Consider the following 111,286-nt stretch of genomic DNA (forward strand, 5'->3'; position numbering starts at 1 on the left):
GCGGTAGACCAAACCAAAGTGTCGCGGGATGGAGCAGCCCGGTAGCTCGTCAGGCTCATAACCTGAAGGTCGCAGGTTCAAATCCTGCTCCCGCAACCAGCGCCAGAAAATAAAAAGCAGCCCGGTCAGACTACAATTGATCCACCGGATCAATCGCTTAACGTCTTCACGGCACCGATGGGCGACCGTTTAGAAAGCACTGCCGACTGGATTGCGACAAGACACCTTCGGCAAGGTCTTGCGCCGCAGCCCTAAACTTGCATTTGTTTCAATTAAGCACTGAAGAACCGGAGACCATTCATGGCCGATATTTTCGACGAAGACCTTTTTCTGAAAGGGTTAGAGCAGCGCAAAGGCACCTTGGGTGCGGAATATGTGGAAAAGAACCTGGCAGCTGCCGATGACTTCACCCGCCCATTTCAAGAAGCGATGACAGCCTGGTGCTGGGGGTTCGGCTGGGGCGATGACGTGATTGATGCCAAGACCCGGTCGATGATGAACCTGGCGATGATTGGTGCCTTGGGTAAAATGCATGAATGGGAAATCCACTGCAAAGGCGCGATCAACAACGGTGTGTCAAAAGAGGAAATCAGGGCCATCATTCACGTTGTCGGCATCTATTGCGGTGTTCCGCAGGCGCTGGAGTGTTTTCGCGTTGCCCGTAAAGTGTTGGATGCCAGCTAACACCGAGAGCAGTCAAACATTCAGCGACAACATGTGAAAGCGTCCCTGCGCCCTTCTAGTTAGGTTGAAACAGTTGTTTTCTGATCTCCAGCGCTGGAATTACGCGGCTTTGCTGACGAAAGCACAGGAAATCGACGCCAAAGGTGTCCGTTCTTAGTGGTGGTCGGGCAGACCCCTTGGCGTGTTAATCTACGGCTTCGCGCATCCACTGTTGCAGCCGGGCGATTGAATGTTCTGACATCACCCCGCATCCCGGATCCAGCACCAGCGGACCGGGGCGATAGCCGCGGGACTTGAGGCCACGGTGGACGCTTTCAACAAGCCTGATGTCTTCCTCAACCGTGGTTTCCCGATCCTGAACGGCCAGTTGCCGGATCACTGCGCTTTCCGAACCACCCTCGGTGTACCACCCCCGGAACACGGTACAGTGGTCCGCGTCCTTGGCGCGCCAGTGATAAGTGTTCAACACATTACCCGGGTAGCATTGGAACGAAAACATCGGCCACAGAAACCATGACTGATAGTCTCCGGCATGGGGCACCGACAGGTCGATTGGATAGGTCATCTTGTCGAGGCTCTGACATTCGGTGGTGTGACGCAGGACATAACCGCCGTTCGCGTCGGGCTGGATGTCATAGGTCTCGGGTTTAACCACACCCTCAGCAAAGGTCGGGTGATTGGTCGGGCAGTGGTAGCATTCCGAGTAATTCTCGACACTGACTTTCCAGTTGCAGTTTTCGGGTATTTCGACCCATTCCAATGGTTCGAGATCGTCAATCTGAGGCACAAAAGCGCGGATTTCTTCGCGGACGCCGGGGTACCACTCATCCATCGGGGCGGCGGCGTCATCAAGGTTGACGAAGATGAAACCGTTGAACACCTCGGTTCGGACCGCGGTCAGGCAGATCGCGCTGCGGTCAAAGCCGGGTACAGATTTGATATTGGGTCCAGCGCGCAGTTGGCCGGACAGCTCATACGTCCAAGCATGATAAGGGCAGACGACGACGCGGGTATTCCCCGCACCCGTTACCATTTCATGCGCACGGTGCTGGCAGACATTGTAAAAAGTGCGGATTTCGCCATCGCGTCCGCGGATACAGAACAGGTTCTGCCCGGCGATCTCGAACGCAAAATAGTCACCCGTTTCCCGCACCTGCGCCACATGGCCTGCAAACTGCCACGTTCGCGCCAGAAGCCCCTGCATCTCGCGCTCGAAAATTGCAGGATCGGTATAGTACCGGGCGTCCAGGGAATGGGTCAGCGGTGCGTTCATTCGGGCTCCTCCGCGTAGAGGCCTAGTTGGTATCTGCGTTGGTGAAATCGTGCCACGCGCTCGACGATCTCATCGCTGGAAAGCGCAATCACGAAAGACAGCAGCGTTTCCAGCAAAGCGATGGTTGAAACGGATGACGGGAAGAATTGCGGTGTATCGGCGGCCACAACAAAACCGTGCTGCGCGTTCAGTATGACCGGGCTGGCCGGGCTGTCGGAAATGCCGATGACTGTTAAACCTTGTTGCCGCGCCAGTTTGATCGCCTCAATTACCTCGGTGCGGTAGGGATGGCATGTAATGGCAATCAGCACGTCCTGTTCATCAGCCCAGGCCAGATCGTCCACCGGTGTGGAGCCGGGTCTGGGGATGGCATGGAATTGCTTCATCCCCGTTGAGGCAAGATACGTGAAATTACGCGCGTTCGAATTGTTGACTCCGACACCCAGCGTGAACACCTGTCGTGAAGTCCAGATCGTTTCAGCTGCTTTCTCAAGGCGCTGGGCATCAATCCCTGCAAAGGTTTCTTCGATATTGCGGATCGCGGCACCGACCATGTCGGCATAAAGCCCGCCCAGTTCGCCGGACTTGCCGATATCCTGCAGCCAACGGGCGCGGTCCGGAAAAGACACCGTACCTTTGCGAATCGCGTCGCGGAAGGGTGCGCGGAAATCCTCGTAGCCCTCGAACCCCACCTGTCGGGCCATGCGCACGAAGGTGTTCGGTTTGACGTTGGCGGCTTCGGCGATCTCTCGCACCGTTGAAACCCCAACATCCGTTGGGTTTTCCAGCACGTAACGCGCGGCTTTCTGCGCTTCGGGCGTCAGGGCTTCCCATTCGCGGGACAATCGGTCGAGAACCGTATATGATACATTTGTGTCATTCATGATTGACGATGGTACAAATGTGGAATTAGCGTGTCGAGCAGAAACGCGACTCGGGAAGAGGAAAAATCATGTCCGAGAAACATTTGCCGTCACATGCCCGCGTCGTCATCGTGGGCGGAGGTGTCATGGGGGTCGGTCTGGCTTATCACCTGGCGCATGAAGGGTGGGGCGGTGATACCGTTCTTCTGGAAAAGGCTGAGCTGACCAGTGGCAGTACGTGGCACGCGGCGGGCCAGATCACGCATTCGACGTCAAGTTTCGGGCTGGGCAAATGCGTCGACTACAATATCGGGCTGTATTCGGGCGCGTTAGAGGCTGAAACGGGTCAACCGGTAACGTGGCATGGCTGCGGTTCCTTCCGTCTGGCCTATACCGAGGATGAGATGGACTGGCTGCGCCACACCTTGTCGGTGGGCCGGTCGCTGGGCTTCAATATCGAACTTGTCGGCCCTGAAAAGGTGGCCGAACTGCACCCGTTCTACAATCTCGAGGGCGTTCTGGGCGCACTTTACACGCCCGATGACGGCCATGTTGACCCGACCAACGTGACCATGGCGATGGCAGCCGGGGCACGTCAGAAGGGCGTGCGCATCGTCCGCAACTGCCGCGCAACCAACATTACTCAGGCCGACAGTGGCGAATGGGTGGTTGAGACCGAGATGGGCACCATCACCTGTGAGCACGTGGTGAACGCCGGTGGTACCTATGCAAGGCAAATGGGCGAATGGTCGGGGCTGCAACTGCCGATGACCTCGATGACGCACCATTACTTCGTGACCGAGCCTGTGCCAGAGTTTCAGAACCTGGATAAGGAGCTGCCGGTGATCCGCGATGACCGCAAGGTCTCGGGCTATATCCGGATGGAGCAGCAGCGCGGGCTGATCGGGATCTATGAAAAAGAGAACCCGAACTCGGTCTGGCATGATCACTGCCCTTGGGAATACGAGAACTGGCTGTTCGACGCGGATTATGACCGGGTGATGCCGTGGCTTGAAGAAAGCCTGAACCGCATGCCGATCTTTGCCGAGTTGGGTATTCAACGCGATGTGCATGGGGCGATTTCACATCCGCCGGATGGCAACCCGCTTATCGGGCCAGCACCGGGCGTGCGGAATTACTGGTGCTGCTGCGGGACTCAAATCGGGATCGGTTGGGGTCCGGGCCTGACCCGCGAATTGGCGCGCTGGATGGTGCATGGGGCCGCCGATATCTCGATGCGCGAATTCGACCCGCGCCGGTTCGGCAGTTATGCCACCAAGGAGTGGCAGGTGATCAAGGCCGAGGAAGATTACTGCCTGCGCCACGAAATCCCCTTCCCGCATTTCAACCGGCTTGCGGGGCGTCCAATCAAGCCGTCGCCACTGTATGAACTGCTGAAATCCAAGGGTGCGGTGCACGAAGAAGTCTACGGCTTTGAACGTCCCCGCTGGTTCGCGCGGGACGGGGTGGAGCAGTGCGATCATTATTCTTTCCGCCGGACGCCCGCCGACGATATGGTCGCGGCCGAGGTCAAGGCGGTGCGTGAGCGCGTCGGGATCATGGATGTCACCGCTTTCACCAAGGTCGAGGTTTCGGGGCCGGACGCTTACACTTTGCTGGACCGCCTGACTGCCAACCGGATGCCGCAAAAGGTCGGATCGATCACATTGACCCACATGCTGAACCGGCGGGGCCGGATCGAGTTGGAGACCACCATCGTTCGCATGGCCGAGGATCGGTTCTATCTGGTCTGCGCAGCGTTCTTCGAACAGCGCCTGCTGGATCACCTTGCGCAACAGCGCGCAGATGAGGATGTACAGATTACGGCTCTGTCCTCTGATTGGTCTGCCCTGTCGCTGAACGGCCCCCGGTCGCGCGATGTGTTGGCGCGCTGCACCGATGCTGACCTGACCAATGCCGGGTTCCGCTGGCTGTCCGCACAGGAAATTACTGTTGCAGGGCATCAGGTCTGGGCCTTCCGCATGTCCTATGCCGGCGAATTGGGGTGGGAACTGCACATGCCCAACGTCGCCTGCCTCGACGTCTACAATGCGCTCTGGGCGGCAGGTGAGCCGCATGGCATCGCCGACTACGGCAGCTTTGCCATGAACGTGATGCGGATGGAGAAAGGGTTTAAAGGCGCTGGGGAATTAACCAATGAGGTCACGCTGGCCGAGGCCGACGTGCTGCGCTTTGCCCGCACCGACAAGGAGTATCTGGGTAAAGAGAAAACCCTGAACACCGACCTGCCCTGGGTCTGCGCGTATCTCGAGATCGAGCCGGATGGCGAGATCGACGGGCATGGCGGCGAAGCCGTGATGTTAGATGGCCGTGTCGTAGGCTCGACCGCTTCGGTTGCCTATGGTCATACGGTCGGCAAAATCCTGGCCTTTGCCTATATCAAGCCCGAGGCCGCAACACCCGGAACCGCGTTGCAGGTGGTGATCCACGACTCACCCCGCGCGGCCCGTGTTCTGGGCGAACCCGCTTACGATCCGCAAAGCCTGCTGCCGCGCACCGACGCCGCATTCGAGACCGCCTGATGGCCCTGCCAAATACAATGAGGGCCATGGTCACCATGGGCCACGGCGGGTTAGAGCAAATGGTGCTGCACACCGACTGGCCGCGCCCTGAACCCGCGCCCGGCGAGGTGCTGATCAAGGTCGCCGCCTGTGGTCTGAACAATACGGACGTGAACACGCGCTCGGGCTGGTATTCCAAGACCGTCACAGACGCGACCACTGGCGACGCGTTTGAGAAGGTGGGTGAGGACGACCCGACTTGGGGCGGCAATCCGATCACCTTTCCGCGCATTCAGGGGGCTGATATCTGCGGAGAAATCGTAGCTGTCGGTGCAGGTGTCGACAGCGCCCACATCGGTCAACGCGTCATCACCGATGGCTGGCTGCGCGATCCGAATGATCCGGAAAACATGGACAAGACAGGCTACTATGGCTCGGAACGCGATGGTGGTTTTGCCGAATATGCGACAACGCTTGCGGTAAACGCTCTTCCAGTCAAATCGAACCTGTCAGATGCCGAACTGGCGACGTTTTCCTGCTCCTATTCAACTGCCGAGGGCATGCTGACCCGCGCCAATGTAACGGACAGGGATACGGTGCTGGTGCCCGGCGCCTCGGGCGGTGTTGGCGGTGCGCTGGTCCAGCTTGCCAAACGGCGCGGTGCGCGGGTGATTGCGATGGCGTCCGAGGTAAAGCATCCTGATGTTGCCAAGCTGGGGCCAGACCGCATCCTACCCCGTGCGCCAGAGAACCTGCGCGCGGCCCTTGGTGAAGAAAAGGTAACCGTAGTTGCGGATGTGGTTGGCGGGCCATACTGGCCGAATCTGATCGACATTCTGGAACGCGGCGGGCGCTATACCTGTTCCGGCGCAATTGCTGGTCCGATGGTCGAGTTCGACCTGCGCACATTCTACCTGCGCGACCTGACCTTTACCGGCTCGACCGTGATCGACCCGCAGGTAATGCGGAACATCGTGAAATACATCGAGACCGATCAGATCAAACCCGCCCTTGCCGCGACCTATCCGTTAGAGGACCTGCGCGACGCTCAGGCTGCTTTCATTGCAAAACAGCATACCGGCAACATAGTGGTGATCCCATGACATTGGATGCCGCATGAAAATTACCCGCATCCGAATCTACCAGACCGGGCTGCCCTATGTGGGTGGTGCCTATGTCTGGGGTGCGGGCAATGCGATCGAAACGGCCATCGCCTCGGTCGTGGTGATAGACACCGATGCCGGGTTGCAGGGATGTGGTGAGTTCACACCTTGTGGCGAGAACTACATGGCCGCGCATTCCCAAGGTGTGGCATCGCTGGCGCGTCTTGTGGCTCCGAAACTGCTGGGGGAGGATCCTCGGCACGTAGGTCGGATCGAGCAAATGATGGACCATCTGGTGCAAGGTCACGGCTATGCAAAGGCGCCGTTTGATGCGGCCTGTTGGGATATTTTGGGCCAAGCTTGCGATCAGCCGGTCTGGATGCTGCTGGGCGGCAAGCTGACCGATGGCGCACCGATGTACCGGGTCGCGCCGCAGAAAGCGGTGGATGAGACCGTGGCCGAGATGAACGCCTATCGCGATCAGGGTTACAGGCAGTTTCAAATCAAGGTCGGGGGCGACTGGGCCAGCGATATTGACAGGATACGCGCCACCGTGCCGTTGCTTGAACCGGGCGAAAAGGCGATGGCCGATGCCAATCAGGGATGGCGCGTCGACAATGCGATCAGGGTCGCCCGTGCCACGCGCGATCTGGACTTTATTCTGGAACAGCCCTGCCGCACCTATGAGGAATGCCAGCAAGTGCGCCGCGTGGCTGAACAGCCGATGAAGCTGGATGAATGTATGACCGACATCCAGATGGCGCAGCGGATCGTTGCGGATCGCGGGGCCGAGATTTGCTGTCTGAAAATTTCGAACCTCGGCGGGCTCAGTAAGGCGCGGCGGGTGCGGGACTATCTGATCGACAACCGAATTCCCGTGGTCAGCGAGGATACATGGGGTGGTGAGATCGCGACCTCGGTCGTTGCGCATTTTGCGGCCTCCACCCCGCCCGAATATCTGCAGAACACAACCGATCTGATGAACTACAATACGCGATCAACCGGAATTGGCGGGGCAACGTCGCAGGATGGCAAGCTTTATGCCCCGGATGCGCCCGGACTTGGTGTGAAGCCTGATTTCGAAAGCCTGGGTGCGCCGGTGGCGGAATATGTGTCATGAAGATAAAATCGATCACCGTATACCAAGCCGACCTGCCTTTGGAGCATCCCTATTGGTTGTCCGGCGGACGGCTGAAGTTCGAAACACTCGACGCAACGATTGTAAAGATCGAAACTGATGCAGGGCTGGTCGGCTGGGGTGAGGGTACCCCTTGGGGGCATACGTATGTGCCCGCGCATGGCCCGGGTATCCGTGCGGGTATTCAGACGATGGCCCCGTTCATTCTGGGCCTTGATCCGCGCAAGCTGCTGGTGGTTGAGCGCGCGATGGATACCGCCTTGCCCGGCCACCTCTATGCCAAAAGTCCAATCGATATGGCCTGCTGGGATGTTGCAGGGCAGGCAGCGGGGTTGCCAATTGCTGATCTGATGGGAGGAGGGTCGCGCACGCCGCGCCCGATTGCGTCGTCGGTGGGGGCGAAAACCATCGAAGAAACCCGCAAGGTGATTGAGCGGTATCGCAGTCGGGGGTATGTCGCACACTCGGTAAAGATCGGCGGCAATGTTGAACGCGATATTGCCCGCGTTCGAGATGTCGAGAGCTTCCGCAAACCGGGCGAGATCGTCCTCTATGATGTCAACCGGGGTTGGACCCGACAACAGGCCCTGCGGGTGATGAGCACCTGTGAGGACCTGAACGTCATGTTCGAACAGCCGTGTGAAACGCTGGACGATATCGCGGCGATATCGGGCCGTCATGCCTCGCCCGTTTCGGTGGATGAAAGCCTTGTCACCTTGCAAGATGCCGCCCGTATTGCGCGCGATGGGCTGGCTGAGGTGTTTGGGATCAAGCTGAACCGCGTTGGCGGGCTGACCAAGGCCGCGCGGATGCGGGATATCGCGCTGGCGCATGGCATCGACATGTTCGTGATGGCCACCGGCGGCTCGGTCCTGGCCGATACCGAGGCGCTGCACCTGGCCGCGACCATTCCCGACGAAAACTGCCACGCCGTCTGGGCCTGTCAGGACATGATCACAGTGGACATTGCCGGTGGACGCGGTCCGCGCAATATCGACGGTCACTTGTACCTGCCAGAGGTTCCCGGACTTGGCGTGTATCCCGACGAAGACGCGTTGGGTGCGGCTGTCGCGGAATATAGGGTTTGAAGCGAGAGACTGATATGCAATTTTATTCTAAGAGATTGAAATTATGGCAATTTCCTTTTATACTTCTGATATCAAAAGATAAAAATTGGACGAATAATGGATGTTACACATCTGATTGTTGCGATCATCGCGCTGAGCATTGGGGTGTTGATCGGTCGGAACGGAATACGCAAACGCGAAAACGAAAAAGCAATCGTCGGCAATCCAGAGACACTACCGCGCGGCAACGATGGGGGGCAGCGAAACGACAAATCGGAAATGTCTTTTGGAATGCGCGTGTTTTCGGCGGTTTTCCTGTTCGGTTGGCTTACCGCGTGGACAGCGGGTATCGCTATGGCCGTCTCAAACTTCAGCTCGACCGAGGGTGGGGCATCTCTTTTCATGGTGGGGTGGTTGATCGCAGCGATCGCCGGATGGGTTTGGGCTGTCTATACACTTTGGAAACTGGTTACCGGGCGGCCAGTGAAACTGCGGGGTTGGAACTAAGTAATTTACCGCTCCATTTCATGGGGGCGGAGCAATGAAGGTCAACAAGATAACGCTTTGGTCCGTCGATCTGACCAGCCATGAAACCTATCACATGGCCGAGGGTAAGACCTGCGCGACCGTGACCTCTCATGTCCTGTGCCTTGAGACGGATACGGGTTTGACGGGCTGGGGCGAGGTTTGCCCAATCCCCCATTACCTGCCTGCATATGCCGGTGGAGTACCGGCTGCTGTTGCGGAAATGGGGCCGGAAATCCTTGGAATGTCCCCGTTTGGTGTGGATGCGCCGATGCGCAAGCTGGACGGATTTCTTCCGGGTCACCAATATGCAAAATCCATCGTCGATATCGCCCTGTGGGACCTGTTCGGGCAGGCTACGGGCCAGCCGGTTTATGCTCTGCTGGGTGGACGGACGCGGAAGGATATGCCGCTTTACCACTCGATCACCTGCATTGCGCCGGATGACATGGCCCGGATCGCTAAGGCAGCTTACCAGTCCGGCATTCGCCAGTTTCAGGTCAAGCTGGGTGTCGAAGGCGACTGGCAGGCCGATGCCGAACGTCTGATCAAGGTGCGTGAGGCCGTGGGGCAGGGACCGCTGGTTTATGGCGATTGGAATTGCGGAGCGTCGCGGCTGCAAGCTACGCGCACGGGACGGGCGGTTGCCCACCTGGACATTATGCTGGAGCAGCCCTGCAAAACGCTTGAAGACTGTGCTGCTGTTCGGCAGGCAACCGGATTGCCGATGAAGATTGACGAGAACGCATATGATCTGGACTCGCTTTTGCGCGCGCATGAGTTGGGTTGTCTGGACGCGGTGGCGCTGAAATTATCAAAGTTCGGCGGGCTTTCAGCCATGCGGCGCGCGCGTGACCTGACCGTCCATCTGGGGGCTGAGATCTGTGCCGAATGCACTTGGGGGTCGGACATCGTGACGGCGGCGTCATTGCACTTTGCGGCGTCGACTCCACACGGATCTTTGTTGAACACCTGTGATCTCTCGTCTTATGTTGCGCCGCGCATCTGCCCGGATGCACCAAACCGTGTGAATGGCAGGATTGCCCCGCCGGACGGGCCGGGGTTAGGTGTTGCGCCAGACCCGGATATCCTAGGTTCCCCTGTATCGGAGATCGTGTGAAATGCTGAAAATCAATACTCAAGCCGAATGGATCGACCGAGCGAACGCCGTCTTGCCCGCCGGGGGATTTGGCAATTTCGACCCCGGTATCATCATTGCACGTGGCGAAGGCAGCCATGTTTGGGACGAAGATGGAAATGAATTCATCGACTATCTGATTGGCTCGGGTCCGATGCTGCTGGGTCATGGCCACCCCGAAGTGATTGAGGCCGTGCTGGAACAACTGCCCAAAGGCATGACATTCTTTGCCAACAACGCCAAAGGCATTGAGCTGGCCGAGGCGATCATTGATGCGGTTCCATGCTGTGAACAAATCCGCTTTGTCGCGTCGGGTGGCGAAGCGGACATGTACGCAATCCGCCTTGCCCGCGCCTTTACTGGCCGCGACAAGATACTTAAATTCGAAGGCGGTTATCACGGAATGAGTGCCGAGGCGCAGATGAGCCTTGCCCCAAGCCGCCAGGTCAACTTTCCGCAGGCCGTACCCGATAGCGCCGGTATCCCCGAAGGTGTGGCCGAGCAAATGCTGATCGCGCCCTTCAACGATCTGGAAGCCGTGTCGGCCCTGCTGGATGAACATGACGATGTCGCCGCGATCATGGTCGAGCCGTTGCAGCGGATCATTCCACCTTTACCCGGGTATCTTCAGGGGCTGCGGGACCTGTGCGACAAACACGATGTTCTGCTGATCTTTGATGAGATCGTCACCGGTTTCCGTCTGGCCTATGGCGGTGCGCAGGAAAAATACGGCGTCACGCCCGATATCTGCACCCTTGGAAAGATTACCGGCGGTGGTTTCCCCTTGGCCGCGCTGGGCGCCAGCGCCGATATCATGAAACATTTCGACAAAGCGCAAGTGGGTGAAGAAGGCTGGCTGATGCAGTTGGGGACCTTGTCCGGCAATCCCGTGGCATCGGTCGCGGGTCTCAAGACCATGGAAGTATTGCGGCGCGACGGTGTTTACGACCAATTGCGCGCGACGGGTGCGGCATTGCAGCAGATGCAAGTGGATGCGCTGACAAAGGCTGGCATTCCGCATCAGGTTTGCGGCGATGAGACACTGTTCGATATCTATTTTACCGATGCTGCCTGTCGTGACTACCGAAGTGCGAAACATGACGATCCACACCGCAACACACTCTACAACGATACGTTGCGCGCACACGGTATCTTCAAATCCCCCGGCAAGCTTTATCCGTCCTTTGCAGTCACCGAGGCTGATTTGGAACAAACCCGTGCAGCCGTTGAAAAGGCAGTAGACGCAATCAGCGCAGCGTGACGCACCTCAGAGAAAAGAAATGGGCCGCTGTCGAAATATGACAGCGGCCCTAACCGATCAGCAGTTTGGTGCAATCTCGCCCCCTCGAATACCACTTAAGCGAATGTACTGAAAAAACTTTCGACTTTTTTGAGACAGCCCCCTGATCTCATCGGTATGCCACCTTGATGCCAGATTGGCAGAGAATCTACAGTGAAGTAATTCACATTACTCAAATTTTTCTCAGGTTCTCCAATCAAAGAACCCGGGCCCCGCTTTCTTCAGAAGCGACTCTGCCATTTTGCGCCCCATTTCCGCTGCATCGGCGATGGTGCCAGAGATGTCTTCGGAAATCGCCTCGGAACCATCCGGTCGCAGCACTTCACCGCGCAAGCGCAGGGTGCCGCCCTGTATCTCGGCCAGACCGGCAATGGGTGTTTCACAAGACCCATCCAACGCGGCAAGCAAAGCACGTTCTGCGATCAGGCGTTGACCGGTTTCGGTATCGTGGATTGCCTCAAGCATACCCGCTGCGCGGGAATCATCGTTGCGGCGCTCGATACCGATTGTGCCCTGTGCAATGGCCGGTAACATCTGTTCAGGTGCGATCGCCGTGGCGGGCACGTCTTCCATATTCAGGCGGCGTATGCCTGCCATGGCAAGAAAGGTACAATCGGCCACACCATCCGCCAGTTTCTTCAGTCTGGTCTGCACGTTGCCACGAAATTCCACCACTTTCAGGTCGGGCCGCCGGTTCAGTAGCTGCGCCCGGCGGCGCAGTGATGAGGTACCGACCACCGCTCCCTGTGGCAGATCGTGGATCGAATTGAGCTTGGGTGAGATAAACGCATCGCGCACATCTTCGCGCGGCAGGAATGTGTCCAACACCAGCCCCTCGGGCTGTTTTACTGGCATGTCCTTGGTGGAATGCACTGCGATGTCGATATCTCCGCGCAACATCGCTTCTTCGATTTCCTTGGTGAACAGACCCTTGTTGCCGATCTCTTTCAAAGGTCGGTCCGCGTCGATCATGGCCCGGTTGTCGCCCGTGGTTTTGATCACCACGATTTCAAACGCATCGTCCGGCAGGTCAAAGGCCGAACCCAGCCTTTGCCGGGTCTCATAGGCTTGCGCCAGGGCCAGTGGCGAACCACGTGTGCCGATTTTCAGCGGTGAGTCGGGATTGGGCAGGGTCAGTGTCATATGCCAAGCTTTAGTCGCGTCACATTGCCCTGACAATGGGGGCAGAGCTTGACAAATTGCCGCCGAAGACGGACCCGTTCCGTTGACCGACACGATTGGGGGCAAATATGGCCGAGACAAAGAAACTGCTGCGGGCGCTGGCGGGTGAGGTGCAGGATGTGCCGCCGATCTGGATGATGCGTCAGGCCGGGCGGTATCTGCCCGAATATCGCGCAACCCGCGCGCAAGCCGGCGATTTTCTGTCGCTGTGCTACAACCCCGAACTGGCGGCCGAGGTCACGCTGCAACCTATCCGACGCTATGGGTTCGATGCGGCCATCCTGTTTGCAGACATTTTGTTGGTGCCACAGGCGCTGGGCGCTGAGTTGTGGTTCGTGACCGGAGAAGGCCCGCGCTTGTCGACCATCACGCAGCAATCCGACTTTGACGCGCTGAAACCGGTTGAGACGATTCATGAGACTTTGTCACCGGTCTATGAAACGGTGCGCATCCTTTCGAGGGAATTGCCGTCCGAGACGACGCTGATCGGGTTCGCCGGCGCGCCCTGGACGGTGGCGACCTATATGATCGCAGGGCGCGGCACACCGGATCAAGGTCCGGCCCATGCGCTGCGCGAAGAAAACACCGCGTTGTTCGAGGCGCTGTTGGATCGGATCACGCTGGCCACGATCGAGTATCTCTCGGCCCAGATCGACGCCGGGGCCGAGGTGGTCAAGATCTTTGACAGCTGGGCCGGATCGCTGAAGGGTGACGCATTCCAGAAATACGCGGTCGAGCCTTGCCGGGTGATTACACAAGCCATCAAGGCACGCCATCCCGGTATCCCGGTGATCGGCTTCCCCCGTGAAGCCGGGGATGGCTATATCGGTTTCGCCAAGGCAACCGGTGTGGACTGCGTTGCGCTGGACAATTCGGTGTCGCCGGAATGGGGGGCCGAGCATGTGCAGGTCGACGGTTGCGTTCAGGGCAATCTGGCCTCATCCCATATGGTGACCGGCGGACAGGCATTGGTGGATGAGACGCGGCGGATCGTCCAGGCATTCTCGAATGGTCCACATATCTTCAACCTTGGTCACGGGATTACACCGGACGCAGACCCAGAGAATGTTCAGTTGATGATCGACACAGTCCGCGGGCGGTAGGCAAGGGAAGGGGGCCAGCCCCCTTCTTGGCCTGCGGCCAATTCATCCCCCGGGATATTTTTAGCCAGATGAAGAGGTGGATACCTGTTGTGCGTCAAACTCGTTCAGGATGTCCTGACGATGTTCTCCGCGTCTGGGGCTGGGTTTGGGGCGCCATTCAGAAGTTGAAAATCTGGGGGCGGCGGCGGCTTGAAGGGTGCCATCTGTACTGCGCCATGTTTGGCGGGCAATGTTCATCGGGTGGGCATATGCTTCGGTCGGGCTGAGGACGGGCGCGACGCAGGCATCGGTGCCGTCGAAGAGATCTGCCCAATGATCACGCGGTTGGCTGGCAAAGATTTCGGTCAGGCGTTGTGTGAGGGCAGGCCAGCTTGCGCGATTGTATTGTTGCTGGAAGTCAGGGTCTTCGGACAAGCCCAGTTTTTGCAGAAACAGGGCGTAGAATTTGGGTTCCAGACACTGTACCGTTACGAACCCGCCATCGGCGCAGGTGTAAGTCCGGCTCCAATGAGGGCCATCCAGCAGGCTCTGCCCGCGCAATTCCGACAGGTTGCCCGTCTGGCCAAGGCTCATCAGCAGGTTCATCATATGGGCCGACCCGTCATAGATTGCGGCGTCGACCACCGTTCCTTCACCCGTTTTCTGCGCATTCAGAAGCCCGGCCAGAAGGCCAGCAACAAGATACAAAGCCCCACCGCCGATGTCACCAACAAGCGTTGCCGGGGTTTGCGGGGGCTGACCCGGTTGAGACGCATACCAAAGCGCACCGGACAGGGCGATATAGTTCAGATCGTGTCCGGCAGCGTCTGAAAGGGGGCTGTCCTGCCCCCAGCCGGTCATCCGGCCATAGACCAGCTTTGGGTTCAACGCATGACATTTTTCGGGGCTTAAGCCGAGTTTCTCCATCACGCCGGGGCGAAATCCTTCGATCAATCCATCGGCCCGTGCAATCAGGCGTTTCGCAATCTCAAGATCGCCTGCGTCTTTTAGATCGAGATCAATCGACCGTTTACCGCGGTCGAGCACCGAACGCTCTGGCATCCCGGGCGTTACCGCTTGTCCTTTTCGGTGGACGGTTATGACGTCTGCGCCCATATCCGCCAATAACATCGCCGCGAAAGGAGCCGGGCCCAGCCCCTCGAACTCTAGGATCCTGTAACCGTTCAGCATTGTGCCCCTTTCACTTTGGCGCAGGGTTTCGGGATCGTCCGCGAATTGCAAGACCCCAGTTGTTAGCTAAGGAGGCTCCTTCAATTCACAAAAGCGCAGGAGGATGTGCGGAATTGACCTGTTCTGTGCACGACGAGCGGGTTAGGGTCGCCGCCAGAACAAGGAACTTGCATGACGACCATTCTATCTATCAAGGACCTGCGCAAATCCTACGCCGACGGGTTTGAGGCGTTGAAAGGTGTCTCGTTGGAGATCGAGCAGGGGGAAATTCTGGCGCTGCTGGGGCCCAACGGTGCGGGCAAGACGACACTTATTTCGACGATCTGTGGCATCACCACGCCGACCTCGGGGGCAGTGACGGTAGGCGGCCACGATATTCAAACTGATTTTCGCGCCGCGCGTCGGATGATTGGTTTGGTGCCGCAAGAAATTGCCCTTGAGCCGTTTGAGAAGGTCTGGAACACGGTGCGCCTGTCGCGCGGCCTGTTCGGGCTGAGCCGAAACGACGAGAGGATCGAAGACATCCTGCGCAAACTGTCCCTTTGGGAAAAGCGCAAGAACGCGATCAAAGAGCTGTCCGGCGGTATGAAACGCCGGGTGATGATCGCCAAAGCGCTTTCGCATGAACCGCGGGTGCTGTTTCTGGACGAACCAACCGCAGGTGTGGATGTCGAACTGCGCAAGGATATGTGGGAGATTGTGGCCGAACTGAAACGGTCCGGTGTCACCATTATCCTAACTACACATTACATAGAAGAGGCCGAAGCGATTGCTGATCGCGTTGGCGTCATCGACAAGGGTGAATTGCTTCTGGTGCAGGACAAAGACACTTTGATGGCGCAGATGGGCAAAAAACACCTTGAGGTGATGTTGACCGAGCCGATCCAGTCTATTCCGGACAGTCTGGCGGCCCATAACCTTGAGCTCAACGGCAGTGGCGATGCGCTTGTCTATACATATGACACCAACGCAGACCGTACCGGGATAACCGCCTTGTTGAACGACGTGGCGCAGGCTGGTCTGGTTTTGCGTGATGTGCAAACCCGGCAGTCAAGCCTTGAAGAGATTTTTGTCAATCTGGTGTCGGGAGAGCCCGCATGAACTGGTCTGCCATTGCCGCCATATACCGCTTTGAAATGGCCCGGTTCTTTCGCACCCTGGCGCAGAGCTTCCTGTCTCCGGTCCTTTCGACTTCGCTGTACTTCGTGGTGTTTGGCACTGCTATCGGCAGCCGCATCCAAGAGGTCGATGGGGTTTCTTATGGCGCTTTCATCGTGCCGGGGCTGATCATGTTGTCAGTGGTGCTGCTTGCGATATCGAACGCGTCCTTTGGCATCTACTTTCCCAAGTTTCTTGGCACGATTTACGAACTGCTTTCGGCGCCTGTTAATTTTATCGAGATCGTGATCGGCTATGTGGGCGCGGCGGCAACAAAAGCGTTGTTTGTTGGTGTGGTCATTCTTGTGACAGCCTCGTTCTTTGTGGACTTGCGTATCCAGCACCCAATTGCGATGGCCGCTTTCCTGATCCTCACCTGCCTAAGCTTTTCGTTGCTGGGCTTTATCATCGGCATCTGGGCCAGCAATTTCGAGCAGATGTCTCTGGTACCTCAACTTGTTGTGACGCCGCTGATTTTTCTAGGCGGCACGTTCTACTCGATCTCGATGCTGCCGCCAGTTTGGCAGACAGTCACCCTGTTCAACCCCGTGGTTTATCTGATTTCGGGGTTTCGATGGTCATTTTATGGAATGGCGGATGTGCCAATCGGGCTTAGCCTTCTGGCAATTCTTCTCTTTACCGGCCTGTGCCTTGGCATCATTGGCTGGATATTCAAAACCGGCTGGCGCATCCGCAGCTAACCCGCAGACAGGAGTTGTATTTTTGTCCTCTGACCTAACGAAATCTGTTCGGGTTGCGCATTCCGCAACGGCGGTCCCTTGTTTACCGGTTGGGCGCACTCTACATCGGCACCCATGAAACTCAGCCTGCCTTTCATAAAGAAACACCCTGTCGTGGCCGTTGTGCGCCTTTCTGGCGCTATCGGGATGGCCGGACGTGGGTCAATGTCCGACACCACGCTGGCCCCTGTGCTTGAGAAAGCCTTTCGCAAGGGTAAGCCAGCCGCCGTCGCGCTTGAAATTAACTCGCCCGGTGGGTCGCCCGTGCAAAGCTCTTTGATCGGGTCGCGTATCCGGCGATTGTCGGATGAGCTTGACGTTCCCGTCATCGCGTTTGTCGAGGATGTGGCGGCATCGGGGGGCTATTGGCTGGCCGCCGCTGCGGATGAGATTTATGCTGATGACAGCTCGGTTCTGGGCTCGATTGGGGTCATTTCATCGGGCTTCGGCGCGCATATCCTGTTGAAACGGCAAGGGATTGAACGGCGCGTGCATACGGCTGGGCAGTCGAAATCCATGCTCGACCCATTCTCGCCGGAAAAGAAAGAGGATGTTGCGCGTCTCGAAGGGCTGCTGGCCGACATCCATGAAAACTTCATTGCCCATGTCAAAAATCGGCGCGGGTCCAAGCTGGATCACAGCCAAGACCTGTTTACAGGTGAAATCTGGCTGGCGCGTCGAGCGCAGGAGTTGGGCCTGATCGATGGTATTGCCCATCTGAAGCCCAAAATGCAGGAACGCTTTGGCGACAAGGTTAAATTCCGCCGGTATGGGCTGCGCAAGCCGTTATGGACCCGGTTCGGTGCGTCGCTGGCGCAGGATGCCATCGCCGGGCTGGAAGAGCGTGCCGCCTACGCGCGGTTTGGTCTGTAACGTGATCGTCAAGATTGTCACCCTTTTCCTGATCGCCATGGGCGTCCTGGCGATGTTCGGAAAGCTGCGTTTTCCGGGGCAGAAGCGGCTGCAATCTGCCAGATGTCCACGCTGCGGACGGTTCAGGATCGGTAAAGGCCCCTGCGCCTGCGAAAAAGGAGGCCGTACATGACGGCATGGCTGTTAACCGGCCTTGGTTTGTTGATCCTGCTGTTGGCGGGGGATGCCTTGGTTCGTGGCGCCGTGAACCTAAGCCTGCGTTTGGGGGTGCCAGCGTTGATCGTCAGCTTGACGATTGTTGCGTTTGGCACTTCGGCGCCTGAATTGTTGATTGCGATCAGTGCGATCAAGGAAAACGCGCCCGGAATTGCGCTGGGCAATGTTGTCGGGTCGAATACCGCCAATATCCTTTTGGTTCTGGGTGTACCGGCGTTGCTGGCAACATTGCATACCAGCGAATGCGACAGCCGAAAGAACTACGTGTTCATGCTGCTGGCTTCGGCCATGTTCATCGGGCTGGCCTTTTTTGGTGTGTTCACATTGCTAAGCGGGGCCATACTGCTGGCCGCCCTTGGTATCATACTGTGGATTGCTTTCCGCGAGGCCAATAACCATCGAAAATCCTGTGGCCAGACCTTTCCCAATTCCGACGACCTTGAAGGCCTGGAAGAAGCTGACCCCAGCATGCCGTATTGGAAAGTGTCGATCTACCTGGTTCTTGGCCTCATCGGCCTGCCGATGGGTGCGCATCTTCTTGTTGAAAACGCGACCCTGATTGCCCGGACCTACGGCGTCAGTGAAACAGTTATTGGCCTGACATTGGTTGCGGTAGGAACTTCTTTACCCGAACTGGCGACGACGGTGATGGCAGCGCTACGACGGCAGGCGGATGTGGCATTGGGCAATGTCATTGGGTCGAACATGTTCAACCTGCTGGCCATCGTCGGGATTGCAACCTTTGTGGGCCCCATTCCGGTGGATGCAGAATTTCTTCGCTTTGATCTGTGGGTCATGCTCGGGGCATCTTTGCTGTTGATCCCGTTTGTCTTTTTCAAACAGGATATCACGCGCATCTGGGGCATCTTGTTGACACTTTTGTACGCGGCCTATGTGCTCTCCCTGCTAGTGTGATTGGACGGAAAGGGCCCACATGACCCGAGCTTTAGTAACCGGTGCGGGAAAACGTCTTGGCAGAGCAATGGCGTTATACCTAGCGCGGCGCGGTTATGACGTAGCCGTGCATTTTGCCACCTCAGAGCAAGCCGCGCAGGAAACAGTAGATGAAATTCAATCCTTGGGCCGTAACGCAGTCGCATTACAGGCCGACCTGCTGGATGAGGCTCAGGTCAGCGCCCTGCTTTCCCGCGCGGCCGAGGCGTTGGGCGGCCCGATTACCTGCCTGATCAATAACGCATCTATCTTTGAGTATGACAACATCCACACCGCCACGCGTCAAAGCTGGGATCGGCATCTGGAAAGCAATTTGCGTGCGCCTTTCGTGCTGACACAGGCCATGGCTGAACAGGGTTTGAAACCCGACACTGATGAGGCGGGTGAACCCGTTGCCACCGGGCTGATCGTCAACATGGTAGATATGCGGGTGCGCAAACTGACGCCCGAGTTCATGTCCTACACCATTGCGAAAATGGGTCTGTGGGCCTTGACGCGCACGGCCGCTCAGGCGTTGACACCTGCGATCCGGGTAAACGCCATTGGGCCGGGCCCGACCATGCAGGGCCACCGTCAGACCGAGGACCACTTTAAGACTCAGCGCGCCAACACCGTCCTCGAACGTGGCGCGAACCTGTCGGATATCACGGCCGCGTTGGGCTATTTTCTCGATGCGCACGCGGTCACCGGACAGCTTCTTTGCGTGGATGGTGGACAGCATTTGGGCTGGCAAACACCGGATGTTTTGGGTGTTGAATAGGTAATTCCGCCGCAAGTTTTGCACCGCTCGCGTTTCCGTTACCAGATTGTTACAAAAATGTCTTTTTTTTCATGTACTTGCCCTGTGTATGAAAAAGTTTCTTTTAAAAACAATATCTTATGTATCCGCCTATTTTTTAGGCAATTTCAGCAATCCTTAATGAAACAAGGGAATTTCGTAATGCTCGGAAACTTATCTTCATACTTATCCACAGAAACCGTGGATTTGTTTTCTCTTGAACTGCACCGCCTAAGATTGCAGCCATAGTCAGAGAATCATATTTCAGGGCCATGAAGATTCAGAACGACCCGACACCCGAAATGCAGCCCTCCGGCTATGCCTGCATCCAGCGTTATGTGAAAACGCTGGACAGCTCGCCCGGCGTTTACCGGATGCTGGATGCAGACAGCCGGGTTTTGTATGTGGGCAAAGCACGGAACCTGAAAGCGCGCGTTTCGAATTATGCGCGCCCCGGCCATTCCGGACGGATCGAGCGGATGATTGCATCGACTGCCTCGATGATGTTCCTGACAACCCGGACCGAGACCGAAGCGCTGCTGCTTGAGCAAAACCTGATCAAGCAACTCAAGCCAAAATACAATGTGCTGCTGCGCGACGATAAGAGCTTTCCGAATATCCTGGTCGCCAAAGATCACGCATACCCACAGATCAAGAAACATCGGGGCGCGAAGAAAGAGAAGGGTGCATATTTTGGCCCCTTTGCCAGTGCGGGCGCGGTAAACCGAACACTCAACCAACTGCAAAAGGCGTTTTTGCTGCGCAACTGTTCAGACTCCATGTTCGACAGCCGGACCCGACCTTGCTTGCTGTATCAGATCAAGCGGTGTTCCGGGCCTTGTGTCGATTTGATCTCGAAGGAGGATTACCGGGAGAGCGTTAAAGATGCCGAGCGTTTCCTGTCGGGCCGCTCGACCAAGGTGCAAGAGGATTTGGCCGAACAGATGATGGCGGCCTCTGAGGCAATGGAATTCGAACGCGCCGCTGGTCTGCGGGATCGAATCCGGGCGCTGACGCAGGTGCAGACCTCGCAGGGGATCAACCCGCGCGGTGTGGCCGAAGCGGACGTGATTGGCCTCTACATGGACAGTGGGCAGGCCTGCGTTCAGGTGTTCTTTATTCGTGCGAACCAGAACTGGGGAAATAAGGATTTCTATCCCCGGGTTGGCGCCGATGTGTCAGCCGCCGAAGTGATGGAGGCGTTCATTGGGCAGTTCTACGACAACAAGGAACCGCCCCGTCAATTGATCCTGTCAGACGCGATCGAGAACGCCGATCTCATGCAAGAGGCCCTTTCTGAGAAGGCGGGTCGCAAGGTTGAACTCCTGGTTCCGCAGCGCGGTGAGAAACAGGAACTTGTGGCCGGTGCCCTGCGTAATGCACGCGAGTCTCTGGCCCGGCGGATGTCAGAAAGTGCCACGCAGGCCAAGTTGCTGCGCGGTGTGGCCGAGGCGTTCGATCTGGACGCGCCACCAACGCGGATTGAGGTCTATGACAACTCTCATATTCAGGGCACCAATGCGGTCGGCGGCATGATCGTTGCGGGGCCAGAGGGGTTCATGAAAAACGCCTATCGCAAGTTCAATATCCGTGGCGATGACCTGACCCCCGGCGATGACTTTGGGATGATGAAAGAGGTTCTGACCCGCCGCTTTACCCGCCTGCAAAAAGAGGACCCCGATCGCGATAAAGGGATGTGGCCCGATCTTCTGTTGATCGACGGCGGGGCCGGACAGGTGAGTGCTGTCCACGAGATCATGCAAACGCATGGGGTCGAAGACATACCGATGGTCGGCGTCGCCAAGGGTATTGATCGGGACCACGGCAAGGAAGAGTTCCATCGCATCGGCCAACGCCCCTTTGCGCTGAAACGCAATGATCCGGTTTTGTACTTCATCCAGCGCCTGCGGGATGAGGCGCACAGGTTTGCCATCGGCACCCATCGCGCAAAACGGGCCAAGGCTGTGGGTGCAACTCCGCTGGATGACATTCCCGGCGTAGGCGCGGCGCGAAAACGCGCTTTGCTGGCACATTTCGGCAGCGCCAAGGCCGTCAGCCGGGCCAATCTGGCCGATCTGAAGGCAGTAGACGGCATCTCAGCCGGATTGGCGCAGAAAGTTTACGACTTCTTTCACGAAAAAGGTTAGGCCTGCCGTCCGCGCCAAAGGATGTAAAGCCCCGAGGCGACGATTAGCGCGGTGCCTATCCACATGGTCCCGTCCAGACGCTCGCCAAAGGCGACTACGCCCAATGCGACGCCAAAAAGCAGGCGCGAATAGCGGAACGGGGCGACGGATGAAACCTCTCCGGTCCGCATCGCCTTCATCAGCAGTGCGTAGGCCAGGCTGCCGATCACAATCGCGCCGCCGACATACAGGCCAGTTTGCAGGTCAAGTGCCGCCATTGGCGTGCCCTCCCAAAGCCTGAAGACCAGCCCTGCAACCACGATGCAAAGAAAGCCGTAAAAGCCCAGCACCTCGGTCCCCAGCGTTGCCGGGGCGGCACGGCTGGCCAGGTCACGCCCGGCAAAGCCCAGCATGCCAAGCACGGCAAGGATTGAGAGCGCCGAGAACCCCTCACCAGTTGGCTGGATGATCACCATGACGCCGATCAGGCCGGTCACAATCGCGCTCCAGCGTCGCCAGCCAACTGTTTCATCAAAGAACAGCGCGGCACCCGCAACCACGAACAACGGGGTCGCTTGCAGGATCACGGTGGCGACAGAAAGCGGGGTCAGCGCAATGGCAAGCACGAAGAACAGCCGCCCAAGTATTTCGAACAGAACCCGTACCTTCATCGGGCGCGACAACACATCGATGTGGAAAAGCCGCGCTCCGCGCAGCAGCGCGGCTGCCGCAAAAACCGCTGAGCCACCCGCGCCGAACAGCACCAGTATTTGCCAGATCGGCAGTGTGGCAGAAGCCCCTTTGATCAGTGCATCTTCAAGCGCAAAAAGCGCCATCGCTGAAATCATGAAGGCGCTGCCGATCAGATTGGATCGGGGATCGGTCTTTATGTGGGATATCATATTTTCGCCGCTTTGGAATCGGGCGCCAACCTGACCGCAATGCAACCGCATGCCAAGGGGTATCTGGCGGAAAAACTGGCTTGCGACCGTTTGACCAGCAGCATCGCAACTGCCTGTGATTGGGTTAGTTTTTTCCGGTGCTGTCTTTTATGTCTGCACTCGGCACTGTAATGTCCGAACCATGAAGTGGAACCTGCCCAATATCCTGACCGTGCTACGCTTGCTTGCAGCGCCCGGTCTGGCCGTAATGTTTCTGTATTTCACGCGTCCTTATGCAGATTGGTTTGCTTTGGTCCTGTTTCTGTCGGCGGCTATCACCGACTGGTTCGACGGCTATCTTGCGCGGGCCTGGCAACAGGAAACCAAGATCGGTGCCATGATGGATCCGATTGCCGACAAGGCGATGGTGGTGATCGCGTTGATGATCCTTGTCGGCTATTCGACCGAAAGCTGGACACCATGGCTGGTCCTGCCCGCGACCGTGATCCTGTTCCGCGAAGTCTTTGTTTCTGGGCTGCGCGAATATCTGGGTGATGTGGCGGGTACACTCAAAGTCACGAAACTGGCCAAGTGGAAAACAACTGCGCAAATGGTGGCGATCGCCGTACTGTTTTCACAAGGGATCTTTGAACATTACTTCGTGATGGGTTCTTTCGGTATGACCCCAGAGTTGATAGACGAAGTTTTGTCTGGGCAGGTCGACGACGTAAACCACCTGCGTTGGCATCTGGAAGGGATGTTCTGGTCGGGCCGCATCGGGCTGTGGCTGCTGTGGATCGCTGCGGCGCTGACATTGATCACCGGCTATGACTACCTACGTAAAGCTTTGCCCCATCTGAAGGAGAGCTGACTGATGGACGTGCTGTATTTCGCCTGGGTGCGCGAACGGATCGGCCTGCCGAAAGAGCGGATCGAGACCGAGGCCGCGACGGTATCCGATCTGGTTGCCGAGCTCAGCGCGCGCGAGGACCGATATGCGGCAGCCTTCGCTGATCTGTCTGCATTGCGGGTCGCGCTGGATCAGGAATTATCGGATTTTGACGCCTCATTGTCCGGCGTGCGCGAGGTTGCATTTTTCCCACCGATGACCGGCGGTTGAAATGCGCATCGTCGTACAGGAACAGGAATTCGATCTGGGTGCCGAGGCCAACGCTTTTGCCGCAGGCGACAACGGCAACGGGGCAATTGTAACCTTTACCGGTGTTGTGCGTGATCTGGCATCCGGCAATCTGGACGTGATGGAGATCGAGCACTATCCCGGCATGACCGAACGGGCGCTGACCAAGATAGCAGAAGATGCGCAGGTCCGCTGGTCTTTGGGTGATGTGCTGGTGATCCACCGTTACGGGCGGCTGGCCCCAGGGGACCGGATTATGATGGTGGCCACGGCCGCTCCGCATCGCAAGGATGCGTTCGAGGCGGCGGAATACCTGATGGACTACCTGAAATCCCGCGCGCCGTTCTGGAAAAAAGAAATCACCTCGGGTGGCGCTGACTGGGTTGCCGCCAAGGACGAGGATGAAGACGCGCTGGCCCGGTGGTAGTGGTCAGTCGGCGTTGTTTATCCGACCTCGCAGCTCTTCGGCCTCTTGCCGTGCTGCGCGCAGACCGTCCATAGCCGCAGCCAGTTCAGCCTCGGCCTGCGTAAGCTGGTTGGTCAGTTCCGCCTCACGCTGTTGCAGATATGTTATCGCCTGATCGCGGGTTTCCTCGGCCTCGTGCAGTTCTTGGCTCATGCGGTCCAGATCGGCCACGTCGCTCTGACGTACACGAGACAGGCGATGCGCCAGCCAGTTGGCAAACCAGCCCATGCAAAAAGCCGCGAACAGGATGATGGCGGTGGCGATAATGAATTCAGTTCTGTTCACTTTGCTGGTCCCCTGCATCCGCGTCTGCGGCGGTGTTTTCCGTCTGCTCTGCCTCGATTGACTCAGCCTCAATCGCGTCCAGCCCTGTTTCCGGGTTTTCAACCGGTTCAGGCCGGACCAAACGGAACTCGATACGGCGGTTCTGTTCGCGACCCTCTTCGGTGTCGTTTTCGGCAATGGGCTGAGTCTCCCCATAGCCCACGGCGGTATAGCTGGCCGTTGGTATCCGACGTCCGCGCAGTTCGTTCAGAATGGACTGGGCGCGCGCCTGGCTGAGCTGCTGGTTCATTTCTTCGCGACCCTGACTGTCGGTATGACCCTGAATCTCAAGCCGGATCGGGCCACATTCGCGCAAGATATCGGCAATCCGGTTTACTGTATCGCGCGAGTCCGCGGCGACGGTGGCCGAACCGGGTTCAAAAGCAATCTTGGTTTCTGCCTGAACTTCGACGATGCGTTCTTCACAAACTTCAGGATCGGGAAGTGTGTCTTCGGGTACGGTGGGCGGTTCCTGATAGGTAATGGATAACGAGAACTCTTGTGCGTCGCCCAGTTTTTCGGACAACATCCCAGCGATCTGCGCCTTTGTGTCCGGGCTGTGACTGACACCATTCAGAACAAGATCATCAGGCGTGACCGTCAGCGCACCGTTGTGCAGATGAGCAAGCGCTTCAAGCCCTGTCAGAACGCGAACGGGCCACGTCATTGGCAGATCCTCTGGCGCGATGCGGGTCGCGGTGTAGACGTGTTCGGACCCAAACGCAGCGCGGGCATAGCTGTCCACCATGTCACGCTGAGATGCATCGCTCAGCCGGCCACGCATCTGAACCAGGCCTTCAGGGCTGCGTGTTGCTGTGAACTCTGGCGGGCCGGCCTCTTCTTCTGTCTCGGGCGGTGGCAAGATCGCGTGCAAGGCAAAGACCGGAGGCAAGGCGTTCTCAAGCTCACCCACCACCCGGTCAAAGGTTCCGGCATCGGTGCCTTCTGCGGCGACCAGCGTTATGTCTGCGTCCGACATCGTTACCGACCCCCGGCCAAGTTCGGCCAAAGCGCGAATGCTGAGTACGGCGGCCTCGGGCCAACGCGGTGAGGGTTCACCAAGCCCGATGGTGCAGGTGTAGATGGAATTCAGACCGGCCTCTTGCGCTGCGGCAATAATGGTATCGCGCGCCTTTGTGTCCTGGGCGGAACAGGCGTCGAATTGGCCACCGTTTTCGTCGATAAGAAAGCGCAGGGTAAAGGGTGTGATAACAGGACGCGGTGCCGAGATTGATAAACCGATCCGAAGGCTGGGCGGGGCCGCACGCATCAGGCCTTGTTCCAGTTGTTCTTTTTCCTGCTGGCTGTCGGCAATAGCCGTGATTTTGACCAGACCGGGGCTGGCCGAGATCTTTGCCCGCGGCAATCGGGCCAGTGCCTCAACAGCAAATCCGATTGCGTCGTCCCAGCCCTTGGGCTTGGGATAATTGGCAGTTTCCATCAGGTCCGAAACAGGGCTGCCATTACCCAGATTGCTTAGCCTTTTCACTAGCGCTTCACGGTCCTCGCTGGCCGGGATAAGGCCGATGACGGAGATGCCGCTGTCGTTGCGCAGAATCTCGGCCGAGAATCCGGGTGCAGCCAGTTCGGTTGTTGGCGCGACTTCCATCTCGTCGATCACGCGCGAGGTGTCGACCTCGGTGCCTGCGGCCGTAAGCGCGTTAAAGCGTACGGCTTCGGTGCTGGCCGTGCCCGTCAGAACAACGCGCAAACCGTCTGAATATACCTCGGCCCAGTCATGCCCCTGAAGGTCCAGCGCGCGGCGAACAGCAAATTCCGACGTTTCCTCGACCTTGGTCACTGCAAAGCTGGCGGCCAACAGACACAGGCCCGCAGACAAAAGAAAGATGATAGCAGCGGCAAGGGCATAGGGTAGGCGCATGTTGGGTTTATCGACTCCTCAAGCGATTGTGCGAACTCTTACAGAGGCCCGCGCCAAGGTGCAATCAGAGCACAAGCGCGACGCAGATGAAGATCAGCGGAATAAGGCCGGTATCGCGATTGGCGCGGAACAGTTGCAGCAGTTTCGCGTTGTCTTCTATGTCCAGTCCGCGAAGTTGCCATGCCATGTGCCAGCCCATCGCCCAAGGTCCGGCCAGCGCCACGACAAGGGCCAAAACGGAAACCTGCGCCAGCGCCCCGTCAATAATGGCCAGTGCCATGAGGAAAACAGTGGCCACAAGAAAGTACTTCAGCCAGCGCGCGGTGTCGGTGCCAAACAGCCGGGCGGTGGACTTGATACCAATCAGTTCGTCATCCTCGGCGTCCTGATGGGCGTAGATCGTGTCATAGAACAGCGTCCACGCGATCCCAGCTAGGTACAGCGTGATCGCCGGAACACCGACCGAACCCGTATGTGCCGCCCAGGCCAGCAGAATACCCCAGTTGAAGGCCAGCCCCAGAAACACCTGCGGCCACCATGTGAACCGTTTCGCAAACGGATAGATCGTCACCGGCAGGAGTGACAGCACCCCCATGGCGATGGCGGCCTGGTTGAAGGTCAGCAGAATCCCCAGCGCCAGCAGGCATTGCAGGCCCATCCAGATCACGGCTTGCCTTACGCTGACCTGACCTGACGGGATTGGGCGCGACCTTGTGCGTTCGACCTGTCCGTCAAAATCGCGGTCGGTGATGTCGTTCCATGTACATCCGGCACCGCGCATCAAGAAGGCTCCGATCGCGCAGCCGATGGCGATCCACAGATCCTCCCACCGGGGATTGCCGTCGCTGAGGATCGCAAGCGCCAGACCCCACCAGCAGGGGATCAGCAAAAGCCACGTGCCGATGGGCCGGTCTGCGCGGCTCAGGCGCAGGTAGGGGCGAGTGAAAACCGGTGCGTATGTGTCCACCCAGTTGCCGGATACCGCATCAGCGACCTGACCGTCTGGTGTTGGGGCGTTGCCTTGCATATGTAGCGTCTCATGAGTGCAAAGATCAGACTGTATGTAGAGCACCCTTTGGGTCAGGGGCAATCCGTTGATTTGACGCGTGAGCAGGCCCATTACCTGTTTGGCGTCATGCGTCTGTCTGTTGGCGGTCAGGTGGCCCTGTTCAACGGGCAGGACGGAGAATGGCTGGCTGAGGTGGCCGAGGCAGGCAAGCGGGGCGGTGTTCTGGCCTGTTTGAAACAGACCAAACCGCTGCAAATGCCGCCCGATCTGTGGCTTTTGTTCGCGCCGATAAAAAAGGCGCGTACGGATTTCATTGTGGAAAAAGCGGCGGAAATGGGCGCGGCGCGGATCATGCCGGTAAAGACCGAGTTCACCAATTCGGAACGTATCCGTCAGGATCGCTTGCAGGCTCATGCAGTTGAGGCCGCAGAACAATGCGGCGGCACGTTTGTGCCCGAGGTCACTGATCTGCAGCGGCTCAGCCATGTTTTGGACACATGGCCTGATGGTCGTCAACTGATGTTCTGCGACGAGGCCGAGGTTGGTTCGGCGCTTCGTTTGGCCGCAAGTGAAAAGAACCAGCCCTGGGCCATCCTAATCGGGCCAGAGGGTGGATTTTCTGACGTCGAACGCGCGCGGCTGACCGGTTTGCCCTTTGCGCATGTGGTCAGTCTTGGGCCGCGCATCCTGCGGGCGGACACAGCCGCCGTCGCGGCGCTGACGCTTTGGCAACAGGCTTTGGGGGATTGGTCGTGATGTGGCGCCTTGCCCAGAAACAGGATGTGCCAAGGATCGAGGCGTTCCTTTCGCAGCATATTCAAACCTCGATGTTTCCCTTGGCCAATCTAAGGGATTACGGTCTTTCCGCGTCACATCCACGCGGTATCAAGGCCTGGGTTCTGGGGAGCCAGCCAAACGCCGTGTTTTGCATCACGAATGAAGGCATGGTGATGCCGCAATGCCCCGACTGTTCCGATGATCAACTCGCCGCCGCAATTCAGTTGATCCGCGGTCAACCACTGTTCGGAGTCGCTGCTGAGGCATCACAAGCGCGCAGGATCATGCGGCTTGGGGGCTGGGAAAATCGCCCTGCAACATTGAACAGCGATGAGCCCGGGTTTTCACTGAATCTGGACAAGCTGGTTTTACCTGATGCCAATGGCGCGATGCTTTTGCCATTGGGTAATTTCAATCTGACGATCTTTGACGCGTGGCGCGAAAGTTACCTGATAGAGGTCTCGGGGTTCTCTCCAGAAAGGGCGAAGACGCAGGCAAGGCAGGATATTGCGGTTTATGTGGAGCGTGACTCGCACCGTGCCTTGGTGATTGACGGGAAACCGGTAGCCATGACCGGCTTCAACGCCCGTCTGCCTGAAACTGTTCAGATCGGAGGCGTTTATACACCGCCTGACCTGCGCGGAAACGGTTACGCTAAACTAGCTGTCGCGTTGCATCTGTTAGAAGCGCGCACCGAGGGTGCGACGCGCGCGGTTCTGTTTGCAGCTTCCGATTCTGCCGCTCGGGCCTATATCGCAATCGGATTTCAACCTGCGGGTCAATTCTCGCTGCTTCTGTTCACAAACCCAAAGGATATGGCATGAGTTTCATCCGACCCGAAGCCAAACTGACCCTGTGGCGCTGGCGTGAAGTGCTGGTGGCCGGGTTTGTCCTGCTGGTTGGCCTGAGCTGGATCAGTGGGCCGGGCGGGTTGTTGGGCTGGCTGGGCTGGGTGCTGGTTGTTGCGGCCGGGGCGCTCGCCATCATCGGCATCCAGCGCGCCCGCTTCCGGACGGGTGCCGGCGGCCCCGGTGTGGTGGCGATCGACGAAGGTCAGATCACCTATCTGGGTCCGTTGGAGGGTGGTATGGTCGCCACGCGGGAAATTGAGCGCTTGGCACTGGACCCAACCTCGTCTCCGGCCCATTGGGTGCTGGAACAACCCGGTCAGCCCGCGCTTCACATTCCTGTGAATGCCGAAGGGGCCGAGGCGTTGTTCGATGTCTTCTCGGCCCTGCCGGGGTTGAAAACCGAACAAATGTTGACCGAATTGAACAGTGGTGGGGCACATCCGGTGGTGATCTGGGAACGCACGCCATCCCGTCCGACTCATCTCCGCCTGCATTGACACTCGCGCGGTTTGCCCCCACGACTGACCAACTAAACAGACACATCAGGATCGGAGCGCAATTCATGTCCATCCCCCAGTCCGGCGGCGGACCGATCGAACGCCATGAACAACTGGCTGAATATCTGGAATCGGGCTGCAAGCCCAAACAGGATTGGCGCATCGGGACCGAACATGAAAAGTTCGGTTATTGCAAAGACACACTGAAGCCGCTGCCATTCGAAGGTAAGCGGTCGATCGTTGCGGTGCTGGAAGGCTTGCGGGATCGTCACGGTTGGAGCGAGGTGCGCGAAGGCGACAAGCTGATCGGATTGGAAAAAGACGGGGCCAATGTCAGCCTTGAACCCGGCGGCGCGCTAGAGCTGTCAGGTGCTCCGTTGGAAACGATCCACGAGACCTGCGACGAGGTGAACACCCATCTGCGCGAGGTCAAGGATATCGCCGACGAAATCGGCGTGGGTTTCATAGGTCTGGGCGCGGCACCGATCTGGACCCATGACGAGATGCCGCTGATGCCCAAAGGCCGCTATCGTCTGATGAATGACTATATGGCGAAGGTCGGAACCATGGGCCGCGCCATGATGCGCCGGACTTGCACCGTTCAGGTCAATATCGATTTCGGGTCCGAGGCCGACATGGTGCAAAAACTGCGTGTCGCGCTGGCCTTACAGCCGGTGGCAACGGCGCTGTTTGCCAACTCACCGTTTTTCGAGGGTAAGGTGAACGGCCAGAAAAGCTGGCGCAGCTATATCTGGCGGCATCTGGATGATGCGCGCACCGGCATGCTGCCTTTCGTGTTCGAAGATGGGTTCGGGTTCGAGCGTTACGTGCAATATGCGCTGGATGTACCGATGTATTTTGTCTACCGCGATGGGCAGTATATTGATGCGCTGGGCATGTCCTTCCGTGACTTCCTGCAAGGCAAACTGCCGGCGCTGCCGGGTGAAACGCCAACCCTGTCCGATTGGGCCGACCATCTGACCACCGCTTTCCCCGAAGCGCGGATCAAGAAGTTCATGGAGATGCGCGGCGCTGACGGTGGTCCGTGGCGGCGTCTTTGCGCGCTGCCCGCCTTTTGGGTTGGTCTGACCTATGATCAGGGCGCGCTGGATGCGGCTTGGGATCTGGTCAAAGGCTGGGATGCGGAAACGCGCGAGGCACTGCGCGTTGCCGCCGCCAAGGACGGGTTGCAGGCGCAGGTCGGCGGCATCAACATGCATGATCTGGCGCGTGAGGTTCTTGCGATCTCCGAGGCGGGCCTGAAATCCCGCGCCTTCCCTGGTGCAGGTAGTCTGGTGCCGGATGAGGCTCATTTCCTCAGCGCGCTCAAAGACAGTATCGAAACCGGCAAGGTTCCGGCGGATGAGTTGCTGGATCACTACAATGGCGACTGGAACGGCGACCTGACCCGGATTTATCCCGAATACAGCTATTGATCCGCACCGTCCCGCTTGCATTCGCGGGGCGGGGCCGATAGCAGGTTCTGGACCAAATTCAGGGGCCGGTTTCGGAAAGCGTCATGGACGATCTAAAGGCAAAATATCTGGGGCAGATCGCCGAGGCTGGCGATGAAAGCACGCTTGAGGCGATCCGCGTCGCCGCCGTTGGCAAAAAGGGTGAGGTCGCGCTGAAGATGCGCGAGCTGGGCAAGATGACGCCCGAGGAGCGGCAAGTCGCAGGCCCGGCGCTGAACGCCCTGAAGGATGAGATCAACTCGGCGCTTTCCGCCAAGAAAGCCGCGTTGGCTGACGCCGCGCTGGACGAACGCCTGCGTACCGAATGGCTGGATGTCACCCTGCCGACCCGTGCCCGCCGTCAGGGCTCTATCCACCCGGTCAGTCAGGCGACCGAGGAACTGACCGCAATCTTTGCCGAACTCGGATTCTCTGTCGCCGAAGGGCCGCGGATCGAAACCGACTGGCACAACTTTGACGCTCTGAACATCCCCGGCCACCACCCCGCGCGGGCCGAGATGGATACATTCTACATGCACCGCGCCGAGGGCGATAATCGCCCGCCGCATGTGCTGCGGACGCATACATCGCCCGTGCAGATCCGCTCAATGGAGTTGCAGGGCGCACCGATCCGCGTGATCTGCCCGGGCGGCGTGTACCGCGCCGACTATGACCAGACGCACACGCCGATGTTCCATCAGGTCGAAGGGCTGGCCATCGACAAAGACATCTCGATGGCGAACCTGAAATGGGTTCTGGAAGAGTTCGTGAAAGCGTTTTTCGAGGTTGACGACGTCGAACTGCGCTTCCGCGCCTCGCACTTTCCCTTCACCGAACCTTCGGCCGAGGTCGATATCCGCTGTTCCTGGGATAACGGCCAGCTGAAGATCGGCGAGGGCGACGACTGGATGGAGATTCTGGGCTCCGGCATGGTCCACCCCAAAGTGATCGCCGCCGGTGGGATCGACCCCGAGGTCTATCAGGGCTTTGCCTTCGGTATCGGTATCGACCGTCTGGCGATGCTGAAATACGGCATCCCGGATTTGCGGGCGTTCTTTGATTCCGATCTGCGCTGGCTGAGGCACTACGGGTTTGCAGCGCTGGATATGCCGAACCTGCATGGTGGTTTGTCGCGTTGAAACGGGACCCTGACATCGTTCGCAAACTCCTATTCGAAGCTGAAGCATCCGATGATTGGCAGTTTGTGTATGACTTCGAAGAAGGTGCAGAAGGCGACTACTATCATCTCCAATTGATGAAAGATGACGGTTTAATCGTCGACGTCAGTGACTATGGGTTTCGGTTAACCTCATTGGGTCACGATTACATCGAGGCAATTAGAAGTGATACTGTCTGGAAAAAGACAAAGTCAGGAGCCTCTAAAGTAGGTGGTATGACGCTGGGGATGATGAAAGATTTGGCGCTTGCCTATGTTAAGCAAGAAGCGGCAGAAAAACTGGGCATCAAACTGTAGTAAACTTCCGTAAGAACTATAGACGCAATGCGCGGAGCAAAGGCCGATAGGCCGCCGCGCTATCGGTCGTTCATTGCGGCGCCATTGGTTCAAGCCCAATGGGCGACACCGCCCGCACGGGCTGGCGATTTGTCTCCGTAGGTGCTCCGTTTGAACGACGCACAGGTTTGGCCAGCATAAATTGCCCACCACGAACGGAGGATCGCCACCCCGCGGTCTGGCGATGGCGCGGCTTGTTTCAGGTTCCCACGGGGTTGTGACGTGACACTGAGTGGAGGCTCGCTACGGTTCGACAGATGATCTACCGACTGCTCTGCCTTTTCCTTTTGACCGCCACCCAAACCGCCGCTATCGAATCCTGTCACGGCGATACCGCCTGTCAGGTCGGCGACCGCTCGTACCACGTGCTGGAACCGGACGGATGGGATGGGAAAACACCCCTTCCGGTGCTGATGCATTTTCACGGCTGGGCGCGGCAGGGAACCGTGGTGGTGAACCACGAACGGATTGCAGGGGCTACGAAACTACACGGCGTGCTGTTGGTGGCCCCAAACGGGCTGCGCAAAACATGGGATTTCTGGACTTCGGACACCAGCGATGTGGGGTTTGCCGACGAAGTTCTGGACGATGTTGCAAAACGCTACCCGATTGACCCCCAGCGCATCTATGTTTCGGGCTATTCCTATGGTGGGGCGATGGCGTGGCGATATGCCTGCCAGTCTGGCAATGACACGGCAGCGCTGCTGGCTGTTGCGGGATCGATCCGTCAGACCGAGCATTGCCCCGAGGCCCCGCGTGAGGTGCGCCACGTCCATGGCCTGAAAGACACGGTGATGGATTTCCCCTTCGGCGCAGATGGCGACACGACCTATCCGGTTGCTCTGTGGCGCGCGAAATACGACTGCCACGATGCGACCCCGCGCGGAGATTGGGGCGTGGTGCCGATCCTGACGCTGACCCGCGTGGAATGGACCGATTGCCTGCAAGGGCAGGTCACGCTCGACACCCATCCGGGCGGGCATTTCATCCCCCATGGCTGGATCGGGCGACAATTGGACGAGCTTTTGGGCCGCAGCCCGACATACCCTTGATCCGATTTCCGACACGGATGTGTCGTGAACAGGTTTGCCTGCGATCATTGTCCGGACTACCCGGTGGAAAACGGGGTATCCATGGCGACAATTCTCATCATCGAAGGCAACACACCTGATATGGTCGCAGCTGGCCATGCCGGAGCGAATGGTTTCATCGGAACGCTTGCCGCTTTGTCGCCGGACACGCGCGTCCGCATCGCCAACCCCTATGCGAAACCGGTCGGCAATGACGACCTGCGGGATGTGGACGGTGTAATCTTTACCGGATCGGGCGTCAGCTGGTCCGTTGATGCAGCAGAGGGTGCGCCACAACGCGCGGCCATGGAGATCGTACTTGCCTCGGGCCTTCCCATTTGGGGCTCTTGCAACGGGCTGCAACTGGCAATGCATGTACTTGGTGGGACGGTCGGGGCCTCGCCCGCCGGGATGGAAGTTGGAATGGCGCTGGACATATCTTTGACCAAGGCGGGTTCCGTGCATCCGATGATGGCGGGCCGGGCACCCGGCTTTGGTGCACCGTGCATTCACCGCGACGAGGTTCAGCTGCTGCCGGATGGAGCAATGCTTTTGGCGGGGAATGACCACTCTCCGGTGCAGTCGGTGGCATATGAGCGTGCGGGTGTCAGGTTCTGGGGTACTCAGTACCACCCGGAGCTGAGCTCCCGCGATATCGGCATATACGTGCGCGATCGCGGTATTTTTTCAGATCATATCGGTCTTGCAGAGGATCTGGAGGCCGCAGACTCGAACGAAGCGGCGGCGGCGCGGCTCGGAACACACCCCGATGCCATAGTGTTGCCCGCGCGCAGCCGCGAACTGGCGAACTGGCTGCAATTCGTCACTGACGGTTAAGCGGCCCTTCCACCCGCAGGGAATATCCGTTACACGCGATCCGACCCGAAAATTCTGGCGGATAGCGACTGATGAAATTCACCCTTTCCTGGCTGAAAGACCACCTCGACACTGATGCCTCGGTTGATGAGATCGCCGAGGCGCTGACTGATCTCGGGCTTGAGGTCGAAGAGATCGTGAACCCGGCGGATCGTCTGGCGGGCTTTACGCTGGGCTATGTGAAACATGCCGAGAAACACCCCGACGCCGACAAGCTACGCGTCTGCAAGGTGGACACGGACGAAGGGGAATTGCAGATCATCTGTGGCGCCCCTAATGCGCGTGAAGGCATCACCGTCGTCGTCTGCAAGCCGGGCATGTATATCCCCGGCCTCGACCTGACCATTGGCGTTGGCAAGATCCGCGGCGTCGAAAGCTTTGGCATGATGGCCTCGGAACGCGAGCTTGAGCTATCGGACGAGCATGACGGCATTATCGAGCTGCCCTCGGGTGAGGTCGGTGACAAGTTCGTCGATTGGCTGGCCGAGAATGAGCCCTCAAAAGTTGATCCGGTGATTGAGATTGCAATCACCCCGAACCGTCCCGATGCGTTGGGCGTGCAAGGGATTGCCCGTGATCTGGCCGCGCGCGGCATTGGTACGTTGAAGCAGCGCGACTATGCACCGGTGCCGGGTGATTTCGAAAGCCCGATCAAGGTCTCAATCGACGACGACACACTGGATGGTTGCCCGCATTTCACCGGGCGTTTGATCAAGGGCGTAAGGAATGGCCCCAGCCCGCAATGGTTGCAGGACCAGTTGAGGGCAATTGGCCTTCGTCCGATCTCGGCCTTGGTGGATATCACCAACTACATGACCTTCGACCATAACCGGCCTCTGCACGTGTTCGATGCCGACAAGGTACAGGGCAATCTGCGCGTCCACCGTGCCAAGGGTGGCGAGAAACTGGTGGCGCTGGATGAAAAGCAATACACACTGCAACCCGGTATGATGGTCATTTCCGATGACAACGGTCCGGAGTCGATCGCGGGCATCATGGGCGGGCAAGAAACCGGTTGCACCGAGGAAACGGTTAATGTGTTTTTGGAAAGCGCGTTCTGGGATCACGTGCAGATTGCCCTGACGGGCCGCGCGCTTAAGATCAATTCTGACGCCCGCTATCGCTTTGAACGCGGGGTAGATCCGGAATACACGCTGGAAGGGCTGGAACAAGCCACTCAGATGATCCTCGATATTTGCGGTGGTGAGGTCTCCAAAGTGGTCGAGGCTGGCAAAGCGCCAAATCATTCTCGCGCTTTCAAGCTGAACGCGGAGCGGGTGCAGTCGCTGGTCGGCATGGACATTCCCGAAAGCGAACAGCGTCAGACCCTGACCCGACTGGGTTTCCGTCTGGAAGGTGAAATGGCGCACGTGCCCGGTTGGCGACCTGATGTAAACGGTGAGGCAGATCTGGTGGAAGAGGTCGCGCGGATCGCCTCGTTGACCAAACTGCAAGGTAAGCCGTTGCCGCGTGTGACCGATGGCATCCCCAAGCCGGTGATGACGCCGACGCAGCGCCGCCAGTCCATGGCACGGCGTACCTGCGCGGCGTTGGGCTACAACGAATGTGTGTCGTACACCTTCATTGATCAGGCGTCTGCCGCGTTGTTCGGCGGGGGTGATGAAGCGACGCAGCTGGAAAACCCGATCTCGTCGGAAATGAGCCATATGCGCCCCGATCTTTTGCCCGGCCTGCTGCAGGCGGCTGCCCGCAATCAGGCGCGCGGCTATGCCGACGTTGCGCTGTTCGAAGTCGGCCCCGTTTTCCACGACGGTGAGCCCGGCGACCAGAAAACCCAGATCACCGGTCTGCTGGTCGGTCGCAGCGGCCCTAAGGACGTCCACGGTACTGCGCGACCGGTCGATGTGTTCGATGCCAAGGCAGATGCCCAGGCTGTTCTGGCCGCCATCGGCGCGCCAGCCAAGGTTCAGGTTCTGCGCGACGGCGATGCCTGGTGGCATCCGGGTCGTCACGGCAAGATTTGCCTGGGTCCAAAGAAGGTGCTGGGCGTTTTTGGTGAACTGCACCCGCGCATATTGCAGGCCATGGATATCAAAGGCCCGGCGATGGCGTTCACAATCTGGCCGGATGAGGTGCCGCTGCCCCGCAAGTCCGGTGCCACCCGCGCCGCGTTGGAACTGCGCGATCTGCAAGCGGTCGAGCGTGACTTTGCCTTTGTCGTTGATGAAAGCGTTGAGGCGCTGACACTGGTGAACGCCGCCGCCGGTGCTGACAAGGCACTGATCGAGGATGTCCGTGTTTTCGATGAGTTCATCGGCGGCAGCTTGGGTGAGGGCAAGAAATCCCTCGCCATCACCGTGCGCCTGCAGCCGACGGATGCAACGCTGAAGGAAAAAGACATCGAAGCGGTGGGCGAAAAGATCATCGCCAAGGTCGTCAAGGCAACCGGCGGCGTTTTACGCAGCTGACTTTTTCAATTGGTTTCCCTTCTCTGGCTCATAAGTAGGGTGGGGAACAAAAGCGGAGTATAGTCATGGGTCTGAACGTTTACCTCTCTGGCGAGATTCACACCGATTGGCGCGAACAGATCATCGATGGCGCACAGGGGCTGGATATCAACTTCAACAGTCCTGTCACCGATCATGCCGCCAGCGATGATTGCGGTGTAGCCATTCTGGGGGCCGAGCCAAACAAGTACTGGCACGACCACAAGGGCGCGATGGTCAACGCAATTCGCACACGCAAAGGCATCGCGGATGCCGATGTGGTCGTTGTCCGGTTTGGTGAGAAATACAAACAATGGAACGCGGCCTTTGACGCAGGCTATGCCGCGGCGCTGGGTAAATCCCTGATCGTGCTGCATGGCCCCGATCACCAGCATGCGTTGAAAGAGGTTGATGCAGCAGCTCTGGCCGTGGCCGAGGAGCCGGGCCAAGTGGTTGAGGTGCTGCGTTACGTCCTGACCGGCAAGCTGCCCGGCTAAAATCAAAAGGGCTTGCGAACCGACGCGGCCGCAAGCCCTTTCAGCGCACCAACTGTTGATCAGTCCCGCGCAGGTGTTTTCAACCCCTTCTGTACGGCGGGCCGCTGCAAAAACCGGTCAAGATAGGCCGCAACGTTGGCATAGCTGTCCCAGCCCACGACCTCTTTGGTGCCGTAATACTCCAACCCACGTAGCCAGGGTGCAATTGCGATGTCAGCAATTGAATAGTCGCCGGCGATCCAGTCCTGCCCGTCGAGTTGTTGGTTCAAAACGTTCAATAGCCGCTTGGCTTCGTTGACGTAGCGTTCGCGAGGGCGGGGGTCTTCGATTTCTCTGCCAGCGAATTTGTGGAAATAGCCCAACTGTCCAAACATCGGCCCAACGCCGCCCATCTGGAACATCAGCCATTGGGTGATGCGGTGTTTGTCACCCGTATTCCGTCCAATGAACTTGCCCGTTTTTTCTGCCAAATACAAAAGGATCGCGCCGCTTTCGAACAAACCCAATGGTTCACCATCCGGGCCGTCGGGGTCGATGATCGCGGGAATCTTGTTGTTCGGGTTTAGCGACAGGAACTCGGTACTTTTGACATCCGAGTCAGACAGGGTGACCTTGTGCGCCTCATACGGCAGGCCGGTTTCTTCCAGCATAATCGAAACTTTGACACCGTTCGGTGTCGGAAACGAATAAAGCTGAATGCGATCTGGAAATTGTGCGGGCCAGCGGTTCATGATCGTGTGCGATGTGTTGTCCAGCATTGCGGCGCTCCTGTTTGGCGATCATCGGTACGTAGGGAGTCGCGGGCCAAGTTGTAAGGCCTGCATGCCAGCAGGACGGTCATCGCATTGTTTTGTCGGGCAGCGGGGAAAACAGGGTCAAGAGGAACCTAGACCAAAGGGATAATTTGCCTCACAATTCGGTGACTCCCGCGTGAACGGCGCGGGTTTCTTGTTGCTGAAAGGAGATGCGCGTGGATGAGGTCGTAACACAGGTGGGTGCCTTTGCCCCGCTGATCATGAATGCGGTAAAGGCTCTGATCGTTCTGATCCTGGGTTGGATCGCGGCTGGTGCGATCGGAGGCATGGTGCGTCGCCGGATCAATGCGACCCCACAGATCGACCCAACGCTTGGCAATTTCATGGCCAGCTTGGTCAAATGGGCCATCCTTGCGATGGTTCTGGTCGCTGTTCTGGGAATTTTTGGTATCCAAGCGACCAGTATCGTCGCCATTCTGGGTGCCGCATCGCTGGCAATCGGACTGGCCTTGCAGGGCACGTTGAGCGATCTGGCAGCCGGTGTGATGCTGGTGGTGTTCCGTCCTTACAAACTGGGTCAATACGTGGACATCGGCGGCACGGCCGGAACGGTCAAAGATCTGAACCTGTTCACCACTGAACTGGTGACACCGGATAATGTGCAGATCATCGTGCCTAATGGGCAAAGCTGGGGGTCGGTCATCATAAATTACTCCGCACACGATACCCGGCGTGTCGATCTGGTGTTTGGCATAGATTACGGCGACAGCGCGGATGAGGCGATGAAGATCATTTTGGACATTGCCAAAGCGGATCAGCGTATTCACGATGATCCCGAACCATGGGTACGTGTTACCAACCTTGGCGATAGCTCGGTCGACTTGACCGCCCGACTGTGGTGCGCCGCGGCGGATTACTGGGACGTGAAGTTTGAAGTCACAAAAGCGGTGAAAGAGGCGTTTGATGCCAAGGGCGTTTCAATCCCGTACCCTCATTCTGTGGAAATCCACAAAGAAGCGTAAAGGCTCCCGCCCGTCGAGCGGGCATTGAAATGCCCTCCTCCGGTTGGGCCCGGCGCCGCGCTGGCCGCGCGGCGCTTTATCGTTTGTGGGACGGTTGTATCAAGGGCCAACCGCGCCGTGCCGCAGGTGCGGCGCTTTGCCCGACGCTGTAAACGCCCTTGTCAAAGGGCGCTTTCAGAGGCGGGAGAGCCTTAGGACTTGATAACCACGTTGGGCGAGACGACGTCGATGCCCAATGCCTTACCCACGGCGTAATACGTCAGCTGCCCGGCATGCACGTTCAAACCGGCCAGCAAATGCGCGTCGTCCTGACAAGCCTGTTTCCACCCTTTGTCAGCCAGCGCCAGCATGAACGGCATCGTCGCGTTCCCCAGTGCGATGGTCGAGGTGCGCGCAACCGCGCCCGGCATGTTGGCCACGCAGTAGTGCATGATGCCGTCCACGTTATAGATCGGGTCCGCATGCGTTGTGGCTTTTGACGTCTCAAAACATCCCCCCTGGTCGATGGCAACATCCACCAGTACCGCGCCGGGTTTCATTGTCGACAATTGCGCACGGCTGATCAGTTTGGGCGCGGCCGCTCCGGGGATCAGAACCGCACCGATGACCATGTCGGCATCCTCGATCAATTCGGATGTCGCACCAGCGGTCGAATACCGGTTTTTGAATTGACGCCCGAACACATCGTCAAGATAGCGCAGGCGTGGCAGGGAACGGTCAAGCACCGTGACATCGGCACCCATGCCAGCGGCAATTTTCGCCGCATGCGTGCCAACCACGCCACCCCCGATCACCACAACTTTTGCCGGGCCGACACCGGGCACACCCCCCATCAGAACGCCGCGACCGCCATTGGCTTTTTGCAGGGTCCACGACCCGACCTGAGGGGCCAGCCGACCTGCGACCTCGGACATTGGTGCAAGCAGAGGCAGGCCGCCGCTTGCATCCGTCACAGTTTCGTAGGCGATGGCTGTGCAGCCCGATTCCAGCAGATCATGCGTCTGATCCGGGTCTGGCGCCAGGTGCAGATAGGTGAACAAAAGCTGACCTTCGCGGAGCATCTTGCGCTCAACGGCTTGTGGTTCCTTGACCTTTACGATCATGTCCGCGGTGGCAAACACTTCTTCAGCCGTGTCGACAATTCGCGCACCGGCGGCGACATAGGCGTCATTGTCAAATCCAGCACCGATCCCGGCATTTGTCTCGATCAGAACCTCGTGGCCACTCGCAACGGCCTCTTGCGCGGCGTTCGGGGTCATTCCAACGCGAAATTCCTGGGGTTTGATTTCCTTGGGGCAACCGATTTTCATTGCGCTCCTCCCTTCACAATTTGGCCGGATATTCGACAATTTCAGGCGCAATTTCTGTGAAACTTTGCCCGCATACAGGCTTTTTTTCAGGATAATCTCCGCTAGTCTAAAGGAAACTTGCAAAGGAATTGCGTCGATGATCCTGGATGCGACAGATAAAAAGATTCTTGCCGCTCTTCAGCGGGATGGTCGCATGTCGAATGCCGAACTGTCCGAGCAGGTAAACTTGTCACCCTCTGCCTGCCATCGGCGGGTTCAACGGCTGGAGGCGGACGGCTACATCCGAAACTACGTCGCGCTGCTGGATGCACGCAAGATGAACGTCCCGACAACGGTATTTGTCGAGATTACGCTACAAGGGCAGGCCGAGGAACTTTTGGACGCGTTCGAAAAGGCAGTCGCCCGAATACCTGACGTGCTTGAATGCCATCTTATGGCTGGGACGGCGGACTATATCCTGAAGGTTGTCGCCGAGGATACCGAGGATTTTGCACGTATACACCGGCAATACCTGTCGCGGCTACCGGGGGTGGCCCAGATGCAAAGTTCGTTTGCCTTGCGGACGGTTTTCAAGACCACGGCCCTTCCTGTGTAGGTTCAAGCTGCGCCGGGGCAAAGCCAGATGATAAGCGTCAGCCCGAAGTGCTTGCGGGCTGGCCGGAACAAAGTCAGGAAGGCTCGTTCCCAACTTCCGCAAGGGTCATTCGCGGCCTGAATGTCGTCTTTGGCGAACCCGTTCAGGGCGCATGGACGCAAACCTGTCGACAATGCGTCAATTCTAACGCTTGCATCCCTTGGCGTGTCGGCTCAAATTTAATACAAGACTAATTTCCGTTTTGCATCACCTTGACCCCGCAACCACAGCGGTTTCGCTTGGGAGAGGCTTTCATCAAGTCTTTTGATGACATCAGGCAGTTACGCGCGTGGTGTACGGTTCTGACCCGATAGACGATAAGGAAAAGATCTTGGTTTACGAACGCAATGATGGCCCTAAAGACTGGCTGGAAGCCGAGTTGGAAGACACGCTGGACGAAGATTTTGAGATCGAATTCAGCGAACCCATGCTCTCGATGGAAATCCGCAAGATCTACAGGGATCAGCACCCGGATATGCTGGACCGCAAGGTCTATTTCCGCAATCTGCTGCGATTGCAGGCCGAACTGATCAAAGTGCAGGACTGGGTGCAGCATACCGGGGCCAAGGTTTGTATCCTGTTCGAAGGCCGCGACAGTGCTGGCAAGGGCGGCGTGATCAAGCGTATCACCCAGCGCCTGAACCCGCGTGTTGCGCGCGTTGTCGCCCTGCCCGCGCCCAGTCGCCGGGAACAGAGCCAGTGGTATTTCCAGCGTTACGTCCCGCATCTGCCCGCAGCCGGGGAGATCGTCCTGTTTGATCGGTCTTGGTACAACCGTGCCGGGGTTGAACGTGTGATGGGCTTTGCCTCTGATGACCAGGTTGAGCAGTTCTTTCAGGACGTTCCCGAATTCGAGCGGATGCTGGTTCGGTCAGGGATCATCTTGCTGAAATATTGGTTCTCGATCACAGACGAGGAACAGCAGCTGCGCTTTCTCATGCGCATTCATGATCCGATGAAACAGTGGAAACTCTCCCCGATGGATCTGGAATCGCGCATCCGTTGGGAGGCTTATACAAAGGCCAAGGAAGATATGTTCTTCCGCACCAACATCCCAGAGGCGCCTTGGTACATCGTTGAAGGCAACGACAAAAAGCGCGAGCGTCTGAATTGTATCGAGCATCTGCTGACCAAGATCCCATACACGGATGTGCCGCAGGAAAAAGTCAATTTACCGGATCGTAAGTACAACCCTGATTACGAGCGTCGCGTTCTACCGGATGAACTGCACGTGCCCAAAATCTATTGATCAAAAAAACACCCCCGGAATCGGGGGTGTTTTGTGTCAAATCGCCAGCAAATTCAGAACAGAAAATGATCCATCGTCAGGTCTGCAACTCGTGTATCTTCCAGAGTTAGAGAGTTTCCTGCGCCGTCGTCGATAATCACATCTCCGCGCGATTCTGAAATGTGGTTGTTCATCAAATCGCTGTACCCGGTAATGGCGGTATTCAGGCTTAAGTCGATGTAATCCTCATCGGTGAAATCCGTCACGGTGTCCGGCCCGATGGTGAACACAAACGTATCCGAACCTGAACCGCCGGTCATGGTGTCGATGCCGCGCGCCCCGATCAGGGTGTCGTCGTCATCGCCGCCGATCAGTGTGTCGCGTCCGCGTCCGCCCCGCAACACGTCATCGCCAGCACCGCCTTGCAACCGGTCGGCGCCCATGCCTGATTGCAGCCAGTCATTGCCCGTGGCACCCTTCAACAGGTCGACGCCCTGGCCGCCAAGTAGGGTGTCATTGCCGCCATAACCGCTGAGAGTGTCATCGCCGAGCCCACCAATCAGGGTGTCACGGCCATTTCCTCCGCCCAGAATGTCATCGCCATCGCGACCGTCCAAGGTGCCGGCCTGACCTGATTTCAGGATAAACCAGTCATCGGACGCATCGCCGATGGTGCCAGCGTCCACGGCTTCTTGGCCCGGTTCGGTTGGGGTAGGTGCAGGGGTACTTCCACCCGAACCACCAGTATCCAGATCAAGCTGCCCCGAGGTGCGGGCGAAGTTCTGGGTCACGATGATCGCGTCCCAACCTTCGAACTTGCCAACCTCGATGCCAATACCGACCACGGTGACATTGGGATCAAGGATGTTCGCCCTGTGGCCCGGGCTGTTCATCAGGCTGTTGTGCAGGTTTTCAACGTCGTCCGATAGTCCGGGTGCGCCCCGGATGCTTTGCCACGCGATGTTTTCGGTCGCGCGCCAACTGCCGGCAAAGTCAAACCCGGCCGCATCCATGCGCTGCGACGGGCTTGAGCCGCCCTGACCAGTGTGACTGAACGTGTCGGTGTTCAGCATCCATTGACTGTGGTCTTCCGCGGCCTCATTCAAATTCAATTCAAGCCGGACAGGGGGAAGTCCGGCCTGCGCGCGCTCTGCATTGATCAATGCGAGCATCTGCCTTTCTAGTTCGCTTGCGGTTGACATGATTCTGCCTCCAAAGAATTGCGTTATTTTGCGGCGACATTAATGGCGAGAATTTGGCGGGATACAGACGCAATCTGGGCCGCTGGCTTGGTCGGCGAATTGCCACCGCCCTATTTGCTTTGTGTGTGCAAAAAACTGCGCATGCGCAGTGTCAACGCGTTTGAGGCACGCCATTGCGGCACCCTGCGGGCCTAAAAGGCTGTCAGGCAAAATCCATCAAAAGGCCGAGGTCGAGCTGCATAAGGCGTGAAGGAATTTCGATTGCGCCACGGGTTGGGCCGGTATGTTTACGGGTGACGATGATCGGCGTCCAAGTCTTGCGATCATCGGCAGGGTCACCAAACCGACCTTCCGGATTCAGCCGGTTTGCCCGTGGGCGATTCAGCGGGCTACAACCGGTATCTAAAACGACAAACCCCCGGGCAGGGCCTCGGGGGTCGTCAAATAGTGTCATCCAAAGCTGGACGAGACGGGTCTTAGAGCAGACCTTCGCGCTGGGCTTTCTTGCGTGCCAGTTTACGAGCACGGCGGATCGCTTCAGCTTTCTCGCGCGCTTTTTTCTCGGACGGTTTCTCGAAATGTTGCTTGAGCTTCATTTCACGGAACACGCCTTCGCGCTGCAGCTTTTTCTTCAGGGCACGAAGCGCCTGATCGACGTTATTGTCGCGAACACTAACCTGCATGTGGTTGTCACCACCTTTCTAGATAGAGTTGCAAGGAAATTGCAGGAGTTGGCCGTATAGCAAAGCCGGCCTATCTTGTCTAGTACTGGCCCCGAGAACCGGAGAACCCCATGACTGTCACCTATGAAGATGCCAAGCAACAGCTTTTGGACGCGATCTTGATGCACGTCCCCTTTGATGGCTGGTCCGAAACCAGCTTTCGTGCCGCGGTTGTCGATTGTGATCTGGATCAGGGTCTGGCGCGGGCAATTTGTCCCCGTGGTGCGGTTGATCTGGCACTGGCCTTTCATGCCCGTGGCGATGCCGCGATGGTGGAACGACTCAATGCCACCGATCTGAGGGAACTGAAATTCCGTGACCGCGTGGCCGCAGCCGTACGCTTTCGGCTTGAGGCTGTTCCCGACAAAGAGCTGGTTCGTCGCGGGATGACGCTTTTTTCGCTGCCGAGCCATGCGGCCGATGGAGCGAAGGCGCTTTGGCAGACCTGTGACCTGATCTGGGACACGCTGGGCGATACGTCGGATGATGTGAACTGGTACACCAAACGAGCAACCCTGTCGGGGGTCTATTCTTCGACCCTGCTGTTTTGGCTGGGCGATGATTCTCCGGATCATCAAAAGACGTGGGAATTTCTGGACCGTCGCATCGACAATGTGATGCAGATCGAAAAGCTCAAGGCGCAGGTAAACGGCAATCCGCTGCTCAAACCCCTCCTTGCGGTGCCAAACTGGTTTGCCAGTCAGGTAAAGCCGCCAATCAGGATGAGGGCTGATCTGCCCGGAGTTCTGAATACGCGAAAGTAACTGTCTGGGCCTTCTGTTATTACCCTGATAGGCATTGGGCAAAGGAGATTTTCCCATGACCCAGACAATGCGCGCTGTTGAGATCACCAAGCCCGGAGGACCGGAGGTTCTGCAAGTGACAGACCGTCCCGTACCCGAGCCCAAAAACGGTCAGGTGATCCTTAAGATCGCTTATGCTGGCGTGAACCGTCCGGATGCGTTGCAGCGCGCAGGAGCTTATGATCCACCCCCGGGGGCGAGCGATCTGCCGGGGCTTGAGGCTTCGGGAGAGGTGGTCGCCATAGGCCCCGGCGTTGAAGGTCTTTTTTTGGGTGACCAGGTTTGTGCGTTATTGCCGGGCGGCGGCTACGCCGACTACGTGGCCACGCCTGCCGCGCATTGTCTGCCGGTGCCGGCAGGGATGGGCATGAAAGAGGCCGCGTGCCTGCCCGAGACATTTTTCACCGTCTGGTCCAACGTCTTTACCCGCGGTGGGCTCAAGGCTGGTGAGCGGTTTCTGGTCCATGGCGGCTCAAGCGGGATTGGCACCACGGCAATTCAACTGGCCCATGCCTTTGGCGCCCGCGTTTTCACCACTGCCGGGTCGGATGAGAAATGCGAAGCCTGCGTCAAACTTGGTGCTGAGCGCGCAATAAATTACCGGGATGAGGACTTCGTAGCGGTTATGCGGGCTGAAGGGGGTGCAAACCTGATCCTTGATATGGTTGGCGGTGACTATATCCCGCGCAATGTCAAAACTCTGGCCGAAGACGGTCGGCTTGTTCAGATCGCCTTTCTGCAAGGTCCAAACGTCGAATTGAACTTTGCGATGATGATGGTCAAGCGCCTGACCCTGACCGGCAGCACCCTGCGTCCGCAAAGTGATTTGGCCAAGGCAAAAATCGCTCGGGACTTACGCGAGGCGGTCTGGCCATTGCTTGAGGCGGGGAAGGTCGCCCCCGTCATGGACAGTGAATTCGATCTGGAAGATGCCTCGGCCGCCCATGCGCGGATGGAGAGTTCGGATCATATTGGCAAGATTGTTCTTAAAGTCTCAGGTTGAAGCAGTGCGCGGGCTGGTACCGCGCCATTTCCTCAGGTCACAGCGCGGCGGTACAGGTGCCAGGTTGCATGGCCAAGTACCGGCATGACCACGATCAGCCCGAGAAGCATCGGAATGGCACCGGCGATCAACAAGACAGCGACCACAAGACCCCAGGCCAGAATGACTTTGGGGTTATGCCGAAGGACACGGACGGAGGTCACAACCGCCACCGGAAGCCCGACTTTACGATCCAGCAAAAGCGGAAAGCTGACGACACTGATCGCCAGCGCGACCAGGGCAAAAAGAAACCCCACCGCGTTGCCAAAGATGATCATCGTCCAGCCCGCACCGGTGGTGAATACTTGCGCCACGAACGCGCCGAAGGATGTTGGCAAATCTGGGCCCAGCGTGTGGACATAGATGCTCTGCGCGACCATGAGCCAGACCAGTAGCCAAAGGACCAGATAAAAGCCCAACAGCAGAATTGCACCGAATGAGGGTGAGCGGAAGACACCGAAAGCGTCCAGCCAATGCACATCGCCCCCTTGCTCTCGCTTGCGGCTGATTTCATACAATCCCACCGCCGCAATGGGGCCAATCAATGCAAAGCCCATGATCAGCGGTGCAAGCAATGGCACCATGTTCTTGTTCAACCCAAAGCCGAACATGAGCAGTCCTGCAATCGGGTAGATCAGAACGATGAATATGGCATCTGCCCGCGTTTCCAGAAAATCGTTGTATCCTGCCCGCAGGCAATCCTTCAGGTCTTGCATTGTCAGCGTTTGCACCACCGGCATGTGCCGCGTATCCGCGCTGCCGATATGATTTACACTTTCCGCAATATGATCGCTGGTCGCGCTGATGTTCTTGGCGGCCCAGCTGATCGGATTTCCAATCGTTTTCGCCATCGATATCCCCTCCCGTAGCGTATCAGCGCAGCAGAGTGAATCCGGCACGGGTTGCCCTTGGCCGGACCAGCCGGCAACGCCCGATAGTGAGTATATCACATTTTTTCGCCTTTTGGTTGCTTGATACGAAACAGAGCCGATTGCCCTGATTCTCAGGCGTGTTAGCTTGGTTGCAGGCAACAGGAGGTCAGCATGCATCAAACGGCAAGAACCGTCGTCATTCACGAACATGGCGGCCCGGAAGTATTAAGGATCGAAGACCGGCCGCTGGGCGATCCCGGCCCCGGAGAAGTTCGTATTCGTCACAATGCTTGCGGGTTGAACTTTATCGATGTCTATCAGCGTTCAGGACTTTATCCGTTGGATCTGCCGCATGCCTTGGGCATGGAAGCCGCAGGCGTGATCGAGGCCGTGGGCGAAGGCGTGACTCACCTGGAACCCGGCCAGCGGGCGGCATATGCAGCGGCCCCTCCCGGTGCCTATTGCGAGGCACGGGTGATGCCTGCGGCGCAGGTGTGCCCTTTGCCAGACGAGATTGGATTTGACGCAGCGGCCGCGATGATGCTCAAGGGGATGACGGTCGAATACCTGTTTCACCGCACCACGCCGTTAAAACGCGGGGACACCGTCCTTTTTCACGCAGCTGCTGGTGGCGTGGGGCTGATCGCCTGCCAATGGGCCAAATCCGAAGGTATCACCCTTATAGGCACCGCCGGAACCGACGAAAAATGCAGCCTGGCGCAATTCAATGGCGCAGCCCACTGTATCAATTACCGGACCGAAAACTTTGCTGAACGTGTGGCCGAACTCACCGGGGGCAAAGGCGTGGACGTGGTGATGGATTCAATCGGGGCGGATACCTTCACCGGGTCGCTGGACTGCCTCAAGCCCCTTGGGATGATGATATCGTTTGGCAATGCCTCGGGACCGGTGCCGCTGATCGATCTGGGAATATTGGCCAAGAAAGGGTCGCTCAAGATCACGCGCCCGACTCTTTTTACGCATATTGCCGATCACGCTGTCTGTCAGGCTATGGCGCGACGGCTATTCGGCAAGGTCGAGGGCGGAGAGGTGAAAATCCACATCGACCAGCGCTTTCCGCTGGAACAAGTGGCTGACGCCCACCGCGCGCTTGAGGCGCGCCAGACCACCGGCAGCACGGTTCTGGAGCTTTGACAAAAGACCCGGCCTGTCGGGGCCGGGCTGTTTATTTATTGACCTGCCATTTAGCCCTGAAAGGAGGCGCGGAATACTATCATGATCACTTCCAAGCCTATCCTTTTGATCCGAAATCGTCGAGTTGGTGACGCAGGCATAAACGCACATTGGACTTGCAGAACGTCGCATACAGCAGTTCATGAGGTCTGCCGAAAAAGAAAAGGCGGCGAGGTGACTCGCCGCCGAATGCTTTTCAAACTCAGCTGATTTACTGCTGCAGTTCTGCCGGCTCTTTGTCAGCAATGGTTTCCCAGTTGGCGCTGGCTTTTTCGATGAAGCCCGGGATGTCGCCTTCCCAACGTTCCTGGATGTCCTGGGACAGGTTCAGGTACAGTTTGTTGTCAACGATTTTCCAGTAGGTCGGGTCACCGTCGAACTTGAAGCCCATGGCCGCGCCGAATGCGCAGTAACCGCCGTATGCAGGCAGGTAAGCTTCCGGGTTGGCTTCGAACGCCGCTTTGTTTTCTTCGGTTGCAAAACGGTACAGAGCGTCGTTGTGCAGTGCGGAGATGCGGTAGTCACCTTTGGTCGGTGCGCCTTCGGTGAAATAGGCAACCGGGTCATAGCCCTGCATTGCAAGACCGGTCGAGCTTGCGTTCAGTTCAACGCCTGCTGCCATGGCCGAGCTTGCGATTGCGACGGACAAGGCAACCCCGCCCAGGATGGATTTGAACTTGTTCATTTGTTTCACCTTTCGTGAACTTAGGCACCCTCTGCCGCCGGAATTGCGGCTGGTGCCCCTTTGGATTTTTTTTCATGTGCGGTCAGCAATTGTCCGGCACGCAGCCTACTTGGGCAGTGATCTCTTCACGTTCAAAGCAATCAATTGTGATTGTGTGGTAACAAAGATTGAACTGTTCAAATATGCACAGATTCAGCTTGCCGATCGGGTCTGAAGCCCAGCACAAATTTGACCACTTTTTCTGCGGGCATCTCGCAGGGGCGCAACAGGGCACCGCTGGCGCGTGTCAAATATAGGTTCAGGCTGATGTAATCGTTGCCGCCAAGCTCGTGCGCGACCAGCTTTTGGGATTTGCCCCCGGCCAGTTCCGAACGGCTTACGACATAGCGCTTGCCATTGCTTTGGCCGGTAGACGACCCCGCGGGAATCGCGAAAAAGGCGCTCAGAAAGGTATCAGGAGCGTTCAAGATTGACCGATTTTAGGTTCAGTGCCGGCCTTGATCCGCACAAGGTTGGCCCGGTGGCGCCAAAACACAAGAACGGTCAGCATGATACTCAGTGCAAGGGCTGAGCCATCCGTCAGGGACAGGACCCATACAGCAGACATTGCAGCGGCCACCAACGCACCCAGCGAGGAAATCCGCCATATTGCAGCCGCAACCAGCCACGTCAGGCAGCAGGCCACCCCAACACGCCAGTCGAGTGCCAGCCAAAGGCCAAGAAAGGTTGCCACGCCCTTGCCGCCCTTGAACCCCAGCCAAACAGGAAAACAATGACCCAGAAACGCGGCCAGCGCCGCGATCTGTGCGGCGTCTTCCTGTGCCAGCGCACGGGCCAGCAAGACGGCGATTGCGCCTTTGGCGGCGTCGAAAAGCAATGTCAGCGCAGCGGCGGGTTTGTTCCCGGTGCGCAGTACATTGGTTGCGCCGATATTGCCCGATCCGATGCTGCGCAAATTGCCCAGCCCCATGACCCGTGCGATAATCATGCCAAACGGGATTGAACCCATCAGATAGCCGAGCACTGCCCAGAGGAGCAACTGGGTCATCGAACTGTCAATTGATGGCATCAGGCTCTCCGGTACACTTCTTGTCCTGCGACGTAGGTTGCGGTGACCTTACCCTGCATCCTTTGGCCGTCAAACGGTGTGTTCTGCGATTTCGATTTTAGCGAGAAACGGTCCAGTACAAACGGCACGTCCGGGTCGAACAGTACCAGATCGGCAGGTGCGCCTTGTGACAACCGGCCACTGTCCAGACCTAACCGTTTCGCTGGATTCAAGGCCATGGCCCGGAACAGGGTGGGGAGGTCCAGGTACCCCGCATGGTAGAGCCGCAACACCGCAGGCAGTAACGTTTCAAGAGCCACCGCGCCCGAGGCAGCCTCTTCAAACGGCAGGCGTTTGCTCTCTTCGTCCTGCGGTGTGTGCATTGAGCTGATCGTGTCGATCAGACCGGACTGCACAGCCTCAATCACGGCGAGCCGGTCGTCTTCGGACCGCAGCGGCGGCTTGACCTTGAAGAAGGTGCGATAGTCGGCCACGTCCAGCTCATTCAGGGTAAGGTGGTGAACTGAAGTCCCGGCAGTGATGCCCAGCCCGTTGCGCTTGGCGCGCTCCAGCGCGGGCAGGGCGCGGGCGGTGGTGATCTGATCGGCGTGGTACTTGGCGCCTGTCATCTCAAGCAAGGCGATGTCTCGATCCAGGCCCATACGCTCGGCCATGGGCGAAACAGCTGGCAAACCGCGCAGGGTTGCGAATTTGCCGCTGGTTGCGGCAGCGCCGCTGCTGAGCGTTGGCTCCTGCGGATGGGCGATGACCAGCGCGCCGCAGGATCGCGCATAGGTCAGGGCGCGGGAAAACACTTTGGTATTTAAGACCACGTGGTCGCAATCGGTAAAGGCAACCGCACCGGCATCTTGCAGAAAGCCGATTTCGGTCATCTCGCGCCCGTCACGGCCCTTGGTCAAAGCCGCCATCGGCAGCACGTTGACTGGTGAGTCCGACTGCGCGCGTCGCGTGACAAATTCCAGGCTTTCAGGGGTGTCGATAGCCGGAGTGGTATCCGGACGGGTGACGATCGTGGTCACACCTCCGGCCGCCGCTGCCAGACCGGCAGTTTTATAGCTTTCCTTGTGCCTCTCACCGGGCTCACACACTTTGACGCCGATATCGACGATGCCGGGGGCAAGGCATTTCCCATCGCAATCAATGGCCTTCGCCTCGGTGGTCGGGGCATCGCCTTCACCGCGCGCGGCAATCCGGCCATTGGTCACCCGCAGCCAACCGGGGCTGTCCGTACCGGTTTCTGGATCGATCAGGCGCGCGTTGGTGAAGATCAGGTTGGTCATGCCATGGCCCTTTCGATGGCGGCTTTGGTAGCGGCGGGATTGGCCTGATACTTGATCAGATGTTTGTCGCCGTTTTTTGTGACGATCTGAACAAAGCTTCCCATGGTGTTGACGGCCTCAATATGGGTCAACGCCACTTTGCGTGGGCCAGGACCGGTGAGGGCGGTATCAGTCATCTCCCACGTGGCGACCAGTTCTTCGGATGCCAGATACCATGCGCGCAGGCCGATGGCCGCAAGGCCCGCGGGCGCGCCGGTCCAGGGATAGGGATTGCCGATCAGCCAAAGTACGATCATCGCGCCCGCCATGGCAACGGCGGCCAACCACGTGTTCGTGCGGATATAGGCACCCCTGTCGGGGGCAAAGGTCACAGGATCAGCCATAGGGCACCTCCGACTGCCAAAAGGACTACCAGCGCCACAATGGCTGAGCCGACGCGGCGGGGCTTGTTGTCTTGCGGCGCGGTTTGAGGGGCAGAAAACGGCTTGGCGCTTTCAGTCTGAATCGGGTCACCGGTCCAGTTGGTCGCCTCTTCGGTGTAGAACCCGATCAGGCGCAAGCGTTTGTCCGGAGTCAGAGTGGCGGCACGCCCGCCGAACGCAGCGCTTCGAACCACCATCACCCAGCCTTCAATTGCCTCAAGCCCTTTATGATCCAGCTGATCGGCAGACACACCGCAGCCGTCGTTCAGATAGCCAAAAAGCCCAAGGTCCTCGAGGTCCGATACCGGAAAAACGTCGATCTGACCTGAATCCAGCCCCTCAACGCCCAAGACCTGATCAGCCGCGCCGGGTTCGCGCAGGAACTTCGCCTCTTCAGGGCGCATATCCAGTGAGAAAATGCGGATCACACCGCGTTCATGGGGGGCAATGGTCAGCTTGCTCATGCCGCCTCGCGCAGGTTGCGGGCCAGCAATTCCATCGCGGCCATGCGGACGGCGACACCCATTTCGACCTGGTCTTGGATAACGGATCGGTTGATGTCGTCGGCCAGCGTGCCATCAATCTCAACCCCGCGGTTCATCGGACCGGGATGCATGACGATGGCGTCGGGCTTGGCCAGCGCCAATTTTGCGGCGTCCAAACCATAGCGATGGTAGTATTCGCGCTCTGACGGGATAAAGCCGCCATCCATACGCTCTTTCTGAAGGCGCAGCATCATGACCACATCGACGTCTTTTAGACCTTCGTTCATATCGTCATAAACCTCAGCCCCGAAATCGGCGAAATGGCCGGGGACCAGCGTTGGCGGGCCGATCAGGCGAATGCGGTTTTCCATCTTGCCCAGCAGGATCAGGTTCGAGCGCGCCACACGGGAATGTGCAACATCGCCGCAAATGGCGATGTTCAGACGGTGCAGACGACCCTTGGCGCGACGAATGGTCAACGCATCCAACAGCGCCTGCGTCGGATGTTCATGTTTGCCATCGCCTGCGTTCAGAACCGCGCAATTCACTTTCTGCGCCAGCAGATCGACGGCACCTGAATGCGGATGGCGCACCACCAGCAGATCGGGATGCATCGCGTTCAGAGTCATTGCAGTGTCGATCAGGGTTTCCCCCTTTTTGATCGAACTGGCCTGCATCGCCATGTTCATCACATCCGCGCCCAGCCGTTTGCCTGCGATTTCAAAGCTGGCCTGCGTGCGGGTCGAATTTTCAAAGAACATGTTTATCTGGGTCAGCCCCGACAGCACGTCGGATCGTTTTGTCGATTGTCGGTTCAGGTCGACATATGTCTCGGCCAGATCAAGGATGGCGGTAATATCGGATTGCGACAGATGCTCGATGCCAAGAAGGTGACGATGGGCGAAACGCATGGGCGGGCTCCTGTCTGACAATCGAACCGCTTATAAGAAGCTGCGGAGGCCGAGGCAACCTACGGTTCGGTTCCTTCCGGCAGTTTCTCGCATCCGCCATCGGGCAGGCATTGCTCGCCGGGTTTGCACCATTTGGCATAGCCGCAGTCGATGGCGTTCATCGGGACACAACCTTGATGTTCTGAACACTTAAACCCCGGGCGGCATTGCGAGCCCGTTTCTTCGCACACGAACCATCCGGGGCGCGAGCATCCGCCACCCGGCAAGCACGAAGACCCATCGCCACAGACCAGACCATCGTCGCACACTTTAAGAAGACCGTCGGTCGGTGCGTTCGGGTCAGCTCCGGGTGTTGTGGGTTCACACTCGCCACGTGCATTGCAAAACGTACCCCCCGGGCAATCCACGCGCGACGTACATTTATTTGGCCCGGCTGGCGCGCAGCGCGTGCCCCCCGCGACGCAGCGTTCAAACGGGCCGCAGCTTCGCCCACCGCCGCAATAGGTTCCGCCCAACGGTATGCAGTGGCCGTCAAAGCTGCATCTCTGCGCGCCTGAACAGCAGCGAAAACCGCATTTGGTTTGCCCGGGCCTGCATTGACCGTCCCGTTCAAAGAGCTGCGCAAAAGCTGGGCCGCCGAGCGTGCCCAGCAGCGCAAAAACAAAAAAGAATCGAAACAGCACAATCATGAATGTCTTGATGGTCGGCGCGATGAACGGCCCGATCAAGGCCTATTCGCTTTCCCTCGGACAAAAGCTGGTTAGATTGAGGGCTATGGAATCGGCTATGGACTATCATACTGCGCGGGCGCTGCTGGACTGGCAGATAGAACTGGGCGCGACGGAGGCGATCGGTGATGCACCGGTGGACCGATACGCGCTGCCTGACACAACGCCTAAGGTCAAAAAAGCCACTGTATCCCAAGCCGCACCGGAAAAGCCCAAGCAGCTTGACCCGGTTGCAGTTGCGAAGGCGGCGGCGCAAAGTTCCGGGTCGCTTGATCAGCTGCGCGCGGCTATGGACGGTTTTGAGCATTGTGAGTTGAAACGCGGCGCGCGGCAACTGGTTTTTTCCGACGGCACACCCGGCGCGCGGGTTATGATCATCGGCGAAGCACCGGGCCGCGAAGAAGACCGTGAAGGAAAGCCATTTGTCGGACGCGCGGGGCAATTGCTGGACCGGATGCTGGCAGCGATTGATCTGGATCGTAAACAGAACGTCTATATCACCAATGTCCTGCCGTGGCGGCCGCCTCAGAACCGAGACCCCAAGCCGGAAGAGATCGGGATGATGAAACCCTTCCTCGAACGGCATGTCGCATTGGCCAAACCCGAAGTTCTGGTGATCATGGGTAATATCAGCTGTCAGGCGGTCTTGGGCAAACGCGGCATCACCCGGCTGCGCGGACAATGGGAACAAGCGCTGAGCTTGCCGGTCATCCCGATGTTCCACCCCGCCTACTTGCTGCGCCAACCGCTGATGAAGCGCCACGCCTGGGCGGATCTGCTGGAGTTACAAGCCTGGTTGGAGGGCAAGTGATGCGCGTTCTGGCTTTTTCGGACCTGCACATGGCCCGCCCGCGCGCGGCTGAGATCGTCGCGGCAAGCGCCGAGGCCGATCTTGTGATCGGGGCCGGCGATTTCTGCAATATGCGGCAGGGCTTGGATCAGGCGATGGCGATGCTGTCCGAAATCACAGCGCCTTTTGTCATGGTGCCCGGCAATGCAGAAAGCGTGCAGGACCTGACCGAGGCTGCACCCGAGGGCGGCCATGTACTGCACGGCACCGGTATGACGCTGGATGGTCTGCGGCTGTTCGGTCTGGGCTATGGCGTACCCGTCACGCCTTTTGGTGACTGGTCCTGTGATTTGACCGAGGCCGAAGCCGCTGAGCTGCTGGAGCGTTGCGAAGCCTCAGATATCCTTATTTCGCATTCTCCCCCAAAAGGGTATGGCGATGTCACATCCATGGGTGATGCGGTGGGGTCAGTGGCCGTGCGGGATGCGGTGGAACGGTTGCAGCCACAATACGCTTTTTGCGGACATATCCACGACGGTTGGGGTTATCGCGGAACTTTGGGCCGCACTCAGGTTGCCAATCTGGGGCCAACGGTAAACTGGTTTGAGGTCTCCATATGATCGAGACGGTCACCCTGCTGGCGTTCATCCCGGCTGCTCTGGCGCTAAACTTTACCCCCGGCGCGGATATGATGTTCTGCCTGGGTCAGGGGCTGCGGTCTGGTGCCAAACCGGCTTTGGTGGCTAGCGCCGGAATCTCTATTGGCCTGATGGTGCATGTGCTGTTGGCCGGGCTCGGGCTGGGAGCCGTGGTCTCCAGCATGCCGTGGCTGTTCGACGTAATCCGTTGGGTGGGCGTGGCGTATCTGCTGTACCTGGCGTGGGGCGTGATCCGGCACGGGGCGATGACCTCCGAAACACCTTCAAAGCCGACGCGTTACGCGTTTCGCGACGGAATGGTGGTGAACCTGACCAACCCCAAGGTCATCCTTTTTGTGCTGGCTTTTATTCCTCAATTCGTGAACCCCGCCAACGGCCCGATCCTGCCGCAATTTCTGATATTCGGCGTAATCATCGCGCTGGGCGGTTTCGTGGTGAATGGGATGGTTGGCATTTTTGCCGGTGGCGCGGGTAGGGTTCTGATCTCGAACCCGCGTGCCTCACGTATCATGGGCTGGACAACCGGGGGTATCTTTACAGCCCTCGCCGTCCGGCTTGCCATAATGGAAAGGGCCTGACGCCATATGTCGCGCATTGACGAGAGCATTGAATTCATCCCGGTCCGGATCGCCGTTCTGACAGTCTCGGACACACGCTCGCTGGACGAAGATCGTTCTGGCCAAACACTGGTCGACCGGATCGAACGCGCGGGCCATTTGGTGGCGGATCGCAAGATCATCCGGGATGAGCGCGCCGAAATCGCGGCGCAACTACGGCTGTGGGTCGGTGATCCCGATATCGACGTTGTAATTTCGACTGGCGGTACAGGCCTGACCGGCCGCGATGTGACGGTTGAGGCGCATCGAGACGTCTATGAAAAGGAAATCGAGGCGTTCAGCACGGTTTTCACCATTGTGTCCATGGAAAAGATCGGCACATCGGCCGTACAATCGCGCGCGACAGGCGGCGTGGCACAGGGTACCTATCTGTTTGCGTTACCCGGCAGCCCCGGGGCCTGCAAAGACGCGTGGGACGGAATTTTGGAAAAACAGTTCGATTATCGCCACCGACCCTGCAATTTCGTGGAAATAATGCCCCGATTGGACGAACATCTTCGACGGAAGTAGACTGGACGCGCGTATAACTGGTTGAAACCGCTTTGTGGCTTGGCATTTTCCTTTGCCCGGCTACCTTTTTCAGATGGCAGCCTGATGCGACCGGGGTAAGTGACTGATGCGATTCTTAAGGCAAAGCCTTTTTGGTGTCTTTCTGGCGTTTCTGACGCTGGCACTGTTGTTTGTCGCGGTTCAACTCATCGCCAGCGCGGTGCAAGAGGCTTTGAACAGGGATAGTGCCCCACCCGAGGCGCGTGAACGTACCTTCGCTGTCAGCGTGCAGCGTGCAGAATTTCAGACAGTTACACCTTACCTCGAAGCCTTTGGCGAGGTGCAAAGCCGTCGTCGGTTGGAACTGCGCGCAGCGCTCGGCGGTCGGGTCATCGCGCTGGCGGAAGATTTCGAGGATGGTGGCGTCGTTCAAGCCGGAGAGGTCTTGGTAGAACTTGATCCGGCTGATGCGCAATCAGCGCTGGATCGGGCCAAGTCCGATCTGTTGGATGCGCAGTTCGAAGAGCGTGACGCGGAACGCTCACTGCTCTTGGCACAGGATGAGCTGAACTCGGCCACCGCGCAGGCTGAATTGCGCGGGCGTGCCTTGCAGCGTCAGGAAAACCTGCAAAGCCGCGGCGTCGGAACACCTGCCGCCGTGGAAGAGGCGGAACTGGCCGAGGCTGCCGCCCAGCAATCCGTTCTGGCCCGCCGCATTGCGCTGGCGCAGGCCGAGTCCCGCGTTGATCAGGCCGCCACCCTACTGTCTCGCGCCCGCATCGCGCTTGAGGCCGCAGAACGTGATCTGGACGACATGACGGTTCGCGCAGGGTTCGACGGGACATTGACCGATGTTTCCTTGGTCGAAGGGCGGCTGGTATCAGCCAATGAAAAACTGGCGGAATTAGTAGATCCCAACGCATTGGAGGTCGCGTTCCGTGTCTCGACTGCACAATATGTGCGCTTGTTGGACGCAGGCGGCAAGTTGATCGACGCTCCGGTAACTGTTTCGCTTGAGGTGACTGGAACTGATCTGACGGCCAAGGGGCGCATCAGTCGTGACAGCGGCTCGGCCGGTGAAGGTCAGACAGGTCGCCTGATTTACGCGCGGCTGGATGATGCGCCGGGCTTCAAACCGGGTGATTTCGTAACAGTCACCGTCGAAGAACAATCATTGGACAACGTGGTGCGACTGCCGTCATCGGTTCTGGACTCGGCCGGCACTGTGTTAGTTCTTGGCGCGGATGACCGGTTAGAGGTTCTGCCGGTGCAACTGATCCGCCGTCAAGGGGACGACGTTTTGCTGCGAGGAGACGGGCTCGACGGGCGTGAGGTCGTTGTTGGCCGGACGCCCTTGTTGGGTGGCGGGGTCCGGGTGCGGCCATTGCGGGTTGAGGCCAATGCCGACCCCGACATGGTGGAACTGTCGGATGAGCTGCGCGCGCAACTGGTGGCGCAGGTTGAGGCAAGCGACCAGATGCCCAATGACATGAAGGCACGCGTTTTGGGACAGTTGAACGAGGTCAAGGTTCCCGCCTCTTTGGTGCGCAGCATCGAGACGCGGGCCGGAGGGTAAGCGCGATGATGCGCAAAATCCCCGGCGCGGCGGGTGGAATTCTCAGCTACTTTACCCGGCATCGCACGGTGGCCAACCTTCTTCTGCTGCTGATGCTTGTTCTGGGCGCGGCGGCGATCCCCTCGATGCGCGCCCAATTCTTCCCCGATGTGATACTTGAGCGCGTGGACGTTCGGGTCTCGTGGGAGGGTGCCGGGCCAGAAGATGTGGATAGCGGCATCGTTCAGCTTCTGGAGCCGGAGCTTCTTGCAGTAGAAGGCGTAACCGACACGACCTCAACCTCGCGCGAGGGGTCTGCCCACATCCGTCTTGAGTTCGAGCCTAACTGGGACATGTCGCGGGCGGTCGACGAAGTCAGAACCGCTGTCGACGGTGTAACCAACCTGCCGGAAGATGCCGAAGAGCCAACGATCCGGCGCGGTGCGTGGCGCGATCGGGTTACGGATGTGGTTGTCACCGGCCCTGTTGATCCGGATCAACTGGCCAAGTTCACGGATGAACTGATCAATCGCCTGTTTGCGGCCGGAGTAACCCGCACCACGATCCGGGGTCTTGCCGCGCCGCGCGTGGTGGTCGAAGTGCCAACGGCGCAGTTGATCGCAAATGACATCACCCTGTCCGAGATTGCCCAAGCCATAGCGGCCGAGGCGATCACCAACCCGGCCGGAGATGTCACAGGGGCCAATGCCCGCATCCGTACCGGGACAGAAAAGCGCACCCCGGAAGAGATCGAAAGCATCGCGCTGCGGAACTTTGCCGATGGGTCGAAACTTTATGTAGGCGATGTAGCCAAGATCAGAGTTGAGGGCGTCAACCGTAACCGCAGCTATTATGTAGGCGAAAACCCGGCCATGTCGGTGCGCGTGGACCGCTCGAACCTGGGTGACGCGATCAAGGTGCAGCACACGGTTGAGGATGTGGTGGCCGAAATGCAGGCCAGCCTGCCCGAAGGCGTCACGGCCGAGTTGATCCGAACACGCGCCCAAGCCATCACCGACCGTCTCGATATTCTTGTCGATAATGGGTTGGTGGGTCTGGGGCTTGTGGTTTGTTTGCTGTTTCTGTTTTTGAACGCTCGTATCGCCTTCTGGGTGGCGGCGGGTATTCCTGTGGCGATGTCAGCCGCCATTGCGTTCATGTATATTGGCGGGTTGTCGATCAACATGGTCTCGCTGTTCGGGCTGATCATCACGCTGGGTATAGTTGTGGACGATGCCATTGTCGTCGGGGAACATGCGGATTTCCGTGCCCGACGGCTGGGCGAAGCGCCAGTCGTGGCTGCTGAGCGGGCAGCGCAGCGCATGGCGATGCCGGTTTTTGCTGCAACGCTGACCACCGTGATCGCGTTTTTTGGGCTGACCGCAATTGGTGGCCGGTTCGGAGAGTTGATCTATGACATCCCTTTCACTGTTATCGCGGTTCTGATCGCCTCGTTGATCGAATGCTTCCTGATCCTGCCCAACCACATGGCCCATGCGATTAAGCATTCCGCCAAGGAACACTGGTACGACTTGCCCAATCGCGTGGTCAATCGCGGTTTCCGCTGGGTGCGGGACACGCTGTTTCGACCGTTGATCGGTTGGGTCGTCCGGGCACGATACGTGGTTGTCGCGATCATGGTGGTGATACTGTCCAGCCAGATCGCCCTGTTTATCAAGGGCGACGTGAACTGGCGCTTTTTCAATGCACCCGAACAGGGATCGGTGACAGGGAACTTCATCATGGTCGAAGGCGCGACCCGTGATGACACGCTTGCCATGATGCGTCAGCTGCAGGTGGCGGTCGAAGAAATGGGCCAAATCTACGAAGAGCGCCACGGACGCAACCCAATCGAATATGTTCTGGCCGAGGTCGGGGGTACCGCCGGTCGCGGCCTGTCTGCTGCCGATGGCAAGGATGCCGACCTGCTGGGCGGAATCTCGGTTGAGTTGATTGACGCCGATCTGCGCCCTTATTCCAGTTTTGAATTTGTGGCCGATTTGCGGGATCACGTGCCCCGCCACCCAAAGGTCGAACTGCTCAGTTTCCGTGGCTGGCGGTCTGGTCCCGGTGGGGATGCGATCGACGTGCAACTCTCTGGTGCCGATCTGGGCGCGCTGAAACAGGCGTCCGAGGATTTGCAGGCGGAATTGTCAAAATACCCCGAGGTTTCGGCGCTTGAAGACAACCTCGCCTATGACAAGGAAGAGTTCATTCTGGACCTGACTGCGAAAGGTGAGGCGCTCGGCTTCCGGATTGAAACGCTGGGCCGCGTGCTGCGGGATCGGCTCAACGGTATCGAGGCGGCAACATTCCCTGATGGCCCGCGCAGTGCCGAGATACGTGTCGAACTACCCGAAAACGAACTGACCGCTGATTTCCTTGAACGTACACTGATGCGCACCCCAGACGGTGTTTATGTGCCCTTGGCCGACATCGTATCGGTGGAACGGAAAGCGGGATTTTCAAGCATCCGACGCGAAAACGGGCTGCGGGTTTTGACAGTGAACGGAGACATTTCAGAGGATGATCCGGCCCGCGCTGCTGAGATTGAGCGCGCTATGGGCGAAGAGATTTTGCCCAAGATCGCATCCGAGCGGCAAGTCGAATGGCAGATGTCAGGCCTGAGCGAGCAAGAAAATGAATTCTTGTCCGAGGCGCGCACAGGGCTGATCCTGTGTCTGACAGGTATCTACCTTGTTTTGGCTTGGGTCTTTGCCAGCTGGACGCGGCCCGTGGTGGTGATGGCGATCATTCCTTTTGGGTTGGTAGGCGCGATCTGGGGGCATTACATCTGGGATGTGCCGCTGAGCATGTTCACCGTGATCGGCCTGCTGGGGATGACCGGGATCATCATCAACGACTCGATCGTATTGGTAACGACCATCGATGGCTACCAGCAGGAGCGCGGGCTGGTGCCTTCAATTGTCGAGGGTACGGCAGACCGTTTGCGCCCGGTGATGCTGACGACACTTACTACGGTTCTGGGGCTGACGCCGTTGCTATACGAAAGCTCCACACAGGCGCAGTTTCTCAAACCCACGGTGATCACGCTGGTTTATGGGTTGGGCTTCGGAATGTTGCTGGTGCTGTTGCTGGTCCCGGCACTGCTGGCTATTCTGAGCGACCTGTCGCGCCCGATGACAGCGATGCGCCGCGCGCTGCGTGCGCCGGATCGGGTGGTGCAAGGCGCGGTGGGGGCCACTGCGCTTGCGCTGTTGGTCTGGTTCGGCGTGACAATGATCTGGCCTGCGATCGCTGGCACGCCGTTCGGCCTGCTTTCGGGGCTATACGGAGGGGCCGAGAGTTTTGTGGCCCTGCAAATGGGGCTGGGTGCTTTCGTTGCCGGGGCTGTACCAATCCTGTTGGTCAGCTTTGTACTGTCCGGTCTGCTGTATGTACGGCTACGGGGGCGGGCAGTTTAAGACTGACGTAGTGCGGTTTCCAAAAGGTCGATAACCCGGTTGCTCATTTGCAGATCGCCTTGCCTGATCCGTTCAATTGGGAACCAGCGGGCGTCCTGCGCGTCATCTCCGGCCAAGGGCGTGCCCGATCGGTATTGGCAGGCGACCCCGACCAGCAAATAGTGTGACTGCACGCTGCCCTGATCGTCGTGGCGCAGTAAGTCCAGGTTATCGAGGTAGTGCAGCGGCTCGGCGATGATCGAGGTTTCCTCATGCAATTCCCGCTGCGCTGCCTGCATCACAGTCTCACCCCATTCGACGTGACCGCCGGGAAAACCCCAAAGCCCAGCATCAGGTTGCTTGCTGCGTTGCACAAGCAGGACACGCGCATTGTGCACCACGACGGCAAGCGCGCCGATCTTCGGAGTTTTCTGCATGCTTCAGCCCGCGCTGCATCCCTGAATGTCGACCGCGTGTTTGGCACCCAGAACCGTGATCCGAATGTCAGATCGGTCCAAGGCAAAAGATCCGCCCGCGGCGCTGATCACCTCGGATGTGGCAATCAGCGTATCGCCTTGGCGTGTCGTCTCGGGCTGAGAAGTCCACAATGCCGGATCGCCCGGCTCAATCACGGCAACTTCGCGTCCACCGGCCGAGGGCATAGTAACGCGGGCTTCGATTTGCATGCCATCCGCCGTAGGGGTCAGGTGGCAGCTGGCGGCAGAAACGCGCGCCTCTTTTGCCGAGAAGGGACGCTGCGCCAGCGCAGCGGCGATTGCCGGGTTGCGCGCAGCATTGGCGTCCAGCATATGGTCGAAATCCAAACGTTCGGGAATGCAGACATCCTTGCAGACGCCCAAATCCATGTCCCCGCGCAGCCGCACAGGTTTGGCCGGGTTGCGGGGGGTGATTTCAACTGGTAGCACCAGTTGATTGGCGTAGCCGATGGACTGTAGCCCGTTTTGAACAAACACCTCGGGTGCAGGCCAGGTGATCGAAACGTCACCAACATTCTGCGAACTCTGCCAATCAAACTGTGGCGGAATGCCTGCATCTCCGGGCGCGCGCCAATAGGTTTTCCACCCATCCTGCAACGTCAACCTGAGCGCGCCAAGATAGGTGCCAGTGGCCGTACGTCCGCCATCAAGAATATCCAGTTTCACAACGCCGTCCACCCGCTGCGCTTGAGCAGGGGCGTTCAGCATGACACAGGCGGTCAGCGCGACTGCAGTCGACTTAAGAAAACGCTTCATATGTAATAAATGCGCGCTTTGGGCCGTGATTCCAAGTCACGTTCCGGTCACATGGATGAAATCTGGCGAAATGTGGCTTGATCCCTTGCCAATCCCCACATGCCGGGGCCATTGTTGAAAGGGGACGAAGCGAGAGTCAAAATTCAATGGACCTGACTGGAAAACTGTTGATTGCGATGCCCGGCATGGGTGACCCGCGCTTCGATCACTCGGTTGTTTTCATTTGCAGCCATGGTGATGAAGGGGCGATGGGGCTGATTGTGAACAAGCCATCGGATTTGCGGATCAAAACCCTGCTGAGCCAGCTGAATATCGCTTGCCGCATCCCTGTCGTGGGTGAACGTCTGGTGCATTTCGGTGGGCCGGTCGAGATGTCGCGCGGCTTTGTCCTGCACAGCGCCGATTATGAGGCTAACCTGCATTCGATGCAGATTTCAGATGATTTCAGCATGACGGCAACGCTGGACATACTCGAAGATCTGGCCTCGGGGCGGGGGCCTTTGAATTCAACACTGGCGCTGGGCTATTCCGGTTGGGGGCCCGGCCAGTTGGAGGAAGAGATCGCGATGAATGGCTGGCTGACCACTGAGGCGACATCGAAACTTGTGTTCGACGTGCCCGATGATGGCAAGTGGGAGGCCGCATTGGCCACGCTGGGTGTGGACCCGCTAACCCTGTCGGCCAGCGCCGGGCGCGCCTGATCACGTGTCGCGTGGCGCTGCGGCGCGACGCAAACGGTCGTTGATGGCCACACCCAGACCCTGATCCGGTATCGGAGAAACGGCGATTGGACGGCCTGTCGCGTTCAGCGTGTGCAGGGCCGAGAACAAATTGGCTGCCGCTTCGTCCAGATCGCCCGCCTCTGATAGGTTCAGATCGCACGGGACCGGGCCAAAGCCCAGCAAAACCTCATCACCTTGGGGGCTTTCAGCGTTCAGGCGCACCGGAGCGTCCGGGGCATAGTGCGATTGAAGCTGGCCCGGAGCGGTCAGCAGATCTCCGGCCTGATGCAGGTGCAACCGCGTGCCCAGAACGGATTCGATGTCTTCCAGTGCTACACCGCCGGGACGCAGAAGGCTGGGCTCTCCGGCCAGTCCGACGATGGTGGATTCCACACCGACGCCACACGGGCCGTCGTCCAGAATGGCGGCAATGCGCCCTCCAAGACCCGAACGTACGTGATCGGCTGTTGTTGGGCTGATCTGACCAGAGGGGTTGGCCGAGGGTGCCGCGACCGGGCCACCAAAAGCAGTAAGCAGCGCCCGCGCGGTACCGTGTGCCGGCACGCGAACCGCAAGCGTATCCAACCCGGCGGTCACCAGTGAAGAAATCCGGTGCCCCTCTTTCAACGGCAGAACCATGGTCAGGGGACCGGGCCAGAAAGCCGCGGCCAGTGTCTCGGCCATATCGGACCATTGCACGAAACGGCGTGCCGCCTCGGCAGATGACACATGCGCTATTAGGGGGTTAAAACTGGGCCGCCCTTTTGCCGCGTAGATGCTGGCCACGGCCCTGCCGTTGCATGCGTCGCCGCCTAGCCCATAGACCGTTTCGGTGGCAAAGGCGACCAGCAGGCCTTGTCGCAGCAGGTCAGCCGCCTGCGCGATTCCGTCGGGATCGGCGGACAAATCCAAAGTGCCGTTAGGGATCATATCTGGTGACGCCGCGTTTTGATTGCGTGTAACATGGGTCCGGTTAGGTATTCACTTAATACCGGATGCATAAAGGTGGGTGTTGGATTTTCCAACCCCAGCCGCGAAAACACGTCAGACAAACCCGAGGGAAGACATGCCATACCGTGCCCCCATCTCCGACTACGAAGTGTTGTTCCGCCACGTTGTGGGATTCGATCACATCGCGGCGACCGAAAAATTCTCGGACGCCAGCGAGGATGTGGTCAGCGCGATCCTGACGGAGGCAGGCAAACTGAGCGAAGAGGTGATGGCCCCCTTGCAGCGTCCCGGTGATCTTGAGCCTGCGCGTCTGGAAAATGGTGTGATGCGAACCTCTCCGGGCTATGCTGACGGCTGGAAGGCAATTGCCGAAGGTGGCTGGGTCGGGATGAGCGGCGATCCGGAATATGGCGGCATGGGCCTGCCGATGACTCTGACCACTGCGGTGAATGAGATGATGTCGGCGGCCTGCTTGTCCTTGCAACTGGCACCGCTGATGACCCAGGGGCAGATCGAGGCACTGGAACACCACGCAAGTGACGAGTTAAAGGCGCTTTACCTGCCCAAGATGATGTCGGGTGAGTGGGCCGGCACGATGAACCTGACCGAGGCGGGCGCGGGCTCGGATGTCGGCGCGCTGACCACGAAGGCCGAAGCAAACGGAGACGGAACCTATTCGGTTACAGGGCAGAAAATCTTCATCTCATGGGGCGACAACGATTTCACGGAAAATGTTTGCCACCTTGTGCTGGCACGCCTGCCCGATGGGGTGCCCGGAACCAAAGGGATTTCGCTGTTTCTGGTGCCGAAGTTCCTGCCCGATGAGAATGGCAACCCCGGTGTGGCCAACGATCTGAAAGTTGTCTCGGTCGAGCACAAAATGGGCCTGCATGGTTCGCCGACCTGCGTGATGCAGTATGACGGCGCCAAGGGTTGGCTTGTGGGCGAGGAACATGGCGGTATGGCCGCGATGTTTACGATGATGAACAATGCCCGTCTTGGTGTGGGCGGTCAGGGTGTGGGTGCTGCTGAAGGTGCCTATCAGCACGCGCTGGCCTATGCGATGGAGCGCAAGCAGGGCAAGACGCCCTCGGGTACAATTGTGGACCATGCGGATGTGCGTCGGATGCTAATGGGCATGCGCGCCGATACCTTTGCCGCGCGTGCCATCATGCTGGCCAATGCGGCTGCGATTGATATGGCGAATGCAACTGGGGATGCCGAATGGAAGGCCAGGGCCGCATTGCTGACGCCGATCTGCAAGGCCTTCGGGACAGAGACAGGGATACGCGTGGCTGAGACCGGCGTGCAGGTTCACGGCGGCATGGGGTTTGTTGAAGAAACCGGCGCTGCGCAATACTACCGTGATGTCCGCGTGACGGCGATTTACGAGGGCACCAACGGCGTTCAGGCCATGGACCTTGTGGCGCGCAAAATGATGGATGGGGGGGAGGCCGCATCGCGCCTTCTGGATGAGATCGAGGACCACGCCGAACAGGCCCGCGCTACGATGCCGAATCTGGCTGGCCCGGTTTGGGAGGCCACCGAGAGCCTGCGCGAAACAACCGAGTGGATCGTGGCGCAGTCTGACATGAACGCGCGGTTCGCTGGTGCGGTGCCCTATCTGCACGCCTTTGCCCGTGTTCTGGGCGCGCATTATCATCTAAAGGCGGCGCTGACCGACCCCGGTGGTCCGCGTTTTAAACTTGCGCGTTACTACATCAATGCGCTGCTGCCTGAACATACCGGTCTTCTGGTTCAGGTGCAGAATGGTGCGGATGACCTATATGCACTCAGCGCCGAAGAACTGGCAGCGTGATGGACGGAAATACCCCCTTGGCGATCCGATACCCTTGGCCTGACCCTCCGGCAGAGGGTGAGGCGGTTGAGATAGCCCAAGGTGTGTTGTGGATGCGCTTGCCGCTGCCCATGGCACTGGATCACGTCAATGTCTACGCGCTGAACGATGGTGATGGATGGACCGTGATCGATACGGGCATGTCTTCGAACAAGACACGCCGGATATGGGAGTCGCTGATGGCCGGACCTTTGGGCGGCAAGCCGATCACCCGGATCGTCGTGACGCATCACCATCCCGACCATATCGGCAATGCGGGGTGGTTCCAGTCCGAGCATGGCGCGGAACTGGTCACAACCCGTACGGCCTGGCTGTTCGCGCGCATGTTGCAACTGGATGTGCAGGAAAGCTGGCCACAGGAAACACTCGACTATTATCGAAGTGCCGGGATGGATGCTGAATTCCTGGCCAAACGGATGACGCAGCGGCCATTCAATTTCTGTGACACCGTCTACCCGATGCCGTTGGGATTTACCCGGATCAAACAGGGCAACGTGATTCGTATGGGCGGGCGGGACTGGGACGTGCACATGGGCAACGGCCATGCCCCGGAACATGCTACATTCTGGAGCCGCGACGATGATCTGGTGATCACGGGCGACCAGATCCTCAGCTCGATCAGCCCCAATCTGGGCGTCTATGTTACTGAACCGATGGCGGATCCAGTGGCTGAATGGCTGGAAGCCTGTGAACGGTTGAAAGAACTGGCCCGGCCTGAACAACTGGCACTTGGCGGTCATAAGCTGCCCTTCACCGGTCTTCCTATCCGGATGAAGCAGCTGATCGAAAATCATCACAGCGCGCTTGAGCGGTTACAGGATTTTCTGGACACACCAAAAACCGCGGCCGCGTGCTTTACCCCTTTGTTTAAACGCCAGATCGGCGAAGGGGAGTACGGGCTTGCGCTGGTCGAAGCGGTTGCACATCTGAATCATCTCTACCACATTGGAATTGTCACCCGCACACGGCGCGCGGATGGGGCGTGGGAATTTCAGCGCAAAAGGTAAAGCGATGCAGGACAAAATCGAAACGTCGGCCGAAGCTGCAGAGGCTGCGGCCTTGCCTCGTTGCTATGAAGTGCATGCAAGCCCGAACGCCGAATCCGGTGCAAAGGATCTGCCCGGACAACTGAAAAAACCTGTCGCCAGCAAAAGCCCCGCACAATGGGCTTATGAGCGGCTGATTCTCTACATACAGAACTTTGAAAAGACACTGGACGCAGATCACGAGGTCGCCATGGGATTTACCGGCGGCGATGCTGGCGTGATGCGGATCGAAGGGATGGGATATTTTGATCCCGATATCATCACATTTTACGGCTCGGACGCGACCGGGGCACGAACCCAGTTGGTGCAGCATGTCAGCCAGTTGAACGTGATGCTGCGCGCATTGCCCAAATCCGTTCAGGACAAGCCCGCCAATCGCATCGGGTTCCGGCTGGCGGCGGATTTAGAAGAAAGCTGATCCGCTGACTTGCAATTCACGTCTTCGCAGCCTTGAATGAGTTAGTCATTCCAGGGGGCCTCACGTGTCCAGTTTTACAACCGTTTCAACCGCCTATAAGGGAGCGTGGGCACGTCGCCGCGTGTTCATACCCATCTATCTTGTTATGCGTCTGTTGTTGATCGCCTTGATCGCGCCGGGTGTGGCGATCACGGTCAACCTTGCGGTGTTGCTGTCGAACCAGACCGCTGTGACCGATCAGGACATCGCCGCGTTCATCCTATCGCCTGCCGGGTTTGTCGCCGCCGTTGTCGTGCTCAGCCTGTTTCTATTGGCCGAGGTGTTTGTCTTTTCCGTCATGGCTGGGTCTTTGCGGATGAAAGAACGCGACCCATGGCGCGCTGGCAGCTCTGCCATCGGTCTGATCTTGTCCCGATTGCCGTCGCTTTTTGGTTTTGCGGTACGATTTGTGCTGCGCATTCTGGTGCTGGTGCTGCCATTTGTCGTTGTGGCTGCGGTGATCGCGTGGTGGACGCTTACGGAATACGATATCAATTACTATCTCACGTTCCACCCGCCCTCCTTCTGGGTGGCAGTGGTGCTGATCGGTGCGGTCCTTCTGGTGATGGCTTGGGTGCTGATCCGGCGCCTGTCGGCTTGGGCGCTGTCGTTGCATCTGGTGCTGTTCGAAAACGTCCACCCCGCAAGTGCTTTCAACATCAGCGCGCTCCGGATGGAGGGCAAGCGCGGGCGTCTCAAAATCGAGCTGGCTGTGTGGTTGATCGTGAGGCTGGTGATCGCAGCCCTGATAGCCTGGGTGGCAGGAGTGCTTTTCGATTTCGTGCCGCTGCAAGGCACCAATCACCTGCGTTTGGCGCTGACATACTTTTTGCTGATCGTTGGTCTTTGGACGCTCGCGGGGTTGATCCTGGCCGCCACTGCCCTTGGAGCTTTGGCAATACTGCTGGACGGTTTCTTTGAGACACAAACATCAGAACCCCCACACCCCGAGCCGCGCCGCCTGCGGGCGCAGTTGTTTACGGCGGTTGGTTTGGCGCTGGCTGCCTTGCTGATTGGGGGTTGGTTCGGGCAGCATTTGCTGGAGCGCATACAGGCACCGGACCGTGCCGAGGTCATCGGTCACCGGGGGGCCGCCGCGCTGCGGCCCGAAAACACGATGGCATCTGTACGCAAGGCAATTGAGGACGGCGCGGATTGGGTCGAAATCGATGTGCAGGAAACGGCGGATGACGTGGTTATCGTAGCCCATGACAGTGATTTCATGAAGCTGGCAGGTGTTGACCTCAAGGTTTGGGATGCGACGATGGAGGACATCGCCCAGATCGATATCGGTAGCTGGTACGGCCCCGAATACGCCGAGGAACGCACGCCGACGCTGCGCGAGGTGCTGGAGGCCGCAAAAGGTAAATCCAAGGTCATCATCGAGCTGAAGTATTACGGCCACGATGTCGATCTGGAAAACCGCGTCGCGGCCCTTGTCGAAGAGATGGGGATGCAGGACGACATTGCGACCATGTCACTGAAATACCCGGCAGTGCAAAAGATGAAGTCCATCCGTCCCGATTGGCGCGCCGGTGTTCTGGCAGCAACGGCCATTGGTGACCTGACCGGGCTGGAAGGCGAATTTGTGGCGGTCAACGCGGCGATGGCGACGCCAAGGCTCGTGCGCTCGGTTCAAGAGGCGGGAAAGGACATTTACGTCTGGACCGTCAACGATCCGTTGCAGATGTCAGCCATGGCCTCGATGGGTGTGGATGGACTGATCACCGACCGCCCTGCAATGGCCAACGAGGTTTTGCGGGTGCGGGCGGAAATGGGTCCGGCAGAGCGGTTGCTGCTGTGGCTCGCGACCACCTTCGGTATGTCCGTCGATACGCAGGCAATGCGCGATGCAAGCCCATAGCCTGGCGGTTGCTTTTGTGCTGGCGGCTGCACCTGCTGTGGCGCAGGATTTTATGCGCACGATTGAGATGCCCGCGCATCGCGCCTTGATTGCGCAAAAGGGTGAGGCCGCTCCGGTTCCTTTCGAAACAGACGGGTGTTCCGGCGGTCTGTCTACCAGTTGGCGCTTTGTGGCCGAGACCTTCCCAAAGTTTCGCGCGCTGTATGAGGTACATCCCCCTTGGGAATATTGCTGCGTGACGCATGACCGCGCGTATCACAATGCAGGCGGTGCGACGCAGGCCGATGACAGTTTTGAGGCACGCATGGCAGCAGACGATGCCCTGCGCAACTGCGTCAAACAACACGGCGATGACAATGCCGAAGGCTACGCCGAGCGCTATGACATGACGCCCGACCAGATTCGGACCGCTCATTCACTTGCTGCCGAGGCAATGTTCACAGCGGTCCGCTTAGGCGGTGGCCCGTGTTCCGGCCTGCCATGGCGTTGGGGGTTCGGATATCCTGGGTGCTCGGTACTCGGACCGCTGGCCCCTGCGCCCGAATGACGTGGTGACAGCCTTTGGATTTTCGATTATTCAACACTTCAAACACGCGAACTAGGACTCTTATACTCATGGCTGAACACAAGCACGGCGACATGGACATCAACGTTCAAACCAAGACTTTCAATGGGTTTATCAAGGCCATCACGTGGTGTGTGGTTGCGATTGCCATTCTTTGTCTGTTTCTGGCGGTCTTTGCCTCTTAACTGAAAAGCGGGGTAAACCGTGGTCAGGATTTTGCTTGCCTGCCTGTTGGCGGTAACTGTGGCTGGATGCACCGGATCGCAGCGGCCACAGGCGGATCAGTCCGAGATTTCAGCCCGGTCCTACCGGGACCCGGGTCCGTCAACGCTGACGCTGTACACAATGATCAACACCCGAACTGGATCGGGCGCGCACACGTCGCTTATGATCAGTGGCAGCGAACGCGTGATTTTTGACCCGGCAGGATCGTTCCGGGCGGATATCGTTCCGGTGAAAAACGATGTGCTGTATGGGATTACCCCGGCCGTGGAACGTGCCTATCGCAGCAGCCACGCGCGGGAAACGCATTATGCGCGCATTCAGACGGTAGAAGTCTCTCCGCAGCAGGCCGAACTTGCTTTGCAACTAGCCAAGCAAATGGGGCCAGTGGCAGGCGCGTTCTGCGCAAATTCTACCGCACAGCTTTTGCAGCAAGTTCCCGGTTTCGAGCAGATCGGGACCACGTTTTACCCCATCAATCTGTCTGACCAGTTCGCGCAGTTGCCGGGTGTCGAAACTGCGGAGTACCGAGAATTCGACGACGCCGACTTGCAACAGGGGCTGGCATTTAACAATGCCCGTCTCAATGAGTTGGACGCGACATCATCCCAATAGGTACAGCAACCCATACAACGTACCGGCACCGGTAAAGATTGCCGCAAGCACGTTCTTCGTAATCAGCCCGACAACCAGCGCAACAGTGGCTGCAGCCATACGGCTGACGTCCGGTTGTCCTTCGGTTGCGGTCGGCCAGACCACCAGCGGGGCAATCAAGGCAGGCAGGATTGCCACCGCGGTATAACGAAGATGGCGCAGGACCCAGGGCGGCATTGCACGGTCGCCGACCAGCCCGATGAACACGAACCGCAGTCCGTAGCTGCCAAGCGCCAGCCCAACGATGATGACCCACATGGTGACAGTGTCGACAGAATTCATGACGTTGCTTCTTTCTTGAGCGTCCACAATTCAGCCTGCGCCCCGGCCATCATGCCCACGCATCCTGCGATCAGCAGACCAAGATTATACGGCACAGCAACCGTCAACAGCGACACGGTTATCGCTACGAGTGCCGTAACGACATGAGGCATGGTGCGCAGCATCGGTCCAATCATCGCCAGAAAAGTGATCGGCAGCGCGAAATCCAGCGCCCAGCTTTCGGGAATCTTGGTGCCCAGTACCGCGCCCAGAAACGTGGCTAAAATCCACAATGGCGTGATTGGCGTGACCGAGCCCAGAAAATAGGCCATGCGCTGGGGCGTGGTCATGAGTGGCTCTTTCTCGAACCGAACGATGCTGCAGGCATAGGATTGGTCGACGATCAGATAGGCGGCGAATGCCCTTTGCCACAGCGGTGCCGACCCCAGATATGGAGTCAGCGAGGCTGAATACATTGCCATGCGCAGATTTACCGCCAGAGCCGACGCCAGAATGATCACGGTGGGCGTATTGTCCTGCAGCAATTGCAGCGCCGCGAACTGCGCGGCTCCGGCAAAAACGGTGGCGGTGAATGCCATCGTCTGGATGATGGTCAACCCGGTTTCAGTTGCAAAGACCCCAAACAGGGTACCGAAGGGGATAGCGACGAAGATAAACGGGGTCCCGTCGCGAAAACCCTTCCAATAGTATGACTTGGATGTGGTGCTTGCCATGTCTTGATCCTATGGTGTTGGCCGCAGCAGTATCGGTCTTGGAAGAGGGTTGCAATTGGCTAAGGAAATAGATGCCTCGGATTACGTCATCGCCCCCGATCCCGGCGCGGAGCGTCTGACCCGCGCGGTTGATGGCGTAGACCAGAATGGCGCCGTCAGCCGGATCTCGGTCGTGGAAGAGCGGCCCCTGACGATCTTCCTCAACGCGCAGGAAATCGTGACTGCGATGACGATCGGCGATTATCCGGAATACCTGGCGCTGGGCTTTCTGCGCAATCAGGGCATGCTATTGGCGGATGACGAAATTACCCGCGTCGACTATGACGACGATCTGGAAACCGTCGTGGTCCGCACCGCGCGCGAGACGTCCTACGAAGACAAGCTAAAGAAAAAGACCCGCACCAGCGGTTGCGCAGTGGGCACGGTGTTCGGTGACATGATGGAGGGGCTAGAGGGCGTTCGACTGCCGCAAGTTCAGGTGCGAACCTCGTGGCTGTATGATCTTGCGGCCAAGATCAATCGAACACCTTCTTTGTATCTTGAGGCAGGTGCAATTCACGGTACGGTCCTGTGCCATGAAAACCGGCCACTGGTCTATATGGAGGATGTGGGCCGTCACAATGCGGTCGACAAGATCGCGGGTTGGATGCTGTCGGAAGGCGCAGCGGCAGATGACAAAATCCTTTATACTACTGGCCGTCTGACCTCGGAAATGGTGATCAAAACCGCGATGATGGGCATCCCGGTTCTGGCGTCCCGGTCCGGTTTTACCGCCTGGGGTGTCGAGATCGCGCGCGAGGTTGGCCTGACCCTGATTGGCCGCATGCGCGGGCAGCGGTTCGTGTGTTTGTCGGGCGAGGACCGATTGCTGCGCGACGCAGACCCCGCGACCATCGCGGTTGAAGACAAAAAGCACCGCAGGAAAAGCTCTCGGGTTTGAAACTCCATCGTTGAAACGCGATGACCTGAGGGCTTTGTGGAACTGATCAACCTTGTTGCGCTGCTCTTGGCGGTAATTCTGACCGAGCAGGGAACTCATATGGCACTCGGAACTGTGGCTGATTGTCCTGCACCACGTTTATCCAACTGCGTTCCAATTGGATTAAGTTCGATCTACAACACGCGGGCGACAGATTTCTCGTCGCGCAGCATGAAGGTGCAGGAATGACCAAACCTCTTGGCGTCATACTCGCAGGCGGTCTGGCCACCCGCATGGGAGGCGGAGACAAAGGCCTGCTGCAAATCGGTGGTCGCAGCTTGCTGAGCCACGTTGTCGACCGTTTGGCCCCACAGGTGGAAGGTTTGGCGCTGAACGCGAATGGCGATCCGGCGCGGTTCCGTGATCTGGGCCTTCCGGTGGTACCAGACAGTATTGAAGGGTATGCGGGTCCTCTGGCAGGGGTTCTCGCCGGTCTTGACTGGGCCCATTCGCAGGGGGCGGATCGCATCGTGACCGCAGCGGCTGATACGCCGTTTTTTCCGCGTGATCTGGTGGCGTGTCTGTGCCAGGCCGCTGAAGGGCAGGGTTACCCGCTGGTGCTGGCGACCACGCCGCGCCGTGAGGATGAGGAGCTGAAATCTGGTGGGAGCCGAGGCGTCAATCGACACCCGACATTCGGACTTTGGCCCGTGGCGCTACGCGACGATCTGCGCGATGCACTGAACGACGGGCTGCGCAAAGTCGTGCTGTGGACGGATCGTCACAACGGGCGCGAGGCCTTGTTTTCAGCCGATCCGTTCGATCCCTTTTTTAACGTCAACACACCCGAGGATTTGGCGCTGGCGGAAAAACTGTTGGAGCAGGCATGAGGGTTTATGGCGTCACCGGTTGGAAAAATGCGGGCAAAACCGGGTTGATGGAGAGATTGGTGGCCGAGATCACCGGGCGCGGATTTACCGTCTCAACCGTGAAACACGCCCATCACAGCGTTGATGTGGATCAGCCCGGCACCGACAGCTATCGTCACCGGACCGCCGGGGCGTCCGAGGTTCTTTTGGCCTCGGGCCAACGCGTCGCGATCATGCAAGAGTTGCGCGGCGCTGCCGAACCTACGCTGGACGAACTATTGGCGCGCCTTTTGCCCGTGGATCTGGTTCTCATCGAAGGGTTCAAACGTGAAGCCCACCCCAAGGTCGAGGCGTTTCGGGCCGAGGCTAACAATCCTCTGATCGCGCCCGAAAACTCCACCATCCGCGCTGTTGCCAGTGATACACCGCTGGAGCTGGACCTTCCTGTTTTCGACCTGAATGACACTCCGGCCATTGCAGAGTTCATTTTGCATGAGGTTGGTTTGTGATCGGTTTCGACAGTTTTGCCATGGTCGATTGGTCCAGTGGCAACGACACCGGCCCCCGACCGCGTAAGGATGCGATTTGGGCCTGTGTCGTGCGACAGGGCAAAGCGGACGAAGGGCCAACCTATTTCAGAAACCGTGAGCTGGCAGAGCAATGGCTGCTCGATCTGATTACAACTGAAATTGAAGCTGAACGGCGGCTGTGCCTGGGGTTTGATTTTCCTTTCGGTTATCCCAAAGGCTTTGCCCGCGCTCTGACCGGATCGGACGATCCGCTTGGGCTATGGGAATGGTTTGAACACCGGATCGAGGATTCGCCAAAAGCAAACAACCGGTTCGATCTGGCCGGGGAGATCAACTGTCGTTTTGGCGGCAAGGGACCGTTTTGGTTCAATGGTCTCAAGCGTAAGATTAACGGTCTGCCGAAGACGAAAGCTGACTATCACTCCCCGTTTCCCGAGCGACGCAGTGTTGAGTTGGCACCAGAAGCCAAGGGCAGCTTTAGCTGCTGGCAAATGGGTGGGGCCGGCGCGGTAGGCGGTCAGATGATGACTGGACTGCCAGTGCTGACCCGTCTGCGCCGCACTTTTGCCGGAAAGGTCGCGGTTTGGCCGTTCGAGGTGCTGGACACTCCGGTTGCGTTCGTGGAAATCTGGCCCTCGCTCACCCTTGGGGCCGCGCCGGAAGGCCGGATCAAGGATGCCTGGCAGGTCGAGCAGGTCGCGCTGTCGCTGGCGGGCATGCCGATACAGGATTTGGCGCGGCACCTTAATGTCAGCGCAGCAGAGGAAGGTTGGATTTTGGGAGTGTCACAACGCAAACCGAACATCGCGCCACCCCCTTTGCGCAATGACTGTTTTGCCTTGCCAGCGGGGGTAAACTGGACGCCGGTTGACGAAGCGCTGGGCCTGTTGCGCGAACGTTTGACGGTGGTGACGGCAGCAGAAAGCCTGCCGGTAATGCAGGTCAGCGGGCGCATTCTGGCCGATGATGTTTTTGCCAAACGTTCAAACCCGCCTCAACCCAACACGGCCGTGGATGGATACGGTTTTGCCGGTGCCGCACCAGAGGGTGCGCAGGTCATGCCGTTGTGTGACGGGCGTGCGGCGGCCGGTATCCCTTTTGATGGGGTGGTGCCGGGTGGTCATGCGCTACGAGTCTTAACGGGGGCAGCTCTGCCCGCAGGCGTGGATACGGTTATTCTGGAAGAAGATGTTACCGTTCAGGACAATCACATCGCCTTTCACGGCCCGTTGAAGCAGGGTGCCAACACCCGCCGGGCAGGTGAGGACGTGGCAGAGGGCGATTTGGTTCTGACCGCAGGGCGCAGGTTGACACCAGCCGATCTGGCGCTGCTGTCTGCGACAGGGGTTGCCGATGTGCCGGTGCGCAAGACGCTGCGCGTCGCGGTTCTGTCCACCGGAGACGAGTTGATCGAACCCGGAGGGACCGCAAACCCGGGTCAGATATACGACGCAAACCGCCCCATGTTGATTGCGCTGATGGATCGCATGGGGTTTCAACCAGTGGACTTGGGCCGCGTACCGGACGACCGGGAAACACTGCGCGACCGATTGAACAGCGCCGCAAAACAAGCGGATGTGATCGTGACCAGCGGTGGCGCCTCTGCTGGGGATGAGGATCACGTCTCGGCCCTGTTGCGAGAGGCGGGCGCGATGCAGGAATGGAGGATCGCGTTGAAACCGGGGCGTCCGCTGGCGCTGGGTATGTGGGAAGGGGTGCCAGTGTTTGGCCTGCCCGGAAACCCGGTTGCGGCCATGGTTTGTACGTTGATCTTTGCGCGCCCCGCGCTGGGCCTGATGGCAGGTGAGGGGTGGCAAGAACCGCAGGGGTTCGACCTGCCCGCCGCGTTTGAAAAACGAAAGAAACCGGGGCGCCGCGAATATCTGCGTGCCCGAGTCAGGAATGGCCGGGCCGAGGTGTTTGCCTCCGAAGGATCAGGCCGGATCAGTGGCCTCAGCTGGGCCGAGGGGTTGGTTGAAATCGAAGACGGCGCGCGCCACATCAAGCCGGGCGATCTGGTCCGGTTTATCCCCTACAGCAGTTTTGGGCTTTAGTCGAAGGTCCCTGCAACGCGTCCCAGCAACATGAACGCCCGTGCGGTGCGGGTTTCCCCCAATGCGGTCAGGTCAGAGTCACTGGCCTCGGGCTCAAAATCGACGATCATGTGGTCGAAGCGGCGCAGGAAATGATGCGCGGCATCGCGGAAGATCGGGTCCTGCTTCATCCTTGCCGCCGTCAGCGCCAGCGAGGATCGGTCACGGATCCCTCCAAGCGCCGCGACCGAGCGGCCACGCGCACCCTGTGCGAACTGCCGCCAGATTTCTGGGCGTGCCATATCTGGGCGCAGGTCATCCATATAGATGCCCTCTTGGCTCAGCAGGGTCAGAACATCCTGCGAAGCCTGCACCAATTGCGCTGCCTTGCGATCCTTCAGCGCCAGACGCAGGGCGTCGAAACCTTCGGAATCGTCCTGCGTTTCAGGGAAGTTCAACGCACGAATGAAAACCTCGGTGCTGAGCGGCGGTGCGAGATCTTCGGCCTGTGTGCCCAGTTCCAAAGACGTCTGATCGCCTTTGATTTGCGGCTCGGGCATGCGCGGGGGATCCGTGCGTTTGGTGGAAAACGTGGCCAGCGCAGTTTCGGTCTTTTTTGCGGTCTCGGCGATCTCGTCCAGCTTTTTGCTGACCGCCGGCTCATAGGAACTGGCGGCGCGCTGCTGCTGCACCACATACGCCTGGCGGATTGCGTCAATCGCGGTTTGTAACCGTTCGCTTTCTTCACGCATGACGCGGCTGGCTCGCATGGCCGTGGCGGCGACCCAGATCATCGCCACCGGCATGAACACCGCCAGCAAAGTCACCACAAAGCCACCGCCCTGAACCTTGTCAGGCAACACCAGAAATACAACCGATACAATCAGCCATAGAACGCTGAGTGCTATCGCCACGATCTCGATCCCCGTTACGGACGGTCGCGATGGCCTGTCATAGATGCCCAGCGATGTTTTGCGCTCAGTTTCGTGCTCGGGCGTGGGCTCGGACATAGGAGCACTCCGGTCAGACGTACTCGATCGTCAGGATTTCGTAGGCCCGCACACCACCGGGGGTGCGCACCTCGACACTGTCGCCTTCTTCTTTGCCGATCAGGGCGCGGGCGATTGGGGACCTGATGTTCAGCAAGCCGTTTTCGATGTTGGCCTCATATTCACCAACGATCTGCCAGGTCTTTTCCTCGTCCGTGTCCTCATCGACCAGCGTTACCTTGGCACCGAACTTGATTGCACCGGACAGTTTGGCCGGATCGATCACATCCGCCAATGAAAGGATGCCTTCAAGTTCCTTGATGCGGCCTTCGATAAAGCCCTGCTTTTCACGGGCCGAATGATATTCAGCGTTTTCCTTGAGGTCGCCCAGTTCGCGTGCCGTTGCGATGGCCTCGATGATCGCAGGGCGTTCAACGGATTTCAGGTTTTTCAGTTCCGCCGCGAGCGCGGCATTGCCCGCAGGCGTCATTGGAATCTTTTCCATGTTCTTGTCCGTCCACGCATAAATTGATGCGCCCCGCCGCAAAAGGTAAGCGTCGGGGCGATGTGTTGGGTTGCTAAATACCTGACCCAAATGCAGTACGAATTGCAAGAGGGCTTGAAAGCGCAACGCGCGGAATACGGCCTAGTTGTAACTTATGACCTCGAATTCGATGCCATTGTCATCGTCGAAATAGAACCGCTTGCCGGGTTCATAGTCCGCGTGGGACTTGGGAACAAAACCTGCGTCTTTCACTTTCTGTTCGGTGGCGTCGATGTCTTCGACCAGAACACCCACATGGTTCAGCCCGCCGACGATGTCATAGCTGCTTTCGCCGGAAGGCTTTGGGTCGCTGGGCGCATAGAGCGCAAGATAGGTATGCGCGCTGCCCACATGCACGGTGTAGCCGCCCGCAATGGCCGGGCCTTCCCAGCGTGTTTTCCACCCAAAAACCTTATGCATCCACGCGGCCGACGCCTGTGGATCGCGGACCGTGAAATTGGTGTGTTCAAGCGTTGCCATCATGGGATCTCCTTTTTTCGTCTTGAGGCTTGTCCCGACTCACCGTAATTTCTAAACCTCACTTGAGGTCAAGGTATTTATTGAGGGGTGAAATGGCAGTTTCCGAGGGACTGGCAATCGGCGCATTGGCAAAACGAACGGGATTGGCCGTTTCGGCCATTCGGTACTATGAGGCGCAGGGCCTGATCGCGCCTTGGCGCAATGCCGGTGGGCAAAGAAGGTACCAGCGCGCAGACATCCGGCGACTGAGCTTCATCATGATTGCCCAACAGTTCGGCCTGTCACTGCCGGAAATCCGTAAAGTTCTGACCGATCTGCCCGGAAATCGCACGCCGACACCGCAGGACTGGAAGGATATCAGTGTAAAGTTGCGCGCTCACCTTGATCAGCGAATCGCTGCCCTGACGCGGCTACGCGATAACTTGGATGGGTGCATCGGCTGTGGCTGCCTGAGCTTGCCCAAATGCGCACTTTACAACCCCGATGACCGCGCCAAATCGAAAGGCAGCGGTCCCAGGTATCTCATGGGGGACGCGCCAGAGACATAACTGCCGCATAGCAGCAATGTTACGCCGTGTTTTGATTGACCAAGGTCTTTCAGAGCATGTAATCAGCCGTGAAACAAAATTGCGCCGACCGCGCGTGAAAAGCGCCAATTCGGAAAGTTAGCTAGGGAGCCCGCGATGGCCGAAATTGAACGCGAAGCGATGGAATATGACGTGGTGATCGTGGGTGCAGGCCCTGCAGGCCTGTCTGCGGCCATCCGTTTGAAGCAGCTGGATGCCGATCTGAACGTCGTTGTTCTTGAGAAGGGTTCGGAAGTGGGCGCGCATATCCTGTCTGGCGCGGTGCTTGACCCGTGTGGGCTTGATGCACTGATCCCCGACTGGAAGGAAAAAGGCGCGCCGCTGAATGTGCCGGTGCATGAAGACAATTTTTATATGCTGGGTGAGGCGGGCCAAATCCGCATCCCGAACTTCCCTATGCCACCGCTGATGAACAACCACGGCAACTACATCGTCTCGATGGGGAATGTCTGCCGCTGGATGGCAGAACAGGCCGAGGAGCTGGGCGTGGAAATCTTCCCCGGCATGGCGTGTTCGGAACTGGTGTATGGCGAAAATGGCGAGGTCAAAGGCGTCGTCGCAGGTGTGTTCGGGCTTGAGGCTGACGGCTCGATCGGTCCGAATACCGAGCCGGGCATGGAATTGCACGGCAAGTATGTTTTCCTATCAGAGGGCGTTCGCGGTTCGCTGTCCAAGGAAGTCATTGCCAAATACGACCTGTCGGCGGGCAAAGAGCCGCAGAAATACGGCGTCGGCATGAAAGAGATCTGGGAGATCGACCCGGCCAAGCACAAGGAAGGCTCGGTCACTCACACGATGGGCTGGCCGCTGGGCAGCAACGCAGGTGGCGGGTCGTTCATCTATCACCTTGAAAATAATCAGGTCTATGTCGGTTTCGTGGTCCACCTGAACTATAAAAACCCTTACCTGTATCCCTACATGGAATTCCAGCGGTTCAAGCATCACCCCATGGTGGCCGAGCTGCTCAAGGGCGGTAAGCGCGTCGCCTATGGTGCGCGGGCGATCACCGAAGGTGGCTATCAGTCGATGCCCAAACTGGTTGCGCCGGGTGTGGCGCTGCTGGGGTGTTCGGCGGGTATGGTGAACGTGCCGCGCATCAAGGGCAATCACAACGCGATGCTGTCGGGTAAAGCCGCGGCAGAGGCCGCCTATGATGCCATCAAGGCCGACCGGTCGGGTGATGAGCTGTCCGCGTATGAGACTGACGTGCGCACCGGAGCGATTGGTGCCGATCTCAAAAAGGTCCGCAACGTCAAACCGCTGTGGTCGAAATATGGCCTCACCGCCTCGCTGGTGCTGGGCGGCATGGATATGTGGACCAACACGCTGGGCTTTTCGCTGCTGGGCACATTGGGCCACGGGAAGAATGACGCCGAAGCAACTGAGGATGCCAGCAAGCATCAGCCTATCGACTATCCAAAACCCGATGGCACGCTGTCATTCGACCGTCTGACCAATGTCTCTTTCGCGATGACGAACCACGAAGAAAGCCAGCCTTGTCACCTGAGACTGGCTGACCCCGAGGTGCCCGTGAAAGTCAACCTGCCCAAGTTCGATGAACCGGCACAGCGCTATTGTCCGGCAGGTGTGTACGAGGTGGTCGAAGATGACGGTGATCCGCGGTTTGTGATCAACTTTCAGAACTGTGTTCACTGCAAGACATGCGATATCAAGGACCCGAGCCAGAACATCACCTGGACCACGCCGCAGGGAGGGGATGGGCCGAATTATCCCAACATGTAAGCAGAAAACCGGGCAGTGGCGGCGTCGTGAAAGCTGCGCCATTGCCTCTTGTCCGCCAAAGCCCTAGCTTGTTTCGCAGATAAGACTAACAAGGCAGTATTTTGGTGTTTTCTCTGGCTCGTCGCGCAACAGTCGCAGCACTTTTCATTTCGTCATTTATGCTTCCGGCTGTGGCGGACACGGGGTCTGGTGCCTATCTGGCGGGCCGTCAGGCGATTTTCCAAAATGATTATGCGGCTGCCGAAAAGTTCTATGCGCAGGCTCTGAAAGCCGATCCTGAAAATCCCGCGCTTTTAGAAAGCGTTGTTGTCGCCCGGCTGGCCCTGGGTGAGGTAAAACGCGCCCTTCCCGTGGCGCAGGTGATCGAGAATATCGGCCTGAATAGCCAGGCAGCCCGCATGGCGATTGCCGCCAATCTGGTGGCAGACGATAAACTGGACGAATTGCTGGCCCGAGACCCAGAAACGCAGGGTGTCGGACCGTTGGTCGACGGGTTGATGCAAGGCTGGGCGCATATGGGTCGCGGCGCCATGACCAGCGCGATGGAGCAGTTTGACGCGGTTTCGACCGAAGACGGGCTGCGCGATTTTGCAATGTATCACAAGGCGTTGGCGTTAGCCTCGGTTGGCGATTTCGAAGGCGCGGAAGAGGTTTTTGCCGCAAACAACAATGCGGTCGCCCGCTTTTCGCGCCGCGCGGCTTTGGCCAGGGCCGAAGTGCTGTCACAACTGGATCGCAACGCTGATGCCTTGCAGTTTCTTAATGACGTTTTCACCGCAGGCAGCGATCCGTCTATCGAAAGCTACGTGGCCCGTTTGACCGCTGGTGACAGGCTGCCGTTCACCCATGTCCAAAACGCGCAGGATGGCATGGCCGAGGTGTTCTTTACTGTCGGTGCCGCGCTGAGCAACGAGGCGGCGCAGAACTATGTTCTGTTGTTTGTACGCACTGCCGTTTTCCTGCGCCCTGACCACGTTGATGCGATCCTGCTGAGTGCCGAGCTGTTGGATGCGCTAGAGCAATATGATCTGGCGGTGGAAGTTTATCGAATGGTGCCTGCAAGCAGCAATGACTACCACGTCGCCGAACTTGGGCGGGCCGAAGTTCTGAGCCGGTCGGGCAAAAAGGACGCCGCTGCCGAAGTATTGCAATCTCTGGCCAGCCAGAACCCGAACCTGCCCAGTGTGCATGTCGCCTTGGCGGATCTGCAGCGCCAGCAAGAGGAATACTCAAGCGCTGTTGTGTCATATAACCGTGCTATCGAATTGACCGAAGACACCTCGGGCGGCAATTGGTTCCTGCACTATGCGCGTGGAATATCGCATGAACGGCTCAAGCAGTGGGACCAGGCAGAGGCAGACTTTCGCCGCGCGCTGGAACTGAACCCGGATCAGCCTCAAGTGCTGAATTATCTTGGTTATTCGCTGGTCGAACGGCAGGAAAAGCTGGACGAAGCGTTGGACATGATTGAACGTGCCGTCGCCGCGCGGCCCGATAGTGGCTATATCGTCGACAGCTTGGGGTGGGTCCTGTTTCGTCTGGGGCGGTACGATGAGGCGGTCGAGCATATGGAGCGCGCGGTCGAGTTGATGCCGGTCGATCCGGTGGTAAACGACCATCTGGGTGATGTGTATTGGGCTGTGGGTCGCGCGCGTGAAGCGGAATTCCAATGGAAGCGCGCCCTCTCGTTCATCGATCCTGCTGACACAGATGGCGAGGCCGACCCGGAACGCATCCGCCGCAAGCTGGAAGTTGGGCTGGACGCGGTTCTGGCCGAAGAAGGCGCCGACCCGTTGAAGGTTGCAAATGGCAACTAAGGCCTTTGCGCCCGCCAAGGTAAACCTGACCCTGCACGTTACCGGTCAACAGGCCAATGGGTATCATGAGCTGGATTCGCTTGTGGTGTTTGCCGATGTCGGTGACACCTTGGAATTCTCACCGGGTCCCGATCTATCGATGGCCGTGATTGGGGAACATGCAGCCGGGGTGCCAGTGGACGGCCGGAACCTTGTTTGGAAAGCAGCCGAAGCCGCAGGTTGGACCGGGCATATCGTCCTGAACAAAGTGCTTCCCCATGGTGGCGGTATCGGTGGCGGGTCATCTGACGCTGCCGCGACCCTGCGGATGGCGACAGATCAGGGTGTGTCCGTCTCGTCGGAGGCGGCGTTGTCACTTGGTGCGGACGTCCCGGTCTGTCGGCTGGCGCGGGCGACCCGGATGCGAGGCATCGGCGAGCAGCTTGACCCTGTCACACTGCCGCCTTTGCCCGCCCTTTTGGTCAATCCGGGCGTCGAAATCCCGACAGGCGCGGTGTTCTCAGCCCTCGAAAGCCGGGAAAACCCGCCGATGCCCATGGAAATACCATTATTTGAGGCCCCGGCGGATTGTGCCGAATGGCTTCGGCATCAACGCAACGATCTTGAGCCGCCGACAACGGGGTTAGCGCCTGACGTGGCCCGCGTGCTTGAGGCATTGTCCGACACGAAACACGCTCTGCTGTCCCGCATGTCAGGATCGGGGTCGACGTGCTTCGCGCTGTATCCCACGATGAAAGACGCGCATTTCGCGGCTTACGAGATTGGTGCAGCACACCCGGACTGGTGGTGCCGCGCGGCGCAGCTTAATTAAGGCGCGCGACCACGTAATCAGCCAGATCACGCAGTAGCGTGCGGATTTCGTGATCAGGCAGTACCTGCAGCGCCGCCTTCGCTTTCTCGGCCCAATTGAATGCGTCTGACCTTGTGGCGTCGAGCGTGCCATACTTTTCCATCAGACCCAGCGCATGGTCCAGGTCACCCTCGTCTTGACGCCCCCTGCTTATGGTGCGTTCCCAAAAGGCATATTCGTCCGGTGTCGCTTGCGCTACGGCCTTGATCACCGGCAACGTCAACTTACGCTCGCGGAAATCATCCCCGACATTCTTGCCGGTGGTTTTGCTATCGCCCTGATAGTCCAGAAGATCGTCAGCGATCTGGAACGCGATGCCCAGGGCGTCACCATATTCAAACAGAGCCTTGACCTGATCCTCTGACGCCCCGGCGATGACGCCACCCACCTCGGTTGCTGCTGAAAACAGCGCCGCCGTCTTGCCGCGCACGACTTGTAAATAGACAGCCTCATCCGTGCCCAGATCGGTGGCCGCAGTCATCTGCAGCACTTCGCCTTCGGCAATTGTCGCCGATGCATTTGCCAAAATGTCCAAAACGCGCAGCGATCCGGTTTCAACCATCAATTGGAAGCTGCGGGAAAACAGGTAGTCGCCAACAAGAACACTGGATTTATTGTCCCACAAAAGGTTCGCCGTCGGGCGCCCGCGCCGCTGGGCGCTCTCGTCGACCACGTCGTCATGTAACAGCGTCGCCGTGTGAATGAATTCAACCGTCGCAGCCAGACGTATGTGGTGGTCGCCCGAGTAGCCGAACAAGCGCGCCGTTGCCAATGTCAGCATTGGGCGCAGACGCTTGCCGCCAGCCTCGACCAAATGCGCGGTCACTTCGGGAATGCGCGGCGCATGTTCCGAAGCCATACGCGTGCGGATCAGCGTGTTGACCGCATCCATTTCGCTGGTCAGAAGATCCGCAAGACGCTCATGCGGTTTCGTGATCGTGTCGGTATCCATCACACTCCTGATACAAGGCTCGACTTTCAGCGCACCTTGCCCTTACATCCATCCCCATGAAAGAACTTTTGCGCAGCACCGATCCGACGATCCTGGCCTTTGCTTCTGCCCTTCTTGAGGGTGAGGATATAGACTGCTTTCAGATGGACGTAAATATGAGCATCCTCGAAGGTGGCATTGGCATCTTTCCGCGCCGCCTGATGGTGCGAACCGACGATCTTTCCCGTGCAGAGCGGGTCATGCGCGACAATGACATCCCGCTGGGCCGATGAGCCGATTCCAGGATAGTGACCTGACGTATAACGACTTTCTGAACGGGCGATTGCGCCTGTGGCAACCGCGTGCGGGTTATCGTGCAGGGGTTGATCCAGTGCTTTTGGCGGCTGCGGTTCCGGCAACGTCCTCGCACACTGTGCTGGAACTTGGCTGCGGCGCAGGGGCTGCCATTCTTTGTGTGTTGACGCGCGTGCCGGGCGCTAAAGGTGTCGGGGTTGAGTTGCAGCCGTCCTACGCCGATCTTGCGCGTCGCAATGCAGCTGAAAACAACCTGCCGATAGAAGTGGTTAAGGCCGACCTCAGCGCGCTTCCAGCGGATTTGAAACAACGCCAGTTCGATCATGTCATCGCTAACCCGCCCTATTACCGCGCCGGGGCACATAGCGGTGCGGCGGATCGGGGGCGGCGTATCGCGTTGGGAGAGGTTACACCGCTGGACACGTGGTTTGACACGGCCGCCAGACGTCTGGCTCCGCGGGGCCATCTACACATGATTCAGAAGGCTGACCGCCTGCCAGACATGTTGGCTGGCTGCGCGGGGCGCTTAGGCTCGGTCGAAGTTCTGCCATTGGCGGCGCGGGCAGGTCGCTCTGCTGAATTGGTGATTCTACGCGCCAGAAAAGGCGGAAAAGCAGCGTTTCGTCTGCACGCCCCATTGATTTTACACGCCGGAGAGCGTCACGATAAAGACGGCGAAAGCTATACGCCCCAGGTCGAGGAGGTGCTGCGTCACGGCGCCGCGATAAGCCAGTTTTTCTCAAAATAGGCATTAACCAGCCGAATTTGTCGGATTTATTTTAATTTCTGTGCGCCTGCAGCGTGACAGGGTGGAAACGATGTGTTCAAATTCTTACGTGAAACTCAGACACCAACAAAGGAGTATCGCCATGAGCGTGAGCGCACACCTGACCGAACTGAAGAAAAAGCACGAAACCCTCGGTCTTGAAGTTGAACAAGCCCAACGCTCGCCTGGCATCGACGATCTCCACGTAGCTCAACTCAAAAAGAAGAAGCTTAGGCTAAAAGAAGAGATCGAGCGTTTGTCGAATTAACGACGCAAACTTGCCCGCGCTGCAAGAGCAGCGCCGCCTGTAACCAAGACGGCTGCGATCGCCAATCCCCAAGATGGGGTGGCGATCCCGGCCACAACCAGGGCCAGAGTCGACAAAAGCGGCGCCGCGTAGGATGCAGTGCCCAGAATTTGAATGTCCCCCTGCTTCACCCCGATATCCCAAACATTGAACGCCAGCCCCACCGGCCCCAGACCCAGCGCCACGACCGAGGCCCAGCCATATCCGCTGTCTGGCCAGATGGTTTCTTCCAGGGTCAGATGCAGCGCGCCCGAGGCGATGGCGGTGGCAATGCAGAATACGGCCACAGAACTGGTGGGCGTATGCCCCAATCGGCGCGACAGGACCGAGTAGCCTGACCATGTCAGCGCACATAGCAATGCCAGTCCGTAGCCCGGCAGATATGCGGCCTGAAACCCTGTACTGCTGCCCCCGGCAATGATCACGGCGGCTCCGGTAAAACCCAGACACGCGCCGATCAGATGCCCGATACGCAGATGCTCCCCTGGCAGCAGTCCGGAAAACAAAACGATGAGCAGCGGCCAGAGATATGCGATCAACCCGGCCTCAGCCGCTGGGGCCATTCTCAGGGCAGAGAAGTACAGCGCGTGGTATCCGAACAAACCCACGGTTCCGAACAGGTACGTGCGCCAGCCAACAGAGCGCAATTGGCGCAGCCCGCCACTTGCCCATGTCCAGATCAAACCCAAAGTGCCCCCGATCGAAAAGCAAATGGTGTTGAGCAACAAAGGCGGAGTTGGGGTAGACCCAACCGTGAAAAGGGCCAGTAAGGACCATAACAAAACGGCCAGAAAGCCGATGCTTGTCGCCTGTGTTCTGGTCAAGGCGCTGTTACCTTTTCAACGGGGATGATTTCGAATTCATCCGAGACATGTGCGGTTTTTTCGATCTCAGCCACGAACCAATCCCTGAACGCCGCGATCTGGGGCCGTTTTTCCGCGCCGGGAAGGCAAAGGAAGCGATACCGGCCTTTGGTTTCGATTGCTGTCTTAAAGGGCGCAACCAATCTCCCCTCGGTAATGTCTTTAAGGATCATCGAGCGGCGGCCCAACACCACCCCAACGCCCGCAAGCGCCGCATCAATCGCGTGATCGGCGTTGGAAAACCGCGCCCCATGTTCGGGGACGAATTCGATCCCGACCGCCCGAAACCAAGCAGGCCAATCGCAGGGCGGCTGCAGAAACGTAATTGAGTCGTCATGGATCAGGGGCGCATCTCTAAGGCTGTCGGGCGTTGGATATTGCGCGGCCAGTTCCGGCGTCATCACCGGGGTTTGCCATTCCTTGCGCACGGGCAGAGAATACAGCCCTTCGTCAGGGCCATCGCCAAAGCGGATAGCGACATCTACATCGTCGCGTTCCAAATCCATATTCCGCAAGGTGGCCGAGAATCTCAGGTCAATCTCGGGATGTTCTCTTGCGAATTCATACAGGCGCGGGGCAAGCCATTTCGCGGTCAGGGCTGGCCCTGCTGTCACGGTGAGGGTGGTGTCGTCACCTTGCCTTCGGGCGGCCTGCCAGGCGGATTGCAAGGCGGCAAACCCCTCGGCCGCGCCCGGAGCAAGGGCGCGCCCTGCTTCGGTCAGCTCAACCGCTCGGTTCAGGCGCCGAAACAGCGGACGCCCCAGATGCTCTTCGAGCGATTTGATCTGAAACGACAGGGCCGCAGGGGTGACGTGTAATTCCTCAGCCGCCTTCGCGAAGGACATATGCCGCGCAGCTGCATCAAAAGCACGCAAAGCGGTCAGAGGGGGGAGGGAGGCACTCATCAGTAAAGAAATTCTTATGCGAAAGCCGTAGAAACCTCGTTTGTCAGCCTTTTAAAGCCAGATCATACTTTAAGCAAGTCAAACAAAATTAAACTGAAAGGAATAAAGGCATGATTGAAGTTTCCAGCAACTCTGCGATGGCTCGCGCCTTTCAGCGCGCACATTTGGAACGATCACGCGCGGTTGGCAACGCCTTGAAGTGGATATTTGGTTCCCGCTGAGCGTAGCGCGCGCGTTCTTACGGGATAAAATGGGCCGGTCCACATGGACCGGCCCTTCTTTGTTAATTTAGGTATCAGCTAAAGAACTGTGCACCGTTGGCCGAAATGGTCGAACCGTTGATAAATTGCGAATCGTCCGAGGCCAGAAACGCCACGCAGCGCGCGATTTCCTCGGGCTCACCCAGGCGGCCAGCTGGAATCTGGCCGATGATGGCTTCACGAACCTTTTCAGGAACGGCCATCACCATCTCGGTCGCAATATAGCCCGGGCAGACCGCGTTTGCGGTAATGCCAGCGCGTGCACCTTCCTGCGCAAGCGACTTCACGATCCCCAAATCACCCGCTTTGGTCGCGGCATAGTTCACCTGGGCGAACTGACCCTTTTGGCCATTGACCGAGCTGATAACAATCACGCGGCCAAATTTCCGTTCACGCATGCCGGGCCAGACAGGATGGACGGTGTTGAACACACCGGTCAGGTTGGTGTCGATCACCTGGTGCCACTGTTCGGGTGTCATCTTGTGGAAAGGCGCATCGCGGGTAATCCCCGCATTGGCAACCACGATGTCAATCGGGCCAACCTCGGCTTCGACTTTTTCGATCCCGGCCTTCGATTCATCATAGTCGGCAACGTTCCACTTATAGGTGGCGATACCGGTTTCCTCGGTAAACTTTGCGGCGGCTTCGTCATTGCCGGCATAGGTGGCTGCAACATTGTACCCTTCGGCCTTCAGCGCCTTTGAAATTGCTGCGCCGATGCCGCGGGAACCGCCGGTGACGAGTGCTGTACGTGCCATTGAGGACTCCTCCAATATTAGTCTGGCTTGGTAATCTTGTTACTCTGAGTGTTCAAATCGCGCAACAATGCATCGTGACGAATTTTTCGTTTTGATTCAAATTCATTGAAGCACTCGGGAACGGGTTTAGAGATTTTACAAAAAAGGGCGCCAAAAGGCGCCCTTGGTATGATGCGTAATCCGGTACTTAGTCGCGCTCCACACAGAGGGCGACGCCCATGCCGCCACCGATACAGAGGGTCGCCAAACCCTTCTTGGCGTCGCGGCGTTTCATTTCAAACAGCAAGGTGTTCAGAACACGGCAACCCGAAGCGCCGATCGGGTGTCCGATAGCAATCGCGCCGCCATTCACGTTCACGATCGATGGGTCCCAACCCATGTCCTTGTTAACGGCGCAGGCCTGAGCGGCAAAGGCTTCGTTGGCTTCGATCAGATCCAGATCGTCAACCGACCATCCTGCTTTTTCCAGCGCCTTGCGCGATGCGTAGATCGGCCCCACGCCCATGATCGACGGGTCCAGGCCAGCGGTTGCGTAAGAGGCAATGCGCGCCAGCGGTTCAATTCCGCGCTTTTCGGCGTTTTCTGCCGACATCAACAGGGTGGCAGCAGCGCCGTCATTCAGGCCGGATGCGTTAGCAGCAGTCACAGAGCCATCCTTGGTGAAGGCAGGGCGCAGCTTGGCCATGGCTTCCATCGTGGCACCGTGGCGGATGTATTCGTCGCTGTCCATCACAGTTTCGCCCTTGCGGGTCTTGATGGTGAATGGAACGATTTCATCGTTGAATTTGCCTGCCTTCTGCGCGGCTTCGGCCTTATTCTGCGAGGCCACGGCGAATTCGTCCTGCATGTCGCGGCTGATCTGCCATTTTTCGGCGACGTTTTCGGCGGTCTGACCCATGTGATAGCCGTTGAAAGCATCCCAAAGTCCATCACGGATCATCGTATCGATGTATTTCATGTCGCCCATTTTGTGACCTGCCCGAAGAGCGGCGGCGTGGGGCGAAAGTGTCATGTTTTCCTGGCCGCCTGCCGCGACGATTTCTGCGTCACCCAGTTGGATATGTTGCGCGCCCAGAGCGACAGCGCGCAGGCCCGAACCGCAAACCTGATTAATACCCCAGGCGGCGCTTTCCTGTGGCAGGCCGGCGTTGATGTGGGCCTGACGTGCCGGATTCTGACCCTGAGCAGCCGTCAGAACCTGACCCATGATGGTTTCGCTTACTTCGCCCTTTTCAACTCCGGCGCGTTCGACAACGGCTTCAAGAACGGCAGCACCCAAATCATGTGCGGGTGTGTTTGCAAACGAGCCGCCAAAACTGCCGACACCGGTGCGTGCTGCGGATGCGATTACTACGTTGGTCATTTAGACAATCCTTTACCATCAAGGTCCTGTGGGAACCGTAACGGCGTGGATCACTGGCGCAAAGCCCCAATGAACCAGAGCGCCTCCTGATCCCCCGCTCCAACTGCACATGGCATAGCGTAACGCTGCAGTTGCAGCAACGGTAAGCTTGTCACGGGTGCTGAGGATGGCGTGTTTACTAGGTTTAAGTGCCTGTTTGTTTGAGTTTTTTGTGCTCCCATGGCGCGGAGACGGTGGGCGCGCCGAACAAAAAGCCCTGCAAACAATCCACACCGCTGGCCACGAGAAATTCGGCATCTTCCTTGGTTTCAACCGATTCGGCCGTGACCAGAATCTCGAATTCCCGCGCCACGGCCACCAACGCCCGGACCAATGCCTGATTGTCGGGATTGTCGCTGATACCCCGGACAAATTGCCCGTCGATTTTGGCAGCGTCGAACAAAAACTCACGAAAATGGCGGAAACTGAAATTGCTGGCGCCGAAATCATCCAAGGCAAAGGCAACGCCACGCGGTTGCAGTCGGTCCATGAAATCAATCACAAGCTCGGGCACCGTCATGGCTGATTTTTCCGAGATTTCGAGGATCAGACGCTCACCCAGAGTGTCATCTTTCTTCAGATATCGGTCCAGAACCCGAGCGTATCGCGCGTATCCGATCGATCGCGCGGACATATTGATCGACAAGCGGATGTCTGGGTTCTTGGTCAGCGTTCGCAGACCCATCTCAAGCGCTACGCAATCCAGATCACGACCGATGGGCGTGTTTTCCAACTGAGGCATGAAATCGCGCGCGGGGATGGCCCGACCGGTTTCATCCAGAACCCGGATAAAACCCTCATAAAAAGCGATGCCGAATGGAGGATGCGCCTGCATAACAGGTTGATAGGCCAGTTTGCATTGTTTGTGCCTGACCGCCTCGGTCGCCATTTGAACAGTGGATTTGTCACGGGATGAAATGGCCGCGTTCAGCGGGCTATCGGCACCTTCTGGTACGTCCGCTTGGTGTTTGTCCCCCATGCTTGTGAAATCCCCTACGTCACTGTTCAGGGTGGGATTTCACTGCAAAGTCATGAATTTGAGGTTAAGATCAAAAGGACTGATCGCCTTTATCGGGGCGTGTCCCAAACGCGACCCAATGCGGCCGCCGCACCGATGACTGCGCCAAAAAAACCCAACGCCAGCATGACAAAACCAAGGGCGACCATCGTTTGCGCGCTTCCGATTAAAGCCGACACCATTGCGATGATTAAACCGATCAGACCAAGTGTGGTTGATATCATCATCAATCGGCTCATGGGTTCCTCAAATCGTTTTGGTGATTAACTCATTAACAAACTGGAACCGGGTGGCGTAATTTCAAGGACGATGGGCTTCGGATCGGCGGATTTAAGCCTGTTTTGCCTTCGTATTGTGCGATTTTGCCTCGAATTGCTCGAATCCGGGCGTTCCGCGATCTTCCGGGTGACGGGCCAGATGTCGGGCTTTGATCTGTTCCGAGTTCTGACGGCTGCCATCGTGACTGTACCCGGGCGGGGCAAAGCAATAGGCAAGGCGTTCCCTTGGGCTCAACCCCGGTTGCGTCGCATCGCGCCAGATACCAACCCATTCGTGAAATGCGACGCGCAGCGGGTTGAACGTGCCGATATTGTGAACCAAGCCATAGTCGACCCGGTCGTTTTCTTGTTCCGGGACGAAGGTGCCAAAGATTTTGTCCCAAATGATAAAGACGCCGGCATAGTTGCAATCCAGATAGCGCGCATTGCGGCCGTGATGGGCGCGGTGGTGGCTGGGCGTATTCATGACGGCTTCGAACCAGCGGGGCATTTTGCCAATTGCCTCGGTATGAATCCAGAATTGATAAATCAGGTTCAACCCGCCCACAAACAGCACCATCGCGGGGTGAAAGCCCAGAAGGATCAACGGCGCCCGAACCACCATCATAAATGTAAAAGTATAGGTCCAGGTCTGCCGCAATGCGGTGGTCAGGTTGTAGTGTTGGGAACTGTGGTGGTTCACATGGCTGGCCCAAACCCAGCGGATACGGTGACCAAAGCGGTGAACCCAGTAATAGCGCAGATCATCCAGCACAAAGCACAGAATAATCACGGGGATCGAGGTGCCAAGGTCCAGTGGCGTAATCTGCCACAGCCACATGAAGAATCCATACGCGATGAACCCCAGCAGAAAGCCCGAGGCGATGTTTCCCGCGCCCATCACCAGTGAGGTTACCGCATCCCGCGTCTCGTACCGTCCGCCTTTGCCTTTGACTGCGATCCATAGAAACTCGACCAGAATAGCAGCGATAAAGAACGGTACGGCCCATTGTACGGCGTCAGGAAAGCTGAGTTGGTCGGTCATGCGGTGTCCATCAGGTTTTGCCAATGCGGGCGTTCGAATTCATCCAGGCGGACGAGGGCGTTTGGGGTGCCGAAATCGTGGAATCGAATCCTGAACCCCTCAGGGTGGTTGATCCGGTCAAAGTCCTGCAGATGGCGCGCCACTGTATCGGCCCCAAAAGACCACAGCAGGCCAATGCCTGCCTCAGTCCGAACCAGCGCCGACCGCATGTCATGCGCAATTGTAACGTCCACGATCACATCGTCTGGCGCATGGCGCATCCATTCAGATCGCGCGGTCTGCTGCGTCAATTCACGTACACGCGACCGCCCTGAAAGGTGCAGCAGAGCGGTTATCGCAAGGATGCCTCCGATCACCAGAACCAGAAGAATTTCAAGCGGCATATTTTCCTCCCGCCCGGCAAGGTGCAGAGCGGTAAACAGCTTGTCAAAGGTTGCGTAGCGTCAGCTTGTTTCTAGCCTGTTCAGGATTTCGTGCTGCACAACCCGTTCTACGAATGGCACAAGCCCATCCGGGCCTGACGATCTGTCTTTCAGGTGCATGCAGATGTCCGGCCTGCGTGCGGCGATGATGCCAACCATCTCGCCGCGTATCTTGTCATTCAGGCCTGCGCCCATGATCGCGCAGGCGATCCGCGGTTCGGCGTCCAGTTGCCGCCGAACTTCATCCGGATCGTGCGCACCCAGCCATTGGATCGGCAAGTGATCCAACTGCCGTGCCACGTCGCCGATGACGCTCGGCAAGCGGCCAATCAGTAAAACCACCGGTTTCATTGTCGCTTCCGTTTCGTTTTTACGTTTGGAGTGTCACCGTTCACGACGGTGACACGCTTAGTTTAACACGAAAGTGAAAAAATCGGCGGATTGGGTATTTTGGCGGTTTAGCGGATCAGCTTTCTGCGCCCACAAGCGTCGATATGATGGCCTTGGCGCTGTCGGAGTTCCATTCCGCGTCACCGATCAGGCGGGCCATTTCATTGCCTTCGGGGTCCAGAATTACCGTGATCGGCAATGCGATTACGCCAAATTCCCGTGCCACGGCTGAACCAGTATCCTGATGTCGGGGAAGGTTCTTGATCCCGTTTTCCTCGAAGAATTTCTTGATCCCGGCAGGGGAGTTGCGACCGGTCGCAAGCGTAAGAACCTCGAACTTGTCACCGCCGAATTCTTCTTGCAGCTCGGCGATCTGCGGCATCTCTTTACGGCAGGGCGCACACCATGTCGCCCAGAAGTTCAGCAGAACGTATTTGCCTTTGTAGTCTTCAATCGTTGCAGTGCCGCCATCATCCTCAAGCTGAAACTCAACCGGTTCAACGGGTTTTGGTTCCTTATGCAGGATCAACCGCTTCAGGGTGCCATCCCGAAGCGGACCCAAGGTCTCGGCATCTGTGGCCAAAGCGGCATTTGCACCCAACGCAAGGGCCATATAAAGGGGGATCAAACGAAATAGGCGCATATCAACTCCGGGTTTTCTTTCATGACCGATCATTCCTCGAACCAGATGTGGGGCGGCCGCTTTGCCGCCGGTCCAGACGCGATCATGGAGGCGATCAATGCCTCGATCGGGTTCGATCAGCGGATGGCAGCCCAGGACATCGCAGGCTCGCGCGCCCATGCCGCCATGTTGGCTGCCACAGGCGTCATAAGTGATAGTGACGCTCAGGCCATTCGGGAAGGGCTGCTCACAGTCTTGTCAGAAATCCAGGGTGGAGAGTTCCAGTTCTCGACCGCGCTTGAAGACATCCACATGAATGTTGAGGCACGCCTGAAAGAAGTCATAGGCGAGCCCGCAGGTCGTTTGCACACAGGGCGTTCGCGAAATGATCAGGTGGCGACCGATTTCAAACTCTGGGTGCGCGATCAGCTGGATGCTGCGGAAACCGGTCTGCTGGCCCTGATCCGCGCGCTTCTGGCGCAAGCCGAGGCAGGGGCAGGATGGGTCATGCCCGGTTTCACGCACCTGCAAACTGCACAGCCGGTGACATGGGGCCACCACATGATGGCCTATGTCGAGATGTTCGGCCGCGACCTGTCCCGTGTCCGCGATGCCCGCGCCCGGATGAACGAGTCCCCGTTGGGTGCGGCGGCGCTGGCTGGCACGTCTTTTCCGATCGACCGAGACATGACGGCGCAGGCGCTGGGCTTTGACCGGCCCGCCGCCAATTCACTGGATGCCGTCAGCGACCGGGATTTCGCGCTGGAGTTCCTGTCCACAGCCTCAATCTGCGCCGTCCACCTGTCGCGCTTTGCCGAAGAGCTGGTCATCTGGTCTTCGGCCCAGTTCCGTTTTGTCACGCTCAGCGACAGGTTCTCGACCGGCTCATCGATCATGCCGCAGAAAAAGAATCCCGATGCGGCGGAACTGATCCGCGCCAAGGTGGGTCGGATTTTTGGTGCCAACACGGCGCTGATGATGGTGATGAAAGGTCTGCCGCTGGCTTATTCCAAGGACATGCAGGAAGACAAGGAACAGGTCTTCGATGCGGCCGACAACTGGATGCTGGCGCTGGCGGCGATGGAAGGCATGGTCAAGGACATGACCGCAAATCGCAACAGCCTCGCCGCTGCGGCGGGCTCGGGCTTTTCGACTGCGACCGATCTGGCCGACTGGCTGGTGCGGGTGCTGGGCCTGCCGTTCCGCGACGCACATCATGTGACAGGATCACTGGTTGCGATGGCTGAGAATAAGGGCTGTGACCTGCCCGACCTGACGTTGACTGACATGCAATCGGTGCATTCCGGGATTACCGAAGATGTCTTTTCTGTCCTTACCGTCGAAAACTCGGTAAACTCACGTCAGTCTTATGGGGGAACGGCACCGGATCAGGTGCGCGCCCAGATCAAGCGGTGGAAGGCGCTGGTGTGATGCGGATACTGCGAGTGTTGCAATTGATCGCCGTCGGGTTCGTTCTTGCAGCCTGTGGCGCGGACGGAGAACCAATTCAGCCGACAATGAACGCGACTGTCGGCGTTGGCAGCAGTGGTACTCATGTCGGTGGCGGCATTGGGCTGCGACGTGGCGGCCTTGGGATCTACGTGGGACGGTGACGCAAGCGATGGCAACTCGACTGCGCCGGGCTATGTCCAGGCAAGTTACGATCTGTCGAAAATAATAGAAAAAGAGGGCAAGTATGAGATTTACCGGCTTGATCCTGACCCTTGTCCTGCTGGCAGCTTGCGAACCGACTGGTAACACGCGGCCTCAGCCGGAAACCAGTACGGGGGGCTCCGGCATCTCAATCTCGGGCTACGGCCGGATCGGTGTGTCGACAACACGGTGACGGAATGCCGCCAATAGCGCGGAAATTATTGATCAGCCCGGCAGTTTTGGTCTAAGCGCGCAGTCATGGATCACTTTCTTTACCGCGACGGCGCGCTCTACGCCGAGGATGTTCCGATCACCGAAATCGCCGCTGCGGTGGGAACCCCGTTCTACGTCTATTCGACGGCAACCCTGCTGCGGCATTTCAAGCTGTTTGACGATGCACTGGACGGCACTGATCACCTTGTTTGCTACGCCATGAAGGCAGCCAGCAATCAGGCGATTCTGAAGACGCTGGCGCAGGCCGGTGCCGGAATGGACGTTGTGTCTGGCGGGGAATATCTGCGTGCCAAAGCTGCTGGTGTTCCGGGTGACAAGATCGTGTTCTCGGGCGTTGGCAAAACGGCAGAGGAAATCCGCACCGCACTGACCGGCGGCATTCGCCAGTTCAACGTCGAATCCGAGCCTGAGATGCAGGTGATCAACGCGGTTGCGTTGGAATTGGGTGTTGTCGCGCCAATCACCGTGCGGGTGAACCCCGACGTAGATGCCAAGACCCACGCCAAGATTGCCACCGGTAAGTCCGAAAATAAATTTGGTATTCCAATCTCGCGCGCATCCGAGGTTTATGCCTACGCGGCCAGCTTGCCGGGTCTGGAGGTCATCGGTATCGATGTTCATATCGGATCACAACTGACCGAGTTGGAACCGTTCGAGCTGGCTTACACCAAGGTCGCCGAACTGACAGAGCGTCTGCGCGCCGAGGGTCACACTATTCGCCGTCTGGACTTGGGCGGAGGTCTGGGTATCCCCTACACCCGTTCGAACGAGGCACCCCCTTTGCCGGTAGAGTACGGCGCGCTGATCAAGAAAACGCTGGGTCATCTGGGGTGTGAGATCGAGATTGAGCCGGGACGCCTGATTGCTGGCAACGCTGGTCTGATGGTCAGCAAGGTGATTTATGTGAAATCCGGTGAAGGCCGTGATTTCCTGATCCTCGATGGGGCCATGAATGACCTGATCCGCCCTGCGATGTATGAGGCGTATCATGATATCGTCGCCGTGCAAGAGCCCGCGCCGGGTGTGGAACAGCAGCCCTATGACATTGTCGGCCCCGTGTGCGAGACGGGCGATACATTCGCCAAACAACGCGACATGCCGCCGCTTGAACCGGGCGATCTGGTCGCCTTCCGCAGTGCCGGCGCATATGGTGCCGTGATGGCCAGCGAATACAACACCCGCCCCCTGATCCCCGAGGTTTTGGTTCACGGGGATCAATTTGCAGTTATTCGTGAACGCCCAAGCTTTGACGAAATCATAAACCGCGATACCATACCAGAGTGGCTCTGACGCGATAACCGTGCGGGCCTGTTCAGGAGGCCCGCCTTGACCACAAGACCGACCCTGCCGATTCCAAGACTGTCCCTGTGGCTGACGCACGCAGGAATGCTGGCCGAGCAGGTTTTGCGTGCCTTCTGGCCCTTTTTCTCGATTGTTATGGCGATTTTGGCCGCTTTGATGCTGGGTCTTCAGGATCACGTCAGGGTTGAGATGGTTTGGACCCTTGGTGGTTTGGCGATCATCGCGGTGGTTGTTTCACTGATCTGGGGCGTTCGGCGACTCCATCTGCCTCGCCGGGCCGAAGCGCTTATGCGACTGGACGAATCCCTGCCGGGACGCCCGATTCAGGCATTGATGGATGATCAGGCCATAGGTGCGATGGATGCGGACTCAGTTGCTTTGTGGCACGCGCACCAGGCTCGGATGGCACAACGGGCGGCACAAGCCGAAGCGGTCAAACCCGATCTGCGGCTTGCAGACCGAGACCCTTATGCGCTGCGGTACTCAGCGTTGCTGGCGCTGGTGATTGCGGGTCTTTTCGGTTCATTCTGGCGCATTGGGTCCGTGGCCGAGATGACGCCGGGCGCAGCCGTGGCAGGGCAGGGACCCAGCTGGGAAGGCTGGGTTGAACCGCCGCGCTATACCGGCTTGCCGACGCTTTATCTGGCGGATCAGTCTGGTGATACTCTTTCAGTACCGCAGGGCAGCCGGATCACATTGCGGTTCTACGGTGAGGTGGGCGCGCATAGCTTGTCGGAAACCACGTCGCTTTCGGGCACACAAGGTGCAGCGGACCCTGAACAGGAGTTTGTGGTCGAGCGTTCGGGCCAGATGATGATCGAAGGGCCTGCCGGTCGGGACTGGGCGCTGAGCGTCATAGAAGATGCGCCTCCGCAGATCGCTGTTGCCGATCCGGCCGAGGCCGAGGCGGGCGGGCAGATGAAGCTACCCTTTACCGCCACTGACGATTACGGCGTAGTGTCCGGTACGGCGGTGATCGAATTGGACCTGCCTTCCGTTGACCGTCAGTATGGCCTGGCATCTGACCCCGAGCCACGTGATAGGATCGAGGTGCAGCTACCGATGCCGATAACCGGCGACCGGGCCGATTTCACCGAGGATCTGATCGAAGACTTCTCGGAACACCCTTGGGCGCATCTGCCAGTCAAGATCACCTTGATGGCACAGGATGCAGCCGATCAGGAAGGAGAGTCCGCGCCTTATACGACGGATCTGCCTGCGCGCCGCTTCTTTGATCCGTTGGCTGCGGCGGTGATCGAACAACGCCGCGATCTGCTCTGGACGCGGGACAACGCGACCCGGGTGTCCCAAATTCTGCGCGCGGTGTCGCATCTGCCGGAAGAGGTGTTTCGCTCTGACACAGCCTACCTGCGTCTGCGCGTGACGCTTCGCCGGTTGGAGGCATTCAACGACTACGGGCTGACACAGGACCAACAGGAAGAGATCGCACAGGCTTTGTGGGATCTGGCGATTATAATCGAAGAGGGTACCCTCGCCGATGCGCTGGAGCGTATGCGCCGTGCACAGGAGCGTCTGACCGAAGCCATGAAAAACGGCGCCACTGATGAAGAAATCGCCGAATTGATGCAAGAACTGCGCGACGCAACGCAGGATTACATGCGCCAGCTACAGCGTCTGGCACAGGAAAACGGTGAGTTCGACGAAAATCAGCAGGGCCAGAATGGCGAATCCATGCAGATGACGCAAAATGACCTGCAACGGATGATGGATCGCATTCAGGAACTGATGGAACAGGGCCGCATGGCCGAAGCACAGCAGGCGCTGGAAGAGTTCCAGCAGATGATGGAGAACATGCGCGTCACCCAGGGCCAGGGTCAGGGCCAGCAGTCAGAAGGCCAACAGGCAATGGAAGGGCTGGCCGAAACTCTGCGCGAACAGCAGGGGCTGAGCGATCAGGCCTTCCGCGATCTGCAAGAACAGTTCAATCCCGGCGCTCAGGCCGGTGAAAGCCAGGGTAACGAAGGCCGCAATGGTGGTCAGGGCCGTGGGCAGAGCCACGAAGGCCAAGGCGGTCAGGGTCAGGGGTCTGATCAGGCCGAAGGCGGTGGCGGCCAGCCAAGCCAGGAGTCTCTGGCCGATCGCCAACAGGCACTGCGCGACGAGCTGGGTCGCCAGCAACAGAATCTGCCCGGTGCCGGAACACCCGAAGGCGAAGCGGCACGCGAGGCGCTGGGCCGCGCGGGCCGGGCAATGGATGGGGCTGAAGAAGCCCTGCGCAGTGACGACCTGGCCGAGGCCATAGATCGCCAATCTGAAGCGATGGAAGCCCTCCGTGAAGGCATGCGGTCACTGGGTGAAGCTTTGGCGCAGAACCAGCAGAACCAGCCCGGTCAGGGAACCCAAGACGGTGATATGCAGGCCAACAGCCGCGATCCGCTGGGCCGCAGCCCCGGCGCAAACGGCTCTATAGCAACTGACGACAACCTGTTGCAGGGCGAAGATGTGTATCGCCGCGCGCGTGAGTTGCTGGATGAAATCCGGCGTCGCACCGGTGAGACGGAACGCCCACAGATCGAGCTGGAGTACCTCAAGCGGTTGTTGGAGCGCTTCTAAACCCTGCCTGGCGTTTAATTCTGCGATGTCCCCGATGTCTGCGCCTCAAGCCAAAGCCGCGCCTGATCCACAAGGGATACGTACGGGTCAAGAATTGGCTCGGCCTGCGGCACCGCTTCGCTGATTTGCTGCGCGTTGCCATAGACCAGCAGCAGGATGACGCCGACAATCAGCATCAGTGCAAAACCACGCATGAAACCGCCGCCAGACTTGCGCGGCGCAGGTTCGTCTTCCGAGGCCAAGCTGTCATCACTACGCAGGCTGGAGTTGATCGCTTCGACATCTGGCAGTGCATCTTTCTGCCCTGCATCCTTTGCCGTTTCCATAGCAGTGAGGTCTTTTACGGCGCGTTCCGGGTCGGGTTTGGGGGGCGCGTCCAAGGCCAGATCGGGCTGCGTTTCAAGACCGCCACCCTCTTGCGCGCGAAGGTCCGCCTCACGTTCGGCTTCTTCTTTCAGGATACTTGCAACTGCAGGATCGATGTTTCCGGTAGCTGATGGTGTTTCTGGTTCGCTTGCGGCCTCTGGTTTTGGGGCAACCTCTGGTTCTTGTGTGATCTCTGGTTCCGGTGCAGGCGTCGGCTCCGGTTGCGCTTGGGTTGCTGAGGCCTGTTCCACCACATCAGGCTCGGGTGCGGATGTCTGGGAAGGCGTATCCTTAGCATCGGGTGCGTCTTTGGCGGGGGCTGTTTGGTCTGGGTGTTTGGGCTGGAACCAGGTCGTCTCACAGTTCGAGCACTGAACGTCGCGGCCATCTTCCGGGATGACCTCGTCTGGCACCTCGTACTGGGCACCGCAATTCGGACAAGTAAGACGCATGCTGCCTCCTGGCCGGGACCCCGACCGATAGTAGTTTTTTAAGGGATGTTAATCCGTTAAGACCTGACCGCAAAGGGTGTTTTCGGTTTCACAGCATAAGTGTCACCGATTCGACCCGGTGCAGGCATTGAAACCGCAACCGCGCTCGGGCATGAAGGGCGGCAACAGAAACGGGGGCTCCTTTTGATCGAGCTGGAGAATCTCAGCTACACCTATGGCGGTGGCGAACTGCTGAGCGACGTGTCTTTACGGTTGCAACCGGGGTCGTTTCATTTTTTGACCGGCCCGTCGGGTGCGGGCAAGACCACCATACTTAAACTTTGCTACGGCGCTTTGTTGCCCACAACGGGCCGGCTCAGCGTGTTCAAGCAGGACATCGCCCGGCTGGATCGGGATCAGTTGGCCCTGATGCGCCGTCGGATCGGTGTGGTGCATCAGGATTGCCAGTTCCTTGATCACATGACGCTGGCCGAGAATGTGGCGTTGCCGCTAACAGTGTCCGGGCAAATCGACACTGCACAGCGCGAAGACCTGAGCGAGTTGTTATCCTGGGTGGGACTGGGCACCCGATTGGATTCGCACCCGCCGGAATTGTCGGGAGGGGAACGTCAGCGTGCCGCACTGGCCCGCGCGGTCATCCTGTCGCCGGACGTGGTTCTGGCGGATGAACCAACCGGAAACGTGGATTGGGAGATGTCGCAACGCCTGCTTCGCCTGTTGGTCGAATTGAACAAGATGGGCAAGACCGTGCTGATCGCGACCCATGACATGAGCCTGATCCGCGCGGCGAAAAGCCAGGTGCAGGCAAGGGTTCTTCGAATCTCGCAACGTCAGGTCCAACTTGCGGGAGCGGATCTATGAGCAAGGGAATGATCCGAAGCCTGCTGAAACGGGATACGCGCGCGGACCGGGTCGTTCCGCCAACTGGGTACACGGCGCATCTGACCCTGTTTGTATCAGGCGCGATGGCTTTTCTGGCGGTGTTTGCATTAGCCCTTTCTCTGGCATCGGGGCGGTTGGCCGACCGCTGGGGTACGGAATTGGCCGGGGCCGTCACCTTGCGCATCAGCGCTCCTGCCGATCAGATGGACGCGCAGACCGAGGCGGCGCTAACCGTGCTGAGCCAAACCCCGGGCATAGCTTCGGCGCGCGCATTGACCACCGAGGAACAGGCGGCGCTGCTCTCCCCTTGGTTTGGCCCGGACCTGCCGCTGGATACGCTGCCTGTCCCTCAACTGATCGAGATCATCGAAGGTGAGCCGGGTCTGGATGCGGCTGGTCTGCGCCTGCGGCTTGGAGCAGAAGTTCCCGGTGCAGTTCTGGACGATCACACCCGCTGGCGTGAACCCTTGGTAGAGGCCGCAAGGTCGCTGCGGCGGCTGGGCTGGGTTTCAATCCTGCTGATTGGCGGGGCCACGGCAGCCATGATCACGCTGGCCGCCAATGCCTCGCTCGCTGCCAATGCCCAGATTATCGAGGTGCTGCGTCTGGTTGGTGCCCGTGACAGCTTTATTGCCCGAGCCTTTGTCCGGCGCTTTACCTATCGGGCTTTCTTTGGTGCCGTTGTCGGCGTTTTGCTGGGCATGACCGGAGTGCTGCTGCTGCCCGAAGCCTCGGATGCGGGCGGGTTTTTGACGGGTTTGGGATTTCAGGGGTATGGCTGGCTGTTGCCGGCCCTGATCCCCGTATTGGGTGCGGCGGTTGCCTTTCTGGCAACCTGGAGTGCCGCCAGCCGAAAATTGAAGGAGCTTTCGTGATGGCCGATGCGTTTCAGTGGGTACGCTCATTGATCTTCATGATCGTGATCTACGTTTGGATGCTGGTTCTGGGCATCCTGTTCGCCCCATACGCCATGTTCACCAAGCGTGGCGCATTGAAAGCTTGCAAGGCCTACGCGCGTACAACCTTGTGGTTGGCTCGTTGGATGGTCGGCATCCGGACCGAAGTGCGTGGCGCGGTGCCGTCGGGCGAGGTGGTCATCGGTGCCAAACATCAGTCATTTCTGGATATTATCATCATTTTCGACGCCATCCCCCACGGCAAGTTCATTATGAAGAAAGAATTGCTGTGGACCCCAGTCATCGGTATGTATGCGCGGCGTCTTGGCTGTATCCCGGTTGATCGGGGTAAAAAGGGCGTGGCCGTGGCCAAGATGGTCAAGGATGTCGCCAAGGAATTCACGGAACCCGGGCAGTTGGTAATCTATCCCCAAGGCACGCGCGTCGCGCCGGGGGTGCGCAAACCTTACAAGGTCGGCACGGCCATTTTGTACGAAGGGCTGGGTTTTCCCTGCGTTCCCACGGCGACCAATGCGGGTGTGTTCTGGCCTCGCACCGGTGTTCTGCGCAAGCCTGGCCTAGCCATTGTCGACTTCCTTGATCCAATCAAGCCGGGTGCTGCGCGGGACGATTTCCTCGGAATGCTGGAGGATGTCATCGAAACAAGGTCCAATGCGCTGATGCGAGAAGTTGGGTTTGATCTTGATGCAATTCATTGACGATATCGAAACGCTCGAAAGTCTCTACGGTAAACCCGGTGCGCCCTCATTGCGGAAGGTCGCGCACAGCCTGACTCCGCTGTATCGCAAGTGGATCATGGCCGCGCGGTTGTGCATTTTCAGCACCGTTGGTCCCGAAGGCGTAGACGGAAGCCCAGGGGGCGATGATGGTCCCGTTGTGCTGGAGCTTGATGCAAACACTTTGGCGCTTCCGGATTGGCGCGGCAACAACCGGTTGGATTCGCTGCGCAATATCGTACGTGACCCGCGCGTGGCTTTGATGTTTCTGGTGCCGGGCTCCAACACTGTCGTTCGGGTGAATGGTACAGCGCGCCTGACTGCGGACAGTGAATTGCGCGCCCGGTTCGAAAAAAACGGCAAACAACCCGCCACGGTTGTCGTCATCGAAATTGCCGAAATCTACACGCAATGCGCCCGCGCACTCATGCGCGCGCGAACCTGGAGCGCAGGTGATGAAAGCACCGCCTTACCCACAGTTGGCGAAATTCTGGCCGAAGTAAGCCGGGGTGAGGAAGGCGGTGCACAATACGACGCGGAATGGGGTGCAAGAGCCGAAAAAACGATGTGGTAGCACGTGCAACTACACCGCAGCCGCACCGATTTTGGCGACTTGTGAAACCCAGCGCTCGACACTGCCGGGCTTTGGATAGCTGGCACCCGCAAAATAGGTGAAACGTGTTGGTTTGAAGCCGACAAATCCAAGAATTTGATCACGGACCTGCCGAATGAGGGCTTGCCGGTAAATCAGCCGCATGAACCAGCCCGGCGTGTCAGACGTCAGGATGACACGAGCCGTACGTCCTGCCAGCATCGGGGCTGGAAGTCCCAGCTTGCTGATGTTTCTTGTGTCGAAGGTGCGTCCCGGGATGAACATCCGGTCAATCAAGCCTTTCAGCTTGGCCGGCAACCCGCCCCACCACATCGGTGTTGTGAGGACCAGATGGTCGCTCCATTCGATGTCCTGAAGAACCTGTTCCAACACGGGCTCAAGCGGTTTGAAGTCTTGATAGTTGCCCTGACCAAAGTCGTGATCGAACTGCATTTCGCTGAGGTGAACCATTCGGACATCGTGGCCATTCTTTTCGGCCGCGTCTTTGTAGGTTTCAGCGAAAGTGCGGGACAGGCTGCTTTCAGCGGGGTGCCCATCAAGGATGATGATTTTTTTCCGTTGCATCGGGATTCTCCAAAATTGACCGTGGTCACTTTGTAAATCAATAAAATGACCGCGGTCAATAAAAAATTTGACCGCGGTCAAAAACTATGCAAATTGGGCCTATGCAAAAGACAACTCAAAAACGCACTCTGAAAACTCGGGCGCGCCTTATCGAAGCCTCGGAAAACCTGATCACCACTGGCGGATACGAGGCCCTGAGGGTCGAAGACGTTGTGCAAGCGGCCGGTGTGGCCAAAGGTACGTTCTTCGCACATTTCCGCGACAAGGACGCGTTGATGGAGATTCTGATTGGCGCAAAGTTGGATAGGTTTCTGGACAGTGCCGAAGCCCGGACGCCACCCAGGACCGTGTCAGAGATCATAGCCGCGCTGGAGCCAGTCCACAGATTCATGACATCCGAGCGATACGTTTTTGATCTGTTGATCAGATATTCAGGCGCGACGGCTGTTGCGGAAATAGGACCGATTGCCCATTTTTTCGAGCGATACTTTCGCCTTGTAACGATGTGGCTTGAAGCAGCAGATGTGCGGAAGGACGTAACGCCTGAACTTCTTGCAGAAGGGGTGCAGGCCTTTGCCATTCAGGCCATGTCGCTAAGGTTCTGCGCCCTGCACGCGGCCACCACATTCAGTGACAGGTTAGAGACCTATCTGGACGCGTGGTTGACCCCGCCGACCGGTTAGCCGGCGGGGCAGTAAGTTAGCTGTGAATCGGGCCGTCACCGCAGGCCAGTGCCGCTTCTCGTACCGCTTCGGAATAGGTCGGGTGCGCATGGCAGGTCAGGGCCAGATCTTCGGCTGACGCGCCGAACTCCATTGCGACGCAAACCTCATGGATCAGATCGCCTGCTGCCGGGCCGATAATGTGGGCACCAAGTATCCGGTCAGTTTCCTTGTCAGCCAGAATTTTGACGAACCCATCCGCCGCAAAATTCGCCTTGGCGCGGCCGTTCCCCATGAACATGAACTTGCCCACCTTAAAGGCGCGGCCTTGGTCTTTCAGGGTTTCTTCGGTTTCGCCGACATTGGCGACCTCGGGCCAGGTGTAGATTACCCCCGGAATGACGCCATAATTGACGTGGCCATGTTTTCCGGCGACCTGTTCCGCGGCGGCCATGCCTTCGTCTTCGGCCTTATGCGCCAGCATCGGGCCTTCGGTGACATCGCCGATGGCATAGATGCCGGGTACGTTTGTCTGCCAGTCAGAGCCCACCTTGATCTGACCGCGCTGGGTCATTTCAACGCCCAGCGCCTCAAGCCCAAGACCGTCCGAGAATGGCTTGCGCCCGGTGGCGACCAGAACGGTATCCGCCTCAATCACGTGTTCGCTGTCATCCTTGCGCAGCTTGTAGGTGACTTTTGCCTTGGTCTTGGTCGCTTCGGTCTTTTGTACCGCTGCGCCCATGACAAAGTTCAACCCCTGTTTTTTCAGAATGCGCTGAAACGTTTTCTGAACCTCGGGGTCCATGCCCGGCGTGATCACGTCGAGGAATTCGATCACGGTAACTTCGGCGCCAAGACGTTGATACACCGAACCCAGTTCCAGACCGATCACGCCCGCACCAATGACCACCATCTTTTTCGGAACCTTGCCAAGCGACAGCGCACCGGTCGAGGTCACGACAACCTTCTCATCCACGTCAACGCCCGGCAGCGAAGCCGGTTCAGAGCCCGAAGCGATGATGATGTTCTTGGCCGTGTGAACTTCGTCGCCCACTTTGACCTGACCTGCTGCGGGGATCGAGCCCCAACCCTTTAACCAGTCGATCTTGTTTTTCTTGAACAGAAACTCGATGCCCTTGGTATTACCCTCAATGGTTTCGTCTTTGTAGACCTGCATCTGTTTCCAATCGACCGAGGGGCTTTTCCCCTTCAGGCCCATCTTGGCAAAGTTATGCTCGGCCTCATGCAGTTGGTGGCTGGCATGCAGCAGCGCCTTGGACGGGATGCAGCCGACGTTCAGGCACGTGCCGCCCAGCGTGTCTCGTCCTTCTACAACGGCGGTTTTCAAGCCCAGTTGGGCACAGCGAATAGCGCAGACATAGCCGCCGGGGCCAGCGCCGATTACGATGACGTCATAGTTTGCCATGAAAGGTCTCCTTGAGTAGTCGGGCTGTGGCAGAGCAGACACCACCTGCGCACAGGCTGTAAACTGGCGTTATCAAAAAAGCACCGCCAAAAGCATGAAAGTTGTTGCGAGGAAACCAGCGAACCAGATCAGAGTGCGCCAGGGCGACAAGCCAAAAAAGTAAGCCGGTACGTAGAGTATGCGGGCGATCAGATAGATCCACGCACATGCCGCGGTAAATCCGGTGCCTGCGTCTGCGACCGTGACGGTGGTGCAGGCTATGGTGAACAGGATCAATCCTTCGAAATGATTGTTCAGCGCACGGTATAAACGGCCGGTCTCGTCCGATAGCTGGTCTTCCAGCGATCCTTTCAGACGCGAGCGGTCGCGTGGGGACATGGTTTTACCCGGTCCCAGTTCGATATTCGCGGGTATCGCCATCAGGGCATATTGCACGACCTGCAACAGTGCGGCCAAGGTTAGTGCCGTTAGTTCAGGTGTCATGTCTTGCAATCTCCGAATGTGTGGGCGTTCCTGAAGTGAAAGTCCAACACAGATCGCAGTTGTGGCCCCTTACTGGGTTTGGCGGCGCGGACGCCGCCAGATATTCGATATGTTTCATGTACACCGGGCATCATGCCTACTCGGGCGAAAGCACTTTGACCTGAATATGCGCGACGCCGCCGCGTTCGTGATGCATGGCAAGTTCCTCGGATTCGAGAAAAGCCGTGGCCCGCTCAAGATCCGAGATCTCGAACAGAGCAACGGCGTGATCGGGTCGCGCTGGATCGCGCCAGACGTGAAGGTCATGAATTCCGGCAGATTTGCGCACTGCCGTATCTTCACGGAACACCTTCAGCCAGGCATCGAAATCCGCCACATCAGCTTGCCAAAGCACATGCGTTGCCATGATTACAGGTCCATCAGCAGGCGGCGTGGATCTTCCAGCGCCTCTTTCACGCGAACAAGGAACGTGACCGCGCCTTTGCCGTCCACGATCCGGTGGTCGTAAGACAGTGCCAGATACATCATCGGACGGATTACAACCTGACCGTTGATTGCCATCGGACGATCCTGGATTTTGTGCATGCCCAGAATACCTGATTGCGGGGGGTTCAGGATGGGGGAAGACATCAGCGAGCCGTAGACGCCACCGTTTGAGATGGTGAAGGTACCGCCCTGCATCTCGGCCATCGACAGTTTACCGTCGCGGGCGCGCTTGCCTTTTTCGGCGATGGCCTTCTCGATAGCGGCAAAGGACATCGAGTCCGCGTCGCGGATCACCGGAACCACAAGGCCAGTCGGTGTACCGGCGGCCACGCCCATATGGACAAAGTTCTTATAGACGATGTCGGTGCCGTCGATCTCGGCATTCACCTCGGGCACTTCCTTCAGCGCATGGCAGCACGCCTTGGTGAAGAAGGACATAAAGCCCAGACGCACGCCGTGCTTCTTCTCGAACTGGTCCTTGTACTGGCTGCGCAGGGCCATCACCTCGGTCATGTCCACCTCGTTATAGGTGGTCAGCATCGCGGCGGTGTTCTGGCTGTCTTTCAGGCGCTTGGCGATGGTCTGGCGCAGGCGGGTCATCTTGACGCGTTCTTCGCGCGCAGCGTCATCCGCAGGAACCGGCGCGCGTGGCGCGGCGGTCGGAGCAGGAGCCGGTGCGGGCGCAGGTGCAGTAGCAGTTGCGACTGCCTTGGCCACGTCTTCCTTCATGATGCGGCCATCGCGACCGGTGCCGGTGACCTGATCAGCACTCAGACCAGCCTCGGCCATCGCTTTTTCGGCCGAAGGTGCGTTAGCTACGTCTTTACCAGCCGTCGCTGCGGCCGGGGCTGCTGCAGCAGCTACCGGAGCCGCGGCGGGGGCCGTCGCAGCGCCCGCGCCCGAGATCACGGCCAGCTTGGCCGTTGCATCCACGGTCGTGCCTTCAGGCGCGACGATTTCGGACAGAACGCCTGCGGCAGGCGCTGGAACCTCAACAGAGACCTTGTCAGTTTCAAGCTCGCAGAGCATTTCGTCTTGCGCCACGGCGTCGCCCACCTGCTTGAACCACGTGGATACCGTGGCCTCGGTGACCGACTCGCCCAAGGTGGGAACCATCACGTCGACACTGCCAGCGCCAGCGGCCGGTGCGGCGTTGGGTGCGGGTTCAGCGGCGGCAGCAGCCGGGGCCGGAGCTGCACCTTCGCCTGCGGCAATAGTCGCAAGCAAGGCGTCAACACCAACGGTTTCACCCTCGGCGGCGACGATTTCACCCATGACACCGGCAGCAGGGGCCGGAACCTCAACCGTTACCTTGTCTGTCTCAAGCTCACAGAGCATCTCATCCACAGCCACGGCATCACCGGGTTTCTTGAACCAGGTCGCAACCGTGGCTTCGGTGACGGATTCGCCAAGCGTGGGAACACGAACTTCAATTGTCATCGTTTACTTTCCTTCGAGGCTCAGCGCTTCGTTCACGAGCGCCTCTTGTTGAGCTTTGTGTTGGCTGGCCAGACCCGTCGCGGGTGAAGCCGAGGTTGCGCGGCCGACATAGGTTGGCCTTGTGTGTTTGGCGCCGATGCGGGTCAGCACCCATTCGATATTGGGTTCGATAAATGTCCAGGCGCCCTGGTTCTTGGGTTCTTCCTGACACCAGACCATCTCAGCCCCTTTAAAGCGCTCAAGCTCGTTGATCAGCGAGTGCGCCGGGAACGGATAGTATTGCTCGATCCGCAGCAGGTAGATGTCGTCGATCCCGCGTGCGTCGCGTTCTTCCAGCAGGTCGTAATAGACCTTGCCCGAACACAGAACGACGCGTTTGATCTTCTTGTCGGCCACCAGCATGGTGTCCGAGTTGCCCTGTTGCGCGTCGTCCCACAGCACCCGGTGGAAGCTGGAGCCGGTGGTGAAATCCTCGACCGTGCTGACTGCCAGCTTGTGCCGCAACAGCGACTTCGGCGTGACCAGAATCAGCGGTTTGCGGAACGTCCGGTGCAATTGGCGGCGCAAGATGTGGAAGTAGTTCGCCGGTGTCGTGCAGTTCGCAACAATCCAGTTGTCCTGACCGCACATCTGCAAGAAGCGCTCCAGGCGGGCCGAGCTATGTTCGGGGCCTTGCCCTTCGAACCCGTGCGGCAGCAGCGTCACCAGACCCGACATGCGCAGCCATTTGCTTTCGCCCGAGCTGATGAACTGGTCAAACATGATCTGCGCACCGTTGGCAAAGTCACCAAACTGCGCCTCCCAAAGGGTCAGCGCGTTGGGTTCGGCAAGCGAATAGCCGTATTCGAAGCCCAAGACCGCGTATTCCGAGAGCATCGAGTCGATCACTTCGTATTTCGACTGCCCTTCACGGATGTTGTTCAGAGGGTAATACCGCTCTTCGGTTTCCTGATGCACGAAGCCCGAGTGGCGCTGACTGAACGTGCCGCGTGTCGCATCCTGCCCGGACAGGCGTACCGGATACCCTTCGGTCAGCAATGACCCAAAGGCTAGCGCCTCACCCGTTGCCCAGTCAAAGCCTTTGCCGCTGTCGAACATCTGCTTCTTGTGATCTAGCAGGCGCGAGACGGTTTTGTGCACCGCGATATCGGCGGGCGCATGCGTCAGGGCCTTGCCGACTTCGGCGAATGTCTCGGGCGAGATTGCAGTTTCACCGCGGACATATTCCTCTTTGTTTTTGTTCAGATGCGACCAACGCCCATCCAGCCAGTCCGCCTTGTTCGGCTTGTAATCCTTGCCGGCGTCGAACTCATCGTTCAGATGCGCCTGGAAGGCGGCTTTCATATCCTCGATCTCGCCTTCCGGGATCAGGCCGTCTTGGACCAAACGCTCAGTATACAGAGACAGCGTGGTCTTATGGGTCTTGATCTTCTTGTACATGATCGGGTTGGTAAACATGGGCTCATCGCCCTCGTTATGACCAAACCGGCGATAGCAGAAGATGTCGATGACCACGTCCTTGTGGAACTTCTGGCGGAACTCGGTCGCAACCTTGGCAGCGTGCACCACCGCTTCGGGGTCATCGCCGTTCACGTGGAAAATCGGTGCCTCGACCATCAGCGCGATATCCGTCGGATACGGAGAAGACCGCGAGAAGTGCGGTGCGGTGGTAAAGCCGATCTGGTTGTTCACAACGATATGCATGGTGCCGCCGGTCTTGTGCCCGCGCAGGCCCGAAAGGCCAAAGCCTTCGGCCACAACACCTTGACCGGCAAAGGCCGCATCACCATGCAGCAGGATACCCATCACCGCAGTACGATCGGTATCGTTCAGTTGGTCCTGCTTGGCGCGGACCTTGCCCAGCACCACGGGGTTCACCGCCTCAAGGTGCGAAGGGTTCGCGGTCAGCGACAGGTGCACGCTGTTGCCGTCAAACTCGCGGTCGCTGGAGGCGCCGAGGTGATATTTCACGTCGCCGGACCCATCCACGTCTTCGGGTTTGAAGCTGCCGCCCTGGAATTCGTTGAAGATCGCGCGATAAGGTTTACCCATCACGTTGGCAAGGATGTTCAGACGCCCCCGGTGCGGCATACCAATCACGATATCCCGTATGCCCAGGGCACCGCCACGCTTGATGATCTGTTCCATCGCAGGGATCAGCGCCTCACCGCCGTCAAGACCAAAGCGCTTGGTGCCCATGTATTTGACGTGCAGGAATTTCTCAAATCCCTCGGCCTCGACCATCTTGTTCAGAATGGCCTTGCGGCCTTCCTTGGTGAACTGGATTTCCTTGCCGTATCCTTCGATCCGTTCCTTCAGCCAAGCGGCCTGTTCAGGGTCAGAGATGTGCATGTATTGCAGCGCGAAGGTGCCGCAATAGGTGCGTTTCACGATCTCAACGATCTGGCGCATACTGGCCATCTGCAGGCCCAGAACGTTGTCGATAAAGATCGGGCGGTCCATGTCGGCCTCGGTGAAGCCGTATGTCTTGGGGTCCAGTTCTGGATGTGTACTGGCAGCACGCATGCCCAGCGGGTCAAGATCGGCGGCCAGATGGCCCCGGATACGATAGGCCCGGATCAGCATCAGCGCGCGCAGACTGTCCAGAACGGCGCGTTTGATCTGATCATCGCTGACCTCAACGCCCTTGTCCGTTGCCTTTTCCTTGATCTTCTTGCCCGCTGCTTTGGCGTCAATCTCTGACCATTCGCCTGTGAGCGCTCCGGTCAGGTCATCGGCTGGCATCGGCGGCCAGTCGGTCCGCGCCCAGGAGGGCCCTTCAGCCTCTTTCTGAACGTCCGGAGAAGCGTCCCCCATGGCCTTGAAAAACTCGG

Annotated in this window: 116 protein-coding genes and 1 tRNA gene (1 of these 117 cut by a window edge); 71 read left to right on the top strand and 46 right to left on the bottom strand. The window is 58.4% G+C overall.

Annotated features, from left to right (window positions below; genetic code table 11):
• Positions 1-22: 22 nt before the first annotated feature.
• Together AVO44_RS13665 and AVO44_RS13670 are read left to right on the top strand one after the other, a co-directional pair.
• Positions 23-99 (top strand) — tRNA-Met (locus AVO44_RS13665).
• A 201-nt stretch (positions 100-300) separates the two neighbouring features.
• The gene (locus tag AVO44_RS13670; RefSeq protein ID WP_068337906.1) at positions 301-684 is read left to right on the top strand and encodes a carboxymuconolactone decarboxylase family protein; all 384 of its coding nucleotides are present in this window, start codon (positions 301-303) and stop codon (positions 682-684) included.
• 184 nt (positions 685-868) lie between these two features.
• On the opposite strand, the gene AVO44_RS13675 is transcribed toward AVO44_RS13670, so the two are convergent.
• Positions 869-1,957 carry an aromatic ring-hydroxylating oxygenase subunit alpha gene (locus AVO44_RS13675; protein WP_068337907.1) on the bottom strand — a complete coding sequence of 363 codons (1,089 nt, stop codon included), beginning with the start codon at positions 1,955-1,957 and terminating at the stop codon, positions 869-871.
• Positions 1,954-2,841 (bottom strand): MurR/RpiR family transcriptional regulator, encoded by an 888-nt coding sequence (locus AVO44_RS13680; RefSeq protein WP_068337908.1) that lies wholly within the window; start codon positions 2,839-2,841, stop codon positions 1,954-1,956. The genes AVO44_RS13675 and AVO44_RS13680 overlap by 4 nt, the downstream gene beginning before the upstream one ends.
• Before the next feature lie 68 nt (positions 2,842-2,909).
• On the opposite strand from AVO44_RS13680, the gene AVO44_RS13685 reads away from it, so the two are divergent.
• The 7 genes from AVO44_RS13685 (at position 2,910) to AVO44_RS13715 (ending at position 11,574) form a co-directional block, all read left to right on the top strand.
• On the top strand, positions 2,910-5,363 hold the full coding sequence (locus AVO44_RS13685) for an FAD-dependent oxidoreductase (RefSeq protein WP_068337909.1): 2,454 nt from the start codon (positions 2,910-2,912) through the stop codon (positions 5,361-5,363).
• Positions 5,363-6,445 carry an alcohol dehydrogenase family protein gene (locus AVO44_RS13690; protein ID WP_233421992.1) on the top strand — a complete coding sequence of 361 codons (1,083 nt, stop codon included), beginning with the start codon at positions 5,363-5,365 and terminating at the stop codon, positions 6,443-6,445. The genes AVO44_RS13685 and AVO44_RS13690 overlap by 1 nt, the downstream gene beginning before the upstream one ends.
• A gap of 13 nt (positions 6,446-6,458) precedes the next feature.
• Complete coding sequence (locus AVO44_RS13695; RefSeq protein WP_068337913.1) at positions 6,459-7,565, top strand: mandelate racemase/muconate lactonizing enzyme family protein; 1,107 nt, start codon at positions 6,459-6,461, stop codon at positions 7,563-7,565.
• Positions 7,562-8,671 (top strand): mandelate racemase/muconate lactonizing enzyme family protein, encoded by a 1,110-nt coding sequence (locus tag AVO44_RS13700; RefSeq protein WP_068337915.1) that lies wholly within the window; start codon positions 7,562-7,564, stop codon positions 8,669-8,671. Before AVO44_RS13695 ends, AVO44_RS13700 begins: the two co-directional genes overlap by 4 nt.
• Before the next feature lie 96 nt (positions 8,672-8,767).
• Positions 8,768-9,157, top strand: coding sequence for a hypothetical protein (locus tag AVO44_RS13705; protein ID WP_068337917.1), 390 nt, complete (start codon positions 8,768-8,770; stop codon positions 9,155-9,157).
• A gap of 34 nt (positions 9,158-9,191) precedes the next feature.
• Positions 9,192-10,295, top strand: coding sequence for a mandelate racemase/muconate lactonizing enzyme family protein (locus AVO44_RS13710; protein WP_068337919.1), 1,104 nt, complete (start codon positions 9,192-9,194; stop codon positions 10,293-10,295).
• Between the two features lies 1 nt (position 10,296).
• Positions 10,297-11,574 carry an aspartate aminotransferase family protein gene (locus AVO44_RS13715; RefSeq protein ID WP_068337921.1) on the top strand — a complete coding sequence of 426 codons (1,278 nt, stop codon included), beginning with the start codon at positions 10,297-10,299 and terminating at the stop codon, positions 11,572-11,574.
• A gap of 222 nt (positions 11,575-11,796) precedes the next feature.
• Here AVO44_RS13715 and hemC read toward each other — a convergent pair whose 3' ends face one another.
• Positions 11,797-12,756: a hydroxymethylbilane synthase gene (gene hemC, locus AVO44_RS13720; RefSeq protein ID WP_068337923.1), complete on the bottom strand. Its 960-nt coding sequence runs from the start codon at positions 12,754-12,756 to the stop codon at positions 11,797-11,799.
• Between the two features lie 107 nt (positions 12,757-12,863).
• Between hemC and hemE the strand changes: the two genes are divergently transcribed.
• The gene (hemE, locus tag AVO44_RS13725; protein ID WP_068337925.1) at positions 12,864-13,898 is read left to right on the top strand and encodes a uroporphyrinogen decarboxylase; all 1,035 of its coding nucleotides are present in this window, start codon (positions 12,864-12,866) and stop codon (positions 13,896-13,898) included.
• Between the two features lie 60 nt (positions 13,899-13,958).
• On the opposite strand, the gene AVO44_RS13730 is transcribed toward hemE, so the two are convergent.
• Positions 13,959-15,068, bottom strand: coding sequence for a CaiB/BaiF CoA transferase family protein (locus tag AVO44_RS13730; RefSeq protein WP_068337931.1), 1,110 nt, complete (start codon positions 15,066-15,068; stop codon positions 13,959-13,961).
• Positions 15,069-15,239: 171 nt separating this feature from the next.
• Here AVO44_RS13730 and AVO44_RS13735 point away from each other — a divergent pair, with 171 nt between their 5' ends.
• The 6 genes from AVO44_RS13735 to uvrC all read left to right on the top strand — a co-directional run bounded on the left by AVO44_RS13735 (position 15,240) and on the right by uvrC (position 21,934).
• Positions 15,240-16,169 carry an ABC transporter ATP-binding protein gene (locus AVO44_RS13735; RefSeq protein ID WP_068337933.1) on the top strand — a complete coding sequence of 310 codons (930 nt, stop codon included), beginning with the start codon at positions 15,240-15,242 and terminating at the stop codon, positions 16,167-16,169.
• Entirely contained in the window at positions 16,166-16,927 is a 762-nt protein-coding gene (locus AVO44_RS13740; RefSeq protein WP_068337937.1) for an ABC transporter permease, read from the top strand. Before AVO44_RS13735 ends, AVO44_RS13740 begins: the two co-directional genes overlap by 4 nt.
• A gap of 114 nt (positions 16,928-17,041) precedes the next feature.
• Complete coding sequence (locus tag AVO44_RS13745) at positions 17,042-17,839, top strand: S49 family peptidase (RefSeq protein ID WP_068337939.1); 798 nt, start codon at positions 17,042-17,044, stop codon at positions 17,837-17,839.
• A 168-nt stretch (positions 17,840-18,007) separates the two neighbouring features.
• Positions 18,008-18,970, top strand: a complete 963-nt coding sequence (locus AVO44_RS13755) for a calcium/sodium antiporter (protein WP_068337943.1) — start codon at positions 18,008-18,010, stop codon at positions 18,968-18,970.
• 19 nt (positions 18,971-18,989) lie between these two features.
• Complete coding sequence (locus tag AVO44_RS13760) at positions 18,990-19,769, top strand: SDR family oxidoreductase (RefSeq protein ID WP_068337945.1); 780 nt, start codon at positions 18,990-18,992, stop codon at positions 19,767-19,769.
• Between the two features lie 290 nt (positions 19,770-20,059).
• The gene (gene uvrC / locus AVO44_RS13765; RefSeq protein WP_068337947.1) at positions 20,060-21,934 is read left to right on the top strand and encodes an excinuclease ABC subunit UvrC; all 1,875 of its coding nucleotides are present in this window, start codon (positions 20,060-20,062) and stop codon (positions 21,932-21,934) included.
• Here uvrC and AVO44_RS13770 read toward each other — a convergent pair.
• The gene (locus AVO44_RS13770) at positions 21,931-22,815 is read right to left on the bottom strand and encodes a DMT family transporter (protein ID WP_068338346.1); all 885 of its coding nucleotides are present in this window, start codon (positions 22,813-22,815) and stop codon (positions 21,931-21,933) included. The genes uvrC and AVO44_RS13770 overlap by 4 nt on opposite strands.
• A gap of 181 nt (positions 22,816-22,996) precedes the next feature.
• Between AVO44_RS13770 and pgsA the strand changes: the two genes are divergently transcribed.
• The 3 genes from pgsA to AVO44_RS13785 are packed head-to-tail and all read left to right on the top strand — an operon-like array spanning position 22,997 to position 24,359.
• Positions 22,997-23,665, top strand: a complete 669-nt coding sequence (gene pgsA, locus AVO44_RS13775; RefSeq protein ID WP_068337949.1) for a CDP-diacylglycerol--glycerol-3-phosphate 3-phosphatidyltransferase — start codon at positions 22,997-22,999, stop codon at positions 23,663-23,665.
• A 3-nt stretch (positions 23,666-23,668) separates the two neighbouring features.
• Positions 23,669-23,914, top strand: a complete 246-nt coding sequence (gene moaD, locus AVO44_RS13780; RefSeq protein WP_058278869.1) for a molybdopterin converting factor subunit 1 — start codon at positions 23,669-23,671, stop codon at positions 23,912-23,914.
• A 1-nt stretch (position 23,915) separates the two neighbouring features.
• Entirely contained in the window at positions 23,916-24,359 is a 444-nt protein-coding gene (locus AVO44_RS13785; RefSeq protein WP_068337951.1) for a molybdenum cofactor biosynthesis protein MoaE, read from the top strand.
• Positions 24,360-24,362: 3 nt separating this feature from the next.
• Here AVO44_RS13785 and AVO44_RS13790 read toward each other — a convergent pair whose 3' ends face one another.
• The 3 genes from AVO44_RS13790 to ubiA form a co-directional block, all read right to left on the bottom strand.
• Entirely contained in the window at positions 24,363-24,683 is a 321-nt protein-coding gene (locus AVO44_RS13790; RefSeq protein WP_068338348.1) for a hypothetical protein, read from the bottom strand.
• The gene (locus AVO44_RS13795) at positions 24,670-26,604 is read right to left on the bottom strand and encodes an OmpA family protein (protein ID WP_068337953.1); all 1,935 of its coding nucleotides are present in this window, start codon (positions 26,602-26,604) and stop codon (positions 24,670-24,672) included. The genes AVO44_RS13790 and AVO44_RS13795 overlap by 14 nt, the downstream gene beginning before the upstream one ends.
• 64 nt (positions 26,605-26,668) lie before the next feature.
• A complete protein-coding gene (ubiA, locus tag AVO44_RS13800; RefSeq protein ID WP_068337955.1) occupies positions 26,669-27,631 on the bottom strand; it encodes a 4-hydroxybenzoate octaprenyltransferase in 963 nt (320 codons plus the stop codon).
• Positions 27,632-27,643: 12 nt separating this feature from the next.
• On the opposite strand from ubiA, the gene AVO44_RS13805 reads away from it, so the two are divergent.
• The 10 genes from AVO44_RS13805 to AVO44_RS13850 all read left to right on the top strand — a co-directional run bounded on the left by AVO44_RS13805 (position 27,644) and on the right by AVO44_RS13850 (position 37,595).
• Positions 27,644-28,369, top strand: coding sequence for a 16S rRNA (uracil(1498)-N(3))-methyltransferase (locus AVO44_RS13805; protein WP_068337956.1), 726 nt, complete (start codon positions 27,644-27,646; stop codon positions 28,367-28,369).
• Positions 28,369-29,214, top strand: coding sequence for a GNAT family N-acetyltransferase (locus AVO44_RS13810; RefSeq protein WP_068337958.1), 846 nt, complete (start codon positions 28,369-28,371; stop codon positions 29,212-29,214). The genes AVO44_RS13805 and AVO44_RS13810 overlap by 1 nt, the downstream gene beginning before the upstream one ends.
• Positions 29,211-29,738 carry a hypothetical protein gene (locus AVO44_RS13815; protein WP_068337959.1) on the top strand — a complete coding sequence of 176 codons (528 nt, stop codon included), beginning with the start codon at positions 29,211-29,213 and terminating at the stop codon, positions 29,736-29,738. The genes AVO44_RS13810 and AVO44_RS13815 overlap by 4 nt, the downstream gene beginning before the upstream one ends.
• A 65-nt stretch (positions 29,739-29,803) precedes the next feature.
• Positions 29,804-31,174 carry a glutamate--cysteine ligase gene (locus AVO44_RS13820; RefSeq protein ID WP_068337960.1) on the top strand — a complete coding sequence of 457 codons (1,371 nt, stop codon included), beginning with the start codon at positions 29,804-29,806 and terminating at the stop codon, positions 31,172-31,174.
• An 83-nt stretch (positions 31,175-31,257) separates the two neighbouring features.
• A complete protein-coding gene (pheS, locus tag AVO44_RS13825) occupies positions 31,258-32,331 on the top strand; it encodes a phenylalanine--tRNA ligase subunit alpha (protein ID WP_068337962.1) in 1,074 nt (357 codons plus the stop codon).
• Positions 32,328-32,666 carry a DUF2513 domain-containing protein gene (locus AVO44_RS13830; protein ID WP_068337964.1) on the top strand — a complete coding sequence of 113 codons (339 nt, stop codon included), beginning with the start codon at positions 32,328-32,330 and terminating at the stop codon, positions 32,664-32,666. The genes pheS and AVO44_RS13830 overlap by 4 nt, the downstream gene beginning before the upstream one ends.
• Before the next feature lie 296 nt (positions 32,667-32,962).
• Complete coding sequence (locus tag AVO44_RS13835) at positions 32,963-33,757, top strand: CE1 family esterase (protein ID WP_068337965.1); 795 nt, start codon at positions 32,963-32,965, stop codon at positions 33,755-33,757.
• An 81-nt stretch (positions 33,758-33,838) separates the two neighbouring features.
• A complete protein-coding gene (locus AVO44_RS13840) occupies positions 33,839-34,612 on the top strand; it encodes a type 1 glutamine amidotransferase (protein WP_068337967.1) in 774 nt (257 codons plus the stop codon).
• Positions 34,613-34,683: 71 nt separating this feature from the next.
• Entirely contained in the window at positions 34,684-37,080 is a 2,397-nt protein-coding gene (gene pheT / locus AVO44_RS13845; RefSeq protein ID WP_068337969.1) for a phenylalanine--tRNA ligase subunit beta, read from the top strand.
• Positions 37,081-37,145: 65 nt separating this feature from the next.
• The gene (locus AVO44_RS13850) at positions 37,146-37,595 is read left to right on the top strand and encodes a YtoQ family protein (protein ID WP_068337970.1); all 450 of its coding nucleotides are present in this window, start codon (positions 37,146-37,148) and stop codon (positions 37,593-37,595) included.
• Between the two features lie 59 nt (positions 37,596-37,654).
• Here the strand turns inward: AVO44_RS13850 and AVO44_RS13855 are convergent, their stop codons facing one another.
• Positions 37,655-38,353, bottom strand: a complete 699-nt coding sequence (locus AVO44_RS13855; RefSeq protein ID WP_068337971.1) for a glutathione S-transferase family protein — start codon at positions 38,351-38,353, stop codon at positions 37,655-37,657.
• 206 nt (positions 38,354-38,559) lie between these two features.
• Here AVO44_RS13855 and AVO44_RS13860 point away from each other — a divergent pair, with 206 nt between their 5' ends.
• Positions 38,560-39,372, top strand: a complete 813-nt coding sequence (locus AVO44_RS13860; protein ID WP_420865720.1) for a mechanosensitive ion channel family protein — start codon at positions 38,560-38,562, stop codon at positions 39,370-39,372.
• A 191-nt stretch (positions 39,373-39,563) separates the two neighbouring features.
• Here the strand turns inward: AVO44_RS13860 and ald are convergent, their stop codons facing one another.
• Positions 39,564-40,682 (bottom strand): alanine dehydrogenase, encoded by a 1,119-nt coding sequence (ald, locus tag AVO44_RS13865; RefSeq protein WP_068337972.1) that lies wholly within the window; start codon positions 40,680-40,682, stop codon positions 39,564-39,566.
• A gap of 136 nt (positions 40,683-40,818) precedes the next feature.
• Here ald and AVO44_RS13870 point away from each other — a divergent pair, with 136 nt between their 5' ends.
• Both AVO44_RS13870 and ppk2 read left to right on the top strand, forming a co-directional pair.
• Entirely contained in the window at positions 40,819-41,277 is a 459-nt protein-coding gene (locus AVO44_RS13870; protein ID WP_068337974.1) for an Lrp/AsnC family transcriptional regulator, read from the top strand.
• Between the two features lie 370 nt (positions 41,278-41,647).
• The gene (ppk2, locus tag AVO44_RS13875) at positions 41,648-42,565 is read left to right on the top strand and encodes a polyphosphate kinase 2 (RefSeq protein WP_068338352.1); all 918 of its coding nucleotides are present in this window, start codon (positions 41,648-41,650) and stop codon (positions 42,563-42,565) included.
• 53 nt (positions 42,566-42,618) lie between these two features.
• Here ppk2 and AVO44_RS13880 read toward each other — a convergent pair whose 3' ends face one another.
• Entirely contained in the window at positions 42,619-43,746 is a 1,128-nt protein-coding gene (locus AVO44_RS13880) for a CAP domain-containing protein (RefSeq protein WP_068337976.1), read from the bottom strand.
• A gap of 476 nt (positions 43,747-44,222) precedes the next feature.
• The gene (gene rpsU, locus AVO44_RS13890; protein ID WP_005614280.1) at positions 44,223-44,429 is read right to left on the bottom strand and encodes a 30S ribosomal protein S21; all 207 of its coding nucleotides are present in this window, start codon (positions 44,427-44,429) and stop codon (positions 44,223-44,225) included.
• Between the two features lie 110 nt (positions 44,430-44,539).
• Here rpsU and AVO44_RS13895 point away from each other — a divergent pair, with 110 nt between their 5' ends.
• Together AVO44_RS13895 and AVO44_RS13900 are read left to right on the top strand one after the other, a co-directional pair.
• Positions 44,540-45,232: a COQ9 family protein gene (locus AVO44_RS13895; RefSeq protein WP_068337980.1), complete on the top strand. Its 693-nt coding sequence runs from the start codon at positions 44,540-44,542 to the stop codon at positions 45,230-45,232.
• 55 nt (positions 45,233-45,287) lie between these two features.
• Entirely contained in the window at positions 45,288-46,274 is a 987-nt protein-coding gene (locus AVO44_RS13900; protein ID WP_068337986.1) for an NAD(P)H-quinone oxidoreductase, read from the top strand.
• 32 nt (positions 46,275-46,306) lie between these two features.
• On the opposite strand, the gene AVO44_RS13905 is transcribed toward AVO44_RS13900, so the two are convergent.
• The gene (locus AVO44_RS13905) at positions 46,307-47,164 is read right to left on the bottom strand and encodes a DUF2189 domain-containing protein (protein ID WP_068337987.1); all 858 of its coding nucleotides are present in this window, start codon (positions 47,162-47,164) and stop codon (positions 46,307-46,309) included.
• A 192-nt stretch (positions 47,165-47,356) separates the two neighbouring features.
• Here AVO44_RS13905 and AVO44_RS13910 point away from each other — a divergent pair, with 192 nt between their 5' ends.
• The gene (locus tag AVO44_RS13910; protein ID WP_068337988.1) at positions 47,357-48,340 is read left to right on the top strand and encodes a quinone oxidoreductase family protein; all 984 of its coding nucleotides are present in this window, start codon (positions 47,357-47,359) and stop codon (positions 48,338-48,340) included.
• Positions 48,341-48,590: 250 nt separating this feature from the next.
• Here AVO44_RS13910 and AVO44_RS13915 read toward each other — a convergent pair whose 3' ends face one another.
• From AVO44_RS13915 to AVO44_RS13945, 7 genes are all read right to left on the bottom strand, one after another.
• Positions 48,591-49,064, bottom strand: coding sequence for a YHS domain-containing (seleno)protein (locus tag AVO44_RS13915; RefSeq protein WP_068337989.1), 474 nt, complete (start codon positions 49,062-49,064; stop codon positions 48,591-48,593).
• 176 nt (positions 49,065-49,240) lie between these two features.
• Complete coding sequence (locus tag AVO44_RS13920; RefSeq protein ID WP_082677501.1) at positions 49,241-49,531, bottom strand: hypothetical protein; 291 nt, start codon at positions 49,529-49,531, stop codon at positions 49,241-49,243.
• Entirely contained in the window at positions 49,528-50,133 is a 606-nt protein-coding gene (plsY, locus tag AVO44_RS13925) for a glycerol-3-phosphate 1-O-acyltransferase PlsY (protein ID WP_068337990.1), read from the bottom strand. The genes AVO44_RS13920 and plsY overlap by 4 nt, the downstream gene beginning before the upstream one ends.
• On the bottom strand, positions 50,133-51,413 hold the full coding sequence (pyrC, locus tag AVO44_RS13930; RefSeq protein ID WP_068337992.1) for a dihydroorotase: 1,281 nt from the start codon (positions 51,411-51,413) through the stop codon (positions 50,133-50,135). The genes plsY and pyrC overlap by 1 nt, the downstream gene beginning before the upstream one ends.
• Complete coding sequence (locus tag AVO44_RS13935; protein WP_068337994.1) at positions 51,410-51,796, bottom strand: hypothetical protein; 387 nt, start codon at positions 51,794-51,796, stop codon at positions 51,410-51,412. The genes pyrC and AVO44_RS13935 overlap by 4 nt, the downstream gene beginning before the upstream one ends.
• A complete protein-coding gene (locus tag AVO44_RS13940) occupies positions 51,781-52,299 on the bottom strand; it encodes a hypothetical protein (protein WP_068337996.1) in 519 nt (172 codons plus the stop codon). Before AVO44_RS13940 ends, AVO44_RS13935 begins: the two co-directional genes overlap by 16 nt.
• A complete protein-coding gene (locus AVO44_RS13945; protein WP_068337998.1) occupies positions 52,296-53,231 on the bottom strand; it encodes an aspartate carbamoyltransferase catalytic subunit in 936 nt (311 codons plus the stop codon). Before AVO44_RS13945 ends, AVO44_RS13940 begins: the two co-directional genes overlap by 4 nt.
• Before the next feature lie 774 nt (positions 53,232-54,005).
• Here AVO44_RS13945 and AVO44_RS13955 point away from each other — a divergent pair.
• The 6 genes from AVO44_RS13955 (at position 54,006) to AVO44_RS13980 (ending at position 61,494) form a co-directional block, all read left to right on the top strand.
• Positions 54,006-54,770, top strand: coding sequence for a uracil-DNA glycosylase (locus AVO44_RS13955; protein WP_068338355.1), 765 nt, complete (start codon positions 54,006-54,008; stop codon positions 54,768-54,770).
• Positions 54,770-55,369 carry a metallophosphoesterase family protein gene (locus AVO44_RS13960; protein WP_068338002.1) on the top strand — a complete coding sequence of 200 codons (600 nt, stop codon included), beginning with the start codon at positions 54,770-54,772 and terminating at the stop codon, positions 55,367-55,369. Before AVO44_RS13955 ends, AVO44_RS13960 begins: the two co-directional genes overlap by 1 nt.
• Entirely contained in the window at positions 55,366-55,986 is a 621-nt protein-coding gene (locus tag AVO44_RS13965; RefSeq protein ID WP_068338004.1) for a LysE family translocator, read from the top strand. The genes AVO44_RS13960 and AVO44_RS13965 overlap by 4 nt, the downstream gene beginning before the upstream one ends.
• Positions 55,987-55,992: 6 nt before the next feature.
• Positions 55,993-56,535, top strand: a complete 543-nt coding sequence (gene moaB, locus AVO44_RS13970) for a molybdenum cofactor biosynthesis protein B (protein WP_068338006.1) — start codon at positions 55,993-55,995, stop codon at positions 56,533-56,535.
• A 106-nt stretch (positions 56,536-56,641) separates the two neighbouring features.
• Positions 56,642-58,090, top strand: coding sequence for an efflux RND transporter periplasmic adaptor subunit (locus AVO44_RS13975; RefSeq protein ID WP_068338012.1), 1,449 nt, complete (start codon positions 56,642-56,644; stop codon positions 58,088-58,090).
• A gap of 5 nt (positions 58,091-58,095) precedes the next feature.
• Positions 58,096-61,494, top strand: coding sequence for an efflux RND transporter permease subunit (locus AVO44_RS13980; RefSeq protein ID WP_068338013.1), 3,399 nt, complete (start codon positions 58,096-58,098; stop codon positions 61,492-61,494).
• On the opposite strand, the gene AVO44_RS13985 is transcribed toward AVO44_RS13980, so the two are convergent.
• Both AVO44_RS13985 and AVO44_RS13990 read right to left on the bottom strand, forming a co-directional pair.
• Complete coding sequence (locus AVO44_RS13985; RefSeq protein ID WP_068338014.1) at positions 61,491-61,910, bottom strand: NUDIX hydrolase; 420 nt, start codon at positions 61,908-61,910, stop codon at positions 61,491-61,493. The genes AVO44_RS13980 and AVO44_RS13985 overlap by 4 nt on opposite strands.
• 3 nt (positions 61,911-61,913) lie before the next feature.
• On the bottom strand, positions 61,914-62,726 hold the full coding sequence (locus AVO44_RS13990; RefSeq protein WP_068338015.1) for a protein-disulfide reductase DsbD domain-containing protein: 813 nt from the start codon (positions 62,724-62,726) through the stop codon (positions 61,914-61,916).
• A gap of 146 nt (positions 62,727-62,872) precedes the next feature.
• On the opposite strand from AVO44_RS13990, the gene AVO44_RS13995 reads away from it, so the two are divergent.
• Positions 62,873-63,427: a YqgE/AlgH family protein gene (locus AVO44_RS13995; RefSeq protein ID WP_068338016.1), complete on the top strand. Its 555-nt coding sequence runs from the start codon at positions 62,873-62,875 to the stop codon at positions 63,425-63,427.
• On the opposite strand, the gene AVO44_RS14000 is transcribed toward AVO44_RS13995, so the two are convergent.
• A complete protein-coding gene (locus AVO44_RS14000; RefSeq protein WP_068338018.1) occupies positions 63,428-64,378 on the bottom strand; it encodes an L-threonylcarbamoyladenylate synthase in 951 nt (316 codons plus the stop codon).
• 136 nt (positions 64,379-64,514) lie between these two features.
• Between AVO44_RS14000 and AVO44_RS14005 the strand changes: the two genes are divergently transcribed.
• From AVO44_RS14005 to AVO44_RS14035, 7 genes are all read left to right on the top strand, one after another.
• Positions 64,515-66,218: an acyl-CoA dehydrogenase family protein gene (locus tag AVO44_RS14005; protein WP_068338020.1), complete on the top strand. Its 1,704-nt coding sequence runs from the start codon at positions 64,515-64,517 to the stop codon at positions 66,216-66,218.
• Positions 66,218-67,264 (top strand): MBL fold metallo-hydrolase, encoded by a 1,047-nt coding sequence (locus tag AVO44_RS14010; protein WP_068338021.1) that lies wholly within the window; start codon positions 66,218-66,220, stop codon positions 67,262-67,264. Before AVO44_RS14005 ends, AVO44_RS14010 begins: the two co-directional genes overlap by 1 nt.
• Before the next feature lie 4 nt (positions 67,265-67,268).
• On the top strand, positions 67,269-67,721 hold the full coding sequence (locus AVO44_RS14015; protein WP_068338023.1) for a DUF6173 family protein: 453 nt from the start codon (positions 67,269-67,271) through the stop codon (positions 67,719-67,721).
• Positions 67,722-67,785: 64 nt separating this feature from the next.
• Positions 67,786-69,624: a glycerophosphodiester phosphodiesterase gene (locus AVO44_RS14020; protein WP_068338026.1), complete on the top strand. Its 1,839-nt coding sequence runs from the start codon at positions 67,786-67,788 to the stop codon at positions 69,622-69,624.
• Positions 69,611-70,171 (top strand): hypothetical protein, encoded by a 561-nt coding sequence (locus tag AVO44_RS14025; protein ID WP_068338028.1) that lies wholly within the window; start codon positions 69,611-69,613, stop codon positions 70,169-70,171. The genes AVO44_RS14020 and AVO44_RS14025 overlap by 14 nt, the downstream gene beginning before the upstream one ends.
• Positions 70,172-70,239: 68 nt before the next feature.
• Entirely contained in the window at positions 70,240-70,374 is a 135-nt protein-coding gene (locus AVO44_RS14030) for an aa3-type cytochrome c oxidase subunit IV (protein ID WP_068338030.1), read from the top strand.
• Positions 70,375-70,393: 19 nt separating this feature from the next.
• Positions 70,394-71,026 (top strand): hypothetical protein, encoded by a 633-nt coding sequence (locus AVO44_RS14035; protein ID WP_068338032.1) that lies wholly within the window; start codon positions 70,394-70,396, stop codon positions 71,024-71,026.
• Here the strand turns inward: AVO44_RS14035 and AVO44_RS14040 are convergent.
• On the bottom strand, positions 71,015-71,347 hold the full coding sequence (locus AVO44_RS14040) for an AzlD domain-containing protein (protein WP_068338034.1): 333 nt from the start codon (positions 71,345-71,347) through the stop codon (positions 71,015-71,017). The two genes, AVO44_RS14035 and AVO44_RS14040, sit on opposite strands and share 12 nt — an antisense overlap.
• On the bottom strand, positions 71,344-72,060 hold the full coding sequence (locus AVO44_RS14045) for an AzlC family ABC transporter permease (protein ID WP_068338036.1): 717 nt from the start codon (positions 72,058-72,060) through the stop codon (positions 71,344-71,346). Before AVO44_RS14045 ends, AVO44_RS14040 begins: the two co-directional genes overlap by 4 nt.
• Before the next feature lie 55 nt (positions 72,061-72,115).
• Here AVO44_RS14045 and AVO44_RS14050 point away from each other — a divergent pair, with 55 nt between their 5' ends.
• Genes AVO44_RS14050 through AVO44_RS14070 form a run of 5 tightly spaced genes read left to right on the top strand, consistent with a single transcriptional unit; the run spans position 72,116 to position 76,432 of the window.
• Complete coding sequence (locus AVO44_RS14050) at positions 72,116-73,000, top strand: formate dehydrogenase accessory sulfurtransferase FdhD (protein WP_082677508.1); 885 nt, start codon at positions 72,116-72,118, stop codon at positions 72,998-73,000.
• A gap of 36 nt (positions 73,001-73,036) precedes the next feature.
• Complete coding sequence (locus AVO44_RS14055; protein ID WP_068338040.1) at positions 73,037-73,228, top strand: hypothetical protein; 192 nt, start codon at positions 73,037-73,039, stop codon at positions 73,226-73,228.
• Positions 73,225-73,869: a molybdenum cofactor guanylyltransferase MobA gene (gene mobA / locus AVO44_RS14060; RefSeq protein WP_068338042.1), complete on the top strand. Its 645-nt coding sequence runs from the start codon at positions 73,225-73,227 to the stop codon at positions 73,867-73,869. Before AVO44_RS14055 ends, mobA begins: the two co-directional genes overlap by 4 nt.
• The gene (gene mobB, locus AVO44_RS14065; protein WP_068338044.1) at positions 73,866-74,357 is read left to right on the top strand and encodes a molybdopterin-guanine dinucleotide biosynthesis protein B; all 492 of its coding nucleotides are present in this window, start codon (positions 73,866-73,868) and stop codon (positions 74,355-74,357) included. The genes mobA and mobB overlap by 4 nt, the downstream gene beginning before the upstream one ends.
• Before the next feature lie 20 nt (positions 74,358-74,377).
• Positions 74,378-76,432, top strand: coding sequence for a molybdopterin-binding protein (locus tag AVO44_RS14070; RefSeq protein WP_205626549.1), 2,055 nt, complete (start codon positions 74,378-74,380; stop codon positions 76,430-76,432).
• Here the strand turns inward: AVO44_RS14070 and AVO44_RS14075 are convergent.
• The 3 genes from AVO44_RS14075 to AVO44_RS14085 form a co-directional block, all read right to left on the bottom strand.
• Complete coding sequence (locus tag AVO44_RS14075) at positions 76,429-77,421, bottom strand: hypothetical protein (RefSeq protein WP_068338046.1); 993 nt, start codon at positions 77,419-77,421, stop codon at positions 76,429-76,431. The two genes, AVO44_RS14070 and AVO44_RS14075, sit on opposite strands and share 4 nt — an antisense overlap.
• Positions 77,422-77,434: 13 nt before the next feature.
• Complete coding sequence (gene greA / locus AVO44_RS14080; RefSeq protein ID WP_068338048.1) at positions 77,435-77,905, bottom strand: transcription elongation factor GreA; 471 nt, start codon at positions 77,903-77,905, stop codon at positions 77,435-77,437.
• 141 nt (positions 77,906-78,046) lie between these two features.
• Entirely contained in the window at positions 78,047-78,427 is a 381-nt protein-coding gene (locus AVO44_RS14085; RefSeq protein WP_068338050.1) for a VOC family protein, read from the bottom strand.
• An 89-nt stretch (positions 78,428-78,516) separates the two neighbouring features.
• On the opposite strand from AVO44_RS14085, the gene soxR reads away from it, so the two are divergent.
• The 4 genes from soxR to AVO44_RS14105 all read left to right on the top strand — a co-directional run bounded on the left by soxR (position 78,517) and on the right by AVO44_RS14105 (position 83,382).
• Positions 78,517-78,972 (top strand): redox-sensitive transcriptional activator SoxR, encoded by a 456-nt coding sequence (gene soxR, locus AVO44_RS14090; RefSeq protein ID WP_068338051.1) that lies wholly within the window; start codon positions 78,517-78,519, stop codon positions 78,970-78,972.
• A gap of 135 nt (positions 78,973-79,107) precedes the next feature.
• Positions 79,108-80,754 (top strand): electron transfer flavoprotein-ubiquinone oxidoreductase, encoded by a 1,647-nt coding sequence (locus tag AVO44_RS14095; protein WP_068338052.1) that lies wholly within the window; start codon positions 79,108-79,110, stop codon positions 80,752-80,754.
• 158 nt (positions 80,755-80,912) lie between these two features.
• A complete protein-coding gene (locus AVO44_RS14100; protein WP_068338053.1) occupies positions 80,913-82,571 on the top strand; it encodes a tetratricopeptide repeat protein in 1,659 nt (552 codons plus the stop codon).
• Complete coding sequence (locus tag AVO44_RS14105; RefSeq protein ID WP_068338054.1) at positions 82,561-83,382, top strand: 4-(cytidine 5'-diphospho)-2-C-methyl-D-erythritol kinase; 822 nt, start codon at positions 82,561-82,563, stop codon at positions 83,380-83,382. The genes AVO44_RS14100 and AVO44_RS14105 overlap by 11 nt, the downstream gene beginning before the upstream one ends.
• Here AVO44_RS14105 and AVO44_RS14110 read toward each other — a convergent pair.
• Positions 83,375-84,373, bottom strand: a complete 999-nt coding sequence (locus AVO44_RS14110) for a polyprenyl synthetase family protein (RefSeq protein ID WP_068338056.1) — start codon at positions 84,371-84,373, stop codon at positions 83,375-83,377. The two genes, AVO44_RS14105 and AVO44_RS14110, sit on opposite strands and share 8 nt — an antisense overlap.
• A gap of 56 nt (positions 84,374-84,429) precedes the next feature.
• On the opposite strand from AVO44_RS14110, the gene AVO44_RS14115 reads away from it, so the two are divergent.
• The 3 genes from AVO44_RS14115 to AVO44_RS20710 all read left to right on the top strand — a co-directional run bounded on the left by AVO44_RS14115 (position 84,430) and on the right by AVO44_RS20710 (position 85,701).
• Positions 84,430-84,645 carry a putative signal transducing protein gene (locus AVO44_RS14115; protein ID WP_068338058.1) on the top strand — a complete coding sequence of 72 codons (216 nt, stop codon included), beginning with the start codon at positions 84,430-84,432 and terminating at the stop codon, positions 84,643-84,645.
• Positions 84,642-85,415, top strand: coding sequence for a tRNA1(Val) (adenine(37)-N6)-methyltransferase (locus AVO44_RS14120; protein WP_068338059.1), 774 nt, complete (start codon positions 84,642-84,644; stop codon positions 85,413-85,415). Before AVO44_RS14115 ends, AVO44_RS14120 begins: the two co-directional genes overlap by 4 nt.
• A 121-nt stretch (positions 85,416-85,536) precedes the next feature.
• Complete coding sequence (locus AVO44_RS20710) at positions 85,537-85,701, top strand: YdcH family protein (RefSeq protein WP_082677502.1); 165 nt, start codon at positions 85,537-85,539, stop codon at positions 85,699-85,701.
• Here AVO44_RS20710 and yddG read toward each other — a convergent pair.
• From yddG to AVO44_RS14170, 10 genes are all read right to left on the bottom strand, one after another.
• Positions 85,698-86,564, bottom strand: a complete 867-nt coding sequence (yddG, locus tag AVO44_RS14125; protein ID WP_068338060.1) for an aromatic amino acid exporter YddG — start codon at positions 86,562-86,564, stop codon at positions 85,698-85,700. The two genes, AVO44_RS20710 and yddG, sit on opposite strands and share 4 nt — an antisense overlap.
• Positions 86,561-87,508 carry a transcriptional regulator GcvA gene (locus tag AVO44_RS14130; protein ID WP_068338061.1) on the bottom strand — a complete coding sequence of 316 codons (948 nt, stop codon included), beginning with the start codon at positions 87,506-87,508 and terminating at the stop codon, positions 86,561-86,563. The genes yddG and AVO44_RS14130 overlap by 4 nt, the downstream gene beginning before the upstream one ends.
• 295 nt (positions 87,509-87,803) lie before the next feature.
• Positions 87,804-88,526, bottom strand: coding sequence for an acetoacetyl-CoA reductase (gene phbB, locus AVO44_RS14135; protein WP_068338062.1), 723 nt, complete (start codon positions 88,524-88,526; stop codon positions 87,804-87,806).
• Between the two features lie 187 nt (positions 88,527-88,713).
• A complete protein-coding gene (locus AVO44_RS14140; protein WP_068338063.1) occupies positions 88,714-89,889 on the bottom strand; it encodes an acetyl-CoA C-acetyltransferase in 1,176 nt (391 codons plus the stop codon).
• 184 nt (positions 89,890-90,073) lie between these two features.
• Positions 90,074-90,907: an EAL domain-containing protein gene (locus AVO44_RS14145; protein WP_068338064.1), complete on the bottom strand. Its 834-nt coding sequence runs from the start codon at positions 90,905-90,907 to the stop codon at positions 90,074-90,076.
• A gap of 89 nt (positions 90,908-90,996) precedes the next feature.
• The gene (locus AVO44_RS14150; protein ID WP_068338065.1) at positions 90,997-91,185 is read right to left on the bottom strand and encodes a hypothetical protein; all 189 of its coding nucleotides are present in this window, start codon (positions 91,183-91,185) and stop codon (positions 90,997-90,999) included.
• A gap of 91 nt (positions 91,186-91,276) precedes the next feature.
• Positions 91,277-92,248: a sterol desaturase family protein gene (locus AVO44_RS14155; RefSeq protein ID WP_068338066.1), complete on the bottom strand. Its 972-nt coding sequence runs from the start codon at positions 92,246-92,248 to the stop codon at positions 91,277-91,279.
• Positions 92,245-92,631, bottom strand: coding sequence for a DUF4123 domain-containing protein (locus AVO44_RS14160; protein WP_068338067.1), 387 nt, complete (start codon positions 92,629-92,631; stop codon positions 92,245-92,247). The genes AVO44_RS14155 and AVO44_RS14160 overlap by 4 nt, the downstream gene beginning before the upstream one ends.
• A 60-nt stretch (positions 92,632-92,691) precedes the next feature.
• A complete protein-coding gene (locus AVO44_RS14165; protein WP_068338072.1) occupies positions 92,692-93,021 on the bottom strand; it encodes a hypothetical protein in 330 nt (109 codons plus the stop codon).
• Positions 93,022-93,136: 115 nt separating this feature from the next.
• Positions 93,137-93,703 (bottom strand): TlpA disulfide reductase family protein, encoded by a 567-nt coding sequence (locus AVO44_RS14170; RefSeq protein ID WP_205626546.1) that lies wholly within the window; start codon positions 93,701-93,703, stop codon positions 93,137-93,139.
• 21 nt (positions 93,704-93,724) lie between these two features.
• Here AVO44_RS14170 and argH point away from each other — a divergent pair, with 21 nt between their 5' ends.
• The 5 genes from argH (at position 93,725) to AVO44_RS14190 (ending at position 99,445) form a co-directional block, all read left to right on the top strand.
• The gene (argH, locus tag AVO44_RS14175) at positions 93,725-95,113 is read left to right on the top strand and encodes an argininosuccinate lyase (RefSeq protein WP_068338074.1); all 1,389 of its coding nucleotides are present in this window, start codon (positions 93,725-93,727) and stop codon (positions 95,111-95,113) included.
• Positions 95,113-95,295: an argininosuccinate lyase gene (locus AVO44_RS14180; RefSeq protein WP_082677503.1), complete on the top strand. Its 183-nt coding sequence runs from the start codon at positions 95,113-95,115 to the stop codon at positions 95,293-95,295. The genes argH and AVO44_RS14180 overlap by 1 nt, the downstream gene beginning before the upstream one ends.
• Before the next feature lie 83 nt (positions 95,296-95,378).
• Positions 95,379-95,528 carry a hypothetical protein gene (locus AVO44_RS21325; RefSeq protein WP_169794859.1) on the top strand — a complete coding sequence of 50 codons (150 nt, stop codon included), beginning with the start codon at positions 95,379-95,381 and terminating at the stop codon, positions 95,526-95,528.
• 65 nt (positions 95,529-95,593) lie between these two features.
• The gene (gene lysA, locus AVO44_RS14185) at positions 95,594-96,859 is read left to right on the top strand and encodes a diaminopimelate decarboxylase (protein ID WP_068338075.1); all 1,266 of its coding nucleotides are present in this window, start codon (positions 95,594-95,596) and stop codon (positions 96,857-96,859) included.
• A 36-nt stretch (positions 96,860-96,895) separates the two neighbouring features.
• The gene (locus AVO44_RS14190) at positions 96,896-99,445 is read left to right on the top strand and encodes a TIGR02302 family protein (RefSeq protein WP_338057421.1); all 2,550 of its coding nucleotides are present in this window, start codon (positions 96,896-96,898) and stop codon (positions 99,443-99,445) included.
• A 14-nt stretch (positions 99,446-99,459) separates the two neighbouring features.
• On the opposite strand, the gene AVO44_RS14195 is transcribed toward AVO44_RS14190, so the two are convergent.
• Entirely contained in the window at positions 99,460-100,263 is an 804-nt protein-coding gene (locus AVO44_RS14195) for a zinc-ribbon domain-containing protein (protein ID WP_068338080.1), read from the bottom strand.
• A gap of 183 nt (positions 100,264-100,446) precedes the next feature.
• On the opposite strand from AVO44_RS14195, the gene AVO44_RS14200 reads away from it, so the two are divergent.
• Genes AVO44_RS14200 through AVO44_RS14215 form a run of 4 tightly spaced genes read left to right on the top strand, consistent with a single transcriptional unit; the run spans position 100,447 to position 103,352 of the window.
• Positions 100,447-101,124: a cell division ATP-binding protein FtsE gene (locus tag AVO44_RS14200; RefSeq protein ID WP_068338361.1), complete on the top strand. Its 678-nt coding sequence runs from the start codon at positions 100,447-100,449 to the stop codon at positions 101,122-101,124.
• Complete coding sequence (locus tag AVO44_RS14205) at positions 101,121-102,020, top strand: cell division protein FtsX (protein ID WP_068338082.1); 900 nt, start codon at positions 101,121-101,123, stop codon at positions 102,018-102,020. Before AVO44_RS14200 ends, AVO44_RS14205 begins: the two co-directional genes overlap by 4 nt.
• The gene (locus AVO44_RS14210) at positions 102,020-102,760 is read left to right on the top strand and encodes a lysophospholipid acyltransferase family protein (protein ID WP_068338084.1); all 741 of its coding nucleotides are present in this window, start codon (positions 102,020-102,022) and stop codon (positions 102,758-102,760) included. The genes AVO44_RS14205 and AVO44_RS14210 overlap by 1 nt, the downstream gene beginning before the upstream one ends.
• Positions 102,747-103,352, top strand: a complete 606-nt coding sequence (locus tag AVO44_RS14215; protein ID WP_068338086.1) for a pyridoxamine 5'-phosphate oxidase family protein — start codon at positions 102,747-102,749, stop codon at positions 103,350-103,352. The genes AVO44_RS14210 and AVO44_RS14215 overlap by 14 nt, the downstream gene beginning before the upstream one ends.
• Positions 103,353-103,361: 9 nt before the next feature.
• Here the strand turns inward: AVO44_RS14215 and AVO44_RS14220 are convergent, their stop codons facing one another.
• Positions 103,362-103,955, bottom strand: a complete 594-nt coding sequence (locus tag AVO44_RS14220) for an NAD(P)H-dependent oxidoreductase (RefSeq protein WP_068338088.1) — start codon at positions 103,953-103,955, stop codon at positions 103,362-103,364.
• Positions 103,956-104,056: 101 nt separating this feature from the next.
• Here AVO44_RS14220 and AVO44_RS14225 point away from each other — a divergent pair, with 101 nt between their 5' ends.
• Complete coding sequence (locus AVO44_RS14225; RefSeq protein ID WP_068338090.1) at positions 104,057-104,638, top strand: TetR/AcrR family transcriptional regulator; 582 nt, start codon at positions 104,057-104,059, stop codon at positions 104,636-104,638.
• Positions 104,639-104,654: 16 nt separating this feature from the next.
• Here AVO44_RS14225 and lpdA read toward each other — a convergent pair whose 3' ends face one another.
• The 5 genes from lpdA to AVO44_RS14250 all read right to left on the bottom strand — a co-directional run.
• Entirely contained in the window at positions 104,655-106,043 is a 1,389-nt protein-coding gene (gene lpdA / locus AVO44_RS14230) for a dihydrolipoyl dehydrogenase (protein ID WP_068338091.1), read from the bottom strand.
• 72 nt (positions 106,044-106,115) lie between these two features.
• Positions 106,116-106,526 carry an MAPEG family protein gene (locus AVO44_RS14235; protein ID WP_068338093.1) on the bottom strand — a complete coding sequence of 137 codons (411 nt, stop codon included), beginning with the start codon at positions 106,524-106,526 and terminating at the stop codon, positions 106,116-106,118.
• A 136-nt stretch (positions 106,527-106,662) separates the two neighbouring features.
• A complete protein-coding gene (locus AVO44_RS14240; protein ID WP_068338094.1) occupies positions 106,663-106,932 on the bottom strand; it encodes a hypothetical protein in 270 nt (89 codons plus the stop codon).
• A gap of 2 nt (positions 106,933-106,934) precedes the next feature.
• Positions 106,935-108,452, bottom strand: coding sequence for a 2-oxoglutarate dehydrogenase complex dihydrolipoyllysine-residue succinyltransferase (gene odhB / locus AVO44_RS14245; RefSeq protein ID WP_068338096.1), 1,518 nt, complete (start codon positions 108,450-108,452; stop codon positions 106,935-106,937).
• A 3-nt stretch (positions 108,453-108,455) separates the two neighbouring features.
• A protein-coding gene (locus AVO44_RS14250) for a 2-oxoglutarate dehydrogenase E1 component (RefSeq protein WP_068338098.1) crosses the window boundary here: on the bottom strand, positions 108,456-111,286 show its 3' portion. Its footprint extends 127 nt past the window's final position; 2,831 of the gene's 2,958 nt are visible here — the last part of the coding sequence; its start codon lies beyond the right edge, outside the window; it ends in the stop codon at positions 108,456-108,458.

The organism is Ruegeria profundi, assembly GCF_001507545.1.
Taxonomy (GTDB): Bacteria; Pseudomonadota; Alphaproteobacteria; order Rhodobacterales; family Rhodobacteraceae; genus Ruegeria; species Ruegeria profundi.

Excerpts from the sequence above, each read along its gene's own strand:
- AVO44_RS13960 (WP_068338002.1), top strand. The coding sequence starts at position 54,770 with ATGCGCGTTCTGGCTTTTTCGGACCTGCACATGGCCCGCCCGCGCGCG.
- plsY (WP_068337990.1), bottom strand. The coding sequence starts at position 50,133 with ATGCCATCAATTGACAGTTCGATGACCCAGTTGCTCCTCTGGGCAGTG.
- AVO44_RS13760 (WP_068337945.1), top strand. The coding sequence starts at position 18,990 with ATGACCCGAGCTTTAGTAACCGGTGCGGGAAAACGTCTTGGCAGAGCA.
- AVO44_RS13820 (WP_068337960.1), top strand. The coding sequence starts at position 29,804 with ATGTCCATCCCCCAGTCCGGCGGCGGACCGATCGAACGCCATGAACAA.
- AVO44_RS14235 (WP_068338093.1), bottom strand. The coding sequence starts at position 106,526 with ATGACACCTGAACTAACGGCACTAACCTTGGCCGCACTGTTGCAGGTC.
- mobA (WP_068338042.1), top strand. The coding sequence starts at position 73,225 with ATGACCAAACCTCTTGGCGTCATACTCGCAGGCGGTCTGGCCACCCGC.
- AVO44_RS13680 (WP_068337908.1), bottom strand. The coding sequence starts at position 2,841 with ATGAATGACACAAATGTATCATATACGGTTCTCGACCGATTGTCCCGC.
- AVO44_RS14130 (WP_068338061.1), bottom strand. The coding sequence starts at position 87,508 with ATGAGTGCCTCCCTCCCCCCTCTGACCGCTTTGCGTGCTTTTGATGCA.
- AVO44_RS13850 (WP_068337970.1), top strand. The coding sequence starts at position 37,146 with ATGGGTCTGAACGTTTACCTCTCTGGCGAGATTCACACCGATTGGCGC.
- AVO44_RS14095 (WP_068338052.1), top strand. The coding sequence starts at position 79,108 with ATGGCCGAAATTGAACGCGAAGCGATGGAATATGACGTGGTGATCGTG.
- AVO44_RS13995 (WP_068338016.1), top strand. The coding sequence starts at position 62,873 with ATGGACCTGACTGGAAAACTGTTGATTGCGATGCCCGGCATGGGTGAC.
- AVO44_RS13840 (WP_068337967.1), top strand. The coding sequence starts at position 33,839 with ATGGCGACAATTCTCATCATCGAAGGCAACACACCTGATATGGTCGCA.
- AVO44_RS20710 (WP_082677502.1), top strand. The coding sequence starts at position 85,537 with ATGAGCGTGAGCGCACACCTGACCGAACTGAAGAAAAAGCACGAAACC.
- AVO44_RS13700 (WP_068337915.1), top strand. The coding sequence starts at position 7,562 with ATGAAGATAAAATCGATCACCGTATACCAAGCCGACCTGCCTTTGGAG.
- AVO44_RS14045 (WP_068338036.1), bottom strand. The coding sequence starts at position 72,060 with ATGGCAAGCACCACATCCAAGTCATACTATTGGAAGGGTTTTCGCGAC.
- AVO44_RS14025 (WP_068338028.1), top strand. The coding sequence starts at position 69,611 with ATGCAAGCCCATAGCCTGGCGGTTGCTTTTGTGCTGGCGGCTGCACCT.
- AVO44_RS14170 (WP_205626546.1), bottom strand. The coding sequence starts at position 93,703 with ATGCGCCTATTTCGTTTGATCCCCCTTTATATGGCCCTTGCGTTGGGT.
- AVO44_RS14070 (WP_205626549.1), top strand. The coding sequence starts at position 74,378 with ATGGTCGATTGGTCCAGTGGCAACGACACCGGCCCCCGACCGCGTAAG.
- AVO44_RS14075 (WP_068338046.1), bottom strand. The coding sequence starts at position 77,421 with ATGTCCGAGCCCACGCCCGAGCACGAAACTGAGCGCAAAACATCGCTG.
- AVO44_RS13730 (WP_068337931.1), bottom strand. The coding sequence starts at position 15,068 with ATGCTGAACGGTTACAGGATCCTAGAGTTCGAGGGGCTGGGCCCGGCT.
- AVO44_RS21325 (WP_169794859.1), top strand. The coding sequence starts at position 95,379 with ATGAGATTTACCGGCTTGATCCTGACCCTTGTCCTGCTGGCAGCTTGC.
- AVO44_RS14005 (WP_068338020.1), top strand. The coding sequence starts at position 64,515 with ATGCCATACCGTGCCCCCATCTCCGACTACGAAGTGTTGTTCCGCCAC.
- AVO44_RS13980 (WP_068338013.1), top strand. The coding sequence starts at position 58,096 with ATGATGCGCAAAATCCCCGGCGCGGCGGGTGGAATTCTCAGCTACTTT.
- AVO44_RS13785 (WP_068337951.1), top strand. The coding sequence starts at position 23,916 with ATGCGCATCGTCGTACAGGAACAGGAATTCGATCTGGGTGCCGAGGCC.
- moaD (WP_058278869.1), top strand. The coding sequence starts at position 23,669 with ATGGACGTGCTGTATTTCGCCTGGGTGCGCGAACGGATCGGCCTGCCG.
- AVO44_RS14140 (WP_068338063.1), bottom strand. The coding sequence starts at position 89,889 with ATGACCAACGTAGTAATCGCATCCGCAGCACGCACCGGTGTCGGCAGT.
- AVO44_RS14165 (WP_068338072.1), bottom strand. The coding sequence starts at position 93,021 with ATGAAACCGGTGGTTTTACTGATTGGCCGCTTGCCGAGCGTCATCGGC.
- AVO44_RS13900 (WP_068337986.1), top strand. The coding sequence starts at position 45,288 with ATGACCCAGACAATGCGCGCTGTTGAGATCACCAAGCCCGGAGGACCG.
- AVO44_RS13955 (WP_068338355.1), top strand. The coding sequence starts at position 54,006 with ATGGAATCGGCTATGGACTATCATACTGCGCGGGCGCTGCTGGACTGG.
- AVO44_RS13735 (WP_068337933.1), top strand. The coding sequence starts at position 15,240 with ATGACGACCATTCTATCTATCAAGGACCTGCGCAAATCCTACGCCGAC.
- AVO44_RS13910 (WP_068337988.1), top strand. The coding sequence starts at position 47,357 with ATGCATCAAACGGCAAGAACCGTCGTCATTCACGAACATGGCGGCCCG.
- hemE (WP_068337925.1), top strand. The coding sequence starts at position 12,864 with ATGGCCGAGACAAAGAAACTGCTGCGGGCGCTGGCGGGTGAGGTGCAG.
- pyrC (WP_068337992.1), bottom strand. The coding sequence starts at position 51,413 with ATGACCAACCTGATCTTCACCAACGCGCGCCTGATCGATCCAGAAACC.
- AVO44_RS14010 (WP_068338021.1), top strand. The coding sequence starts at position 66,218 with ATGGACGGAAATACCCCCTTGGCGATCCGATACCCTTGGCCTGACCCT.
- AVO44_RS13915 (WP_068337989.1), bottom strand. The coding sequence starts at position 49,064 with ATGAACAAGTTCAAATCCATCCTGGGCGGGGTTGCCTTGTCCGTCGCA.
- AVO44_RS14205 (WP_068338082.1), top strand. The coding sequence starts at position 101,121 with ATGAGCAAGGGAATGATCCGAAGCCTGCTGAAACGGGATACGCGCGCG.
- AVO44_RS13810 (WP_068337958.1), top strand. The coding sequence starts at position 28,369 with ATGTGGCGCCTTGCCCAGAAACAGGATGTGCCAAGGATCGAGGCGTTC.
- AVO44_RS13690 (WP_233421992.1), top strand. The coding sequence starts at position 5,363 with ATGGCCCTGCCAAATACAATGAGGGCCATGGTCACCATGGGCCACGGC.
- mobB (WP_068338044.1), top strand. The coding sequence starts at position 73,866 with ATGAGGGTTTATGGCGTCACCGGTTGGAAAAATGCGGGCAAAACCGGG.
- argH (WP_068338074.1), top strand. The coding sequence starts at position 93,725 with ATGACCGATCATTCCTCGAACCAGATGTGGGGCGGCCGCTTTGCCGCC.
- AVO44_RS13685 (WP_068337909.1), top strand. The coding sequence starts at position 2,910 with ATGTCCGAGAAACATTTGCCGTCACATGCCCGCGTCGTCATCGTGGGC.
- pheT (WP_068337969.1), top strand. The coding sequence starts at position 34,684 with ATGAAATTCACCCTTTCCTGGCTGAAAGACCACCTCGACACTGATGCC.
- AVO44_RS13695 (WP_068337913.1), top strand. The coding sequence starts at position 6,459 with ATGAAAATTACCCGCATCCGAATCTACCAGACCGGGCTGCCCTATGTG.
- AVO44_RS13710 (WP_068337919.1), top strand. The coding sequence starts at position 9,192 with ATGAAGGTCAACAAGATAACGCTTTGGTCCGTCGATCTGACCAGCCAT.
- AVO44_RS13965 (WP_068338004.1), top strand. The coding sequence starts at position 55,366 with ATGATCGAGACGGTCACCCTGCTGGCGTTCATCCCGGCTGCTCTGGCG.
- AVO44_RS14085 (WP_068338050.1), bottom strand. The coding sequence starts at position 78,427 with ATGATGGCAACGCTTGAACACACCAATTTCACGGTCCGCGATCCACAG.
- AVO44_RS13675 (WP_068337907.1), bottom strand. The coding sequence starts at position 1,957 with ATGAACGCACCGCTGACCCATTCCCTGGACGCCCGGTACTATACCGAT.
- AVO44_RS13670 (WP_068337906.1), top strand. The coding sequence starts at position 301 with ATGGCCGATATTTTCGACGAAGACCTTTTTCTGAAAGGGTTAGAGCAG.
- hemC (WP_068337923.1), bottom strand. The coding sequence starts at position 12,756 with ATGACACTGACCCTGCCCAATCCCGACTCACCGCTGAAAATCGGCACA.
- AVO44_RS14210 (WP_068338084.1), top strand. The coding sequence starts at position 102,020 with ATGGCCGATGCGTTTCAGTGGGTACGCTCATTGATCTTCATGATCGTG.
- AVO44_RS13835 (WP_068337965.1), top strand. The coding sequence starts at position 32,963 with ATGATCTACCGACTGCTCTGCCTTTTCCTTTTGACCGCCACCCAAACC.
- lysA (WP_068338075.1), top strand. The coding sequence starts at position 95,594 with ATGGATCACTTTCTTTACCGCGACGGCGCGCTCTACGCCGAGGATGTT.
- phbB (WP_068338062.1), bottom strand. The coding sequence starts at position 88,526 with ATGGCACGTACAGCACTCGTCACCGGCGGTTCCCGCGGCATCGGCGCA.
- AVO44_RS13880 (WP_068337976.1), bottom strand. The coding sequence starts at position 43,746 with ATGTCAACCGCAAGCGAACTAGAAAGGCAGATGCTCGCATTGATCAAT.
- AVO44_RS13895 (WP_068337980.1), top strand. The coding sequence starts at position 44,540 with ATGACTGTCACCTATGAAGATGCCAAGCAACAGCTTTTGGACGCGATC.
- AVO44_RS14180 (WP_082677503.1), top strand. The coding sequence starts at position 95,113 with ATGCGGATACTGCGAGTGTTGCAATTGATCGCCGTCGGGTTCGTTCTT.
- AVO44_RS14215 (WP_068338086.1), top strand. The coding sequence starts at position 102,747 with ATGCAATTCATTGACGATATCGAAACGCTCGAAAGTCTCTACGGTAAA.
- AVO44_RS14155 (WP_068338066.1), bottom strand. The coding sequence starts at position 92,248 with ATGACCGACCAACTCAGCTTTCCTGACGCCGTACAATGGGCCGTACCG.
- AVO44_RS13990 (WP_068338015.1), bottom strand. The coding sequence starts at position 62,726 with ATGAAGCGTTTTCTTAAGTCGACTGCAGTCGCGCTGACCGCCTGTGTC.
- AVO44_RS14030 (WP_068338030.1), top strand. The coding sequence starts at position 70,240 with ATGGCTGAACACAAGCACGGCGACATGGACATCAACGTTCAAACCAAG.
- AVO44_RS13770 (WP_068338346.1), bottom strand. The coding sequence starts at position 22,815 with ATGATATCCCACATAAAGACCGATCCCCGATCCAATCTGATCGGCAGC.
- AVO44_RS13715 (WP_068337921.1), top strand. The coding sequence starts at position 10,297 with ATGCTGAAAATCAATACTCAAGCCGAATGGATCGACCGAGCGAACGCC.
- odhB (WP_068338096.1), bottom strand. The coding sequence starts at position 108,452 with ATGACAATTGAAGTTCGTGTTCCCACGCTTGGCGAATCCGTCACCGAA.
- AVO44_RS13870 (WP_068337974.1), top strand. The coding sequence starts at position 40,819 with ATGATCCTGGATGCGACAGATAAAAAGATTCTTGCCGCTCTTCAGCGG.
- AVO44_RS13755 (WP_068337943.1), top strand. The coding sequence starts at position 18,008 with ATGACGGCATGGCTGTTAACCGGCCTTGGTTTGTTGATCCTGCTGTTG.
- AVO44_RS14115 (WP_068338058.1), top strand. The coding sequence starts at position 84,430 with ATGAAAGAACTTTTGCGCAGCACCGATCCGACGATCCTGGCCTTTGCT.
- AVO44_RS13795 (WP_068337953.1), bottom strand. The coding sequence starts at position 26,604 with ATGCGCCTACCCTATGCCCTTGCCGCTGCTATCATCTTTCTTTTGTCT.
- AVO44_RS14100 (WP_068338053.1), top strand. The coding sequence starts at position 80,913 with ATGCTTCCGGCTGTGGCGGACACGGGGTCTGGTGCCTATCTGGCGGGC.
- rpsU (WP_005614280.1), bottom strand. The coding sequence starts at position 44,429 with ATGCAGGTTAGTGTTCGCGACAATAACGTCGATCAGGCGCTTCGTGCC.
- soxR (WP_068338051.1), top strand. The coding sequence starts at position 78,517 with ATGGCAGTTTCCGAGGGACTGGCAATCGGCGCATTGGCAAAACGAACG.
- AVO44_RS13855 (WP_068337971.1), bottom strand. The coding sequence starts at position 38,353 with ATGCTGGACAACACATCGCACACGATCATGAACCGCTGGCCCGCACAA.
- AVO44_RS14120 (WP_068338059.1), top strand. The coding sequence starts at position 84,642 with ATGAGCCGATTCCAGGATAGTGACCTGACGTATAACGACTTTCTGAAC.
- AVO44_RS13945 (WP_068337998.1), bottom strand. The coding sequence starts at position 53,231 with ATGCGTTTCGCCCATCGTCACCTTCTTGGCATCGAGCATCTGTCGCAA.
- AVO44_RS14105 (WP_068338054.1), top strand. The coding sequence starts at position 82,561 with ATGGCAACTAAGGCCTTTGCGCCCGCCAAGGTAAACCTGACCCTGCAC.
- AVO44_RS13815 (WP_068337959.1), top strand. The coding sequence starts at position 29,211 with ATGAGTTTCATCCGACCCGAAGCCAAACTGACCCTGTGGCGCTGGCGT.
- AVO44_RS14225 (WP_068338090.1), top strand. The coding sequence starts at position 104,057 with ATGCAAAAGACAACTCAAAAACGCACTCTGAAAACTCGGGCGCGCCTT.
- AVO44_RS14150 (WP_068338065.1), bottom strand. The coding sequence starts at position 91,185 with ATGAGCCGATTGATGATGATATCAACCACACTTGGTCTGATCGGTTTA.
- AVO44_RS14195 (WP_068338080.1), bottom strand. The coding sequence starts at position 100,263 with ATGCGTCTTACTTGTCCGAATTGCGGTGCCCAGTACGAGGTGCCAGAC.
- ald (WP_068337972.1), bottom strand. The coding sequence starts at position 40,682 with ATGAAAATCGGTTGCCCCAAGGAAATCAAACCCCAGGAATTTCGCGTT.
- AVO44_RS14145 (WP_068338064.1), bottom strand. The coding sequence starts at position 90,907 with ATGGGGGACAAACACCAAGCGGACGTACCAGAAGGTGCCGATAGCCCG.
- AVO44_RS13940 (WP_068337996.1), bottom strand. The coding sequence starts at position 52,299 with ATGAGCAAGCTGACCATTGCCCCCCATGAACGCGGTGTGATCCGCATT.
- greA (WP_068338048.1), bottom strand. The coding sequence starts at position 77,905 with ATGGAAAAGATTCCAATGACGCCTGCGGGCAATGCCGCGCTCGCGGCG.
- AVO44_RS14015 (WP_068338023.1), top strand. The coding sequence starts at position 67,269 with ATGCAGGACAAAATCGAAACGTCGGCCGAAGCTGCAGAGGCTGCGGCC.
- AVO44_RS13805 (WP_068337956.1), top strand. The coding sequence starts at position 27,644 with ATGAGTGCAAAGATCAGACTGTATGTAGAGCACCCTTTGGGTCAGGGG.
- AVO44_RS13745 (WP_068337939.1), top strand. The coding sequence starts at position 17,042 with ATGAAACTCAGCCTGCCTTTCATAAAGAAACACCCTGTCGTGGCCGTT.
- AVO44_RS14220 (WP_068338088.1), bottom strand. The coding sequence starts at position 103,955 with ATGCAACGGAAAAAAATCATCATCCTTGATGGGCACCCCGCTGAAAGC.
- lpdA (WP_068338091.1), bottom strand. The coding sequence starts at position 106,043 with ATGGCAAACTATGACGTCATCGTAATCGGCGCTGGCCCCGGCGGCTAT.
- AVO44_RS14040 (WP_068338034.1), bottom strand. The coding sequence starts at position 71,347 with ATGAATTCTGTCGACACTGTCACCATGTGGGTCATCATCGTTGGGCTG.
- AVO44_RS13740 (WP_068337937.1), top strand. The coding sequence starts at position 16,166 with ATGAACTGGTCTGCCATTGCCGCCATATACCGCTTTGAAATGGCCCGG.
- AVO44_RS13860 (WP_420865720.1), top strand. The coding sequence starts at position 38,560 with ATGCGCGTGGATGAGGTCGTAACACAGGTGGGTGCCTTTGCCCCGCTG.
- AVO44_RS13935 (WP_068337994.1), bottom strand. The coding sequence starts at position 51,796 with ATGGCTGATCCTGTGACCTTTGCCCCCGACAGGGGTGCCTATATCCGC.
- AVO44_RS14110 (WP_068338056.1), bottom strand. The coding sequence starts at position 84,373 with ATGGATACCGACACGATCACGAAACCGCATGAGCGTCTTGCGGATCTT.
- AVO44_RS13905 (WP_068337987.1), bottom strand. The coding sequence starts at position 47,164 with ATGGCGAAAACGATTGGAAATCCGATCAGCTGGGCCGCCAAGAACATC.
- pgsA (WP_068337949.1), top strand. The coding sequence starts at position 22,997 with ATGAAGTGGAACCTGCCCAATATCCTGACCGTGCTACGCTTGCTTGCA.
- uvrC (WP_068337947.1), top strand. The coding sequence starts at position 20,060 with ATGAAGATTCAGAACGACCCGACACCCGAAATGCAGCCCTCCGGCTAT.
- ubiA (WP_068337955.1), bottom strand. The coding sequence starts at position 27,631 with ATGCAAGGCAACGCCCCAACACCAGACGGTCAGGTCGCTGATGCGGTA.
- AVO44_RS13705 (WP_068337917.1), top strand. The coding sequence starts at position 8,768 with ATGGATGTTACACATCTGATTGTTGCGATCATCGCGCTGAGCATTGGG.
- AVO44_RS14240 (WP_068338094.1), bottom strand. The coding sequence starts at position 106,932 with ATGGCAACGCATGTGCTTTGGCAAGCTGATGTGGCGGATTTCGATGCC.
- pheS (WP_068337962.1), top strand. The coding sequence starts at position 31,258 with ATGGACGATCTAAAGGCAAAATATCTGGGGCAGATCGCCGAGGCTGGC.
- AVO44_RS14160 (WP_068338067.1), bottom strand. The coding sequence starts at position 92,631 with ATGCCGCTTGAAATTCTTCTGGTTCTGGTGATCGGAGGCATCCTTGCG.
- AVO44_RS14000 (WP_068338018.1), bottom strand. The coding sequence starts at position 64,378 with ATGATCCCTAACGGCACTTTGGATTTGTCCGCCGATCCCGACGGAATC.
- AVO44_RS13975 (WP_068338012.1), top strand. The coding sequence starts at position 56,642 with ATGCGATTCTTAAGGCAAAGCCTTTTTGGTGTCTTTCTGGCGTTTCTG.
- moaB (WP_068338006.1), top strand. The coding sequence starts at position 55,993 with ATGTCGCGCATTGACGAGAGCATTGAATTCATCCCGGTCCGGATCGCC.
- AVO44_RS13985 (WP_068338014.1), bottom strand. The coding sequence starts at position 61,910 with ATGCAGAAAACTCCGAAGATCGGCGCGCTTGCCGTCGTGGTGCACAAT.